Source organism: Leptospira noguchii serovar Panama str. CZ214, assembly GCF_000306255.2.
GTDB classification, from domain to species: Bacteria; Spirochaetota; Leptospiria; order Leptospirales; family Leptospiraceae; genus Leptospira; species Leptospira noguchii.
In genome coordinates this window covers 320,686-436,028 of the sequence record NZ_AKWY02000021.1, presented here as the reverse complement: position 1 = coordinate 436,028, position 115,343 = coordinate 320,686, and the positions used below count along the sequence as shown (strand labels likewise).

Below are 115,343 nucleotides of genomic sequence, written 5' to 3'. Positions count from 1 at the left end.
ACGGAGCCGGTATGAATTCCAAGTCTAAGTTCCCAAAACGGAAGATGATCATTTTCTCTTTCTTTTTTTTTGAGAGTCATAAATTTTTGAAATTCGAGACCGCATAACACTGCGTCGATGGGATGTGTATTGTTTGTAATAGGAAGTCCACCCGCGGCCATGTACGAATCTCCTATAGTTTTGATTTTTTCCATGCCATGTTTTTTGGTTATGAGATCGAATTCTCTGAAAAAAAGATCGAGTTCGCTTAATAAAATTTCTGGAGACATAGATTCCGCAATCTTTGTAAAACCAGCCATATCCGTAAAAAGAACCGTGACACTTTCGTAACGGATCGGAACTACAAAATCATTTCTTTTTAGTTCCTCTGCGACCGATTCGGGAAGAATATTCAATAAAAGAGAATCTGATTTTTTTCTTTCTATATTCAAATTTCTAGTAAGAATAAAAATCAAAAGCCCTGTTAAGATTTGAACAAATAAATAATTACCACCCGCATCCAAATAACGTTCCGTATCATTGGAATATGATTTAACTAATTCTCTATGAAAAAATTCGATACCATATAAAAGTGCGGTTGAGGCGGCATAAATCAAATAAACAAGCAAAACGTTATGCTTTCTAAGTAGTATGGTTGCAATTACAAGAGCGGGAATAAAGTAGTAATGATTACCACCTATCGAACCCCCGTTAAAAAACCACATCCAAGAAAGATAAATCAGGATGATAAGATTAAATGGCCAAAACAGAGAATGATAGATACTTTTTATTCTGGAAATAAAATACATACTTATCAGTAAAATTCCAGAAATAAAGTTAAGAAAAAAAATCGCTAAAAAGTTTTCTAGATAAAAAGAAGAAAACGCACCAAAAATGTTCAAAATTCCGTTCACAAATGAGACCGTGTTGAATAGTCTGTGTTCGAGCGAATTTTTTTTAGGATCGCCAAACAAAAAATAGATGATTTTTAGTGCTGTATCGGTCACGTTTTTACCTCTTTTCTATTTATAAGTAATTTAGAATATTTTAATTTTATGTTATTTAAATTTTTTTTACTATGCTCAAGCTGATTCTAGAATGATCTAATATCGGTTTTTAATGCCTGAATAGGAATCGTTTGTTTAAAAATATTTCCATTTTATAGGAGTTCCCATAAATTATGTCCTATTACGTAATATATTGACTTTTTAGATATTTTACTGGTGTTAGAAATTGTAATAGTTCCCACATTTTTCAGTAAAACTTTAATCTTACATACAGTAAAAAACATAGTAAATCTCCAAAAATTTTGTTTCTATAACTAATTGTATCAAAAAATGTATAACGCTCTATTTTATACTGCAGTAATGTCAGCCAATCTTTTAAAATTATTAGATTTGTTGAAAAATTCCATAGTTCAGATCCATAAAGCTGCTTCAATTAAACGTTTCCATAAAATGAAAACCGATGGAGGATTAATTTTCAACAACTCTATTCTGAATTTAAATAGGTGTCTAATTTTTTTGCACTGAAATAAAAAATTTACAATTCTAAACATATTAATAATTATTAACATTATAATTTAAATTATAAAGATGTATTCATTTTATTAAAAAATAACATTATGATATTTTAAAATTATATAATAAAAAAGTAAAAATAGATTTAGAAATAATTTAGAACAATTTAAAAAAAATATCTAAATATAAAAATTTTTTAGAAGATTAATCTGATCGGACATTTACTTTACGATTCCCTCCGTAGAAATAAAAAATAGCCTTAAAAATTTCAGCCAAACTCGTTTTCGGAATCCCAAGATTGTTATTTTCAGAACCGATTTGAAAAAGTAAATTCCATTGATTAAAAAGAATTTTGTACATTTTCCAGATAGAAAAATCCGGATCGTAAAGATTTGTAGATTCAGAAGTGATTCCGTTTAGTTCTACGATTGAAAAATCTTTTCCGCATTTTAATTTTTCATCGGACTTGTAACGAACGTCGTATCTACCGAAAAAAAATCCGGAAAAAGTTTTTGATATTTTGTCTATTTTTTTAGAAAGTTCCTTGGTGATTAAGTAGCTACCATCAGTAAAAAGAGTTCCTTGGCAATGATTTCCAGCCTCGGCCAATCTTTTTATTTCACCTTTGGAAAGGATCGTATCCCATTCTTTAAAAAACCTTTCTTGAAAAATTTTCCATTGGAATTGAAATCTAGGATGACGTATAATCAAATTTTCTAAAGTGTCGATCCCGTTTCCCTCTAAGATGGGAAATGTTTTTTTAGTGATCGATAAAATTTTACCATGGGTTTCGTAAGGAAAACGGTAGTAGAATATACCTGCTTCTTTAGGACCGGGATGATATTCTTGAACGATCAAATCTACATTGGTATTATTCCAATATTCAAAAACTTCGTTTTTATTTTTTACTAACTTAATTCCAGAACCTCTTTGGCCGGCGTCTGGTTTTAATATATAAGGAAATTTGAATTTGTTCTTTAAGATAGTCTTATAAATTAAATCGAATCTGTTTTCTGCTCTGGGGACTTTCAAAAATTTTAAACTATGTTTAGAATTTAAATTATTAAATATCTGTTCTTTTGACTCTCCTACTAAACCTCCTAAAGGAATTCCAGGATTGGCGGCGCAGATCGTCCCTAATCCTTTGTAACGAATTGTTAAAAAAAATATATAAGGAACAAGAGGAGAATAAAAAATCCATGAGGGCCAAAATTCAGGTCGAATTAATTTTTTAAATTTAATTTTCCATAGTATTATCTTGTGGTATATAGAATGATAGAAACGTTTCATAAAAGAATTGGAATTTGCAGATTTTATTTAGATTTGAGTATTGAAAATTTTTAATATATATGCCAAAAAGAACTTATCATAAAAAATTAAACGCCTTATTTTTTGAAAACAAACTTTTATGAATTCGAATTTTGATCGTAGACACTTCTTTGAGACCGAAATTGAATAGTTGATAACGCCATACCAAATTCCTCTGAAAAAGAAACGTTGTGTAAAAAACATTCTGCATAAAGTTTAATGATCGCCATATGATGAATCGTATGATCTTGGACATATAAAAATTCTCGTTTAATATTGGTTATAGTTTTTTCTTCGAGACCTTTGTGGGGATCGACTAAATATGTAAGTTCTATTTCTTCGTTTTTGGTGATAGATTCTAATTTACCTAGTAGTTCGAAAATTTTATCTCTAGCGGCGAGAGGAGAGTTTTCATAAAGAGGATTTCGTTTTCTTTGATCGTAAGATATATTTAAAGTTTCTATACCTAAGATTAAATTTTCTAAAATTTCAATACAGTGTCGAATGTGTTTACCCACACTCAATCCCGAAATGTTTTTAGAATATTCCTTTTCTTCAATAGAAGAAAGAAGATCGGTCAGTTGATGGAAAGTATATTGAATATTTTTGAATTGAACGGATAACATCAAGTAGATCTTCGAAAAGTAAAGATTGAAGTTACAGAATATCTAAGAATTTTAAAAATTAAAACGGGTGTTTACTACTCGGACACATAAATAGAATACTTGGGTTAATTGTTTCAAAAATTTGAATGTTTTTGGTCTTGCTCTAAAATGCCGTAAATCGCGAATTTGCAGCATTTTTTAAGTACTGCTATTTTTTTGCAAATTCGGTCGTTAATAACTTGGTACTATCTTCATACTTCCGAGTAGTAAACCGGAAAAAACGACCTGAAATGTGAAGTTGATTTAAGATCAAAAAAATAAAATGGGTTTTTTAAACTTATTTCAAAGGTATTTACTACTCGAATGTATAAAAATAATACTAAGAATTTGTTTCTAAAAAAATTAGAATGTGGGTTTTCCTTCAAGAATCTATGAATTCCAATTAGGCGTAATTTTTAAGAATCCGCAAAATCGCAGTTAATTTTGGGTATCATTTTTTATACGTCTGAACAGTAACTTAAGTGTTATGGCGTTACTTTCGATTGCTGAGTCGGGAATCTTTTTAGAGACGAAAATCTTTTGTAAAAATATTATAACTTGAATTTTTCAAATCGAATCAATGCGTTATGCGAACAACTTTGTTGCTACGAAAACACATAAAAAATGCTAACGAAAATGAGAGACAGATTTTTGCAAAATGTAAATTTTTTTACTTAAGTATCTACATCAGTCATTATATTTTTAATTTATAAAATTTTAATATATTTTACTGATCTCTATAAAATTGATTACCGTTAAATTTATCACAAAACACTGATTTCATGCAGAATATTAGGTACTTTATTATATAGTTATGAGTAACGAAAATTATATAGAAAAATTATTCATCAGAATCGAAATATAATTCATATATAGTCTTAAAATAAATTCATTATCATTCACCTTTAGTAAAATACTTTAATTAAAATTTTTTCTACAAGTCACAAAAGCTGACTTTTTTAGACAACAGGAGTAGATGTTGATTTAAAAAGTTAGAATGTAGGCCCGATCTGTAAGCTTGTAAGGAAAACAATTTATATTAGATTTTCTAGGTATATTCTTTTTATAGAATATTGTTAGAATTGTGTGTTTCTGAAATCTGTATAATGAGGTACTTTTGATTTGTGAAAGGTTGTCTCTTTTCCGAAATCTGGTTGTGCAGCTCTACTCAGAATTATATGACCGGTACCAAAATTATGCTTCAAAACTGAGATTGGACTCAAAATGAATGGTACCCTATTCTGTAGAGATGAGTAGTAAATTAGGAAATTCTATATAATATAACGTGAGTTCGGCATAACAAATGCGAAAGCGATTGTAGCGGAAATTCCGAAGGAATTGGAGCGAAAAGCGCGGTCGCGAGCCATTTTAACTATGAAATTTGCGAGCGATTCGCCCCAATTTTCTTACATCGAACTCACGTTAATATAGATTCTTGATATTGATGATAACTGTAAGGCGGTGATTTTACGCAAGGATTCTAAGATCGTTAGATTTGAATTGTATAAGAAGTCGCTTTATTGAATTGAAAATAGAGAAGGTTAAAAGATGTGTAATTGGAAGAAAGCGTTACTAGTAGTTTTATTAGTCTCGATTGGAGTTGGCTTCGAGTATAGTATAAATCCTACACCTGTCCATGCTTCGTCAAAGGCTAATAATTCAATCGTTCAAAAACCTACCGATCCACCAAAAGATAAACCGATCAAGATCGTTGTAAGTAATAAGGGAAAGTATTGTTATTCTCCTGTTTTTACTAAAGGTGAAGGTTACGTTTGGATTGACACGTGTACGGATAAGACTGCTAAAGCAAGATACGATGTGTTTCAAAGAATCTCTTATTATATCAATGACACTTGGTTGTGTATTACTGCTCCATGGAAAGTCATACATGGGGAAGAACCCTGGGACTATGTAAATCTCAGACCTTGTACGATCAATGATCCTCAGCAAAGATGGATCGTAAAAGAGAATTCTTTTTGGACTGCAGATGGATTTTATCGTTTAAAAGATACAAATTGGTATGGTTATATCTCTAGAAACTCTGGAGATAAATATAATCATACATTAGATTCTTCTATGGATGATTGGGTTAAAACAGTAGCCACTCCTGGAAACATCAGCATTCAAACTTCCATTGCTTGGGATTTGAAAACTTCTGATGGAAATGAACGTTACTTTGTTCGTTGGGGAGGTTCGGATAAAAACACTACACCTCTTTACTACAATCCTGAAAGTGGGCATATTGCTCAGTATTATCCTTCAAGTGGTTCACTCTATTGTATGTATTCTCAGGTGGATGATAATCAATGGAATTGGGTCAAGTGGGCATTGTGTAGTGACGCAGCAATCAGTAAAGATAATCCAGCTTTTTGGAATGTATTTTTTGAAACTGATGAAGGAGGAATGATCACAGACTATAAAGGTAATATACTCAGAGTTACCAGATACGGATTCAATAAGGGTGTTGCTTATGCTGCCAAACCTTCTTATTTAGAAAAGGATACTACCCATAGTCCCACTTCTTTGTTTGTTGTTGATAAAAGTTTGTTGGATTGGACACGTTATACGGCTTCTAATCTTGGAAAAACAGATCGGTATTGTCCAGCTGGTAATCAAGAAAGTCTTATACATAAAAGAATCAAAAGGACTTTACCTTCTGACTTTCAGTTAAGCGAGGATTGGATTCAAAGACTTTATGAAATAACGAGATCAACTGCAGAACCCGGAACAATACTTGGGATATGCGGTACTTGTTTACTTCAAAGTTTTCAAATGTTAGCTGAACTGCAAGAGTATCATTCTCAAGGACCTCTTCAGAGTGGAGGTTACTTTTTTGATACAGCTCCTGATACGGATCCTTTTGATTCGTTTAGACAACGTTATCCACTGTTTTACACATTGTTGAGAGATGTACCTACTGTGTATGGTTCCGCTGATGACTCAAGCAGGATGCTGACATACATATCTGCTAGAACTATTTTACCCCAATACAGATGGATACTTTCTAGTGAATTTGGTACTCAGTCTGAAATACGGTCCCATGTAAGATCACTTATCAATTCTTCACCTGGAAGTGTTTGGTTAGCGGTAATGATACAGATGCGTCCAGATAGAACTCCGGCAGGACACGCAGTTCCAATTCTTAGGACTTCACAGGGTTTAGTAGTAATTCCAACGAGATGGCCTTCCACACCTTTTGATGTCTATAGACAAGTTTTAACACCCACCACCGACATATCCCAAGTAGTTCGCAATCTCTTGTCAAGACCAGATAGAACTTTAGAAAGACTTACGACGATACAGTTAGGAGAGTACCATCACAATATTTTTGATTTCGTAATCTCTAACAGGAATTGCACTGGAGAAGGAGAGGACAGAAGGGGCACGGGACAATTCCCGACCAGTGTTTCTGTAAATCAATGTTCGAGAGGAGATGGCAGGTGTGCGCTGCAGCAGAGAGATGTATTAAAAAACTCTTATTGATGCTTAACTAAAACTGAATAAGTTTTCAGAATTTGAAAAAATTATACAGATCACAATTAAAAAACAATTCATATATAGGTTCAAAATAAGCAGAATATAATCTATTTTTATAAGAATAGAATTGTTGAAAAATTTCATAATGGGGATTAACAAAACTACTTCAAGCGATCGTTAACATAATACAAAAACAGATGGATAATTCATTTTTCAACAATTCTAATATTTACAATAAATAGTGAAAAGTTTTGTTTTAATTGAGAAGCAAAAAGAATGATAGAAGGTGAAAATGATGAATACAATTTTAAGAGGATTGCTTTTACAGAGTGTTTCAAAATTTGTCGAGAGATTTATAAAGAGCGAGATACTTGGGTTTCTTTTTACTTTATCAAAAAGATTAAACAGAATAATTCAATGTATCGTCTTTATTGGCACTCGACTGATTTTGGCGCTGCTGTCTAAACACAGACCTTGTTTGTTAAGTTTAGAGAACAGTGCCATTGAATTTTTTAAGACTAGGTTTTTATTAATAACATTAAAAAATCAATATTCAAGTTATATAAAACATACGTTTTTAGATAGTATACAGAAAATTTCCAACACGTATCGAAATCAAAGTATTCCTATTTTTCAATTTGTATTTAGTCAGGTTTTTACTAAGAATTATAGAATCAATCACCTAATATTTGGGACTTAAACAGTGTTCTGATAAAAATAATGGTACTTAGTTTTACAGAGATCAGTAATAACTTTATCTGATTATAATATTACTCAGAGATATGGGTTATAAAGATTTATATTAACTAAAGATATGGATAAAAATCAAACAGGCGATGTAAATAATGTCGTATGTCTTCCATTCAATTGGATACACTGATTTGTCAACAAACCGATTCAAACAAGATTTGCGAAGACTACTGTATTTATCTCATATTCATTTCTATAGACCACATTTTTTAATTTTCAAAAAATAGGAGGATAAGAATGGGTCGTTGTATCGTTTTGATAGTAGTTTTATTAGTCTCGATTGGAGTTAGTTATTCTTATGGTGGGAACTCTATTTCTTCGAATGGAATTCCTGGTTCGATCGTTCAAAAACCTACCGATCCACCAAAAGATAAGCCGATCCAAGTAGTTGTACATGACGGAGGAAAGTTTTGTTACGGTCCCACTTTTAGCGGAGGTGAAAGTTACATTCAGATTGAACAGTGTTGGCAAATGCACGTTAAGAATGCGAGATACGACGTGTTTCAAAGAATTTCTTATTATATTGAAAACACTTGGTTGTGTATTACTGCACCAGAAGGAGTGATTAAAGGAGCAACAAACTGGGACTATGTTCATCTCAGACCTTGTACGATCAACGATCCTCTACAAAGATGGATCGTAAAAGAGAATTCCTTTTGGACTGCAGATGGACGTTATCGATTGAAGGATACGAATTGGTATGCCTATATTACAAAAAACTCTAGAGATAGATATAACCATACCTTAGATCCTTCGATGGATGATTGGATTAAGACGGTGGCCACTCCAGGAAATATTAGCATTTTGACTTCCATCGCTTGGGATTTGCAGACTACTTATGGAAATGAACGTTACTTTATTCGTTGGGGAGGTTCGGATAAAAACACTACACCTATCTACTATAATCCTGAAAGTGGACATCTGGCACAGTATGATCCAATAAGTGGTTCACTCTATTGTATGTATTCTCAGGTAGGTAGTTCGGATTGGAATTGGGTAAAGTGGGCGTTGTGTAGTGATGCACCTATCAGTAAGTATAATCCTGCTTATTGGAATGTCTATCTTGGAACAGAAGAAGGAGGGATGATCACAGATTATCAGGGTAATGCACTTAGGGTTACTAGGTATGGATCCAATTGGGGAGTTGCTTATGCCGCCAAACTTTCTTATTTAGAAAAGGATACTAGCAATAGTCCCACTTCTCTGTTTGTAGTTGATAAAGATTTACTAGATTGGACACGTTATACGGCTTCTAATCTTGGAAAAACAGATCAGTATTGTCCGGCTGGTAATAAAGAAAGCCTTAAACATAAAAGAATCAAAAGAACCTTACCTTCTGATTTTCAATTAACTGAGGCTTGGATTCGAAGACTTTACGACATTGCAACTTCAACTATACCTGATGCTCAAAGTAGTGGAATATGTGGTGTTTGTTTACTTCAAAGTTTTCAGATGTTAGCAGAGCTTCAAGAGTATCATTCTAGAGGCCCCCTGCAAAGTGGAGGTTACTTCTTTAATACAGCTCCTAATACGGATCCTTTTATCTCGTTTAGACAACGTTATCCGGAATTGGATAGCTCGTTGGCAAATGTACCTAGGATGTACGGACCAAACTCTAGTACGATTAGACTATTGGCATTCGTATCCGCTATGACTGTGATGCCTTTGTACGATTGGACTCTTTCCCGTGAGTTTACCGTTAGATCTGAGATGTTATCTCACATTAGATCACTTATAGATTCTCCTTCTGGAAGCACTTGGTTAGTGGCAATGAGACGACGGCGTCCAGATGGAACGTTCAGTGGACATAGTGTTCCAATTCTTAGGACTCCTCAAGGATTAGTTGTGATTCAAACGAGAGTGTCCTCGGTATCGCTTGACGTCTATAGCCAATATTTAACACCTACTACGGATCCGGCTCAGGTAATTAGTAATCTGGAAGGAACAGATAGGACTTTGACAAATCTTGTAACTATACAGTTAGGGGAGTATTACCACAATCTTTTTGATTTTGTAATCTCTAACAGAAATTGTACAGGAGAAGGGGAAGATAGAAGAGGTACAGGAGAATATCCAATCAGCGCGTCGGTAAATCAATGCCCCAGTGTAGACGGTAGGTGTGCACTTTGATCTAAAGCCGTTGACATAGATCTGAATTTTACAAAAAAATCTGTGTCAATGGTACAAAGAAAAATTCGGTAGTATCAGCCATTCTGTGCAAATAAAGTTTTTGTTAAAAAAATATAGTTTCAATCGATCTCTGAAAAGAATTGAAAGTTGATTCATTAGTTTTCTTTTAATCTTGAATTGGCATGGTCCATTTTTTGGGCATATTATTCAGCGCTAAATAAAGAAGTTTGATTGTGGCCTCATCAATAAAAAGAGATTCCGATTTTTGAGTTTACTCCTTAATTTACAAGTCAGTAACACAAATAAGCCGACACACTCGAATGATTCATAAAATCGTAATTTGTGGTAGTTCCAGCATTTTAGGAATTGATCTGCAAGATTCGGACCTCAACTCTTTTTAGGAAAGAATTATGGCCGAACTCACATTAAAACCGTAAATTTTTATTATAAGTTTTGTTAAAATAAAAATATGAATACTTTATTATATATTTATGAATAGTATATTAGATTTTTAATATAGGCTCATTTTCAGAATTTAAATTTTCCAAAAAAACTTCTAAAGATATGAACAATCATCCTTTAGAAATTTATAATTGAAATGCCGGGCCTCTAAAATTGCATTACGTTCGGGAATTTACAAATTTTACAGAATCAAATTTTTAGACAAATTCAAAATATTTTTTCACCTTATTAGAAGAATGATTATTTGTAATCTGCTTCAACTACATTTAGAATTTGTTCTCCCAGATCGATTTTACGATCCGCACTACGAATTGTGGAGCGGATCACGTCTCCAGGACGTAAGTATTGAATTCTTTTTTCTTGTCCTTTGATAAAAAGATTCCATTTCACCTTTTCAGGTAAAATACTTGCAATTTTTTGAATCAGTTTTCCAGGTGCTCTTAGTGCACATCCAGAAGGAGTTCCGGTTAGTAATACGTCTCCCGGAGATATATTACAAAATTGTGATAATTCTAAAATACTTTCTGAAGGTTTAAAAACTAAATTGGAAACGGAATCTTTTTGTCTAATCTGGCCGTTTACAAGAAGGGTCAATTCCAAAGAATCTAAAAGATCAAAATCTTCCGGATCTAAAACCGAAAGATAAGGACCTGTCGGGCAAAAGGTCCGATACGATTTACCTTTGTACCATTGCATTTGTGTTAGTTGAACGTCTCTAGCGGAAACATCGTTTGCCATAAAAAAAGCTGCTACGTATTCTCTAATATCTTTAGAATTTAGTTTTAAAGTGGAATCAAAAGATTTTCCGAAAACAAAACCGAGTTCAATTTCATAATCCAGAAGTTTGACGTGAGTAGGGCGAATGATTTCCCCGATTGGAGGAGAAAGTGATGCGTCTGATTTTGTGAAAAATAAATTATAAGTTTTATCTTCCGGATCAAGACCGGATTCGATCTGATGTTGTCTGTAGTTGGCGCCTTGGCAAATAATTTGGCAGGGGGAGGTAATCGGAGATAGGACGGAAACTTCTCGAGTCGAAATCGATTTTTGTTTTAGACCTTTTTTCTTTTTCTTTAGGAACTCTAAAAAATCTTTCGTAGAAAGATTACCACATTCCAAAGATAGAATTTTATCTTCTTCGATTTTTCCCCATTGAATTGAGTCCTTTTTTTTAAATCGTATATAGTTAGTTGCCATACAAAATACCTAAACGTATAATAAGAGTTTTATAAAAATGCCATATTTGTGATCAATATAATTTTAAAATAAAACAATCGGTAAAGAACATATTTAGTTGAACAACATTTTTTGTTTATTTTTATAGAAAACCCTCCCCATTGCAAAAATGAAGCGTTCAATATTCTTGACTTTTAAGAGGCGATCATTTTATGTTATAACACTTTTTGCGAACCTGTTTTTCCCGATTGATTGCCGTCGGTTCGCGTTCAAAGGATTTATCTCTGTTTGTCAATTTGGAGGTTTTGCTTAGCATTTATATAGTATGTCACGTTTAGGTTCGCAATTATTATGTCTATAAAAGCTAATAAAGCTTTTTCTAATGCATAAATTAGTATCTTTGTGGCCGCTATTTCTTTCTCTTATTAAAGAGGAAGCGGATTGAAACATTTCGTCTGGACCTGCTTTTGTTAACAAGCTCATTTCTTTCTCTTATTAAAGAGGAAGCGGATTGAAACAGATTTCGACAAATTCTACAGGCGGGGTTATTAATCATTTCTTTCTCTTATTAAAGAGGAAGCGGATTGAAACATACAAAACCTCGTCCGACGGAAGAATCGACGAAAATTTCTTTCTCTTATTAAAGAGGAAGCGGATTGAAACTTGAAAGAGTATTTTGGTTTTCCGTTCTCATCTTATTTCTTTCTCTTATTAAAGAGGAAGCGGATTGAAACAATTGTAATGCTAATCGCATCAGCTCTGCTTTTGATTTCTTTCTCTTATCAAAGAGCGGGTTGAAACGTCAAAAAAACGATTTATTAGAAAGAACTTTATTTTAGATTTTATAAATGCTTTCACTAAAAGTAGGATTTTAGGTAGTATATTATAAAATATAATTATATAACGTAAGTTAGACGCCGATTATTTTTTTGTAAAAAAGTGTGCAAATTGCTATAAACGATTTGAGTTCAAGTTAAAAAATGTAGAAATTAATACATTCTATAAATTGAATATATAAATCTATTGTTAAACTTTACAGTAAAATACAATTATGAGGCGCAGCTTGTGGGAACTTTATGTAAATTTTAATTTACTGTAAAGTTTTCAAAAATGTAGATTTGTTCTAAATCAAGTAAGTTGTGTTTTATCATATTTCCTGAATTGGAGATAACGTATTTTTGTAAATATAACGACAAACCTTGAATGATTCGATAAAATAGAAATCGCTTAGAAACGATAACTCACGTAACGTACCATTGAAAAAATATCGATCTTTTCAAAGCTTCTCGATTTGAAGTTTTACGAAAGATAAATATATAGGATTGATAAAGTCTTAAAGATCTAATTTCTAGATCGGGTTTGTGAGATTTTAAAAACTTTGTCTTGGATGGAACCTTGTAATTCATTTATTTTTTGAATTAGATTTGACTCTTCTTAATCGCATTCTTGTAAATTAATCATATAAATTTTAGATAGATTGCTAATTACTTTTAAGCGAATCTTAATCTTTACAATTTATTTTGGATAATTAGAAAAATCTTATAAAGAAAAATACATGTCTTTTAAAAAACGATTCAAAAAATTTTTATTTTTGATCTTTTTAAAAATAAACTTTGGAACAAATCAACAAGACAGGTGATTTTATAGAGTTATAGTAGTTCGTTTTACATTTTTAGTTTTATCATTTCTTTGAAATCTAAGTTTGTAGAGCTTTGTATTTTTAAGTGAAATATCTTTTAGAAATTGGAATTGAATAAATTAGGGGAAAGCGCTTGACTCCAAAGAGGACTCACAGACATTGGAAGGACCGTCGCGAGTATGGTGAAATTGGTAGACACGCCAGATTTAGGTTCTGGTGCAGAAATGTGTGGGGGTTCGAGTCCCTCTACTCGCAAATTCATTTTTCTTACTACTGCATTTCTACAACGATTCAATTATTCTTCATGTTTTCTTCTTGGAAAAAAATTATTTCCAAGGTGACTTTTAAATTTAGAAATAAACTTATTTTTTCTGTATAAAGGAGTCCGTTTTTTCGGGAGGAATACAGTCTATCTTTTGATATTTTCTTCAAAAACATGAGTTCGGTATTAAAATTCTATTTATAATGGTGAATTGTTTTTGTAAAAAAAATTAGATGTGGAACTACTGCAAAATTGAGATTTTACAGTTTAACTTCGAAAATGTGGGAACTACTGCAAAATTGAAATTTCACAGTTAAACTCTGAAAATGTGGGAACTCTCACAAAATTAAGATTTTACAGTTTAACTCTGAAAATGTGGGAACTACTGCAAAATTGAAATTTCACAGTTAAACTTTGAAAATGTGGGAACTCTCACAAAATTAAGATTTTACAGTTAAACTCTGAAAATGTGGGAACTGCCGCAAAATTAAGATTTTACAGTTAAACTCCGAAATTGTGGGAACTCTCACAAAATTAAGATTTACGGTTCAATTCTGAAATTTGTGGGAACTACTGCAAAATTGAGATTTTACAGTTTAACTTCGAAAATGTGGGAACTCTCACAAAATTAAGATTTACGGTTCAATTCTGAAATTGTGGGAACTACTGCAAAATTAGTTCAGCAAAATGAAAAGATCTACTTTTATTTTTCCGACACCAATCCAAAATTCTAGAGAAACCTAAAACTATGTAAATTCGATATAACGCGAAAGGGATCGATGCGAGGTTAATAAATTGAAACTTAAGGTGAAATATTGTATTATGTTTTTTGTATGCAATTTATTAACCAGAGCGAAGAGCCCGGTCCGGCTGTCTGTGGCAAGCCGGATTCGCCCTGATTTTCTTACGGCCTACTCAAGTTAAAACTATCACTGTTTGGAAAGAATTTTTATAGTCCTTACTAAATCGTCACGGTGTTGTTTTAAATCTTTTTTAAGTAACGCCGGGATTTCTTTTTGCTCCTTTAAAAACTGATTGGTTTTATCAACAAGAGATTGGTTGGGTTCTAATCCTGGAAATAAAATATTTCCAAATGCAGATGAAAAATGAGAATCTCTGTCCTTGTAAATTCCAATCACGGACTGGAAATAAAGATCTTCGTAAATTTTTAGGATTTCTTCCTGGTGATCCCAATAAAATCCTCTCATACCGTAACGAAGCATATCCGTAGAATGTTTTGTATTTGGGTCTGTAAAATCTTTCCAGGCAGCGGCTTTGGATTTTGGATCTGGGAATGCAACTTTAGCAGTATATGCTTTTTTAGCTCCTAAATCGGACGTGTCTAATTTTTCTTCGTTGGTAATGAGAGCTAACGCGTCTTTTTCACCAAACGCAGAAAGTCGAATTAATATGTTCCATCTTCTTTCTTGATCTATTTTAATTCCTGGGATTGTAACTTTTCCATCCAAAAGATTTCTTAAATAAGAAAGTTGATCGGCGGTTCTAGACGTTCCTTCCAACATTCGATACCACACGATTTTTTCCTCTTCCTGTATAGAAGGATCGGAAAGAAATTTTTTAGAAAGATCATTCAGTTTTTTAGACCATTCTTCTCTATTTTCTTTTTTAAGATAACTGGTGACGATAGAAGAAGCTTTTGTAAGAATGTGGCTGTTTCGAACAGAAAGGTCTACTTCATAAATTCCTTGAAGAAAAACTAATTCTAAAAAATCTTTTGGCAAAATTTCAGCATCACGCGTCATCTGCCACAGAGAACCCCAGAGGATTCTTCTTGCAAAACGATCCTTAAGTTTATTTAAAGACGTTTTGAGTAATCCGATTCCGTCTTTTGGGAGATATGTTTTCGCATAAGCGTAGTCATTTGTATTCAAAACCAAGAGTTCGGATTCGACGGATTTTTTTGGATCTGAAGTAGGCGAATTTTTAGTCTTTGCATTTTTGGGAATGGAAGAATCTGTTTTTACAATTGGATTGTAGGGAAGTATGCTTTCTTCTCCTTGAACGACTACCTTATCCTTCCATACTGTTTTAAAGGAACTAAGAGCGGATCCGTCGTGTTTTTTTTCGATCTCATCTTCTTTCAGAGCAAAAACCGTAATTTCCAATGCGTGTGTTCTATAAAGACCGTTTGTTTCGGAAGGAAGTTGCAGAATCCATAAACCATCTTCTTTCCGTTCTGGAAGAAGTGTGTTTACTCCGGTTTTATCCAGCCATTCTTTACTCCAATTTCTAATATCGATTCCGGAACTTTCCGACATGGTGTCTAAAAAATCATTTTGAACCGTATTAGAATTTGCGAATTTTTTAAAGTACTTTCGCATCGCATTTCTAAACGAGTCCTTTCCAATGTAATACATTAACTGCCTGAGTACCGAAGCTCCTTTAGAATACGAAATTCCATCGAAGTTACTAATTGCGTCTAACGTGTTTTCTGCGCTTCCCGCTATCGGATGAGTTGTGGAAAGTTGATCTTCCCTGTAGGCCCATTCTTTCCGAACGTAAAAATGTTCCAGAGCGTCAGGAAATAATTTTCCTTGAGACATCGCGTAGTAGGAAAGATAATCCGCAAAACTCTCGTTTAACCAAAGATCGTTCCACCATTTCATTGTGACTAGGTTGCCGAACCACATATGGACCATCTCGTGATAGATCGTATTTGCCCTTCCTAAATATTCGGAATAGATTCTAGGACTTCTAAAAATATAATGTTCCGAAAAAGTAACTGCTCCTACGTTTTCCATTGCTCCCATGTTGAATTCTGGAACAAAAATTTGATCGTATTTTCCGTAAGGATAAGGAAAGTCAAAATAGGATTCTAAAAATTCAAAAGATTCTTTTGTGATCGCAAAAATGTTTTCCGCGTCCATATATTTAGAAAGAGATTTTCTACATAGTATTCTGAGAGGAATATTTTTATAACGATCTTCCCAGACTTCATAAGGACCAGCGATCAAAGCAAACAAATACGTAGAAAACAAAGCCGTTTTTTGAAAACGAATCTCGATCTTTTCTTTTTGAAAATTTTCTTTGGTTGGAAGAGTGTTGTGAACGTATTTCCATTCTTTAGGACCTGTCAAAGAAAGTTCATACGTTGCTTTTAAATCGGGCTGATCAAAACAAGGAAACATTCTATGGGCTTCAAACGGTTCAAAGTCTGTATGTAGATATTCGGAACCGTCAGAAGGATCTTGGAATTGATGGAACCCAGAACCGCTATGATTGTAATCGTTTATATAAAGAATTTTAATTTCATTCTTTCCTACGTTTAAAGAATTTACTGGCAGATCCAAGGAAGAATCTGTTTTTGTATAATCGGAGAAATCTTTTCCGTTTAACAAAAACACTTCGATTTTCTTTGTAACAAAGTCTATTTTAAGTTTTCCTTTTCCCTTTCCGGTATAAAAGAACGAAATTTTAGTTTCTCCCTGATACGTAGAAGAACCTGCTTTGAGATCTAAATGGATTTCGTAACTGACTTGTTTGACCTGTTCAGCCCTTTCTATGGCTTCCGTTTGTGTAAGTATGTTGGGTGCGTCCATTGTTCCTTCTTTTATATTCGAAAATAAAAATATTCAAATTATTTTAAATACTATAACTTAATGCATAAATTTGACTTTTAGAAGTTCTATTTTAGGTTTTATAGAAGTCTTCTGCGGTAAAAATAATTCCTCAAAGAATATCCTTTAGCTGCATCTTTCTAAGACGCGGAGCAATTGCTCCTACAAGTCCTACAGTTAAAAGTGTTAAAGCTCCTCCCACTACGATGGAGCGCCTGATTCCGAGCCACTCTGCGGTAACTCCGGATTCAAATTCTCCGATTTCGTTTGAGGAACCGATAAAAATATGGTTCACCGCGGAGACTCTACCTCTCATATGATCCGGAGTATACATTTGAACGATAGTATGACGAATGACTACGCTGACCATATCAAAGGCGCCCGCAGCGGCAAGACATAGAAATGAAATTCTATAATCTTCGGAAAATCCGAAAAGAATGATACAGATTCCAAAACCAAATACACAAGAAAGAAGAATCCAACCGGAATGTTTTTTAGGAGGTTTGGCCGCAATAAAGAAAGCACATAAAACCGCTCCGACTCCTTGAGCAGAACGAAGAATACCAAAAATCTCAGGACTCTGCCCTAAAATTTTTTCGGTAAAAGAAGGAAGTAGTGCCACCGCACCTCCAAAAAGCACCGCAAATAAATCCAAAGAAATTGCACCCAATATGATCTGATGAGTGGAAACAAATTTCCAACCGCCGCTTAGACTTTCCCAAATAGATTCACTCGATTCTGGTTTGGGTGGAACCGGTCTTCCTTTTACAAATAACATCATGATCAGACCAAAACTCATCAGAATCAAATCCACAGAATAAGCAAAGTAAAGACCCATTACGATCAATATACCTCCCATAAGAGGACCAAGAACCAAAGAAGTCTGCCAAGCAATTCCGCTCCAAGTGGCCGCGTTGGGAAAGGTTTCTTTATCTACTAACTGGGTTTGAAACGCGGCGGTAGCCGGATTTAAAAAACCTCTTGCAATTCCGGAAAGAAAAATTACGCCATAAATCGGATAAACTCCAAAGTCTTTCAAAATCCAAACTATATTAGGAATTACTAATGTAAGTAATAATAGGGAGCAGATCGACAAAAGGCAAAGCGCCGAAGAGACTATTTTTTTTCTAGGAAAAGAATCGATTATAAGACCCGAAAACAATGCCATAGAGATGGAGGGAATCGCCTCTGCTAGACCGATAAAACCTACGTGAAGATTACTTCCAGTTAGATGATACATCTGCCAACCGACTACGGTGGTTTGTATACTGATAGAAAGGGTCACCATAAACTTACCGAAAAGAAAAGAGCGAAAATCGGAGATTCTCAACGCTTGGAATGGGTCGTGTTTGATTTGAGTTTGAGTCATATTAATACCGGATTGGGTTTTTGATAAAATACATTCCGAAAGCTGCAACTACCATACCATGATGAAGAATGTGATCGGCTATTAGTTTAGGAATATTTTCGATGGGAGTTTCAAAAATTTCAATTTGTTCGCTGTCGTCTAAGTTTTGTTCGTGTAATCTACGGGCGTTTCTGGCGATAAAGGTATGACACCAATTGTCTAAGATGGCTGGGTTTCCAGTGACCTTACCAAGATATTCCCAATCTTGAGATACGTAACCAGTTTCTTCTACAAGTTCTGCTTGAGCGGATTCTAATAGAGAATTTTTTTCTGCGATCCCGCCCGGAATTTCTAAACTAAAACGGTGGATTCCGTGTCTATATTGATCGACTAGAATGATTTTATTATCTGTAGTAAGTGCAATTATATTGACCCAATCCAAGGATTCTAAATGAAAAAAGTCTTTGGAAACTTTTTTATCAGGAGAGGTTATATTCCAGGAAACTAACTTAAAAATAGGAGTGTTTACTAAGTCTTTTCGATTGATCTTAGACCAGAGATTAGAATGAGGATTGTATTCTTCCGGTAGAAACGGTTTCATAAAATTTTCCTTTTTTCGAAACTAGATAGTTTAAGTTTCGGTTGTAATTTAAAGAAATAAGTTGGATTTAAATACATTCAATTTTTATAATAAAAAAGATTTTATGGATTTTTTTCCAAGATAAATTGAAAAGATCGGAACGATTTAAGCTTCTGATTCTAAATAAGAATTTCCCTGTCCACATTGTCAAGTTAAGAGATGGAAAGTGGATTCGATCAAATGTAACAAAAACATTGATAAAGGAGCCGAAGTAGATCTTATTTTATGCGAAAAAAAAGAACAGAATTTATTCTATCGGATTTTTAGTTCGGTAGAAGTAGTTTCAAAAAGAATTTAAGATACAAATTGTAAAATTTTTGAGATCATCTTTCGTAATTCAAAAAGTAAAAACCTATAACAGCGATTTAGACGTTAGATGGACACAATACGATTTCAGAAACAGAAAACGTCGAGTATAAACGGAGCTGGGTACATGATTGACAGAATCTTTCTTTCCTTAACTATGTCACATGTTTTATGAAACTCAGTCCTGAACAGGAAAAAGCGGTTTGTCACGTAGACGGCCCCATTCTAATTTTTGCAGGCGCAGGTTCCGGAAAAACCAGGGTAATCTCCAACCGGATCGCGCATTTGATCGAAAACGCGGGAGTTTCCGCAGGAAAAATAGTAGCCTTATCTTTTACCAATAAAAGCGCGAGAGAAATGGAAGAGCGGGTCCGAAAGATGATTCCAAGACAAAAACTTAAGGGGATCATACTTTCCACGTTTCATTCTTTAGGATTAAACATACTCAAAAAACACATAGGACTTTTGGGATATAAACATCCGTTCCTATTGATGAATCAGAATGACCAAGAAGGATTCTTAACAACATTATTAATTGCTAATAAAGTAGAATTAAAAAAAGCTAAAGTATCTGAGGTTCTCGGAAAAATATCCCGAATTAAAAATTCAGGACCGGCATACAGGGAATATCTGGACTCCTCTCTTGTAGAATCAGATCAGGTCGCCAATCTAGTTTATGATAGTTATCAAAAATCTCTGAAAGAACAAAATTCTCTCGACTTCGACGATCTTATACTTTTGCCCGGAATACTACTAAAAGAATTTTCGGAGGTCAGAGAAGAATATCATAAAAAGTATCAATACTTTATGGTGGATGAGTTTCAAGATACCAATCAAACTCAATATATATTTTTAAGGGCTTTAATGGGAGAAAATCGGAATTTATGCGTAGTAGGAGACGACGATCAATCTATTTATGCGTTTCGAGGATCGGATCTAAGTCTGATTTTAAATTTTGAAAAGGATTTTCCGGAGGCAAACATAGTTCGCCTTTTAGAAAACTACAGATCTACTTCCGTGATCATACAAGGAGCCAATTCGCTTATCAAAAATAATCTTTCTAGAAAATCAAAAGAACTTTTTTCTTCCATACCTGGCGGAAGAAAAATCCGTTATTTGGAAAGAATGGATGAAAAGGACGAAGCCGCTTATGTAGTGGATTGTATCCGAGAAGAGATGATTAAAGACGCAAGGGTCGGAAGCCAAATTTCTATATTATTTAGAACTAATTTTCAAACCAGGCCCTTCGAAGAAGAACTTAGAAGTAGATCTATACCTTATAAACTTGTGGGAGGATATAACTTCTTTGATCGAAAGGAAGTTCGAGATATGATTTCTTATATCCGATTGATTGCCAATACAAAAGACGACGCTTCTTTACTCCGAGTTTTAAATTATCCAAAACGAGGAATAGGACCAGGAAGTATTTCACTCATTCACGAGAAGGCTTCTCAAATGGGAGAATCTTTATATGAAATTCTTTTTAGAGTTTGTGAGTCTCCGGATTTTATTTCTAACTTACAAAAAAAAATTCAGTCAGAAATTTATAATTTTGTAAACTTGATCGAAAAAACTAAGAAAAAGTTTTCCACGGCGCCTAAGATGTATTATGCGTTTCGGGAATTTATCCAAGAAGTAGGAATCGAAAAAGAAATTTTACTCGAAGAAAAAGACGAGAAAGTAGCAAAGGCTCGTACTTTCAATTTATCTGAATTAGTAAACATGATGTCTTACTTCGAAGAGAATCACGATTCTCCCGAAAAACCAACGTTATTCGATTTTATCAATCGACTGAATTTACTTATGGAAGACGAAAATCCGTCCGATGAGGATAAGGAAGATAATCGTGTACAATTGTTAACAATTCATCAATCGAAAGGATTGGAATTTGAATCGGTTTATGTCCCTGGAATGGAAGAAGGAATTCTTCCTAACGCTAGAGTATTAACAGAAGAGTCCTCTGTGGACGAGGAGAGACGTCTACTGTACGTTGCGATGACCCGTGCCAGAAAGCATTTATGCTTGACAGGTGCCGCAAATAGACGAAAGTTTGGGGAGCAAATCGCTACCCAAACCTCCCGATTTCTAACTGAAATTGATCCGGAGACTATGGACTGGGTTTCCAATGATGAGGTTCGACAGCAAGAGACGGAAGATTTCTTCGCCGAACTAGAAAAATTGAAAACAGGATCGTAAGCATGACATTCAATACAATAATCATTACCGTAATAACGTCGTTTCTATTTATATCTAACTGTACTAGCAGTCAGAAAACCGTGGATTCCGGACTTTCTCAGGAATTAGTGATCCGCTCTAAAATTCAATCGATTGATTCCCAACTTTCCTTTTCGCAATTGGATGAAAAAAAACGTTCTTCTTTGTTGATGGAAAAGGCAAAGTTACTGATTCAAATTGAATCCTATAAAGAAGCAACCGTTGTCTTAAAAGAGATTCAAAATTCCAAAGAAGGAAAAAGCCTAGAACATTTAGATCATTATTTAGGAACGGCTTATTTAGGAATCAATGATACCGAGAACGCGATCGTTCATTTTAGAAAGTCAGAATCTGTAGATAAAAATTACGAGTCTACAAATCGTAAAAAAATGTATGCAAAGGCGCTCTATCAAGAAGAAAAATACGGTTTGGCTTTGGGCATTTTAGGTCGTGCCTCCAGAGAAAAGGATTTCGAAAAAGATATTCTATTTTATGAAACTGTCGCAAATAGTTTTATGCGAATTAAGGAATTTAAAAGATGTCAGATGGTTCTGGAAGAAGGGCTTCAGAAATTTCCGGAAAGTCCGGTTCTGAAGGAAATCCAAGAGCAACTTTCTCAGGTTCTTCCAAGATAATTCAGTACAATTCTAAATTGGTCCGGATTCGAAACAAATTCGCTTCCGGTGATCTCATCCGTTATCTCGGGTCTATTTTCTTTTTTTTAAAAGAAAACCGAAAAACTAAAATTACACTCATCTTCTTTTTTCTCACGATTTCTATCTATATGATCTTAGTTGAATCTGTTGGATATTATGTACGAAATTATCTTTTGGATTTGAGAGGAGTGAAGGAACTTTCCAGAAACTTTATCAACAAGGAATTAGGAAGAGCAGTGACTTTAGGAGTTGTGGAGTATGATTTTCCCAACGCTGTTGTATTTGAAGATTTTAGAATTTCTTCTGAAGAAGACTTTGCTCTCAACCATATCTTATTTAGAACCAATAAAATTCGATTTCGACTTGGAGGTTTGTGGAAGGGGCAACCTTTTGTTCGAGGAATTGTAGTTAAGGATTCTTCGATCAATATAGACTTGGAGGATCAGATTTCGGGAGAACTGATCGGTTATATTCAAAAAATTAATATTCCAGAAATTCGTTTGATGAATACTACGATAACAATTTCTCGTGGAGGGGAAGAAATCCTAAACGCATTAAAGGGAATTGATATAGTGATCACCAAACAGCCCGAAGGTGTAATCGTCTCCGTTAGTGATTCCTTATTTCCGTTTCCTTATTCTAGATATATTCAAGGAACGTTCAAAACCAAGTTTCATTCGGACGAATCCAAAAGTAGTTTCCGTTTTCAGAACGTAAAAGCCGAGAAGGTTCGGGGAATTTATTCGTTGTTCGGAAAGATAGCTCCTAGTTCCGGAAAAATTTCAGGTGAATACGAGATTCTTTTAAATGGAAAAAAAGTTTCCATAATAGGTAAAAACCGATTCACCAATGTGTCAGGTAAAATTTTACAAGAACTCCCTTTGGGTTTAAAAATTCCAGATTTAAAAGACGCGGATCTAGTTCATGAAATGGATTTAAAGTTAGACGAAATTGGAGAAAAACAGATTCATATCTTTACAAAAGAAGAAAATATATTTCGTCTAACGTATAAAGTGAATCCTAAAAAACTTTCCACTTGGGAGGTTTTTGCGGATTGGAAAAACGTTCATGAGTTAAAATCTATTTTTCAATTTCCGGGAGATCTGGAAATTTTAGAAGGAGGTTTTGAGCTAAAAGGTAAATGGGAAGAAACCGGAAATTACGGGGATTGGATTAAAAGTGAGGCCTATTTGAGGCTTTCTGGTTTTTATTGGAAAGATCCTTTTTTAGATTTCCGTTTAGATGAAGCAAAGGTCAACATTCTAACTGGAAATACGTTGGAGTTTAACGCAAAAGGAAGCCTGTTTCAAGAACCGATTCTAACTAAAATTATAGGCAAAACCGGTTGGAAAAAATCCGTCCGGGGCAACGGTACTTTTTATTATCCTCTTTACAACGACTGGAAATGGGAACTCGATCTGGACCGGATTTCTGTGAAGAACTTTCTTCCGATTTATCATTTGTGGAAGAATTGGATTCGCACCGATATTAAAACTCGCCAAGAAAAGTTAATTCCGGAAATCCGTTGGACTAGAACACCATTTTACAAATATTTAATGGAATATACTACCTTTACGATTCAATGGAAAGCAAAGTCGTTTCGTTTTAGTGAAAAGGATTTAGGAAATGTTACTTTAAGCGGTAAAGTGGTTCCTTTTTTTTCCAGATTAGATCTCAAAGGTTTTAGAGAGGGAAATCAGTTTTTAGAGGCGTTTACAAATTTCACATTCGGGCAAGACAATCCTTATATGGATCTCAAGATTAAAATTGCGGAAATGCCTTGGGAAGAGCCAGTAAACGGTTTTTGTGGATCTTGGATCATTCCGGAAACGATTACTTCGGATACTACAATTCGTCTTTTCGGAGATGACTTTTTAGCGCTTCATAATTCTTTAAATGTTTCGCATAACGTAATTTTTAATCGATCTCGTTTTCAGGATAAAAGATCACTTCCTTTAAATCTTAGAGAACCTTTTGATTTTGGATACGAACATAACCTCTTACCTACATTGTCATACTATAGAAATATCTTTTGGAAAAACGAAACGGCGGACTTAAAGGGTTATGGGGCCGTGGAAGGTAACCGAGTAAGAATCAGCGCCAACGGAATGTTAAACGATACTTTTGTTAGTAGAAAGTTTAAGGAGGAATCCGGAGAATGCAGACTGGAATCGATCGGAGACAGATAATTTTAATTACGTTTGGAGTTTTCTTAACAACTTTAGTTGCTTTCGGAATTTATCTTTTTATATTCAAAAATTCTAATATTTTAATCGTAAAAAATTTGGAAACAAAAATCGATATGGCTGGAACTTGGAGAGTTTCTACTATTGTTCCTACAATACAAATTCGGTTTATCAGCGATAGAGAAGCGATTCTTTTAGAAGAAAGTTCAGAAACCAAGTTATATCTTATGGAAGACGGGGAAGGATTGCAGTTGAGAAGAAGAGGGGAGGAAACTCCTATTGGCTACTTTTTATTTCGAGAATTGAAAAAAGATTCGTGGCAAGGCCTTTGGGGAGACAATCTTGTTGTTTTAAAAAGGGTTTCCGAAGGTAATTAATATCTGTTAGCTGATGTTTAAAAAACTCGTTTTAAAACGCATTCACAGAGAGAGTTTTGCTTAGTTTGAATGCGAAAACATATAAGAAGAGATAACCAACCTCACAGGTTTAAGAAGTGTTTTGAATCAAAAATGCAGATTTTTCAAATGTTCTAATAAAGGTGGGCTTTTTTACTTGCAAAAAGTATAATTTTCTGATATAGAAGAACTCCTAATCTTCCCACCACACCACCTAAAAATAAAAGTGGGTGCAGGCCTTTTCACGAAAGATTGTCGTATTTCCGAGAGATTTATCTTCATCTCTAATTGATTGTATTGAGAGAACGTGACTTGAGTTCAAGAAGTTAGATGTTTTAGTATCTGGGAACTCATACAATTTTTAATATTAGAGTTGTTAAAAAATTAATTATCTATTCATTTCTATTTTATGGAAATGGACGATTGAAGTAGTTTTGTTAAACGCCATTATCGAATTTTTCAAAAACTCTATTATTTAAAATTTCTAATGAAATACTACACAAAATTATAATTAGGTGATTATAATTGATGATGAAATTTGTTTTAGAATCATTGGATTTTCACTTTCAATGTAGTAACTTTGTAAAATTTTTATTATGAGAAAGAAAAGGTTAAAACATACAACTTTTACCGTCTGCAGAATTTTTTGCGGTTGGAGATTGATCAACTCTTATACCGAGCTGAATCGACTAAGAACCGGTGTTTTAAAATATGATTTTTTAACACAGCGATCTTTTTTTAACGATGATCTCATTCAAACCCCAAATATTTTAGAAGAAATTGAAATATTTTTTTCGGAAGAATTAGATCGTATGTCTCTTACAAGAACGGCGTTTCATCTTGCATTTTTAAAAGTGAAAATTATTCAAATCCTTATTGAATCTAAAAATAGTAAAAAATTCGAAAAGCACACGCACAAATCCAACTATTTATCCTATCAATATCGATTTGATTGTGAATGTAGAATTTTAACAGACGAATTTGAGTATATTGGAAAATACGAATGTATTACTGGATTACCAGATAGCTTTTGTTGATTGAGCTATTTTCTGAATTTTATTGTAAAATCACGATTTGTAATGGTTTCCAAAAATTAAGTCATATTACAGATTTTTAAAGATTTATTTTCTGTGACTGGATTTGTATGTGTTCTACATTTGGAAGTTTTACTGCAAAATCGTAAAACAAATTTGGACGACTGGTCTTATCGCAAAATTTTTGTTTTTGTGTCAAAAGATTCTAATTATTGAATTAACCCTTCAAAGAAGTTTGAGAGAGTGGTTGTAATTGCCTAAATTGGAACGTTTTGTCTAAGTAATTCTATCGAATTCACCCTTCCTTTTTTACGATTAATAATCCTGAGTTTTCCAAAAATTACATTATGGTACAACGATCCAAGGACTTAAAATGAAAACGATCTCTCCGGTTTTGTTCTAAGAAGATTTAAAATTAGGATCTGAAAGCGCTTTAGAAACAGAATCGTGCTTGTCTAGTTTTAATATATTAATATAATATAACATATTAAAAAAATAATGTTTTAAGAGAAAATTATATGAATTTAAAATTTACGATACAAACTAAAATTCAAAAACCTTTAGAAGTCGTTTTTCAAGCTGTGTATGATCCAAAACAGTTAAGCAGTTATTTTACTACTGGAGGTGCTAGCGGACCTTTAAAGTCTAAAACCGAAGTGATTTGGAAATTTGCGGATTTTCCTTCGGAAGAAGGAGTTCGTGTATTTGTCAAAGAAGTGGAAATGAATTCCAAAATTATTTTAGAGTGGGATGCTCACGAAGGAGGTTATGAAAGCCAAAACGATTTGCTTACTACTGGTGGATACAAAACTCTTATAGAAATAAGTTTTGAATCCTTAGATTCAAGCAATACACTTGTAAAAATTACGGAGTCAGGGTGGAGAGAATCCCAGGCAGCATTAGACGGTTCCTATATGAATTGTCAAGGTTGGATGAATATGAGCTGTTGTTTGAAGGCATATTTAGAATATGGGATTAATTTGAGAAAAGGATTTTTTTGAAAAATTAGAGTTGTTGAAAAGTTCTATAGTGGTGATTAACAAAACTGCTTCAATAGACCTTTCCCATGAAACAAAATCCATTATTCAAAAAATATATTATAAAAATAGTATATTTAAATATATTGATATAATTGAAGAATATTTTTAAACTAAGTTGCTTGTTCGGAAAAATGAAAATAATACTAAAGGTTTTAGAGCGATTTTATCAAAGGTGTGAAGTTTTCAAAAAAACGTGTTGAATTCCGATTTATTAGATTTTTAAAGAAGATTTTATCTTATATTTTAATTTTTAAAATAAAATTCATCATAAGCATTATTTTTATTCATGAGAATTATATATTTTCTTTTTAGTTTTCGAAATTAAATAAACTTTTTGCTTTTTTAAATTCGGCGTATAACATAAAAGATTTATTGATTGGTTTAACAAAAATTTCTGCAATTTCGGCGGGAAAAAAACCTAACCCTGCTGTCTTCATAAAACGTTCTGCTATAAAATTCGGCTGAGTCTTTATCAATCGATAAGATTACTTCTTCTGGAAGACAATGAAACACGTTTTCTTCGTTAACTTTAACTAAAAAAGTTGTTAAAAAACAAAATCACGTTTTTGAGGACGATTATAAATTAGAACACCGTCGATGGCAACAAGAACATTTTTTTGGGAAGTAGCCGGTCTATAAGGTCAATCAAGGACACTTTTGATTTTTATGATGTAAGCTATAAATTTAAATTTTACTGATCACACAAAGATGAATACTATGAGTTAGTTCCAAAATTTTAAAATCAAGTTTATTTGAATATTTAAAAAATATGTAAATCTTAAAAGAAACGGTCTCATTGTTGTATGATTTCAACAACTCTAATGATCCTATAAAATTGCGTACCGTAAATTTATATTGCAAAACCCTGTTTCAAAGCAAAATTTTATTATCATGGTTTTTTAGTAGTTAACGTGAGTTCGGCATAACAAATGCGAAAGCGATTGTAGCGGAAATTCCGAAGGAATTGGAGCGAAAAGCGCGGTCGTGAGCCATTTTAACTATGAAATTTGCGAGCGATTCGCCCCAATTTTCTTACGTCGAACTCACGTTAGTTAGGATTTATTTTAATAGGTTATACAGTACATGTGATCAAAGAAAGAGGAGACAATTTCAAATTCGGACATACAGCGAATTTTTTCTTTATTTGATTTCTATTCTTGTTGTCTGCCAAAAGTAGTAACTGTCGCCTTGATTACTAGAATTCAATCTATCAACTTCACTTTTGGCGTCTTCTATGTTCCAAACGATTTTTTTTATAGTGATACAATTTGCGAGATTGTTGTCAGTCCTGTCCTTGTAGAAATCAATACGAACAATTGCGAAGGCTTGTTGGTATCGTCTTGACATAAAAAATCAAATTTTTAATTATTTTTAAGTTCAGGTCAAATCTTTATTTTATATAGAAATTTCAAATATTAGAGAATTTTTGAATATAAAGTAGGTAACTTGTTTTTCTATCTGCAGTTATAGATTAGAGCAATTTTTCGGATATTTAGATATAAAATACTCTGAAGAAATTGGTCCAAATGATGGGCTGCCCAGAATTTTTTAAAAAAAAGAATAAAGTGTTTTCGAGTTTATTTTATTTGTTTTAAAAATTTTATCTTTTTATTTTTAAAAAATATAAAATTATTCTAATATAATAAAATTTTAAATTTATATCTGTTGCTCTGGGTTTCCGGATTCTTGATTCGTCTTTTTTGTAATTCCTTTAATCAATTTTGTAATTTCTCTGGAAGCGTATCTGGAAGAATTGTCGCTGCCTAAAGCCTCTTTCACTTTACGAATGTCTTCTATCGTTTTATTTCTATATTTTTTGTTTTCTAAAAGTGTCAGAGTTTCCTCGACGATGTTGTTCGGAGAACACTCCGCCTGGATCAGTTCTCTGCAAATTTCTTGACCAGCGAGAATGTTTACAAGACCGATATTAGGAGTTTGAATAAAAAGAGAACCAATTACATAAGTGAACATACTAACTTTGTAAAGTATAATCATCGGTTTTTCGAAATAAGCAACTTCTAATGTAGCGGTTCCGGAAGCGACTAAAACCAGGTCTGAGGTTTCGATTGCGCGGAGGGAACGATCAAATAGATATTCAATTGTTAAGTTTGGAAATTTGGATTTGACGAGTTCTATTTTTTCTAATATAAAAACTTCTTCTTTTTGATTGATATTTGGTAAAAGAAAACGAATTTTCTTATTATCGTTTTTATAATGATCCGAAAGTTGGCCCGCAGATTCTAAAAGATCGCCTAAGATTCTTCTAATTTCGCCGCTTCTAGAACCAGGCATCAAAGTGATTGTAAAATGGAATTGAGTTTTGTCTTCCGACTCTGGAATTACCGCTTCCTTTCGGAGTTTTTCTTTTAGACGAACTGCGAGAGGATGGCCTACAAATTCGCAAGGAACACCATAACGATCGTAGATTTGTTTTTCAAAAGGAAACAAAACGAGCATCAAATCAACGTTATCTCGGATTGTATAAATCCGATCGAACTTCCAGGCCCAAAGTTGAGGAGAAACATAAAAGATAACCGTGATCTCTAATTTTTTCAACTCTTTGGCAAGACGAAGATTAAAACCTGGGTAGTCGATTAAGATGGCGTGAGAACAATTTTTTTCGATGGCGAGGTTGATCAATCTTCCGATCAAAGATTTTAAAAATCTATATTTAAAGAGGATCGCGGAAAAACCGATGATCGAAAGTTCTTCCATGGATTCGATCGAAGTAAAACCTTCCTCGATCATTCTCTCTCCGCCTACCCCAAAGGTTTCCAAGTCAGGAAAGTTTTTTTTGAGTTCTCGAATAAGTTCACCGCCCAGAATATCTCCGGAATGTTCTCCGGCTAACATTAGAATTTTTGGATCGGTCGTAACTACGCCCATTCGAGACGGTCGGCTACCGGATTTTTTGGATTGTAGAGTTGATTTTCTTAAGGTTGCCACTTCCGATACTCAAAATATTGATTTTAAATTTTTCTGCAAGGTTAATAAATTCTTTTGGATGGACAATGATCGTTTCACCCGTTCTAAGAGCTAAGGTCCCACAGTTGTTTTCATACATCGTTTTTAAAGTGTTTTCGCCAACTGTGGGAAGATCAAAACGATAATCTTGGCCTGGTTTGGAACTTTTACAAACGGTCGCCTTTCCTTTTTTAGCAAAAGAACCACCTCTACAAATCGCAAGATCAGTACCTTCCACCGCTTCGACAGCAAGAACGGATTTATCTAAAACGACTACTGTTTGACCAATGTCTAAACCGGCCATTTTTTCGGCGTAATCCATTCCAAAGGTAATATCTTCCAATTCTTTTTGATTCAAAGGTTTTTTAGTAAATCTACCTTCTGGGAGAAATAGGGATTGAAGAAAAGTCTTTTGAGAAATGATTGAGATTTTTTCTTTTGCAAATTCGTCGGCAACGGTTTTAAAAATAGAATAGTCGTGTTTGTTGATCATTCTGGCGAGAAGTGCTATTGCCTTCAGATCAAATTTCAAATTTTTGAATATAATCTCTTTCTTAACTTTGCCTAGGAGAAGTAATCGATCCACGTTGTGACGTTTGCATAACTTCATAAGAGTTCCGATTTTTACGATATGAATTGGAATGTTTCGATCTCCGTACATTCCAACGTGAAAATCAGATTCTATGATGGAAAAAAAAATAGGATCTTCGCCCGCCGCGAGGGCTTCTTTCATACCGATATGAGGGAGTTCTCCCGCACCGGCAAGAATACCTAGTTTTCCCAAACTAAAAACCCGTCAATCCGAAGAGGAAGTAGTAGCGGAAGAAGTTGTGGAAGACGATTCTCCAGAGCCGCTCTTTTTATAATCGGTCACATAAAAACCGGTTCCTTTAAAAATGATTCCAGACCCGTTGGAAATCATCCTTTCCACTTCCCCTTTTTTACCACAGAGATGACAATCTTTGATTGGATCGTCCTTCATGGAATGGAATTGTTCAAAAACTTGACCGCAGGCTTTGCATTTATAGTCGTATGTTGGCATGGATTATCCTTTATTAGAATATTCTAAATTACTATTGCTCATGGAACAAATTTAAATTGAAAGACGCTCAAACTAGAATCTCCATTTTCCCTAGACATAGGAAGACAAAACTTCCACCGTATTCCGGAAGTAGGGTCTATCGTATTCAAGGAATCGATACCGGAAAGGGCCATTTTTTCAGAAACAATTAAACCAGCTTGGAAACCAGAAGAGCCGTTTTGAACGTTTAGACGAAATCTTCTTTTGGAAAAATTGTCTCCGGTAATATATCTATTTCGGTTGATGGAAACACTTTCTTTGTCCATTTCTATTTCGAAAGTTTTACGTAAATCCCCGGGAGGACCAGCTAACAATGTAAAGATGGGGATCGTTTCATTTCCCTCTAAAAAAGAAACGTAAAACTCCAAATTTCGGAAAGGTTCATCCACAGAACGGCAAATTAGATCGTATTTACTTTTGGAGGAATGTAGAATCATTCCGGAGTCTCCGTCTAACGCAATTTTTTCGGTAGGGTGATATTCTCCCTGAAATCCATTTGGCGGAGAAGATTCTTTCCAAGACTCAAAGTCCCAAACTGGAGACCGATCTAAAGCACGGAAATATTCTTCCATCGTTTGAGAAATAGAAAGATCCGAAGAAATGTTTTTTAAAAAACCGGAAAAGATCCAACCCACGTTTCCATTTCTTAGATCTACAATTTGGTTCCAACTTCCCCTTTTACCGGCTATCGTTTCAGTTCGTGAATCACGATCGAGTATAAAAACGGTTTCCCCGCCTTTGAACTGAAACGAAATAGGATTTTCGGTTCCGGGACCGGTTCTAACGTTTAGATTTTTACCTTCGATGATCGCCTTACTACCGTTAAACGGAGAATCTTCTTTTCCTGAAAAGTATTCTAGTAATTTAGAAAGTCGTGATCGGCCGTTTTCGTTTAATTCTTTTGCAGAACCAGCAGAAAGAGATTTGAGCAAGGCTTGATTGTATTCGTTGTAAAGTGGAAGTGGATTGGAAGAAATGAGTTTTACTAAATATCTGGAAAGAACGTCCACGGTTTCGTATTCCGCGCCTAAGTATAATTTTCTACAAAGCGCTCTCGTTTTGAGAAAGGAGCCTTCGGGTAAAAAGGAAAAAAATCGATCTTCGAATGTGAAGATCGTTCTTCCTCCTACTTCCCTTTTAAAAAATTTAAGCCCTGATTTTTCCGCAAACCTGGAGACTACTTTTTCTTTTTTCTCGTAAGGGATGGTTAAAAGATGGAAGTTAAATTCCGCGAGTGACATAGAAGCGTAGGAGTAATCCTCTAAGTCCGGATCTTTTTTACTTAGAACTTCTAAAACTACTTCTTCCCAATTCGATTTAGAAAAATTTTTATAAACGGAATCGGTTTTACGAGTGAGAATTTTCCAAACAAGAAAACCGATTAAAATGGAAGAGAAGATAAGGCCGAGGACTACAAAAAAACTCTTTCTCAATTCGTACCCTCGACTTTGAAATCAATCTAAATGCGGAATCAGTTTATCTCTATCTACTTGAAAGCGTTCCATAAGAGCGTTTTTAGCGAGATAATAGCGCAACAAATCGATGTTAAAGTTTACTTTTGCCTGAGTCAGTCTGAGTTGATCTTGAACGTGTGTGTCTAACGCGTTTTTCACGGCGACTGCGTCTGCTCTACCTTGACGGAAACTTCTCAGAACCCCATTGTAGTAGTTTGAGGTTTCTCTTTCGGTAACGATATTGTTTTTATAAATTCTGTGACTTGCTTCTAAAGCTTCGATTCTAGTTTTTACGTCGTCTCTTACTTCGTTTTTAAGTTCTTCTTCTTTAAGAGTCGCTTGACGCATTCCTATATTTGCGTCTCTTACACCTGCATAAATTCCTTTGTCCGCGATTGGATAAACAAAATTTACTTGTCCAGTCCATTCTTTATACTTTGCGGTTGTAATTCCTTGGTTGGCGTCGTTATAGTTGTCTTGAGGAGAAATGATATTCTGAGCTTGGCTTGCACCGGTTCCGGAAAGAGTCAGAGTAGGAAGACGATCGTTGTTTGCGTTTTTTAAGGCAGCTTCTGCGATTTCTTTTTGTTTGAGAGCGTTTAAAAAGTCTGCTCTGTGTTTATAAGCATATTCTAAATCTTTTGTATATTCCGGCTTTTCTATTAGCTCTTCTAAAAGATTCGTTTCTTCGGAAAGTGTAGTATCGTCCGGAATTTTAAGAGAACGGATGAGTTTGCGTTTTGATTCTTCTTTTTGAACTTGAGCAGTTTCTAATTGGTTTTGTGCTTGAGCCAGAAGCGCATTCCATTGATTGACTTCGAAACTTTCAGAAAGTCCGAGGCTTTGTTTACGAGCTGTAAGATTGCGAATGTTTCTAGTATTCTCAACGAGTTGTTTGTATGTTTTAACTGCTTGTGTTTTGATCGAATAGTCCCAGAAGTCTACGAGTGAATCTACGATCACTGAAGAAATCTGTTGTGATACTTGGTTCTTTACGATTTCTGCTTGGGATTCTAAAATTTTAACTTCGTTTCTACCCTTATATCCAAATGAGTTTTTTAGTAAGTCTTGGCTGATGGTAGCTCTTACAAATCCTGTATAAAGTGGGGGAATTCCTAAGGAACTAAATCCGGCTGGTGTGGTAGAAGGATTTTCAAATGCGTTCGAGTCGAATCTTCTGCTCCCAGCTTCTAGTTTGAAATAAGTTCCAGTGGTTTGAAGAATTTTTTCGATTCCGCCCTTGATCGTATCGTCTGAAATTTTTGTTCCTGTAAAGAAGTTTGCTTGGTTAAAAGGAAGAATGGACTGACTGGATTTTCCGTCTGCTATTAATCTCCAAGAATATTTAGAATCGTTTTTTAGAAAATTTGTATCTGATTTTGCAAGTTCATAACGAAGGTTTTGAAGGTTATAATTACTCTCTAACGCGCGTTTGACGGTTTCTTCTGTGGTGAGTTTGAGAGTGGAACCTTCTGCAAAAAGTGTAGAAGATAGAAGAATTAAATTGCCTAAAAGAAATACTGACAATTTTAGAATCCTTTGTTTCCAATTTTTAAATTTGTTTTCCATTTTGAAACTCCTTACTTTCTCTCAAACACTTTTGCAAGTTGTTCTGGATTTGGGCTTAGTTCCCGTTTTTGATCCAGTAAATTTTAGTTTTGCACCACTCTAGAAAGAATTAATCCCACCTACTCAAATACTGTCAAGCTAAGATACAAAGTAAGAGGTCGAAATACCGACCACTTTACTTATTCTTTGAAACAGCTCCTTTATTTTTGAAAACCAAAAAGTCAGAAAATTCTTTTCCAACCTTTTATTTCTTTTAAAACATTCGTTTCTAATTGGACAAAATTATCCCAGAGCCTTTTTCATTTTTTCTCCAACTTCTGCAATGGATTGGCAGACTTGAATTCCTGCTTCTTGCATTGCTTTCATCTTAGAAGTAGCAGTTCCTAGGCCGCCACTGATGATCGCTCCTGCGTGTCCCATTCTTTTGCCAGGAGGTGCCGTTTGACCCGCGATAAAACCTACCACAGGTTTTTTGACGTGGTTTTTAATATATTCGGCCGCTTCCTCTTCGGAAGTTCCGCCAATTTCACCGATCATTACGATTCCTTTGGTTTCAGGGTCTTCGTTTAACAATTTGATCGCTTCGGTGTGGTTCATTCCTGGAACTGGGTCTCCTCCGATTCCGATACAAGTGGATTGTCCCAGACCTTGTTTTGTGATCTGAGCCACCGATTCATACGTCAGAGTCCCGGAACGAGACACAATTCCCACAGAACCTGGACTGTGGATAAAACCTGGCATGATCCCGAGTTTTTGTTTTGCACGAGGAGTGATCACTCCTGGACAGTTTGGTCCTACTAATTTTGTTTTAGAATTTCGGAGTACGCTGTAAACCTTCAGCATGTCGTGCGTAGGAATTCCTTCTGTAATGCAGATTACGAGAGGAAGTTCGGCGAGAATTCCTTCGATGATCGCATCGGCTGCAAATGCGGGCGGAACAAAAATGACCGCTGCGTTTGCGTCTTCGTTTTTAATGGAATCTTTGATTGTGTTGAAAACTGGAATTTTATCTTCCCATTTGCTTCCGCCTTTACCAGGAGTTACTCCGGCTACGACCTTGGTGCCGTAAGCGAGCATTTGTGTCGCGTGGAAGGAGCCTTCTTTACCGGTGATTCCCTGAACTACAACTTTTGTATTTTCATCTACTAATACTGCCATGTATATTCTCTCTTACCCAATCAGTTTGGCAATGGTACTTGCCGCTTCTCGGAGATCGTCTACTCCGGTAATTTTTAATCCGCTTTTGTTGAGTACTTCTCTTCCCAGTTCCGAGTTGGTACCTTGAAGACGAACCACAAGGGGGACTTTCAGATCTACGGCCTTAGCCGCTTCTATAATTCCTTCGGCAACCATGTCACAACGAACGATTCCACCAAAGATGTTTACGAAAATTCCTTTTACATTTGGATCACCTAAAATAATTTTGAATCCGTTGGTTACTGTGGTTTTGTTTGCTCCACCACCTACGTCCAAAAAGTTGGCAGGTTCCGCACCTGCAAGTTTTACGATATCCATAGTAGCCATTGCAAGCCCGGCTCCGTTTACCATACAACCAATGTTTCCGTCTAACTTAACGTAGTTGAGATTGAACTCGGAAGCTTGAACTTCAAGGGGATCTTCTTCGGTGATGTCCCGGAAAGAAGCGTTGTCTGCGTGACGATAGAGAGCATTTTCATCTAAATCGATTTTACAATCGCCAGCGATGATTTCATTCTGTTTGGTAAGAATGAGTGGGTTGATTTCCAAAAGGGAAGCGTCTTCTTTGATATACGCTTCGTAGATCGCCATCACTAAACTTTGAAAAGATTTGTGGGATTCAGAAGGAAGTCCAAGTTCGAAAGCAAGTTGTCTGGCTTGGTTTACTTGGAGACCGATTCCTGGATCGATTGCAATTTTCAGGATTTTTTCGGGATGAGTTTCGGCTACTTCTTCGATTTCCATTCCACCTTCTGTGGAAGCCATGATGATGGTTTTGCGGATGGAACGATCGAGTAAGATACTCAGATAGTATTCTTTTGCGATGTCGATTCCTTGTTCCAGATATACTTTGAGGACTTTTTTTCCTTCGGGTCCGGTTTGGGGAGTGATGAGCTGCATGCCTAAGATTTTATCAACGGCTGCGATTGCGTCTTCTTTGGTTTTAGTTACTTTGACTCCACCGCCTTTTCCCCGCCCTCCGGCGTGAATTTGAGCTTTTACAACTACGACGGAACCGCCGGTTTTGGACGTAACTTCGTCATGGGCTTTGGAAGCGTTTTCTTTTTTATCGATTACGACTCCAAAAGGAACGTTGGCTTTGTGCCTTCTCAGGATTTCTTTTGCCTGATACTCGTGAATTTTCATGAATTAACCTTAGTTCAGTGCTTTTATGAGATGATCATTTACTTGAAATAGATACTGTTTTCGGTGTGAACTTTGGTGTCAGTAAAAAATTGAATCTTGGAACGCTCAGATCGAGTTGAGATCGGTATATTCTCTTTGTAATTGAATTTATTGGAATTTAAAATGGATTTTTTTGTTTCAGTAAAAGTGAGAGTTTCCACTTGATAAATTACAATTCATCTTTTACAAAATGGAATTGATCTGTTGTTTTTATTTAAAATCTGTCCAAAAACCGTCCATTTTGGGAACTTATACACAGAAATTAGAATCATAAAAGAATGCTAAAAACTATATATCATACGATATAATGGTTTCTGTGGGAGTTCACACGTTTTATTGAATATTCAAAAAAAATGATTCTAGGATTTTGAGGCGGGTTCTTAAAAAAGAACGGAAGAATATTAGAGTTGTTGAAAAAATCTCCATCTGTTTTTGCTTTAAGAAAACGATCGATTGAAGCAGTTTTGTTAATCTGAATTATGGAATTTTTCAACAAATCTAATAGAAGGAAAAATTTTTCTAAAAATAGTAGTTCCGACTTTTCGAATAAAAATAAGTGAAGCCTGATTTACTTTGATTCATTGAGAGTAATCGTTCCACATTTTAAGAATGATCTGTAAAATCTGTGTTTGTAATAGTTCCCACATTTTGAGAATGATCTGTAAAATCTGTGTTTGTGTTTTCTCGCCCTGAAAGTTAAAGTAAGACAATCAGCTTTAATTCAAAGCGCAACTAAAGCCAAAGTCCACGATTACTTGGATCTGAAATGAATCTGTCGGAAATACGACAATGGTAGCACCGTATTTTGATTTTTTGGGGGGACCTAATCGTATTGTTTCTTGTGGGTTGCAAAGATTCTTCTCTATCAGAAAATCATACTTTTTGCAGGTAAAAAGACTCACTTTTGTCGGAACACTTAAAAAATCTGTATTTTAAATTCAAAATACTTCTCAATTTGTGAGATTGATTCTAATTAGAAGTGTATTGCTGTACAGGTCGTTTTTTGGATTAAAAATCTGAGGAGATAATCAATTGGTAAAAAGTAAAATTTTGATCATTCAATTAGTTTGAGCCCTTATGGGCTGGTTCTGTAGAAAATTTATAAAAATATAAAAAACAGAATATAATAAAATAATAAACTATAAAATTGTAATTTATTTTTGTCTTCCATCTTTATAAAATTGAGCGCCTGCATTTTTTAAGTCCCGTTTGTGTAAGTTCGATAGAGCCCAATGTGAAAGCGATTGAAACGGAGGAACTCAGCAAAATGCTCTTTCAAATTCAGTGTCTCACTCTTTGTATCGCTCGACAGATCGCGTTAAACTCAGCAGAACGCTCTCTATGGATCGCGTTAAACTCAGCAGAACGCTCTCTATGGATCGCGTTCTATATTAAAGCTAAATATTGCATAATGTTTCTTTTATGCAATTGATTGACCAAGGCTGAAAGTGCGACTCTGGATTCGTCTCGATTTTCTTTCTCTGAATTTATATTAGAATTATCGAAAGTACTAATTAATAAAACTGTTTCAATTGACCGTTTCCAAAAAACAGAAGGAGAATTCATTTTTAAACAACTCTATGATTGAAGTGTTAAGTTATTGGATTTGGTTTTTTATTAGTAGTTTTTGAGTAAAAGAAATTCAAAGATAGGGATCTAAGTATTTTTTCCCCTGTAGATGGCTTGGAAAAAAAATCGGAAATTTTTTACCGGTTCGTGCTCTGGATCTTCTGTAAGATTTGGAGGAATTCCAGAAAGTTTCGTATTCGGAATCCAAACGAAAAAGAAGTTTTTCCCAAAAGATAAAATGAGAGTCAACAAATTCTTGACGAATGTCTTTAGCTCTCAAAGTAAGTGGACATTTGCCTGTAAATTCTTTCATAAACACTAAACCGACTAAAATTCCTCTGGTATCTAAATAAGGTTCCAGTGGAAAGGTTCTACAACTGATAGAACGATTGTCTCTTTCGCAAAATTGGATTCCTTTACATTCACAAAATAAAGTCTCTTTAGAATCATACTCCGCAAGCATCTTCTTATCCACTTCCGTTTCTGGTTTCCAGACTTTCCAAAGGTCGGTTCTTTTTTGTAACATAGAAAATTCGGAAACGTATAAAGTTGGGACCGCGTTATCTGCAATACAACAAAATGGAACCCCATCGTTGTCTGGTTTGCATAATTCTCCACAATCGAACTCGGTTAATTCTTCTTGGAGCAATGAATAATAATAGGAAATTTCATCTTCGGCGAGATGTTTAGGATCGTTTTTCTTGGTTATCGTTTTCAATGGATGCGGTTCTCCGGTTTGGGACAATTCTGCTTTTTTTCGAACTTAGGATCTTACGAAAGATTGCATATCCTAAAAATAGAATTCCGGAAGAACAAAGAATTCCCCACTTTCTATAAAACAATTCAAGGTTAGGAGAAAGAAAATGGTTTTTTTGTGCCAATGCCATAAAAAGAGCAAAAATCGTTAAGAGAGAAAATGCGCTTAGAAAAAATAATACTGTGATTCTTAGATTTTTTAGAGTAGTTTCTAAATCTCTTTTAAATTCTAAAAAACGAGAATAGAATTCTTTGGTTTCTTCTCCTTCGGACAATTTCTGTACGTTATAAAATGATTCAAACTCTTCCGGAACCTTGGTAGTATCTAAAAGTAGAAATTCATAATTTAGAGTTTTATCGTATTCTTCTCTAACTTCTGGAGAACTTAAAGTTAAGTAAGCTCTAATTCCTTCTTCTCGATCTAATTCTCTGGATGGGTTCCAAGGATCGGATTCTAACTTTTCTAAATACTTTTTAAAAGCGAATTCAATTTTTTCCAGGTCGCAATTCCGAGGAACCTCTAGAAGTTGATAGTAGTTCGGTTTTGTATTTACTGCCATAAAGATTTTTGAACGTAGGGTTTCACTTCTAAAAACACTGGTTTTCCTATCTATGGAAAACCCCTTTACAGTCCGTCCTGCAAGCAGAAATTCAGTTCTATGAGCGTTCTGGAACAGGAAAAAAAGTCAGGAAAAGTCTATATCGAGACTTATGGCTGTCAGATGAATGAATATGACTCTGGGATTGTTTCCAGTTTAATGAAAGATGCAGAGTATTCTACTTCTTCCGACCCAGAGAGTTCCGATATTATTTTCTTAAACACTTGCGCGATTCGAGAAAACGCTCATGCAAAGATTTATAATCGCCTTCAATCTTTAGGATATTTGAAAAAAAGAAATCCAAATCTGGTAATTGGGGTTTTAGGTTGTATGGCTCAGAATTTGGGCGACGATCTTTTTCATCAGGAACTTCCTTTGGACTTGGTCGTAGGACCGGACAATTATAGAAGTCTGCCAGAACTCATCCAAAGAATTCGGGGAGGGGAAAATTCTATTTCTCTAACCCGTCTTTCTAAAATTGAAACTTACGACGAAATAGAACCTAGGGTAGTCAACGGAATCCAAGCATTCGTTACGATCATGAGAGGTTGTAATAATTTTTGTACTTTTTGTGTGGTTCCTTATACTCGAGGAAGGGAACGTAGTCGTGATCCTAAAAGTATCGTTCGTGAAGTTCAAGATTTGGTACAAAAAGGAATTCGTCAGATAACTCTTCTTGGACAAAACGTAAATTCCTACAAAGAACAAGACACGGATTTTGCCGGTTTGATCCGGATGCTTTTGGATGAAACTTCCATCGAGAGAATTCGTTTTACTTCTCCCCATCCGAAAGATTTTCCGACTCATTTACTTCAATTGATGTCAGAGAATCCGCGTTTTTGTCCGAACATCCACCTTCCTTTACAAGCGGGGAATACTAGAGTTCTGGAAGAAATGAAACGTTCTTATTCCAAGGAAGAATTTTTAGACGTAGTCAAAGAAATTAGAAATATCGTTCCTGATGTAGGAATTACGACAGATATCATTGTAGGTTTTCCGAACGAAACGGAAGAAGAATTTGAGGATACACTTGCGGTTGTTCGCGAAGTTCAGTTTGATATGGCATTCATGTTCAAATATTCTGAAAGAGAAGGAACGATGGCTCAGAGAAAACTTCCGGATAACGTTCCAGAAGAAGTGAAATCTGCAAGACTTACGAAACTGGTAGATCTACAAACTTCAATTTCTCATGAACAGAATCGCGCTCGGGTCGGAAGAGTATATTCCATTTTAATTGAGAACATTTCCCGTAAGTCGGAAAAACAACTCTGTGGAAGAACCCCGTGCGGAAGAATGACTGTGTTTCCTCTTCCCGAAGGGGCAAACGCTTCCAGTATGATCGGTTCTACGGTTTCTGTCCAAATCGAAAGTGCAACCAGCGCAACCCTCAAAGGAAGGATCCTTGCTTGAAGGATGGCGACAATCGCAAGAAGACTTCTGCTAAAAAGTCAACGGCGCGTGCGTCCTCAAAACAAACAAATTCTTCTAAGAAAAATCAAGACGACTTACCTAACAAACAAATAACGAAATCTAAAAAAGATTCAGATTTTTCTGATGTGAGTTTGTCTTTCAAAAAAAAATCAGATTCTTCGCCTAACAAAAAAGATACGAAGACTAAAAAGGAAGTAGATTCATCATCTTCTTTAAATAAAAACAATTTGGGTGTGGCAAATTACGGAAAGGATCTAAGAACCGTTCGTTTGAGCAGCGTGGAAGATCTTCCTCCTGGTTTTACGGTTCATACAGACAAACGTAAGTTTTATATGATCGTTCCGATTTTAGATCGGTATATTCTGAGAGAAATACTTTCTCCGTTTTTAGTATCTCTTGCGTTTTTTACTATGGTATACATGGTTCTTGCGCTTCAGAAGATGATCGGTTTGTTTGTGGGAAAGGGAGTCGATCCTTTTCGACTTTTGGATTATTTCGGTTATCTTCTTGCAAATACACTTCCTATGACCATTCCGATGGCTTGTCTTATGAGTGGGATCATGGCGGCGGGAAGACTTTCTGGGGATTCTGAGATCACCGCGATTCGTTCCGCGGGAGTCAGTTTCCCTAGAATCTATATTAACTTTCTTGCATTTGGTTTCGTAATGGCTTTGTTAGTTGGTTATTTAAATTTTTATCTTTCTCCAGAAAATACCAGAAAGATGAACGAGTTCAACAAATGGGTTCTTGCATACAACCCTCTTCTTGCCATTACTCCAGGACAATTCAGCGGAGATAAAACCCAGGATCTTTTCGAAAAAAGAGCCAGAACTATGTATACCGAGGGAATGAATTCCGACACAGGACAACTCAAGGGAGTTCAGATCCGTGAGTGGGAAATTTTTTTAGAGGGAAACGAATACTTTCATATCGGTGGAAAAATGATCCCTATGGGCGGTTCTAGAATCATACAGATCATCAACGCTGCTAAAGGGAATCTCGTGGAAAAACTTGGTCCTGATGGGGAATATGAAAAATCAATTCGTCTTAAAGATGGTTGGATTTTGGAGTGGAGCGACGATCGAAAGACATTTTCTATCACTGATTTTAGGAATGGAGAAATGGATTACAATATTCCTAAAGGAAAAGAGAAAAAAACATTGGAGTTAAACGTAAAGCCGGAAACATTTTCTATGCCGGTTCTATTTCAAATTCGTAATAATATAGAAAGTGAAGGGCTAGAAAAAATTCCGGGACTGGAAACCTTACAAGAAATGGGAGTTCAGATCAAAGGTTTAATCGGGTTAAAACAAATGGTGGAGCAGATGAAAATCGAACTCGCTATGGGAGCAGCTAACGGAACTTTAACTCCGGATCAGATGACTCAACAATATTCTGTTTTGACTCAGTTGATGGCATTGATGCAACAGGGAAAAAAAGTTTTAACCGACTTTAACGTGGAAATTCATAGAAGGATTGCGATGCCTATTTCTTGTTTGATTTTTTTCTTTATCTCTTTCCCTCTAGGGCTTGTAGTCAAACGTTCCGGAAAGGGGATGAGTTTTACACTTGCGGTTGTTTTTTTAATGATCTATTTTACATTTTTCACTTTAGGAAGTACGATTTCTTATAACGATAAGATTCCTGATTGGATTGGTCCTTGGAGTGCTAACATTCTCATTGCTCTTTTAAGTATCAACATCATGATTAAAAGAACAGATATGGATCTTCCAAAACCAATTCAAAAGATTCTGGATCAAGTTTCAGATCTAAAATCAAAATTGACAGGCAGATTCGAAAGTTCAAAGATATGGGGAAAGATAAAAAAGATTATAAAAAGAGGTCCCTGAATCTGGAATTATTTTCCAGGTTAGTGTTAGAATGAATACAATGAGTCAAAAAAACGCGATCATTTGGCATATTACTTCAGGGAAGGAATTCCCGATCCAAATTTGGAAACATCCACGCGTAAACATAGAGTTGAGTAAAGTGGTTTTGGATGGTTTAGGAGCCATCGATTTATTGAAAGCGGATATTCATATCTTCTTTCTTTCCGTTAATTTAGAGGAATGGAAAAGGGTTAGAGAATTTATTAGAAAGTTTGAACTTCATCCCTACGCCAGTTTGATCATAATTTATTCCGATGAGGCGGAAAAGATCAATGGAATTGTTCCTGAAAATGGTAAAATCGAAGTGCTGGAACATCCGGTTCATCCTAGAAATTTAAGACTTATATTGGATAGAACCATTCAATCTGAATTTTATAAACTCGCCGCAAACGAAATCGGTAACAGTTGTTTGACGAACATAGGATTTTTTGAAGGTGTTTTTGAACTCGCTCAAAAAGAATATAAGGACGCAACAAAAGCCAACGAAGCATTACAAGCCATTTTAGAATTCGAATCCAAAGTCAAAAAGAACAACGAAGAAATCAATAAGGCCTTGGAAAGAGTTAATGAACTCAAAAACAAAGAATTATTAGCTCTGCATGAAAGATTGAAAGTTTCCGAGATCTTAGATTCTATGAAAACCCAGGAATTAAAAGACGCTCTTGATTTTAAAAAGGCAACGGAACAAGCATTGAATTATTCTCATATTGAAGAAATTCAATTGGATAAGATTTTAGAAGCCCAGGATCGGCTTTTTGCATATACAGAAAAAGAGATCAAAGATCTAATCGAAGAAAATCGAAATCTAAAAAAACGCCTAGGGATGTAATTAAGTTTTATTTATGGAAAAAACGGGCTTCTATAATATTTAATTTTTTTGAATATTCTATATTCAGAATGTAGTAAGAGATTTTGATTTCTTGTGTTAAAGATTCAATTTTTGCAGGTTTTAGAAAATTAGATTTTTTTAAAGTCTTTTTACGTTTGCAGAAATGATGGTTTACAAAGAAAAATTGAGAGGTGGTACCGCCAAGGGGAATTGAACCCCTGTTCCAAGAATGAAAATCTTGTGTCCTAACCACTAGACGATGGCGGCTAATAAGAACTTATCTTTGAGTCGTCGGGGATTCGAACCCCGGACCCATTCCTTAAAAGGGAATTGCTCTACCAGCTGAGCTAACGACTCGAAGCGTTACGAAATACACGATATTTATCGAGTATCGTGGGTCAATCAAAAACGGTTAAAAAAACTTCGATTCTTAAAAAGAATCTCCGTGAATCGTATCCTTTCTATCGGGACCAGTTGAAACTAAATTGATTTTTACTCCGATCCATTTTTCCAAAACAGAAATATAATTTTTACATTTCTCTGGAAGTTTTTGAAATTCACAGATGCCTGAAATATCGGATTTCCATCCTGGAAATTCTTCATAGATAACTTCTACTTTATCCAACCCTTGAGACGGAAAACAATCTAAAGTTTTTCCATTCAGTTTATATCCGATTGCAACCGGAATTGTATCATAGTCGGAAAGAATATCTATCTTTGTCAAAGCGATCGAAGTGATTCCGTTAATCCGAACGGAATGTTTTAACATTTCTACATCGAACCAACCGCAACGTCTTGGACGCCCCGTAGTCGCTCCAAACTCTCCCCCTTTTTGACGGAGTTTTTCTCCGGCTTCTCCTAAAAGTTCAGTAGGGAAGGGACCTTCTCCGACTCTCGTAGTATATGCCTTTGTAATTCCGATTACGTGTTTTAAATGTTGAAATGGAATTCCGGTTCCTATAAGAGCCCCTCCTGTGGTGGGGTTGGAGCTGGTCACATAGGGATAAGTTCCAAAGTCTACATCTAAACCGGTACCCTGGGCTCCCTCTAATAGAACCCGTTTCCCTTTTTTTAATTCTGCATCTAAATAATATGCAGTATTGATAATATTCTTTTTGACTTTGGAAAGAAAAAATTTCAAACCTTCGTTGATGTCGTTGTAAGAAACTGGAGGCATTCCGTAGAGTCTGTCTAGTTCCCTGTTTTTTTCTTCCACCAAATGTTTCAAACGTGTTTGGTAAGAATTGTCTAAAAGATCTCCTACTCGTAACCCGGTCCGCATCATTTTATCCGCGTAACAGATTCCAATTCCTTTTTTAGTAGTTCCGATCTTGTGTTCTTGACTGACCGTAGTTTCTCTTGCTGAATCGATCTGAGAATGATACGGAAAAAGAAGATGGCACGCGTCGCTTAACAAGAGTTTGTCGAAGACCGGAAATCCTTCTTTTTGAAGACGATCACATTCTTCTATGAAAAAAAGAGGATCTAAAACGACTCCATTCCCGATTACACAGATCGTCTGGTCGTAGATCACTCCCGAAGGAACTAAATGAAACACGTATTTTTTTCCGTGAACTACAACCGTATGTCCCGCGTTTGCTCCACCTTGATAACGAACAATGATGTCCGTGTCCTTGGAAAGAAAGTCAATTACCTTTGCCTTTCCTTCATCTCCCCATTGGGTCCCTACTACTAACGATGCGGACATAGTTTTTCCTCGAATGAATGTTTGGTAAGAATATGTATCATGATGGAAGGTTAAAAAGTGGAATTTTTAAAGAAGATTCTAAAGTGTTTACCACGAGTGCGTAACCGCTCGCGTTTTTTTGCACTCCAGAAAACATTTCGTAGAGATGATCATAGGTTCCTCCAGTTAAAACCGGATCGGGAGAGTCTTGCAGATAACCTTGGAAAACAAAACCGGTATAATAGTTCAGATCTCTTAAGAGGGAAAAATCGATACAAAGATCTATCTTTCTTTTTTTAGATTCCCAAGAATCGAAAATCCAGTATGTTTCTTCAAGAATCGAATTTAAACTTTTTTCAAGATTTTTAGAAAGTGAATTTAGGTTGAGGGAATTTTTTAAAGAGTTCGGATCAAAGTTTAACGCCAGAGAACTTAACAAACGGATTAAAACGGTATGATTCTTTTTTTCTCCGAAAATTCTTTCGATCTCATTTACGTTTTTTTGATAAAGTAATTTAGAAAGAACTTCGATTTCATTTTGTTTGAGTTCGAATTCTTGAACGATAGATTGAAACAGATTCACATTTCCTAAAACAAGAGTTAGTTTGTTTTCAAGAGGAAGTAAAGAAATGATTTCGTCTAGTTCTTCTAAAATTTTGAATGTGTTTTCTTTTCCGGAAACACCGATCGATTCCGCTCCGATCTGTAGTATTTCTTTGCGGGCTCCTTTGATACTTTCTCTGAAAATTCTTCCGATATAAAAGATATTTTGATTTTCTTTTTGGTGGGAAAAACCTGCCATTCCTTTGACCGCTTGAACGGTCAGATCGATGCTAGGAGAAATTTCATTTCCGGAAAGATCTCTGATTCTGAAAAGAGAAGATGAATCTGGAGCTGAAACGGTTTGAATAAAAGTGGAACTATAATCAAATGCGGGTAAGAATACTTCCGAATATCCTTTTTTTTTAAGAACCCCGGATATAGTTTCAAGTAAAGTCCTTCTATACTTACTATCTTCGGGTCCAAGAAAATGAAATCCGTCTGGGATCCATTTTTTTTGGTTAGGTTCTGGAAGATTTTGATTCATGTTTTGGAAAACTTTAGTTCCAATAATACAGTTCAAAACGGAGACGTCAGATTTCAAACCTTTTTAAAAAAATAGAATGACAATTCCTGTGCAAACGAATGATTATCAACCGTTATAAGTAAACTCTTTCAAAAAGGTTTTTCATTGAATTCTAAAATTGATTATCATTTGACTCGAAAATTGATTTTCACTCAGAGTTAGCCGCAAACGATTTAAATTTCGATTTTATGAAATCAATCGGAATGCAAAAGCCTCCTTAGAGACTATTATAAAGAATTTATTTTGGGATGGGTGTGATACGATGGTTGAAAAAGAATCCAGCGTAGGTAAATGGCAGAAAGAATTTTTTGAAAATATTCATCTATTTAAACGTTCCGGAATGACGGAAGACGAAGCTAAAAAAATTCTTCAGAAATTTTTATACCTTTCTTCTGTGACTCCTATGCCTCCAGTTATGGAAGTATTCAAAGAACCAAATCTTTTAGAATCTGTAGGAGTTTATACTTCTCCCGAACAAAGGTCTAGAGAATTTATGATGGAGTTTCTTTCTCCGATCATGAAACAGTTTACCGTTGAAGGTGTAGAAAATTTAAAAGCGGTAAAACCTTTGATTGGTAAATATCCGGTCACTCTAATTTCTAATCACTTATCCCATCTAGACGCTCCTGCAATTTTTCATCAGTTATATAATTGTTCTCCTGAAGGAAAGTCAATTGCAGAACAACTCGTTTTTATCGCTGGAAGATTGGCGTATGAACCTGACTTTACTAGACTTGGTTTGTATATGTTCGGTACTCTTTTGGTTTGTTCTAAAAGAGATATGGCGGATAATCCTAGTCTTTCCGATTTGATGACTAAGATCAATATGAGAGCTTTTAGACATTCTCAAAAACTTCAGTCAGAAGGTAAGATTATTGCGATCTTTCCAGAAGGGACTCGTTCTAGAGATGGTAGGTTGATGCCTTTTGTGGAAACCGTTTATCACTACGTCGCAAATAAAGTTATCATTCCTATTTCTCTGGAAAAAACCGATAAAATTCTTCCTACTACAAGTCTTCTTTTCAATCAGGTAAACGGTAAACTCGTCATCGGCAAACCTGTGTTAGTTGGAGAACTTTCTCGCAAACAGATGGATTCTTTTCCGAAAGAAGTAGAACAACTTCAGTTTCCAGAAAACGGAGATAAAAAACAATTTTTGATTGATAACCTGGCTCTTCTTGTTGGTTCTAATTTAAATAAACACCAACACGGAACTTACAGAAATCTTTATAAAGGTGATGTTTCCGGTAAGAATATTCTCATTAAAATTCCTAAGGAACCGGAAGAAAAAATTGTAGTAATTGGCGCCAGCAGTATGTCCATTGCGGTTGCGACTCTTCTGGCGAACAAGGACGTATTGGTTTATCTCTATCATCCCGATCAAACGTATACGGAACAATGTGACACCGAAAGAAGGGAATTAAAATATTACCCTCTTTATAAACTTCCTCCTAATTTAGTTTTTACTTCCGATGCGGAAGTTTTAAAAACTGCTACTTTATTTATTCAAGGTACAAATCCTTGGGAACTCATCAACGTCTATCCAGAAATTCAACCTTATTTAAATAGAAACAAAGCACCTTTCTTTAATGTAGTAAAAGGTTTTACTAGTACCGGTTTGATTTTAGATGAAGTGCAAAACGCTTTTGGTTTAGAAGACGATCGTTTAGGTGTGATTGCTGGAGCTTGTTATCCAGATCAGATTATGGAAAGAAAAATTTCCGGCTTTGAGATAGCTGCGTCTAACGCGACTCTGATTCCGAGAGTTCAAAAACTTTTCACTACTGGTTATATTTTTCCGAGGCCTGCTAGAATTCCTACTGACGTCAAAGGTGTTCAGTTAGGTGGAGCTTTGAAGACTATATACGCTCTTGCGATGGGAATTGTAGAAGGTTATTTTACTCAGACTTTAGGTGGCAACGTAGATAATTCCCTGTTTCATTTATCCAATCGTTTTTTTACGGAGATGACTTCAATTGGTACGAAGATGGGCGGTCAGCCCGAAACTTTTTTAGGTCTTTCTGGTTTAACTGACTTTATGCTTTCTTGTTTTGGGACGGATGCAAAGGACAGAAAAACAGGATACGACATTGCTTATGGTTCTTCTTCTGAAAAAATGTCGAATGGATTTTATGGTCTTAAAGTAATGCCGAATCTAATGAACATTTCTGCTGAAACTCCGGTTCTTTCTGCGGCTTACGAAATTGTAATCAACAAAAAGGATGTAAATCAAATTATCGAGATGTTAGAAGGTAGATTGGCAAGAGTTTAAAAATTCGTTTCATTTTTTTGAAGATCGCGAACTTTTACAGAAATGATTTATACCTAATTTTAATGTAAGTTCAATGTAATAGATTCTTAATTTACTTGAGTTTATAATCTAATCAGATGATTCCTATTTTATAAGCAGATGATAAAATAGGAATTAATCTGGGATCTTAAATCTTAATTTTTGGTTGTAGATTTTATTCAAAAGATAGAATATTCGTAAATTAAAAAATTCTGTTTTTTAAAATCGAATTTCGTCTTCTACTAAAAAACAGAATTTATTTTGTTTAACACTGATTGTTCTCAAAAATTGATTCTTGAAATTAGTATAACAGAGTTGTTGAAAAATGAATCGCCACTTAGTTTCTGTTTAATGGAAACGGTCGATTGAAGCAGTGTTATTGATCGTCACTATGAAATTTTTCAACAACTCTAATGATTACGCGGCAAAAACATGTCTAAAATTAATACGAAAAAAAACCAAAGACCGAAAGTTTTACCTTTTTCGGATACGATTTTGGACAGACTTCGAAAGCAATGTGAAATCGGACTTCCCGAAATGGAATTTCTTCGAACATCTTCTCAAGCTAAATTTTTAACGAATCGGTATCAATGTGCTACTACCTTTCTACAAGAATTGGATCTACTTAAAAAACGTCCGTATTTAGTAAGTTTTAGCGATCAAGTTCGTAATCCAGGTGATTTTATTTCCGGAAAATTTTTAGATCGTGAATGGTTTGTTTTAAGAAATGAGAATAAAAATTTACGGTTGTATAGAAACTCTTGTCTACATCGTGGAACAAGACTTATTCCTGGAGGAAAAGCTGGTTCGATTAATAAAATTGTATGTCCTTATCATTCGTGGACTTATGATTTAGACGGGGATTTATTAACTAAAGGATGTGAAACCATTCAAGAGAAACTTTATTCCTTTCCTATTCTTGAAAAAGCGGGGCTGATCTTTTCCGGTTTTACTAAAAACGTCTTAGATTCACTTTCATCAATTTTGGAAGAATGGAACGTTTACGAATTGGATTCATATGTTCCTTTTGCAATTCAATCAGAGGAAGGAACATATAACTGGAAAATAGGAGTAGAGATCTTTTTGGAGTCTTATCACATTTCTACGGTTCATAAAAATTCGGTAGCACCCGTGGTCGAAAAAAACGTTTCTATTCTGGATTCGATCGGAGAACATGCAAGAATTCTAATTCCCAACCGAAGTTATAAGAATACTTCTATACCAACTCGAAAGGATCTAATCATCACTTATTTTCTTTTTCCATCTACGATTCTTATTCTTTTTAGAGATCATTTCGGAATAATTCAGTTTCAACCGATTTCACCAAATCGTACTTTTTGTCTGAGAGCAATTCTAATTCCAGAAAAACCTAAGTCTTCTCGTACTATACGTTTTTGGGAAGAAAATCGAGAATTTTTCTTTCGTACCACTTCGGAAGATTTAGGATTAGCACCGGAAATTCAAGCTGGTATTCTACAAAATGAATGGATTCAACCTAGTTCTTTAGAACCTGGTATATTTCATTTTCATAATTCTTTAACAAATGCGTTAGTTTGAATATTCGGTAATTATTTTAGTTTTACTGCGTTACTTACTATTCGGATACATAAAAATAACGTGAGTTCGACGTAAGAAAATTGGGGCGAATCGCTCGCAAATTTCATAGTTAAAATGGCTCACGACCGCGCTTTTCGCTCCAATTCCTTCGGAATTTCCGCTACAATCGCTTTCGCATTTGTTATGCCGAACTCACGTTAAAAATAATACTTAATGATGAACTTATTTCAAAACTTAAAATGTGAGATCTACTTCAAAAAGCCAATCAATTAGTGTTAAATACAATTGATTGAAAACGTCACGTCTTTGATAAAATTGATCTGGAACTTTTACTACTCGGGCGTATAAATAGAATACTTGGGTTAAATTGTTTCAATAATTTGAATGTTTTGGTCCTGCTCTAAAATGGCCGCATTTGCGTTATTTTTTAAGTATCGTTTTGCTTCCTAAATTCGACCGTTAATAACTTGGTATTATTTTTATACCTTCTTTAAAAAGTTGGGATTTGAATTTTATAGATGGATTCCTAAAATGTGGAAACTACCACAATTTAAAAAATAGAAGTTTATAACACTTGAATTTCTAATATTCAAATTCAAGTGTAGAAATTCATACAAGCTTAGTGTTTGTATGTAAAGTTATGTGAGAACTACTCTAAATCCGATTTTATGAACAAATTCTAAAATTGTGGGAACTCTTACTTTTAGAAAATTTTTTCTAATATTCTTATATAGAACTCACGTCACTTTATGTTACCCAAGTATTTTTATAGGGATGAGTAGTTAGTTTTGTTTGGCTTCTCCGGAATCTACAGACATCATTAAACTTTCTGAATCTACCGCTTCGAACTGATCTCCTAAAACTTTACCTAGTTTATGAAGTTGGTCATTGTTCCATTTTTCGTTTGGGGCTCCGGATAAAAACCAATCTGATCCATTGTCGGCAAGTATCATTCCATATTTTTTTAATGCGCGTAGGATTACTTGATTTTCTTTGCTAAACCCGTCTATGTTAAAACTCGCTTTCAAACGGAAACGGGTTCCCATTGGTGGAACGTTTTTATCCGTGATTTTAGAAGCGTAATGACGAGCGGGCCAGAGATACGCTTTTTGTGTTTTTTTAGCGGTGAATCTAATTGCGTGTTTGATTTCTCCGGAGGCTATTTCTTCGTATCTGACTAAACCGGGTAAAATAGGCAATCCGGCTGCGTCCGCAGAAGTCCAGTTAATTGGACGGAGTTGATTAGATTTTAAATCAAAAACCGCACCAGATACAGCAGTCCAAGATTTTCCTTTTTTCCTTGCAGAATACAATTCATATAATTTGCATGTCTTTTGTTCTACGACTAAAACATGTCTATCCCCGTCGCTTGTTTCTCCACCTTCTATAGGAGCGTTATGCGGAATTGGATACGGTCCGGGCTCACTTTCCTCAGTATATTCAAAAGATACTGGAACGGGATTTGTAGCAGACGTTAGTATAAATGGAATTCCGATCGGCATTCCTTCCCAGAGTCCGGAACCAAAGTCCGCTTTTAATTTTTTTTGTGCTCCAATACTTCGAACGTAGGATTCAGAAAACGGATGTAGAGGAAGTGTATCTACGGGAGTATTCCAGATATTATTGGCGGGAAATACTTCGCAGTCGCCTAACGTAGGGTTGGAATTTAAAGGATTTAAGAATAGGGAGCTAAGTAAAAGCGTTCCCAATAGCAATAGGTTAGTTTTTGCATGTTTCACGTTGTAATTCCTATAGATCCTTTGTAGGAACACAATCTCTTTTTTTAGGAAAAATCTTAGCTTTAAAGATGTCGAGAGCGCCCATAGAAGCGAGACACAAAAATGTAGGAACTACTCGTTTTGCGATTTAATAAACACGAGCAGGCGTAAGGAATTCATTTTTCTGAAAAAAGTTAAGATCTAAACTTTCTAATCAATTCTTAAAATGTGGGAACTCATACAAAAAATAAATGTTTAAAAATTTGTAATGTGACTTAATTTGTGGGAACTACTGCAAATCGCGGTTTTACGAACAAATTCTAAAATTGTGGGGACTCACATTTTTGGAAAATCCTTTCTCATTTTCTTACGCCGAACTTACGTTAGTAAACAGGATGTGACTAATTTTGAATTTTTTGGAACGAGTTCTAAAAATTAGTCGGTACATTTTATTTCTGATTTTTTCAAAACGGAAATAGTTTTTTAAAATATTTTCCTATTTTTTTATAAGGTAAAAATGGAGTATTTTCATCTATGAAAATTTTTGTACAAAAACTAAGACCAAACGCAGAACTTCCTTTATTACAAACAAAACAGGCGGCTGGTTATGATATTCACGCTTGTTTAGATTCTAAATTGATTATAGAACCGGGTAAAGTTGTATTAGTTCCCACAGGTCTTTCTTTTGCTATTCCTCAAGAGTTTCATTTTGAAATTAGACCTAGATCTGGCTTCTCTACAAAAAATAGAATTTTAATTCCAAATTCACCTGGAACCATCGATAGCGATTACAGAGGAGAATTGATGATTCCTCTTTTAAATTTAGGAGATTCTTCTTTTATAATTGAACACGGGATGAGAATTGCTCAATTACTGATTCGTAAAACCTGGTATGCGGATTGGGAGTTGGTCTCAGAGTTTGCGGATCAGACGGAAAGAGGCGCAAGCGGTTTTGGTTCTACAGGACATTAGAACTTTATAAAGTTAGGAATGTATTTTAACGTGAGCAGAGCGTAAAGAATTCATTTTTCTGAAAAAAGTTTAGATCTGAACGTTATGGATCAATTTCTAAAATGTGGGAACTCATACGAAAAGTAAATGTTTGGCGATTTTCATTTAACGTGAGTTCGATATAACGCGAAGACGATTATTATGTTGTGATCCGTCGAACGACCTAAAACGCGACCCATAGTGAGCGTTTTGCTGAGTTTCCAGAGCGACTTGTAGGGAGAATAACCAATCCCATAGTTGAAGTTGATTTTAGAATCAACGCACATTTTTCAAGTGTTTCAACAGGATGAGTCTTTTTACTTGCAAAAAGTATGTTTTTCTGATAGAGAAAACTTATGCAACGCTCTCTATGGATCACGTTGCAGAGTGTAAGTTTTACAGAGGATTTTGTCGTAATTCCGACAGATTTATATTGAGATCCAAATGTTTGTGGTTAAGGTTATGATAGGGAGTGAGACGCTTTAGTTTCTTTGAACGATTTATGTTGAGTTAGATTGAGTACTCGAACGATCCGTAAAACTTGACAATGTCTTTCTAAGGATCGGCATTCAGGACGTGAAATGCTTTAGTTAACGCGACCAAGTTGTATTGAGTTTTTTTATTCGGTAAAATTTTCTTATGTCGTCACGTTAAAATTTTTTCTATAAACCGTTCTGCTTGGAAAGTTCTAAGAACCGTTTCTGGTATGGACATTCTTTTATTGGATGACGGTCAAAAAATTGAGTCTACTTTGGTAGAAGGTTCTGTTGGTACAGATTCTCTTTTAGTTCCAGATGTTTATTGGAATCGTTTGAATCTTCAGGAAAGAAAAGCCCTTCGGAGCAAACTCCCTTTTCTATTGAGAAAATATTCTAAGCAAATCGCTTCTATGAAACGCCTTCATAACCGGGCGGGTAAAATCAAATACAATCGGGACGTTGGTAAAATGAAAAAGTTTAGTATTCGAGTTCATACTGGTGTTTGGGCGACTTTAGGCGTGTTAGCTGCAGCTCATGGGGTTTCGAGGTGTTATCTTTTTAATTACATGCTTTGGCTGGAGGACCTTGGTGGAAAAGAGGATTTTTTTGTGAAAAGTTTAAACCGGGGAGTTCCTAGCTTTCACTGGACTTACGAAATGACTTGGAAGATCAACAGGAGACAAAATCTCATTTCAAGAGAATTACAATTTGAACCAAACCCAATGACAGACAAATACCCATACTACCTAAAAGAATAAAAATCATTCAGATTCAATATAAAAGAATTCTAATTCTTTCATAAAAAGGATCCGATCAGGAACCAAAAGAAATTTCTTATTACGCACCTATTTAAATGTGAATTCGACATACGCGAAAGATCGATGCGTTGAACTTAAGCCGCGCTTCTCAAACTCAGCGTCTCGCTTCTATGGTCGCTCGACAGATCGCGTTAAACTCAGCAGAACGCTCTCTATGGATCGCGTTCTATATTGAAACTAAAGAAGATTATTATATAAAGTTTTCTATATGTAATTTATTAACCAGAGTCCGGTCTGGCTGCCAGTGGGGAACTGGATTCGCCCAGATTTTCTTACGTCGAACTCACGTTAAGTATTATTTTCATGCTTTCGAGTTGTAAGAGTTTGTCTCAATAACTGTAAATCTAGGAATTTAATTACGAAGAGTAAATGTTTAAAAATTTATAATGTAATTTAAATTGTGGGACTCTTACGAACTTGAAAATGTTATTTGTCGGAATTCTAAAATCCGAAACAGGCTATCTATTTTACTCAGCCACCAAACGACGATTTTACGGAAATTGAATCTGATCGACCACACTTTTGAACTTGTCCAAAAATCTTAGAATGAATTTTTGTGAATTTTCAATAAAATATAGTAGTTCCTACAGAAACCGTCGTATTGAACGTTTTTGGGACAAACTCTTAGAAATTTACCCCACCGAAAACAACCAATTCTAAAAATCCGAAGTTTTGACTTGCCCTATCTTTGGAATGTCCGTTCGTAAAAATATTCGGAAGGTCAATGTATCCCCCTTTGCCACCGAATTCAAAAAAAACGGATCGGAATATATCCGCACGAGTGGCTACGTAACCCGAAACTCCGTAACCGGAAGTATGAAAATGGTTGTTTTTTCCTTCTCCGAAAAGGCGAACGTCACTTCTGCAAATGATAGGACCACCACCTATAGACGAAACAAAACTGAGCGCATTTTCTCCGTTAGACGAAACCCATATAGGTTGAATAAAGCCTAAGTCTAAATAAAGAAAATTCAATCCGTCCGTATGTTCGAATTTTAAAAAGTCAGGAGTTATGTTGACGGTTTCTCCATTGTGATAACCTTCCCATTTTTTATACGCGTCCGGAAATAAATAAAGATAAACAGAAGATTCGGGAGAAGTTGCAAAATGAGCTTTTTGAATGACAAGTGGATCTATATAACCGTAAATATTGGCGGCTTGTCCACGGCTCATTACATACTTCATGTGATCCTGGCCAAACGCGACAAAAAATTTATCTGAAAAATAATAAGTCAGACGGAAGTTGTATTGCGGAATTTCCCAAAGACTAGGATTCAGATAAACGGAAGGATTGAATTTTTCCGGTTTATCTTTTGCAACCACGTCTTTTAAAGTGAAATTATATCCGGGACCGTGGAAAGAAATATCGCTCTGTGTATAAGAATCTCGATTGTAACCCCATTGAAAGCTCCAAGTGCCTTTCCTTTGATCTACTCTCCTAGGTGTTTGTTTTAGATTTGGATCCGTTTTCGTTTCTAGATGGATCTGTGCGAGTGGAATCGATTCTTGTCTATCTGGGTTTTTCGTTTGAGATAATACGGTAAAAGGAAAGATACAAAAAATAAGAATGTAAAACATTTTCCGTAAGAAATTCATGTATTGAGCAGGGTTTATATTCATAGAGTAAAGAAGTCCAAATTCATTTTTGAAAATACTAAATTGGAAAAAGCCTTAGTGGTTGGCTATGTTTTTTTCTTTAGAACTCGTTTATTCTATATACTTTCTGTTTTTTGAATTTTGCTCTGAATGTCGTTTATCAATTTTATGGTTTTAATTGTACCATCAAACTGTTTATTACTGATCCCTACACAATAAAATACTATAAATGTAAAAACGAATTCCTGTTAAGGACAGAATTTCATGTGTAGTCTACTAAATAGTAGTAATATTGAATATTTAGTAATTCAGTGTAAAAAAATTTGGTGAATAAAAAACTCAATGTTGCTGTTGCATTGAAGCTCAAGTTTTATAAAGATTTCATTTTATAATAAGAATATAAACTTATCGAACTTGTAGAGGTTCTTGGATTATCTCTCCATAAAAAGGAGTTTCTTTAATTTTTAAATTGTATCCTTTTATAAATAAGATTTCAAGATTTACAGTGTCTTCTCGGTTGTATTCTTCTAAAATTTTAAGTGCATCCATATCGTCATAATCCACGTATTGTTTCCAAAGAGTTACCGCCTCTATTCCAGTGATTGCGGTAGTTTCTGGTCTATGAACACCTAATATTTTCTCACATCCTTTCAGTCCTCCTCTGATTCCTAAAGACCTTAAGAAAAACATAATATCAATATGATTATTTCGGAAGCGTACATTAAATTCCTTTTCCAAAAAAGGAACGTCGAATGCGATCCCGTTATAAGAAACGAAAATTTGATCCTGACTTAAATTCTCCAAAAAAAAATCTAGATTAAAACCTCGAATATAAGAACGGTATTCGTATCCGTCAAAAGTTCCGATGACTGTAGTTCTATCATCATTTCCTAAGCCTGTGGTTTCTATGTCCATGTAGAGAAGTTTTTTTCGAATTGTTGGAAAAAGCCTCCAGTGGTGTTTTGGGGAAAATACATGAAAGAAGTAGAAAAAATTCTCTCTTTCCAATTCTTTTTTAGAAAATTCTAATGCGTCTAAGATCAAATTTCGGATAGGGGCAGGTTCGGTCTTCAGATATATTTCCAGATCCTTCCAGTCGTAGATTCCTTTTTCCCAAAGATTTTTTTCTTCCTTGGAATCGATTCCGGGAAGATGACAGAAGGTATGTCTTAACATCAACTTTTCCTTTCTATTCGTAACACGAAAATAAGACGAGAAATCAGGATCAAAACACAGAAGATCCATAAAAAAGAATTTCCAAATCTGGTATAAATCGTGGGTTCGATGGTACCTAATTGGATCGAAAATGATCTGGTCCCGGTTTCATGAAAACCCATTGAAACGATTACTGGAATTCCACGTGCGTCCCAGACTTCGGAAATTCCAGAGACTGCAGAGCGGATCAAAGGCAAACCGGTTTCGATCGCTCTGAGCCGAACTGCTCCGGAATGCTGATAAGCCTCTAATTCAGAATTGAACCAAGAATCATTGGTTATGTTGATTAGAACTTCCGGCTTTTGTCCGTTTTGAAAATAGTCCAAAACAAGTTCTGTGAACATCGCTTCGTAACAAAGTAAAGGAAGAATCGAATAAGAATATTCTAAATTTCTAATTTTATTTGTACGTTTTTCTATGGATGAAAATTCGGATCTATACGTTTTCGGTTCGTTCAATTTGGAAATTTCAGTAAGTAAGATCGGCTTTTGGTTTTGGATTTTATTTCCGATTAAAAGTTTTGGAAATTCTCCTGGTATGTAGTTAGAAGTTTCCTGGAAGATAGAACGTAAAAAAGGAAATTTTTTTTCCATTGGAAGATATTCTCCGAAAGGAAGTAACCTTCTTTTATCGTATCTTTCTGTTTTGCCGTCCAAGTTTTTAAAAAGACTGACTTGATTCTTGAGTTTGTTTTCATCCAGATTCAATTCGTTAAATAGAATGTCTGCTCCAGTATGTTTTGAAAGATATAAAACGATACCTTCCATAGTGGGAGAATATATTTTTTCTTTCCGATTTTCTTCGGAATCGATTGTGCCGTGAAATGGAATCGCGGATTCCGGAATTACGATCAAAGAAGGTAAATTTTCGGAAATGGGTAGTGCTAATGAAAATACCTTACTCATCGTGGCGCTTAAATAAGAGGTGTCTGCTTTTAAATTTTTTGTGCCTGGAGAAGTATCCGGTTGAACTATGAGCACGGAAAGATCCTTAGTTTTTACCTCGTTTTGTGATTGGTTGGTATATCCAATCCGATAAAGACCGTATCCAAATACAAATGTGATGCAGACCAAACTTGTAATCGAAATTATGAATTCTTTTGAACTTTTATATTTATAATAATTTAAGAATATTATAAAAGTAGATGATATGAGTATTAGAAGAAAGCTTAATCCGTAAACACCAAAAATGGAAGCAAATTGTTCAAACACAATCGAACCTGAAATTAAGTTTCCCCAGTACCAAGGAAAAATTTGGAAGGTTATCATATCAGAGAGTGTTCCGGCGGCGGGGAATACAAGTAAGATACAAGTTTTTGAAATGGATTCTATTTTAGAAAAACGGAATAAAATATAAAATGGAAAAAACTTTAAATGAGAGATCAGTCCGTATAATAAAAAGAAAAGTATGGAAACAAAAGTGTTTGTTCCGGAAATTCTAGAAATTGCTCCTGGAATCCAATAAAAAGCAGATAGGTTTAAAATTTGAGAAAGTACCAAAAGCCATAAGAGAGCTTTCCAAATAGAAGTTCTATTGAGGGAAAAAAATAAAAAAATACAAGAGATAGACGCAATTACACCCGCTGAAAAAAATGAAAACGGAGAAAGTCCGAACACGGTTCCGATTCCAATTCCAGAACACAGTATAAGTCGGTATAAAATCGAATCTTTGGAAATAAAACTGTAAAACATCTGTTTTTATTTTTTTATTTCCTCTTCATACTTAAGCCTTCTTGAATATTCTTCCGCCTCTTCTTTTCCTAAATTGTTGATCCTAATTTCCATCAGAGCTTTTTCCTTGGCTTCTCCTTTGACGTTAGGATTTTTTACGGTCCAATCGGATTCTTGTTGTGCGGTCTGTTTTTCCTTTTTTTCTTTTTCTTCACTTTCTTTATAAACAGTTTCCATACGATCCGCACCGTCCTTACCAAAATATTTTTCTCGGATCTGTCTGGTTTTACTGTTTCGTTCGGAAATACTCATTTTTTCTAATTCTTTTTCTCTTAAAAATATCTCTGTCTCATAGGTATTGTATTTAGGTTCTCTTTTTTTGATCGTATTGTAGTATTGCCCGTAGACATTTTTTCTGAACTCTTCGTATTTTTGTATTCTTTGTTCACCGTTTAATGTTTCCGTGTCTTTTAAAAAACCTCCTAAGGAATCCAAATAAGTTTCTTCTGCTTCTTCTAAACCAAAGATAAGTTTTGCTTCTTTATCGGAGAAAAATTCCCTTCTCTGTTTTTTGATGAGTTCGTATTTTTCCGCTCTATTCAATTTATCCGATAGTTCTAATTCTTTCATTTTTAATTCGTATCTTAAGTAATTAGAAAATAACTTCATTAGATATTCTGCATCTTTTCCAAAGTAATGATCTGAAATAAACGCGCGAATAATTTCGTTACATTGTTCATAGTGTACATTTTCGGGACATTGCCTTCTTAAATCTGAAAGTTCGGAGATTAGATTGATTTCTCCATTGGACGCGTATCGTATCAATTCATCAAAAGAAAGCCAGTTTCCGTTTTCGTCAAAAATTCTGCGCGATGTGTCTACGATTGCTTGATTTAAGATCCATCCTCCGGACTCAGAGCTGAGTTCTGGAGCTGAGTCTGCCGAAGAACCTGATGTGATTTTACTCCTGCTAAAAAATGCAAACCAGATCAGCGCGATTAAAATCGCTGAGATCAAACCTACCAATACGGGGAATGTGATTTTTTGCTGAAGTGTTTTCATAGGCCGTGATTTTTAAAAAAATCTTTTTCAAAGCAAATCTTTTTTGTTTTTTCTAAAAAAGACGTTGAGATGGAATGACAAAGTAGTGGAATCAAAAAAACCGATCTTATATTATCCAGAAGGAACTAGGGGGGCTAAGGAAATTTTTTCAAATTTAGAAAAGTTGGAAATAAGATCCTATTCTAATGACCGACTTGGAGAAATTTCAAAAGATACCCCCACGATTTTAATCGCAAACACTAGGTTTCAAATAAACCGAAATAACATACTACAATTTCCTACGGTGAAAATTTTTGCTACCGTTAGTTCCGGGACGGACCACGTAGATTTTAATGCACTTAAGGAATCTGGAAAAATTTTTTTAAATGCTCCCGGTTGTAATGCCGGTTCTGTCGCAGAATATTGTTTTGCGGGGCTTTTAAGTCGATTTGAAGAATCCGAACTTAAAAATTTAAAGATCGGCTTGATAGGACACGGGCATACAGGAAAAGAATTTTATAAAATTCTAATGTCTAAAGGAGTGAATTGTATATATTACGACCCGTTTTATAAGACAGAATCCAGTCCTTTGAATGAAGTTTTGAACGCTTCTGTTCTTAGTTTTCATGTTCCACTGACCAAAGATGGACTGGAGCCTACGTTTCGATTTGTGGACGTATCTTTGATCGATTCTTTAAAGCCTGGTACAGTTTTTATCAATACGAGCCGAGGAGAAATACTTACTCAAGAAGCGTTTGATCGATTGATTGCAAGAAGCGATATATTCAAAATTTTAGATGTATTTGATCCAGAACCGCCTACGTTAGAAATGGGAAAAAAACTTTCGGAAATAAAACATTCCGTTTTAACTCCTCATATTGCAGGTTACAGCCAATTAGGCAGAATCGGCGGAACTTACAGAGTTGCGGAAAAGTTATCTATCTTATACCGGGATAAACCTTTGCCTCCTTTAAAATCTTTTTTACAAACATCCGGAGAACTTAAAACCTCTACTTTTTTAAAAGAAGAAGATCGTCTTCTAAGAGAGGCCTGGAAAAATGAGGATACAAATTATTTTGAAAAGAGAAGAAATAATTATCCGGTAAGACTCGATTGGGGTTTTTAGGAAGTTCGTTTAACGATCAGTAAGCGAGCATACTTTCAGAAAATTCTTTCTTACTGGACTTGCGTTATTTAGAGTTGTATAATAAAATGACGCGGATTATTATCGTAAAAGCTTGTTTTAGCGCAAAATATTATATATTCTATTGTCTGGAAAATATGGAACTACTAAGAATAAAGTGTTGCCCTGTTTTTGATTAACGTAGATTCGACGTAAAAAAATTAGTGCGAATCCGACATGAGCCGGACCGGACTCTGGATCTGGTTAATAAATTGTATGCAGGAAATAAGATACAACGATTTTTTTTAGTTTCAATATAGAACGCGATCCATAGAGAGCGTTCTGCTGAGTTTTAAACGCGATTTGTCGAGCAACCTGCAGAGCGACTCATAGGAAGCGATGTATTGAGTTTCCAGAAGCGAGACGCTGAGTTCCAATTGAATCGATCCCAGTCGCATTATATCAAATTCATGTTGATTAAATATTGCTGATTGCCAGTAAATGCAACATGTCTTAGGATTTTAAAAAATAATACTTTATAAATTTATAATAAACTGTAATAATTTTACAGAAACCGTCTTATCTAATTCTTTCCAGTAGATCTTTTCCATTATCAAATTTTCATAATCTTTAGGTTTGGAATAACAGGCTTAGGGTTCAAGTGATAAAATTCCTTTTTGTAAACCGTATTTAGAACACAATTCAGAAGTTTTATGACTCAGCGCGTTTTGATAATAGCTGGGCATTCTGAAACTATTGGAAAAAAATTTCTGATATTTGGGAAGTAGATGAGGAAAGTGATTTTCTATCGCTTTAAAAATTAGATTTTTATGATCTGAAGGATTGTTACCTCCAAAAAGAGTCAAACTCGCAGGGAAGATATATCTGATTCCAATTTCTTGAAATGTTTGAAACATAAATTCTAAATTTTCTCCCGTGTCCGAAATATGAGGAAGTAATGGCATTAAACTGACTCCGGAAAAAAAACCTTTCTTTAAAATTTCTTTAAGCGCAGAAATACGTAGGCTAGGAGGGGTTGCGCCCGGTTCAAAAATTTTAGCAATAGAATCATCCAAAATAGAAAATGAAAACGTAATAAACGATTTACGACTTAATCGATTTTTTAAGTTTTCTGGAAGAATTGCATTTTTCTCAATTTCGCTTAACAAATCTAGGTCTCGTAAAATCAAATCCGATTTAGTGAGTATGTGAACCGGAAATTTATATTTTAGAATTATTTGAAGTAGTTCTCTGGTAAGTCCGCGTTCTTTTTCAAGTTGTAAATAAGGGTCGGTGGAAGAAGAAAGAACGATGATACCGTGCCGATTCTTTTTAGAAAGGTGATAAAGCTGTTTATCTAAAACTTCAATAGCGTTTTCTTTGATGGAAAGTTTATCTTCTGTATTTAAGCCGTATTTACTGCCTTTTACATAACAGTATAAACAACGAAAAGAACAACCGCTATATGGATTGATTGTATAATCGTCTAAAAACCAAGGATCTCTACGTTTCGTTTTATTAAGAATACTTTTAATTCGAATACTTTGAGGCATACTTTGAAGATCTACTAAGTCCGATTTCTATTTTTCTTCTAAAAAATGGTTGTATATAAGGATTTTCTAATAAACTAGATTCAAATTTTTGAATAATATCCGGATGAAATTTGGAAATGGTTTTAACCGCCCAACCAATTCCTTTTTTAGTATGAAAATCTTTTGTATCCATTTTAGATAAGAGAAGACAAAACGTATCTTCCACGTATTTTTTTCCGAGGCCTTTTTTGACCGCGTAATGGGAAGCAACTCCTACCGAACGAACGATCCAGCCGTTTTCATGGCGGATGTACTTTTTTAAAATAGGAAAGGTTCTTTCTGGTTCCTTAAGAAGAAAGTAGCCCATAATTCTTTCTCCTATGATGTCGCATACGTACCATTCGTTTCCTAAGAGGATGTATTCAACGGCCTTATTGAAAGATTGTTCGAAATGTTTTTCCGAACGAAGTTGAAGAATGATGGCGGAAATGACATAACCACCCATATGTCCAAGCTTGATGATTTGATCCATAAAATAAATCTGATTCATTTCAGGAATTTTAAAATAGAGTTCTTTTCCGATAAACTCAAGCAGAGGAAATTTTATTTTTTTCTTTAAAAGCTCCGATTCAATGATGAAAATCCAAAAGGATTCATCTAAATCGGAAAGTTTTGCAAGAATTGATTTGATTTCTTTTTTAGAACGGATGGAATCCATGAGCCGATATAATTGATTTGAATTTACAATTTAGAGTATTAAACTTTTTTTATAAACAAAAACTTTCGGATTTTTATGATTCATCTAAATTTTCTGATCTATAACTAGAGCTTTCCTATAGAGTTGTTGAAGTACAGATTAACAAAACTGCTTCAATTGATCGTTTCCTTAAAGTAGAAACAGATAGAGAATTCATATTCAACAACTCTTATATCAAGTAAAAACCCTTGTCGTATAAAAAGTGTAAGGAACCAAATTTTAGGGGGCCATTTCGTAAGCGTCTTTGTAAGAATAGACTTTTGTACAAACACGATTGAAAAGTTCTTCGTTTTCAACTGGCTTAAAAATCATAGACATACATTTTTCCATTTGTTCCTTCGTGCTGCTTCTTTTAGAATAAAGTTGAAGAGCGTATTTGGAAAAATCACGAACCATAAAATCGAAAATTTGATCCAAAAGATCGTTATCTACTTTTTCAATTGCAGCGTTTTCGATCAAAAGTTGACCATAAGCGACTAACGTAAATAATTCTCCAAGAATTAGCATAAAGTCCAAATCCTTGGACTGTTTAGAATCAGGAGGAGTGGATTTTAAGAATTCTTTAAAAATGAAGATCTGTTGTTTAAAGACGTTAACGTTCGGAAGATCTACACTTGAATACACTTCATTATAATCTCTGAATGTGATTTTTTCAAAACCTTTAGAAGTAGTCCCTTGGTTAAAAAGAAAATCGTCGTTTTTAAAATCATCGATTTTAGGAATTATTGGAAGGGAAGAATTTGGCTCGAAGAAATAATTATTCATGAACTTAATGATCAAAGCCATGTTTACGTGAGCGGTACCTTCCAATTTTGGAAGTCCTCGAATATCCTTGGCCGCCATCTCAAAATACATATTTTTTTCAAAACCTTTTGCAGCGATCACGTCCCAAAGAAGATTGATTACTTCTTCTCCTTGCATCGTAACTTTCATTTTTACCATAGGGTTGAATAGAAGATAACGTCTGTCTGTGGCTGACGCTGATCTCATATAATCCTTAGCCCTTGCCGCAAAAAGTTTCATGGAAAAAAGTCTACAATAGGCGTCCACGAACATCTGTTTAATTTGAGAAAAGTCTGTTACATTACGATTAAATAATTTTCTTTTAGAAGCGTGATTGAGCGCTTCGTAAAAAGAATGAGTACAAATTCCAATGGAGGCCCAGCCCAGATTGTATTTACAAATTGCGATTGTACTGAGAGAAGCGTCCCAGGCTTCTCTGTCTTTGGAAAGGATTTCTTTTTCGGAAATAGGATAATCTTTTAAAGCATATTCTCCCACATAACTCTGAGAGTTGACTACGTTCTGAATCAATTCGTAATTTTTATGGCCGGAGTTGACTGCAAAAAAAACGTAATTTCCGGTATCTTTCATCTTACCAAAAGTGGAAACGATCGCTGCCTTATTGGAATTTCCGATATAGTATTTTCTTCCGTTGGCGATGTAATTGCCGTTACCTTTGTTTTCTAAGGACATATCGCTGGAAATTAAATCTGCGCCGTGTTCTTTTTCGGAAAGACCGAAGGCGAATATCTCACCGTCTAACAATAATTTTGCGGTTTTGTGTTTGATCTCTTCGTTTTTACTGTTCCAGATCGGACCAAGTCCTAACATAGAAACCTGCCAAGTATACCAATAACAAAGGCCGTAAAACCCTGCGATTTCGTTAAAATCGCAGATTCGAGTTGTGTCCCATCTGGAGTCATTTTCTCCGTAACCGGCGGGAGTCATCAAGGTGGCGAAAATTTTTTCGCTCTTTTGAAATTCTAAAAAATCAGAATACCAAGTTTGATTTCTGTCGTCTTCTTTTAGTTTATTTTTTCCTTTCTTTTCAAAAAAGGCGATGGTACGTTTCATGATATTTCTAGATTTTTCATCCAGATGTTTAAATTCGGTTTTTTTAGGGTTCAATAGATCCATAATGATTCATCCTGAAGTAGATAGAATTTCAAGTCGTAGATTTTTTTCAAAATAGAAAACATCTTTAAAAAAGGAATTAAAAAATCTTAAAGTAGTGGAACAAATTGAACCCCACCCTTGGATTTAAAAGACCAATCGTTGAGATTTCTTTTTGCGAAGATCAAAGACTGATCTTGTTTTCCCATCGGGAAAATAAAAATTCCTCCCGGTATCAGAGATTGAAAGTAGGAACTTTTTGTGTCTGGAAGATCCGGAAGCGCCGCGCAAGAAATCATTTTATCAAATTGAAGTTCTGGTTTTAGAATTTCAGTCGCGCTTCCGGTCATAAAACGATTTGTTTGAGTGCAACCCGGATTCCAGCGTTCTAAATTTTGAATGGCGGTTTTAGAAAGAGAATCAAAATACTCAACGGAGAATAACGTGGCTTCTAAAAAAATTAAAACCGCACTTTGATAACCCGAGCCGGTTCCGATTTCAAAGATACGATCTCCTTTTTGTATTTCAAGAAGTAAAGACATCCATGCTACCATAAACGGTTGAGAGATAGTCTGATTATAACCGATTGGAAGGGGGTTATCTTCGTATGCTTGTAAAAAATGAGAATCTGGAACAAAACATTCTCTTGGAATCGAAAGCATTGCGGAGAGAATGTTTTTATCTCTAATTCCTCGAGAAACGATTTGAAGATCGACCATACTTCTTCTTTCTTGTTCGCGAAGAATCGGATTACAGACTTTAGACGAAGAAAACATAATGTCTCCCTAAATAGGTTTGGGAAGAGCGGCTTTGATCTTTTTCGTTGACAGTGTCGATCGTTTTTCTATTCTGTCCCTGAGTTTGGCCTTGTAGCTCAGTCGGTAGAGCAGAGGACTGAAAATCCTTGTGTCGGGAGTTCGATTCTCTCCGAGGCCAGAACTCGTTTCCTTTTTATTTAGCCACCTTTCTTTCTTCCCCTAATTTCCAGAGTTCCAAAAAAACGACTTCGTCTATTACCTTGCAGAGTTCGGGTTTATATAATTTTTTGACTGGAGGTTTTGGATAGATATGAATTTCGTCCGTGTTGGGAATGTAAGTCATCATCTTTTGGATCTGATCTTCTCCTTCCACTTCATACATCGTATAAGACATTCCTTTGGAAGGAATAACTTGTTCCGTTTCTAAATATTTCATTCTAAATCCTTTAGTGTTCCAGCTCTTTTAATACGAAAGAATTTCTTGCTGGATGTTTCTAATAGGTTAATCAAATTCAACGTATTTGTAAAGTAAAAGAATGAATGAAGAAAAGTCACTGATTCTTTTGAGAGGTTTGCCAGGTGCGGGCAAAAGCAGGCTCTCTAAACTTTTATCCGAAAATGGAAAGTATCCGGTTTTTAGTATAGATGACTATTTTACGGATTCTAAAACTCAAGAATACAATTTTGATTATAAAAAAAATCATCTTGCATATAAACACTGCGAAGACTGTGTTCGAAAAGAAGCAGAACGTGGAACCTCTAAAATTTTTTTGGACAATACATTTACACTTTCTTGGGAGATGGAGCCTTACTTTAAAATTGCATTCGAATTGGGATATATAATTTTTGTAGTTACAGTGGAGAATTATCACAACGGAAAAAACGTTCATTCTATCGATGATGAGTCTTTAAAAAAAATGGCCTCAAAGTATAAGGTTCACCTTTTGCCTGAAAGTCTTTTGGAATAAACAGTGGTCTTCTAACTAAATTCGAACTTTATAATTTTATTGATATGTTATATAAGGTAGTACTAGATATTTTTAATTCAAATGTGTTTTTGTGAGAAAGATTCTCGATATATAATTCTGAATACGATCAAAGTTTTCGCCAAATCGAAGTATGACGGTTTTTATTAAGAGTTTGTCCCAAAATCTAAACACCGATCCGTAGAAGAAGGTGTTTGCTGAGTTTTTCGAGCACCCATAGAAGCGAGACGCTTTAGTTCCATAAAAAATGTGGGGAACTACTGCGAAAATTGAACAACATTAGAACTGCTCGAAAGTTTGCAAATTGCCAAATACGACTTAGTTTGTGGAACTACTATATTTTATAATGAATTTACGAAATGATTTGTAACAGATTTCTTTTTCGGTTTTGAAATAGATTCTTTATAGTATTTCTTATAATTAAGTTTTTTTAATATTTAGTGTTTGGATCAAGTTCTCAATTTATTTTTCGCAGGAATAAAATTAGAAGTAGGAATATTTTTTGAGTTTTTAAATAGATAGAAGATGAATCGTAAAATTCTATTTTTGTAAATGTAGAAACATTTCTTTAGAAATTGTATTAAAAACTCAAAAAGTAATTACGTTACTACTCGGATGTATGAAAATAATACCAAAAATTAACAGTCGATTTTACAAAGGTGTAGAAGTTCTTAAAAAATTGTATCTAACTCGGAATTGTTTTTTTGCAGGATTCTAAGTTTTGAGACAAGTTCAGCATCTGAGTAATAAATCGTTTATAACAAAATGTAGTAGTTCCTACATTAGAGTTGTTGAAAAACTAATTCTCTATCAGTTTTCGTTTCATGGAAACGGTCGATTGAAGCAGTTTTGTTGATCGCCACTATGGAATTTTTCAACATTATAATGAGGTGTTAGTGTTAGAAAACTGTAATTTTTAAGTTTTGTAGTAGTTCCCACAAAAACTGTCTCTTGGGTTATGAAAGACTTATTGTACGATGTTAAAAAATGTAATAGTTCCCACATTTTAGAATTTTATCTGTAAAATCCAGATTTATAAAAGCTGAAATGTTTGCGTAAAAATTACGTTAGGTTTAGAGAGTTTAAAACGAAACAAAGTTTGCCTGTTTTGAAAGTAGATCCTAAATTTTTGTCTTTAAAGGATAAGATAGAATAACGTAGACATAAGTAGGATTTTGAAATTCAAACTAAATTTAGACGTTGTTTTTAAAAAATTCTAATTAATACACATCAAAAAGGCGATTCTATAATTTGAGAATTGAAGCGATAAATTTTATATTTACCGAATTCGCGATCAATTTCATTCTACGCAGGACGTTTATATTTTGTTTTGAGTTAAGGATTTGATGATGGGTGGAATAAAATTGAAAGAGCGAGATTTAGATGTTATCAATTCTCCGGAACAAAGAAAACATATTATCGAAAAACATCTACTCAATCAGAGTTTACGCATCAAAGGGGATCCAAATAGGGAAGCGGTTACAATTCAAAAATACGTAGATTCCGGAGAAAAAATCATCGTAGGTCTGTCGGATGAAATTCATTTTTCAGAAAGCGACGAGATCTTATTATATAGGATACTCGCCAAGTATGTACAATTAGAATGTAGTTTTATAAGAAAAACTAGGCCAGGAGTTGCAGAGTTTGTCGTAAATAAAGTATCCATTGCAAAATCCAATCGTGCTTTTCCACGTTATTCAGTTGCAGAGGACGCGGCTCACGTAACTAATATCAATTCTTCTAAAACGGTTATAGATGCGTCTTTATTTAACATTCCTACCTTGGTAAAGGTAAGTTTTGAAGACTATAAAACAAAATTAAAACCGGATCAATTAGGTTTAGTTGAAATAGACGTTTTTAAATCGGATCAAGATGAAAAATTTGAATTGATCAAACGAACAAAAAAATACATTCACATTGAAAACACTTCTCTGGAAGAATCCTATAAATCTAAGTTTGAAAACCAAGTGGATGTGGAAGACGAGATCCACGAAGAAATTCCTTCTTTGATGAGGAAATATAAGGACGAAAAAATAGTTTCAGAAATTATTTATCCTATCATTTATATCAATCATTCTAGACAATCCATTCCTCTCGGTTATATCTGGGTTCGAAACAAAGAAAAACCTCTCGGTAAGAATACCATCGAAAAGCTGGCCGAACTTTCCAAAGAAATGGTCGCTAGGATCAAGGAATCCAACACGGTTTTAACCACTGAAAAATTTCCGATTATCGATATTTCCAACAATGGTATTTGTATTAAGATCACGGAACCTCATCTAATCCAAACCCTTCCTAAACACACTGGATTTGTATTCGACATTTATATCCGTATGCAAGGTTATTTTAAAGTTTTTGGAGCGATCCGTTGGTTTTCTTACGACGAGGTAGGTAACTTGATTTTAGGAATGGAGCTGGTTGCTAAGTCTTCTTTTCCGGGAGAAAGAGAAAAGTTTCATAGAAATGTAGAACTTATCGGTCAGGGAAAATTTACCGGCTTAAAGACGCACGCAATTTGATTTTTATTTACTTAAGTATAGTATAATTTTTGAATCTTTTTTCAGATATAAGGTTGAATCAAACTTATATCAGGCTGTAGTTTCATTTTTTTAGTTTTACTTTTGTAAAATCAATCGGAAAACACAAATCTATTCTATAAAACTTATTATGTGGGAACTACTGCACTAAACCTAAATCCGTAAAATCCACGGGTAAAAATACACTTTATAGATCAGAACCGGAAACCTGGAGCCAGTAAACCGGGTTCTCTGCTTGAGTCTTTTTTCGAAAAACAATTTGGATCGGCGTGATGTAGGATCGAGTGTTATTCTCTAAAACATTGATTTACAATTTTGTATAGGGTCGTGTATCCTCTTTTAGTCACTGTCTTGGATCCAAAATTTGTACCGCCTTCGTCTCTCAGAATTTAAAAAGTGACAAGGTTTCCAAGGCATCTGATCTTAGTAAAAAAATCCCGGGAGATCCGGTCTTTCTCATGAAAAAAACAATCATTCTTTCTCTTTTTATTCTATTTTTAGCCTTAGAATCCTTTCTATTGGCTCAACCCGCGCATAACTGGAATTCGCCTTCCGAAGTAGTCAAACAGGTAAAGAAGAAGTTCAGCGATTTGAATTCCTATAAGGCCGATTTTCAAATTCAGACGGTTTCCAATAAAAAAAGCAAAAATATGAAAGGAGTCTGTCTTTATAAAAAAGGTGGAAGAATCCGGTATCAATTTAACGAACCTTCCGGAGACGAAATCGTTTCGGATGGAAAAACTTTGTATATTTACATCGCTCGTTTGAATGCGGTAGGTAAACAGGATCTTACATTAAATAAATCGAATAAATCCGGGCCAATTTTTTCCAATTTTACGGACGAAGGTCTTTCTAGAATTTTTAGAAAATATCATTATAAGTTCGATTCTATCGAACAACCCCAAACCTCTTCTAAAGACGGGCGTAAATATTTTGTGCTCAATTTAGAACAAAGAGAAAAAATTGGTGGTTTTGAAACGATGTTACTTTATGTGGATGCACAGACGTATTTTATTCAGAAAGCGGTGGCAAGCGACGGAAGAGGAAAAGAAACTACAATCGAATTCTCTAATTTAGAAATCAATCCGGATTTGGAAGACGGACAATTTAACTTTCATATCGGTGGAAACGCAAAAATTATAAATAACCCGCTTGTGTCGGAACAATAGGTCCGAAAAGGAGAGAAACGTTGAATCAAAAAAGAGTTGGGCAGATTCTCCGTGAGGCGAGAGAAGAAAAAAAACTAAGTGTCAAGGACGTCGCTAGAGAAACTAATATTTCCGTAAAATACATTCTGGCTTTAGAAACCGAAGACTATTCTCAGTTTCCGGGAGAAACTTTTACCATGGGATTTTTGAAGAACTATGGAGGTTATCTGAAATTAGATACAGGACAGTTGATCAATTTATATAGAGGAGAAAAGATAGAAGAATCCCAAGCGCCTCTTGAAGAACTGACTCGTCCTACCGCTTCGTATTATACAAAAATTAACGTAGATAAAAACAAAATTTTTACGATCGCATCTGTATTGATCATTCTTATATCTGCGTATCTTATCATTGATAGTTTTATTGGCCCTTCTTCCGATGAAGACTCAGTGGAAGAATCCGGTAAAAAACTAGACATCCCGGAAAACATAGATTTTCTTTCCAGATCCATTCCGGAAAACAGAAGTGAATCTTTTATTCTTACTCCGGATAAAGGAGTTAGTTTTTCGGTAAGCAATCAACAGTGTAAACTCTTTATAGACTCCGTAGAAAAAGGAGGCGCCGTCAACACCGCAGTACTTGCGTTTAACGTTTATCCGGAACTTACCGTATATAAATTTCGTTTGAGCGAAGGACAAGAAAAAATACTCAGTTATACAATTCCGGAAATTTCCAGTCTTAGACGAAACGTTAGAATCATCTCCCAGGCGGTGACTGAAAATTCCGCAAAAGTTTTAGTTACGTTGAGTGAAGAAGAACAAAAGCAGGAAAATAATAACTCAGTCGATAACACAAAAACGTTAGGTGACGTTCCGATTCAAGTGACTCTAGTTTTCAACAAACCTAGTTATGCAGAATTCATTATAGACGGTCAGATGGGATTTCGAGGTCTTGTACAAACGGGAGAAACCAGAAGTTTAGAAGCCAAGGATCGTTTGGAACTAAAAGTGGGGGACGGTTCTGCAGTGGAGATGATTCAAAACGGAAAACCTAAAATCACTTTGGGACGTCCTGGTAAATTAGTGAAGAAAATTTTTGTAAAAACTCAAAATCCTTATGATAGCACACAGTCCATCATCAAGGAGTTGGGAGAATAGGATTTTTTTTGGAGAAGAAGTTCTACATCACCACACTCGGTTGTCCTAAAAATGTTGCGGACTCTATGAGTATGCATCATTCTCTTTTGGAAGAAGGTTTTACTCCCGCCTCTCTTCCGGAAGAATCCGATTTTCATTTTATCAATACTTGTACTTTCATTCAATCCGCTACGGAAGAAACGATCCAGACCATTCTTTCGGCGGCCCAGGTAAAAAAACAAAACCACCAAAAGTTAGTCGTAGTTGGTTGTTTTGCAGAACGTTATCCGGATAATATTCGTTCCGAAATTCCAGAAGTGGATTTGTTTTTTGGAACGGGAAGATACTCACAAGCGGGAAAAATTCTACGAGAAAAATTTCCGGAACTTTCTCCTTCTCAATTGGAGTTTAACGATAGTTTATTAGAAAGATGGAAATTATCTTCCAAAATTGAAAACTATTCTAAACCGTACGCCTATGTAAAAGTTTCGGACGGTTGTAATCGAGGTTGTTCTTTTTGTATCATTCCTTCTTTTCGAGGAAAATTCGTAGAATCTCCGTTAGACGATATTTTGAGAGATACAAATCGTGCGATACTTGCGGGCGCCAAGGAAATCTGTTTGGTTTCTCAAGATACAGTCTATTATGGAAAGGACTCCGAAATACTTTTGGATATGGTTCGTAAAGTTGTAGAGATCGATTCCCTCGAAATTCTAAGATTATTGTATTTGTATCCGGATAAAAAAACCGAAAAGTTGATTCGTCTGATGGGGGGAAATTTCTAAGATTGCTCCTTATTTGGAATCTCCTCTACAACACGTATCTTCTAAAATTTTAAAGTCAATGAACCGAGTCGGGGAAAGTGCCTATTTCAAGGATCTATTTTCTCTTGCCAGGGAAGTCAAACCAGGTTTGGAAATTCGTACTTCGTTTATCATTGGTTATCCGGGAGAAGAACCCGAAGACGTGGATCAGGTTTTACGTTTTATCGAAGATACCAGACCCGAAAAAGTAAATTTATTTTCCTATTCTCCTCAAGAAGGAACCAAAGGCGCCCAACTCAAACAAACCGTTTCCGAAAAGGAAAAATCGAAACGAATCAATCTGATCCGTGATTCTCATCTGGCAATCTTAGAAGAGATACACGAATCTAGAATCGGTCGAACCTACGATGCAATTGTGGATGGAGTAGAAGACGGACAAGCAGTGGTTCGTAGATTCCAAGACGCTCCCGAAATGGACGAAGTAGTTTACGTGGACGACGTTTCTCTCATTCCAGGCCGAATCGGAAAGGTGCGGATCGATTCCTTTTACGAATACGACATGAACGGAACTTGGATATGAACAAGGCTATTTTCAATATTCCTAATATTCTTACGATGTTAAGAGTTGCGGCGGTACCTTTTTTTGTATGGTTTTTATTTCAAAAGGAATTGGAATACCACATTGCGGCTCTGATCCTTTTTTCTGCAGCTTCCCTGACCGATTTGGTAGACGGTTATTTGGCCCGAAAGTGGAACCAGGAAACAGAGTTTGGTAAATTTTTAGATCCTCTCGCGGATAAGATCATCGTTACGGGTTGTTTTATCACATTTATATTTTTACAAGAACAGATAGAATTTTGGATGGTTTGTTTAATCATCGGAAGAGATATGCTCATCACTTCTCTTCGTTATCTTGCGATTCGCCAAGGACAATCGATCCGTACTACAATGCTTGGAAAGGTCAAGACGGTCTTTCAAATGGGAGCTATCGTTTTGATCCTAGTGTTTTTTATTTTGATTTCTAGCAAGAAGAGGATTTTGATCAACGAAACATACGCAACTGGAAAGACGAATGGTCTTACCGTATTTGAAATTGCTACCGACAATGCGATTCGTTTCTTTGGAAATATAGATCAAAATACCGGACTTATCTTCGGCTTAGGGACGTTTGTTCCCTATTGGGGAATGTTGATTACTACCGCGATCACCGTAATTTCCGGAATCCGTTATTTAGTTTCTAATAGTAAAGTTCTTTATCCTTCTAATCTCAAAAGGATGTTTCAAAAAAATGGAACCAAGAGCAGTCGTTCTTAAACTTATTGGACGCAAACATTTAACCGCTTTAGAAGCGGAATCTTTTATGAACCACGTGATGAAAGGAGAGGTTTCCGAAATTCTACTTTCTTCTTTTTTGACCTCAATGCGCTCCAACGGGGAGTCCGTAGAAGAGGTGTTAGGCTGTACTTTGGCACTTCGTAAAAACGCACTCCGACCTAAAACCGTTTTTCCATTTGATCTATTGGATACTTGTGGAACCGGGGGGGACGGACAAGGTACGATCAATATCAGCACTCTTTCTGCGATCGTTTTGGCTTCTTTAGGAGTCAAGGTGGCTAAACACGGAAATAGATCCGTTTCTTCTCATACAGGTTCTAGCGATATATTGACTCGGTTAGGGTATCAAACTGAGACGACTCAAGAAGAAGTGGAAGCTCATCTTGTAAATAGAGGATTTACATTTTTATTCGCTCCTATGTGGCATCCTTCTATGAAATACGCCGGTCCGGTTCGGAAAGAACTTGGATTTAGAACCGTATTCAATATGATCGGTCCACTTTCCAATCCGTTTTCTCCTCAGTTTCAAATTATAGGAGTGTATCAACCGGAATTGATGGAACTGTTCATCAAAGTATTACAATCACTGGGTTTGAAAAGGGCTTTGGTGTGTCATTCGAGGGATGGGCTGGATGAATTTTCAATCTTTCAGACTACAGATTATACTTTTTTAGAAAATGGTGTAATTAGTCGTCATTCGTTTGATCCTAAGGTTTTAGGACTTTCTTCTTTAAACAAGGAAGAGGTATATGCTTCTTCCAGCGATCACGCAGAAATTTTGGCGAGAAAGGTTTTGAATTCGGAACCGATTGCGGGAACACACGCGGTGGCGTTAAATGCAGGAGCAGGACTTTTTGTAATGGGAAAGGTAGAAACGATCGAACAAGGGTATCAGATCGCCAAAGAAGCCATTCTTTCCGGAAAAACAAAAAAGTATTTCGAAGATTTAATTTCCAAAGAGTAAACGAGAAAAATACTGGTAAGAATTTGACGAAAAGAACCGAACAGGAAAGTAAACGATGACATTTGATATTTTACTACAGTTGGCTCAGGCCGCCGGAGAAGGGGACAAATCTCCTTTTTCTACTTTGCTTCTCATCCCTATCATGCTTGTGATCATGTATTTCCTGGTCATTCGTCCTCAAAGGAACGAAGAAAAAAAACGTAAGGAAATGATAGATAGTTTGAAAAAAGGAGACGAGGTAGTCACTTCTTCTGGAATTCACGGAAAGGTTGTAGAGATCAAAGACAATAACGAAGTAGTCGTTCTGAACATCGCTAAAGATACCAACGTATCTTTTACCGCGAGTACGGTTCTAAAAAAGAAACAACAAACGGACAAATGAAAAAAATTTCGGTCTTAATTCTAATCTTTTTATTTTTAGGGAATTTGGCGTTATTTTCTCAGGATGGGGAAGAGATCGACTTTTTAGAAAAGGTCACGGAACCTAAAAAGACAGTTAGTAAAAAATCTTCTAATACGTCTGGCGTTTCTTCGGGGACTTCCACTCCTAAAAAAAAGGAAAAGAAAAGATCTAAAAAGAAAAGATCTAAAAAATCTCATTCTTTCGTTCCAAACAATTTGGAAGAAACCCAAAAGAAAAATGTAATACCAAACAATAACGAAACTTCTTCTGGAAATAATAATTCTAATTTGAATTCAGGTTCTTCCAATACACAGGTGATTGAATCTGGAAATGTAGATGAACAACGTGCAAACGCTTCTAAAATAGATTCTAAAGATTTACCAAAACCGTATTGGGTTAATGAAGAAGTTCAAATTCATCCTAACAATTTGCCTGGTTATACTGTTTCTCAAAAATCGGAACAAAGTGGTTCTTCTTTTGGGAGTGGGCTTTCCGAAATACTCAAGTTAGGCGAAGACAAAAAAAAAGAAGAGAACAAAAAGAAAATTCAGGAAGTACAAAAATCAGGTTCTTTTACCGGGTTTATTTCTGAGTATAAAAAGCCTATCATCATAGTTGTATTTATTTTATTATTTGCTTTATATCGATTGAAAGCGGGTAAGTCTCGCGGAAGTTCCAGCCGCAAATCCCCGGTTACGATCAATAAAATGAGAAGAGATTAGGAGTTTCCTTTGAAGTCTGCGACATGGATTTTTTTGCCGCTTTTAATTATTTTGGCGGCCACAGTGATACTTTATCCCAACTTTGCGACTAGGGAGTTGGAACTTGCGATCAGAAAAGAATTTATTTCTATTCCTCCGGAACAAAAAAAAGCAATCCTTTCCCGTTTTGAAGAACGTTGGAACCGAGAATATAAACAATCCGATTGGATCATTTCTCCTTCTCCTTCCGAACTTAAGGATGAATCTTTCCTTTTGGTTAAAGGAAGATTTATCACTTCGGCAAAGATCAACCAAATCTCTCAGGAAAATCCAGAACTGATTTTAGAAGCCAAGAACAAACTTCGACCTACCTTAGTAGAAGAGTGGATCACAAAGGGACGTCCTTTAACGATCAAATTAGGTCTGGACTTGCAGGGTGGAATGAGAGTTGCGATGAAAGGAGATTTTGAAGACTACTCTTCTAAATTACGAGAAAGTTATATTAAAGAAATTGAAAATTTAAACAAAACTGTAGCGGACCCTTCTACAGACGAAAAGGAAAAGAAAAAAGCCCAGGATCGTTTGAGTGAAATTGAAAGTTACTTTGAACTTTCTCCGAGTCGCAAACTTTTAGAATTAGAAAAAGCGAAACTGATCATAGACAATCGTTTAACGAGCCAAAACTTGACCGAACCTCAGGTTCGAATTCAAAAGGATCAGGATTCCATCGAGGTTTCACTTCCGGGTGTAACCAATTCTTCCCAAATTTTGGAAATCATTCAAAATACTGAAACCGTGGAGTATCGTTTGGAAGAACCGGAAAACTCTGCTGGAAACGGTTTGACATATGCTACTATCATTCAACAGGAAGAAAATAGGCTTCTCGAATTGAAAAGAAGGGAAGAAACGGATATAGTAGAATATCAGAATATTATAAAACAAAAACTTGGAAAAGCCGAACAGGATAAGTTTCTGCAAGGTTTAGAAGAAAAGTATAAAATTCCTAGAGACAAATACAGAGTTTTTGCATATTGGGCCAGGGGAAATCATCAAAACTCTCCTTTACTTCCTCGAAAGTTTGTCGTTTTAGAAAAAGCGATCGCTTTGGACGGAAGGGATATGAGAGACGCAAGACCTTCTTTTGAAAATAATTCTTTTGGATATATCGTTTCTTTTACTTTGACTAGCAGCGGGGCTGAAAAATTCTTTGAGATCACTTCCCAAAACAAAGGTAGAAATTTAGCTATTGTTTGGGGAGATAAGGTAGTATCTGCTCCAACGATCCGAAGTGCGATCGCTGGAGGTGTGGCTCAAATAGACGGTTCTTTTACAAAAGAGGAAGCCGTTGATCTTGCGAACGTGATCAGCGAAGGTGCGCTTCCAATTCCTTTGAGAGTTTTAGAAATGAGATTTATCGGACCTACTCTTGGGATTGAGTCTATCGAAGTGGGAATGAAGGCGGTTCTGATCGGATTTGTTTTAGTCATGTTCTATATGATTTTAATTTATCGTCTTTCCGGTGTGGTAGCGAACATCGCACTTTTTGCGAACATTGTGATCTTGAGTGCGCTTCTTTCTTTGATGGGATTTACTTTGACCTTGCCAGGTTTTGCAGGAATCATTTTGACTGTAGGTATGGCGGTGGACGCTAACGTGATTATCTATGAAAGGATCAAAGAAGAATTACGTGCGGGTAAGTCCGCAACTGTCGCGGTGGCGCAGGGATTTGACAACGCGTTTTGGACGATCATAGATAGTAACGTAACTACTTTGATCTCTGGGATTTTGATGATTCGTCTTGGAAACGGTCCTATCAAAGGATTTGCGATTACTCTGTGTTGGGGAATTGTCACTTCTCTTTTTACATCCTTGTTCTTAAGTCGTTTGGTGATGGATCTTTTGGTCAATCGTTTAGGAGTTCAGAAACTCCAACTCGGCTTTAAAAAATTGGAGTCCTAAAAGAATGTTTGATTTTATAAAATATAAATATGTTTCGATTTGTATTTCTCTGGCTCTGATCGTATTCGGTTTTGCTTATACGTATACGGTTCATGGAGGTTTTGCCAACTCCTTGGATTTTAACGGAGGCCTTAGAGCTGTAGTCGAGTTTGATCAAAATACGGACCGTAAAAAGTTGGAAAACTACTTTGCGGAAAATAAGATCGAGGCAGTACTTCTACTTTTGGATAAGGAAAAAAATCATTATCAAATCGATATAGGTTTAGGTTCCGTAGATTCAATTTTACTAAAATACAGAGAAAAGAACGGATTAAAACCTACGGATAAGGTGGAACTTTCCGGAATCGACGCTTTGATTTCGATTTTGATCGCAGATTTTAGAATTGATAAGAATAGAATACTCAGCGCTAACCAGGTAGGTGCCATCGTAGGAGGAGAACTTTCCTCTACTGGAACCACTTTGTTAGGGCTTACGATGGCGATCATACTTGCCTATATCAGTTTTCGATTTCAATTTAAGTTTGCTTTGGGAGCGATTTTGGCTTTGACGCACGATCTCATTTTGACTGTTGCGTTTATAGGATTTTTTCAAATTAAACCGAGTGTTCCAATCATAGCCGCCTTATTAACGTTACTCGGATACTCTATTAACGATACGATTGTAGTATTTGATAGAATCCGGGAAAATGCCGCTGGAAATTTGAATCAAACTTTTGGACAGACGATTAATTCGGCAATCAATCAAACTCTGGGAAGAACGTTTAACACTTCTTTTGCGACTTTGATTTCCATCATAGCGATTATCATTGGAGGAGCAACCGAACTATTTGATTTCGCTTATGTTCTCACCTTTGGAATTATTATCGGAACGTATTCTTCTATTTTTATCGCGGCTCCTCTTGTAGATATTTATGACCAAGTTATACGAAAGGCTCGTGGCTGATGACTTCCCTCCCGGAAAAATTTCGGGAGGAATTGCGTAAACTTTCCTTTTTATCTATGGGGGAAAGTTCCCCAAACCCGCCTGTCTCTTGCCTTATTACGGATGTTGAAAACAAAAGAATATTTGCCAAAGGCAGAACTTCGCCTACCGGTGGACCACACGCGGAAAGAAATGCATATTATGAATTTGTAAAGAATGGGTATTTATCAAAGCCACATAACGTGTGGGTGACCCTTGAACCTTGCACACATCAGGGTAAAACCCCTCCTTGTTTAGATTTAATTTTGGAACATAAACCAAAAACGCTCTACTACGGTTTAAAAGATTCAAATCCTCTCGTTCGTAAAAGCGATGGTTTGGAAATTTGTAGAAACGCTGGAATTCAAGTGGTTTCAGATTTTAGTTTAAAAGAAATTGCGGAAGAAAGTTTATTTGGATTTATTTCTAGAATCGAAAAACAAAAACCTTCTATGATTATCAAATCGGCAGTTTCTAAAGAAGGTTTTTTTACCACCAAGGATAAAGCTACAGTTCGACTTTCTGGAAATTTATCAGATCGCCTAACTTCTATTTTGCGAGCAAAATGTGACGCAGTGCTTATTGGGCCCAGGACTTTGTTCCAAGACCTACCTGGTTTAGATTTTAGGATTGGGGGTAATTGGTCTACCGATTTGGGAACTATTCAGGAAAACATTTTTGGGGAAAACAATGGGTTTGAGATAAGTCGCTCGTTTGAAACGGGAGTTGATTTGGAACGGACAGGAGTTTTAAAGTTTGAGTACGGGCCTTATTTTGATAAAGTAGATAAGATTGAGGATTTGGAATTCAGTTCAAAAATTACGAATATTTCAAATCAGGGAAGAACTTCCCGATTTTTAAAAAATATTTTAAAATATGGTTTTAATCCGGAAATTTCGGAAATTCATCGTAGAAATCAAGAAAGTTATCAACCATATCGTGTTTTTATTATATTCGAAGAAAAAAATATACCAGAAGCTTGGATCGAAAAACAAAGAAGAATCAATACAAAAAACGATTCTAAAAAATGTCTCTTTTTTTTGAAACGAAACGAATCGTTCAGCAAAAAAATCATGGAATTGCTTGAGTCTTTAACGGAGAACGAAATTTATACATTTGATCCGGAAACTATGGCAGAGGAATGTCTGAACGTTTTATCTTTAATAGGAGTCAATCTTATGCTGGTAGAAGGTGGAAATCTGATGTATGAAATTTTTTCTTCTAAAATGAGAGATGACGATTTAATTTTGAAAATTCAATCTACTTTTACCATACCGGAAGGTATAAAACCCAAGTTGATTACGAATTCTGAAACCTTAATTTGGAAAACGAATGTCGGAAAAGACATTTGGGAGGTGCACGGATGTTTACCGGTTTAGTCGAAACTACTGGAAGGATTTTTGAAATTCAGGAAACAACCGAAGGAAGAGGTTTTTTAATCGAGACTAAATGGATTCTCCCTGATCTTAAGTTAGGTGATTCGATTGCGGTGAATGGTTGTTGTCAAACTGTTACTGAGTTTTATGAGGAAGGGAATCGTTTTCGTTTTTATGCCAGTTTTAAAACATTAGAACTTACTAATTTCAAATTTCTTAAAAAAGGGGAAGAAGTAAATTTAGAGAGAAGCGCACTTCCTTCAACTCGTTTAGGGGGGCATTTAGTAAGTGGCCATGTGGATGGGGTCGGAAAAATTCTAAACAAAGAAGAAAGAGAAAGCGGAAATGTAATTTGTTATACGGTTAGAAATGATTCTTCTCTTTCGAAATACATCGCTCCGAGAGGAAGTATTACAGTGGATGGAATTTCGTTGACCGTAGTTGATTCTCGTTCCGATACATTTGATCTGATTTTGATTCCGGAAACTCTCAAAAAAACGAACGCTAAATATTGGAATTCTGACACGGTTCTAAATTTAGAGATAGATCTTGTGGCTCGTTATTTGGAGCAATTACTTAAGTTTAAGTAATTTTTTTAGAGTTTATCCGTAAAATTGAAGTTTTGCGGTAGTTAAGTCACATTACAAATTTTTAAACAACTCTATTTACTTTTTGTATGAGTTTTTACATTTTACGAATCGATCGGTAAAATTCAGCCCCAATTCTTTTCAGAAAAATGAATTCCTTACTCCGAACTCGCGTTACTTACTCGAACGAGTAAAAATAATACCAAAAATAAATAGTCATTTTACAAAGATGCACAGGCGTTCCACAAATTAAATCTAACCTTTTCTGAGAGAAATTTTATTGTTAATTTTTTGGGATAATATTGTACGTATTCAAATTTAGAATTTTAGAAAATTATAAATTTCCGTTTGTGTTCTGTAAAAGTGTAGTTTTGTTGGAAGTAATCTCAATTTTACGGATAAATTACTACTTTAGAAAAGTGATTTTTGGACTGAACTTGTCTTAAAAATGTTTTTCGGAGGTTATTTAGGGTTCATAAAAATACAATCATTCTTACAAATTACGTCTCCTTTCTATGTTTAAAAGTTTTTGTGTTGTAAAAACTCGAATTTAGAAATTTTGTTTTTATGAAAATAAAGTCTAAACGTTATATTGTTTTTGAAAAGAGAATGATAAACTTAATATTTAAGTTTCTGTAGCCAAATTTTAGTCCAATAGAAGAGATGGTAAGAATAAATCTATGATTCAACCCATTGAAAATGCAATCGAAGAAATTAAATCCGGTAAAATGATTATACTGGTGGATTCGGAAGATCGAGAAAACGAGGGGGACCTTGTAGTTGGGGCCGAATTTGCGGATAAGGAAAAAATCAACTTTATGGCCGCTTTTGGGCGCGGTTTAATTTGTATACCTATGGAAGTCGAACGTCTTAAAAAATTAGGACTGAATCGGATGGTAGACGATTACTCCCTAGGAGATAAACATGGAACTGCGTTTACCGTTTCAGTGGATGCCAAACATGGAACTACCACTGGAATTTCTGCACAGGATAGAGCGATTACGGTTCAAGTTCTTTTAGATGATAAAACCGTTTCAGCCGATTTGATGCGTCCTGGTCATTTATTTCCTCTCCAAGCGGTACCAGGCGGGGTTTTAAGAAGGGCGGGACATACCGAAGCGGCGGTAGATCTTTCAAAACTTGCAGGTCTGTATCCTGCGGGTGTTATTTGCGAAATTATGAACGACGATGGGACTATGGCCCGTCTTCCTGATTTGGAAAAATTTGCAAAGAAACACGGACTGAATATTTATACAATCGAAGATTTGATCCGTTATCGAAGAGCCAAAGAAAATTTAATTCGTTTAGAAGTGGAATCTAAATTACCTACTGAATATGGAGAATTTACGATCCGAGCGTATTCTACTCTAATAGACGATAAGATTCACGTTGCCTTGATTAAAGGAGATATTAAAAAAGAAGAAACTACAATGGTCCGGGTGCATAGCGAGTGTTTGACTGGAGATATTTTTTCAAGTAACCGTTGCGATTGTGGACCTCAGCTTCATTCTGCTTTAGAAATGATTTCTAAAGAAGGAAAGGGTGTTCTTCTTTATATGAGGCAGGAAGGAAGAGGAATCGGTCTGATCAATAAATTAAAAGCTTATAATATTCAAGATAAAGGATATGATACGGTTGAGGCCAACGAAAAACTAGGTTTTGCACCGGATCTTAGAGATTATGGAATCGGAGCCCAAATTTTGAGAGAAATAGGCGTAGGTAAGATGAAGATTTTAACGAATAATCCTCGTAAAATTGTAGGTTTAGACGGTTACGGATTAGAAGTGGTGGAAAGAGTTCCGATCGAAATTCAACCTGGTTCCGACAACCATGGTTATCTAATGACTAAAAAATTAAAGCTTGGCCATATGTTAGGTCTTGGCTGAATTTAGTTTTTTGATTTTGGTTCTTTCATTTTTAGAAGACTGATTATCGGCCTTTGTTTTAAGAGTATGTTTGTCCTTATTTACTTAACGTAATCAAACCTGGGCAAATCGTGTGGTTTTCCCGAATCGTTCTCGAATGATGAACTGAATCAGTATGGTATAGTGAACCATTACAATCGAGCGGTATAAATCCAAAACCACTTGCGCTTAAATAGCCCAGATAACGCCATGCTGATTGTTGTCTTTTTCACATCTGTAGACACAGAACCTTGGGAAGGCACAATTAAAGGTATCCTGAAAAAAACTTGACCTTAGTCGTTTTTTAAATTTCAAATTGCTCAAGATATGATGTTGTATTACGTAATTGATTACTTAACCAATCCATCCATTGAAGATGACGACGACGGTCCATTTTTGGAAATTCACGAGGAGCTTGTTAAAAGACCGGAGTCAATAAACTGGCATATGGGAAAGCGTTTTGATACTGACATAACAGTTCCTATAGAAATTCCCGTTTCTCCGCGTTTTGATTATGATGGACCACCTCCCGATTTTTTTGACGGCTCGATCAGTCTCTTATCTCCAAGACTCGCTAAAATTTTACAAGACAACGGGGTGAATAATTTAGATCTTTACGAAGTTGTTTTAATATACACGGATTCCGGTACACGGCTCAAACATTATGCCTTTAATATTACGACTAAGGCATCTGTTATTGATTTAAAAAAATCTAATATAGAAAGTTATGATGGAAACTATTCCAGTGATTCGAGTATCCGAGGTTTTGCAGTGAATGAGAATAAAATACAGAACCTTCCTCTTATTTTTCGGTTAGAGGAGAACGTAATGACCGTATTAGTACACGAACGTATCAAAAATGCGATCCATGCAGCGGGGATTAATTCGTTCGCTTTTGTCGAACCGAAAAATTGGATCCAGTTATAGAATTTGAAATGCTCATTTGAGTTTACGATTAAGTAAATAGAGTTGTTGAAAAATTCCATAGCGACGATTAACAAAACTGTTTTAATTACCGTTTCCATAAAACCGAAACAGATGGAGAATTAATTTTTCAACAACTCTAATGTTTAAAAATTTATAATGTGACTTAAAATGTGGGAACTACCGCAAATTTCGATCTTACGAACCAATTTTAAAATTGTAGGGAATTTATACTTTTAAAGAATTTTTTCTCGTCGGACTTACATTATTTACGAAATTTCTATAAAGAGTCTATTCCAAAAATTGCCGAGTGAACCTATAAACGATATGTTTTCATTTTACAAAAATGTGGGAACTCATACAGTAACTATAATATTAAAAAATAGTAAATATGGTGGTTTCTGTGGGAACTAACACTTTTTGTTAGGGATTCAAAGAGGGTTGATTATAAGCTTTTGGGACAAGTTCAAAATCTAAAAACAATAATTGCCCAATCAAATTTTTGGATTAACTTGTCGTTTTGCTGTTCTCATAAAAAACTATTTTATAGAGATTTTTTTATGGTTTTTGAAGCAAGTTCTGCTAAATAAAGCAAATAGTGTTACCAACGACTTGAGAAGAGATTGGTCTCATCCCAGGACCAATCAATTGATAATTATGAAGGATATAAAATCTTTTTAATCATACAGAAAACCCTTATTTATTCTAATGACTATTAGGTTAATATTATAACATTACATCATTGATACGATACTTTTGGAAGTTGCAGTGTGATGATTCAAAGAAATTCATTTGCGATTGATGCTAGTTGTTGCTCAAGATCCCAGTTCTCCGGTCTTTGGTCCGGTTCTTTCCAGGCGTATCCACTCCGTTCCCATTCTTTTCGCCAGTTTCTTATTCCTGCAAGTGAGCTGTCTTGATATCCAAATTCGCATCCACAACAAGAACAATATGTGAAATCCGGAGATTTCCCATCTGCGCCCCAAGGAAAATATCCAGCGTTAAACCCACAAATTCGACAACGGGAATATGTTTTCATTTTATTTTTTGCATCAAAAAGTGATTTGCTGTTTTGAGATCGTATTAAATTACAATTGAATTTTCTCTTCTCCAAAATTTCATGAACTAAATTAACATGCGTCAAGGAAATATTTTGAATTAATGACGGGAACCCTAATCTACTTATTAAATGACCATCGATATAACCTTTATCTTTCAAATAATTTAGTTCGTTCAAAACACGATGATGATTCCCTTTTGTATAATTTTTCGTGAGATCCCTCAGAAATACATTAGCAATTAAAGGTATATTGATATTTTAATAAAATATTAGATAAATTTCTATCTGAATTCATGTTAGTTTGACGATTGTAAATTATGCAACTTTCGTGAATTAGTACTTAGGCGGCCATCCCAGCCCGTGCTGATAAATAAAAAGCCGATTAATGGTGCTTGAACTTTTCAGAGAACGCTATATAAACGGGTTTATGAGAAAAATTGTTTTCGCAATCAATATTACCACTGATGGATATTGCAGCCACACGGACATGATTGCAGATGAGGAGTTGCACAGATACTTCACTCGCCTACTGCATAGTGCGAGTCTCCTCCTCTACGGTCGGATCACGTATCAACTGATGGTGCCATTTTGGCCCGATGTCGCTAAAGATCAATCGATGCCAAAGGCAATCAATGAGTTCGCTCGAGTGTTCGACTCGCTCGAAAAAATCATTTTCTCCACCACATTGAAACATGTTGAGGGAACAAACTCGAGACTTGCGCATACAGACCTTGCGGAAGAGGTGCTCGCATTGAAGCAGCAACCTGGAAAAGACATTTGCGTGGGCAGTTTGAGTATTGCGTCCCAACTTTCGGAACGCCATTTAATTGACGAGTATCGTTTCGTGGTTCATCCGGTTGTTGCCGGAAAAGGACCGCGGTTATTTGATACCATGAAGCTGCAGGAAACGCTTAGGCTTGACTTTCTTGGTTCGGAAACTCTTCAATCCGGTGTAGTAGCTCTTCATTACAAAAAATATACGTCAAATATGAGTTAGGTGGTTTAAAATATAAAATTATAATAGAATGTAAAGGCTATCTCTGTTGATAAAATCGATACATTCAATTATAAGAGAACTCATCAATAAGAAACATAAATGGAAGAGTCTTTGTTGAAGGAATCAAATTGAGGAAAAATAGAAAATAATTAACAAAGATGAGCCGATTTTTTTCAGAATAAGTTTCAGGGGAATACTGTCACTGTACAAACTTAAGTTAAAATGTATCAGAAGTAGTAGTTCTCACAACGATTCAACGTGAGAAGTACGTAAGAAAATCCTAGGTCAATTTTTCCGTAAAAAAAAATAGATGTGGGAACTACTGCAAGTTACGATTTTTACGAACCAATTTTAAAATTGTAGGAATTCATACTTTTGGAAAATACTCTTCCCATTTTTTTAGGCTGAACTCAATTACTTAAGGTTTTCAAAGTAAGGTTCGCAATGTGATTTTTCTAAGTCGTACCGAAGGTTATTAGAAACACCACAAAATTCTTTACTTTAAGACAACAACTTAAGATATTGGATCAAATTATCTAATAAATTAGATTTTTTTTTCGTTTTGTTGTAAGTTTTTTACGGGAAGGGCCAAATGAAATCCAGATCTTTAAGAATATCTTTATGGATTCTATGTTTTGTAGTTTCATTTTCTTTGTTTTCAGAAACCAAACTTTTGAACGTTTCCTACGATCCGACTCGGGAATTGTATTCGCAAATCAATAAATTATTTATAGCGCATTGGAAAAAACAAACCGGAGAAGATTTAGTCATTCATCAATCCCACGGGGGTTCCGGTAAACAAGCAAGGGCAGTCATCGATGGACTAGAAGCGGATGTAGTCACTTTGGCGCTTGCACACGACATAGAGATAATTGCCGAAAAAACAAAACTTCTTTCGACCGATTGGGAAAAGTTACTCCCTTATCAAAGTTCTCCTTATACTTCTACAATTGTATTTTTGGTTCGAAAAGGAAATCCAAAAGGGATTAAGGATTGGGACGATCTTGTAAAACCGGGGATAGGAGTAATTACTCCGAATCCTAAAACCGGAGGAGGGGCACGTTGGAATTATTTAGCTGCCTGGGGTTATGCAAAAGAAAAATACGGATCGGAAGAAAAGGCAAAAACATTTATGAAAAGCTTATATTCAAATGTTCTTGTATTAGATTCGGGTGCGAGAGGTTCTTTGACTACTTTCGTTCAAAGAGGAATTGGAGACGTTTTAATTTCCTGGGAAAATGAGGCTCATTTGGCGCTTCAAGAAACCGCAAAAAATCCAAACGTAGAAATTGTATTTCCATCTGTAAGTATTTTGGCCGAACCTTCTGTTGCGGTCGTAACTAAAAACGCTGAAAAACACAATACCTTAAAAGTCGCTGAAAATTATCTGAAATTTTTATATTCTCCGGAAGGTCAAGAAACGATTGCAACAAACTACTACCGCCCCACCGATAAAAAAGTAGCGTCTAAATATAAAAGTATATTCAAAAATTTGAAACTGTTTACTATTCGAGACGTAGCAGGTTCTTGGAAAAACGCTCAGGAAAAACATTTTTCTGACGGAGCCATTTTTGATAAGATTACTTCAAAATGATGAATAAAAAAATCTTGGATTTTGAAAAGAGAAAACGTGGCCAGTTTTAGGACAAAACCTTATGGAAAAACTACTTTTGGTATTACGTTAGGCGTAACTGTAACCTACTTGAGTTTGATAGTTATCGTTCCGTTAGGCGCTCTTTTTTTAAAAAGTACTGGGATTGGTTGGGAAGGTTTTTGGAAATTACTTACTCACGAAAGGATTTTAGCTGCTCTCTATTTAAGTTTTGGAGCGGGGGCGACGGCAGCGGTTATCAATTTGTTCATCGGATTTTTATTTGCTTGGGTATTAGTACGTTATAATTTTCCTGGAAAGTCCTTACTCGATTCTTTAGTGGATCTTCCGTTTACTTTACCAACTGCGGTCGCCGGAATTGCACTTACTACTATTTATACTCCGAACGGAATCATTGGAAAATTTTTTGAACCGTTTGGAATTAAAATTGCATATACTCCGATCGGGATCGTAATCGCTCTCGTATTTATAGGTTTCCCTTTTGTAGTCAGAACTGTTCAACCGGTTTTAGAAGAGTTTCCTAAAGAACTAGAAGAATCTGCCTATTGTTTAGGAGCAAACCGCTGGCAGATATTTAGAAGAGTCATTTTTCCAGAGCTTATTTCCCCTCTGGTTACTGGAGCCGCGATGGCGTTTGCGAGAGGAATCGGAGAATACGGTTCCGTAGTGTTTATATCTGGAAACCTTCCCGGTAAAACTGAAATTCTTCCTTTGTTGATTGTTACCAAACTGGAACAATACGAATACGAAGAGGCGACCGGAATTGCGTTTATAATGCTCGTAATTTCATTTAGTATATTATTATGTATTAATGTTATTCAAGCAGTCGCTGCTAGGAGAAGTAAATGAAACAAGAACCGTTAATCGTTCGAAGTTTTCTTATTGGTATCGTTTTTTTTCTCACTGGTCTTATTTTGATTCTTCCCATTTATACCGTTTTTTATGAAGCTTTTTCTAAAGGTTTTGACGCATATTGGGAAGGTATTCTGGAACCAGATACCATTTCTGCTTTTAGGTTGACTCTTTTGGTAATCGGAATTGCTGTTCCTTTAAATACTATTTTCGGAATTTTTGCCGCCTTCTCGTTGACTCGCTTTGAGTTTCCGGGCAAAAGCTGGATACTTACGATTATAGATTCTCCGTTTTCGGTTTCACCCGTTATTTCCGGTTTGATTTTTATTCTACTTTTTGGAAGACAGGGTTGGTTTGGTCCTTGGTTGGAGGAATTAGATTTCAAAATTGTATTCAATACTCCTGGACTTGTGATCGCTACGATTTTTATTACTCTTCCTTTTGTGGCAAGAGAACTCATTCCTTTATTGGAAGCAACAGGAATGGAAGAGGAAGAAGCGGGACTTCTTTTAGGAGCCTCTCCAATTAAAGTGTTTTTGAAAATTGTTGCGCCCGGTATCAAATACGGACTGTTATACGGAGTTATACTTTGTAATGCGAGAGCTATGGGAGAATTTGGTGCGGTTTCTGTTCTTTCCGGACATATCCGAGGTCAAACGAACACGTTACCATTACAGATTGAAGTACTTTATAACGAATACAATTCTGTAGCGGCTTTTTCGGCGGCTTCTCTTCTTGTATTTTTATCTTTAATCACTCTAGTTGCAAAACAGATCTTAGAAAGAAAAATCAAAATCGTAAAGAAAGAGGAATTTCTTCAGGAGGAGGTATAACGTGGGAATTGAAGTTAAGAATCTTGTAAAACGTTTTGGAAATTTTACTGCTATCGATGATCTTTCTTTAGATGTTCCTTCCGGAGAGTTAGTCGCTCTTTTAGGTCCTTCCGGTTCCGGTAAAACCACTTTACTTAGAATCATCGCTGGTCTTGAGGACGCAGACAAGGGGCAGGTGATTTTTGAAGGCAGAGAAGTAGGTAAAAAGAACGCCAAAGATAGAGGTGTGGGTTTCGTATTTCAACATTATGCGTTGTTTAGACACATGACAATTTTTGAAAATATTGCATTTGGTCTTGAAGTAAGAAAAAGATCCGAAAGGCCGAGTAAGAATGTGATTAGAGATAAGGTTATGAGTCTTTTAAAACTCGTTCAACTTGAGAATTTTCACAATCGTTATCCTTCTGAACTTTCCGGAGGTCAAAGACAACGGATTGCACTTGCGAGAGCACTTGCTATTGAACCTCGTTTTTTACTGTTAGACGAACCTTTTGGTGCATTAGATGCTAAGGTTAGAAAGGAATTGAGAAATTGGCTTAGACGTCTTCATGATGAAATTCATATTACGAGTGTTTTTGTGACTCATGATCAGGAGGAAGCACTCGAGGTTTCTGATAAGGTGGTCATTCTTAGGTCTGGTAAGATAGAGCAGGTAGGAACTCCGGACGAGGTTTATAATCATCCTAAAAATTCGTTTGTGTTTCATTTTTTGGGGGACGTAAATTTGTTTCACGGAAGGGTTCAAGGAGGACAAACTCAACTTGGAGAAATTAAAGTAGATACTCCGGAACATTCCGAAATTGAAAACGCTTCTGCAGTTGGTTACGTCCGTCCATATGATGTGGAAATTTTAAGAGAACCGATCGAAGCGCAGACGATCCCGGCCGAAATTCAATACATACATTCGACTGGTAGAAATGTAAAGGTAGATCTTAAACGTTTAGATACCGGAACTATTTTGGAATCACAACTCAATTCTTCCGAGTTTCAATCTCTCAATCTACTTCCCGGTGAAACTGTTCATATCCGTTTTAAAAAGGTAAAGGTTTATGTTGAGGATTATACAATTTAACCGATCTGTCGGCTTGAGTTGTTTCGCTTTAATTTTTAGATTTGGTTTTTGTAATCAACTTCAATTTTTTAAGTAGTGAGTTGATCCAAAAGACGAATTGAGTTATACCTTTACAAATAGGGTGTAGTGTTTTGCTGATATTATATAACAGAATGATACTTAATATTTTGCACTCAAATGAGCTTTTGCAATAAAAATTCGAGATGCTCTGTTTTTTAGTTTATAAAATGTAATTTAAGAGATTCTAATTTTATGAAAGTAGAATATTGATTTTTATGGATTTTATAAATTTTGAGGTAAATTCCTGTTTTTAGAAAACCTGAGCGAATCCGGCTGTTAGAGGCAGCCGGACCGGCTCTCAGCTCTGGTCAATAAATTGTATATAAGAACGTTATACAACATATCGTCGTAGATTTCAATTTAGAACGCGATCCATAGAGAGCGTTCTGCTTTAGTTTCCCCGCGTCGATTCCTTTCGCGTTATACTGAACTCACGTTAAACTAGTGTTGGAACTCTACAGAAATTTCAGTAGAACAAAGTCCGTTTAAGCGATGTAATTTGTGGGAACTCTCACTTTTGTCAGGTTTTAGCTGGATGATTGATTTTTTCTAAATTTAACGTAAATTTTATATAAGGAATTCATTTTTCTGAAAAAGTTGGGGTCTGAACTTTATAGAACGATTCTAAAATGAGGAAACTGATACAAAAAGTAAATGTTTAAAAATTTGTAATGTGACTTAAAATGTGGGAACTACCGCAGATTACGGTCTTACGAACCAATTTAAAATTGTAGGAACTTATTAATTTAAGAAAATTCTTTCTCATTTTTACGCCCTGTGCTCACGTTAAATTTAACGTAAATTAGATGTAATAAGTTCGTTTTATAAAACCTGGTTTTACTGTAAAAATAATTTGTGGGAACTCTTACAAGTTCAGGTTTTACAGTTAGACTTTGAAAATGTGGGAACTCTTATGAATTTGAATCGCAAAGGACGAATGTTTAAAAATTAGTAATGTGACTTAATTTGTGGGGACTACTACCACTTTTGTTAGGTGATTATTTATTTTTATACAACTTTTATAAAATTAAAAAAGAATGATTGTCTAAACAAATTTTGCATAAAATCGTTATTTGGCGACTTTTATTGAATTAAAAATTTATATTGTAAGAGTTTTTTTGTAAATAGTCAACTAACTATATTAAAGATTTGTAACGCAAATTCCACTTGCTGCCAAAGTTTTTGTTAAACTAGATAAAGCGCCTCCATTAAAATTAATCACTAAACTCTCGGTTAGAGTTGTTTCATTGGTTGTGGAGGTCCAGAATGTAGTATTTGCTGGAAAGTTTGGAAATGCGGCTGGAATGGCAGGATTCCCAGTACCGGAATGATCTAAAATACTTAATAATTCGTTTGCATTAGGTAGTCTCCAGTTGTTTCTTCCTGCAAATACTGCTACGTTTAAGTTATTACATCCATTGAAAGCGGATTGTCTATTTCCTGAAAATAAAACCCCCGCTGTACAATTTACATTTGATTTTCCTAATGCACATTTGGACCAAAGTAGTTTCGAGTTTTGATCTGTAACCGTTCCGTTACCGTTGTCTAAAAACGAAAAGACGGGTGACGGATTTCCGGAAACGCAGCGTAAAAATACGTTCGCACCTACTTTTACAAATGGCTGAGCAGGAAGCCCTAACGTTAAAAAATCAACAGCCCAAATCTCCGCCACGTTGAGTGGATAAGTAGTGTTTGTCATATAGAGATTATTGATAATATCCGCATTTGGAAATTGTACATTTTCGGGATGAGTCGGGTTTGTAGAATAACGATAAAGGCTCATAAATTCTTTAAATTCTGGAATCCTCCAATTGGTTCTGCCCGCATAACCGTTTCCTCCGTTTCGGTTATTTAGGTCAGAACAACTACCGGGTCCTCCCACGTTAGTCGCCGTATCCCAATCTATTGCTGTTGCGGCTCCTAAAGCACAAGTAGGTCCGTTTTGACCTTCGGGACAACTTTTCCAGACAAGCCCTCGTATATTGTCTAAGGTAGTATAATCCGTTCCATATTGTGAATGTTGTGTGGGGCCCGTGAAAGAACGAGAATTTGGAGTGTTTAAAAATTCTCCGTCTTGACCGCTGTTTAAACACGCAGTGATTACTCCGCCAGGTGTCCAACATTGAGTTTGTCCCGTATCACTAATCGCGCTTAAATTAAAATTAGGGGCTGGTGTGACGGTGATTGGTGTGTTGTTAGAAGTTGTTGTCTGAGATTCCTCGCTTTCGTTTGTACTGGGACTTAAAAAATACCGTAGGATTGCAAACGGAGGTTCTGGTTTATCCGGAGGACCTACCATACAGCTAGATACTATAGAAAAAAATAAAAATGCAGATTTTATATTCATAAAAATAGATCGGATCCAAGCGCTATAGAAGCTGGAATTGTAACGTATCAATTTTTATAAAACAACTCAATTTATCGAATGAGACAGATTAAATGATAAATTTGTATTCAGATTCAAAACGATTGTTTTGTGAAAAATATTTGAATGATGGATTTGAAATTTAAACTTTTATAAAATCTAAAAGATAATCATCTAATCAAATTTTTGCATAAAATCGTCGTTTTGCGGCAATCAATCAATAAAGAATGAAAAAACTATTTTATAGAGATTCTTAAACCTAAGTTGATTGATTTTTATATATTTGTTATGAAGTCGGGGTACCATGAGTTTGTCTCAAAAGTTGGAATATAGTATCCGCTTAAAAAACATACTCGGCTTTCTAAATGATGGGATTTAGATGTGGTGGATTTGTTTTAAAATTCGTAATATTCTATTTTATAGAAATTAGTAAAAGTAGATTTTTTAAGACTAACTCGGATGTATGAAAATAATACTAAAAGTTAACAATCGATTTAACAAAGATATAGTTTTCTAACAAAACAAATCCAGTATAAGTATTATTTTTATACATCCAAATAGTAAGTAAAAATTTTTTATTCAATCGAATTTATAAGAAGCGCCGAATAATATCGCAGGTACGTCCGATTGTAAAGATTGAGAATAGTTTAATATTCGAATGTCGCTCGGGCCAAACGCGGAATGTAATACCGCCCAGTTGTTTCCTGGATCTGCTGTAATTTTTTTGGCAAATAAATAATTAATTGCAAGGTCAAAACTCCATTTCCCAGAAAGAAAACTCAATCCCAGAGTTGCCAGTTGTTGGACCATAATCCCTGCTTGTAAAGCGCTGATTCCTTCGGAACGCACCACACCTGTATTATAACGATAACCGCCTCTATAAATAAAAGAATCAGACTTATATTCTATTCCTATTGCTCCCGCCCAAGCGTCGTGATACGCTATGTTTTGGGTGATTGTATTTGTTTTCCCTAAAAAAGTTGGAAACCAAGGATCTTCTAATCTTTGTTTAAACGTTTGATCGTAAGAGTTGTAATTGTAATATAAAAAATCTAAACCGATTTTTAGAGATTCGTTTCCAAAAGAAAAACCTAATCCGTGTTTTTCGGGAAGATTAAAAGTAGCAGAAACTCCGGTTCTTCTGTAATTATTGACGTCTCCAATTCCTATCTGCATTCCGCCGTCTAAAGGGAGAATACTTCTGGTTTGGTAGGAATACGCAATTCTAAACAGTTCCGTAAATAGATAAGAAAATCCGAATATTCCTCCCATAGAATACGCGTTTCTACTTTTATAATCGAAACCCTGACCCGGAATTTCCAAGGTATGTGTAATATCGTAAAATTTTTGATTGGCGATTTGTTTGGAATAGATCATTTCGATTCCTGCACCGACGGAAAAATTTCCGAATCGATATGCTAGAGCGTTAGTAGCTTTTACTACATAAAATGTAGTGGATAAATCTTCTTTAATCTTTTTTGAATCTCCAATTGGTCCGGGAACGTCCACCCCCGACCAATCTCTCAGAGATTGAGCGTTTGGAGTCAATCTGAGTATTCCGTTTACCTGACCACTTCCTCCTCCCGGAACATAAATCCCAACTCCGTAGCTCAATCGATCTGTGAGCGGAAGTGTCAAACCGAAGTAAGGTAAGGGCGCAAGAATATTATAATTTTGAGAATTATGATACTCGATTTCTGGATTGGTATCCGCGAATCGATCCTTATATTGAGAACGAATGTATGGGAGTCCAATTCCAAACTCAAGTCCACCTTTAGGATTGAGAACTAAATTTGCTGGATTGGTTGCTATATCCATTGGAGAGCCTCCAATTGCAAGATTGACCCCCGCCATGCCCGCATATCGAGCGTTATGAGAAGGTTGAAATACTCCCACGCCGAACAACGAATTTACGGATATGAACCCGATCCAGATAAAAAATAAAATTTTAAAATAGAATCGAAATGCGATTTTCGTTTTTTGCATGTGTAACACTTTATAAGATTTGAATTTCTGAAAAGTTATTTTTCTTTTCACATTTCGGAGGTTTCGTAAAGTTTGTGACTCCAATGAGGAAAATTGAATGCAAAATTTTATAAAATATAGATCCGTAACAGACGTTTATGCGGATCAGGTTATACAGGATTACTTTCAATCTGATAATAAAGATAAACTAAGAAGTTTAGCTTTATTCAATATTCTAACGCAGAACTTAGGACCTATACCGGCGGAACTTCCTTCTTACTTCAAGGAATACTTTGAAAAAACCAGTGTTCTTCCAGAGTGGGCAGATCTTAAAAAAATTCAAATTGCGGAACGTGTCTTTGCTACATACGGACCGCAGATACTCATGATTTTATGTTGTAAATCTCTTCCTATGGCTTATACCTGCGGCAACGGAGCGGAAGTGCTTGTTTATACGGGACGACTTGTGGAAGAAAACGGTTCCACACAAAAAGTATTTAGAAGACTGATGGAAACTACACAATTTGTAGTTTCTGTTTTAAAAGAAGGAGGTCTTTCTCAAGGAGGAGAAGGAATCAGAGTCGCACAGAAAGTAAGACTGATGCATGCTTCGATTCGTCATTTTATTTTGGAATCGAATCAATGGAAAGAAGAATGGGGAAAGCCGATCAACCAACAGGACATGGCTGGGACTTTACAGTCTTTCTCTAGTCTCATTTTAGAAGGTTTGACTTTTTCTGGAATTACGTTAGACGAAGAGGAAAAAGATTCTTACATTCACCTTTGGAAAGTTGTGGGTTATATCTTAGGAGTACTTCCTGAATTATCTCCCAATACGTACGAAGATGCTTATGCTCTTGGGCTTTCCATCTTTGAAGATCAAAGAAAAAAATCGGAAGCGGGAAAGGTTCTCGCAAAATCTCTGTTAGATTTTATGGAATATATGGTTCCAGGTAACTTGATGGACGGTGTTCCTTTGTATTTTCTTCAGAAATATTTAGGTAAAGAAAATTGTGAAATTTTAGAACTTCCTTGGGAAGAAAAAGAAATTCTAGGGGAAATCCTAGAAAAAGTTATCTCCGGTTTCGATAAGACACTAAGCGAAAACGATCATTTCCAAAAACTTGCCGCGCATTTTTCATCCAAACTGATCTTAGGAATGGATAATTTTTATTATAAAGGTAAGAAGGCTAAGTTTGAAATTCCACCTTCTTTAAAAGGAAACTGGGGAGTATAAAAATCTTATGGGATTCTTGGAAAAATTTTTAACGGACCCTTATTATTTAGGAAAGTTCACACTTCTTGAAAACGTATTTTTACTGATCGGAGTAGTTTTTTGGGCATACGTTTATTTTGCGTTAATCGTGGATTCGAACCGTAAACAGTTTGTGGAAATGCCCGTATTTATCGCCTGTGGGAACATCGTCTGGGAATTTCTTTGGGGATTTGTCATCCAAGAAGACATGGGAATTGTTTTGAATTGGGGTTATAAACTTGCGTTTCTTTTGGACGTTGTAATTTTTTACAACGTGTTTAAATACGGACAAAAACAGTTCAAAATTTCTATTAGTACATTAGAATATAGAATTTTACTTTTGGTCTTGTTATTGTCTTGGGGGGCTCTAATTTATACTTATTACGTCAATCGATACGATCTTTTTACCGGTTCTAATTCCGCCTATATACTCAATCTATTCATTTCCGCAATGTATCCGGTTTTATTTTTATCTATGAACGACAATCGATTATTTTCTTATCCGATTGCGTGGTGTAAATTTTTAGGAACCGTATTTTTTACCGTGTTTTTGTTTCTCTATTTTCCAAAAGAGTATTTTGTTTTATGTCTTGGAATATTGGTTTTTATAGCGGACGCTTATTACGTTTATCTATTTGCAAAAACCAGAAAGTAATTTATAAAAATGTCAATTAGAACTGAGACTTCTTTCCATAAAAAGGAAATCCTATTAGAGGATCACGTTTCTACGATTTACAGAGGAATTTTAAAAGGTGAATCCGAAACTAAAATTCTTAGGATACAAAAAGAAAAAACTCGGGAAGAAGATTCGTTTTATTTTTTGAACGAATATGAAATTGGTAAACTGATTTCAGACGATCATATTCTAAAACCGGAACGTTTTATAAAAATTCAGGATCGGTACTGTCTCGTTTATGAAAATTTAGAAAGTTCCCTTCTGTCTAATTATATTTCCAAGGTGGGTCAGTTATCGATCGAAGAGTTTCTTCAAGTAGCCATTTCTATCACTGGAAATTTGGTTCATCTACACTCGCAGGGAGTTCTTCATAATCAGATTTGTCCTAGTTCTTTTTTTTATGATAAGGATACTAAAACTTCCGTACTTGCTTGGCTTGGTTCTTCTTCTTTACTTTTAGGAGAAAAAGGAAATTTAGCGCCTTTACAAATTTCTCCTACGTTACTCGCTTATTGTTCTCCAGAAAGGACTGGTAGACTCAATCGTTCTGTTGATTTTCGTTCGGACGGTTATTCGATCGGAATTTTATTCTATCAATTTTTAACCGGAAAACCTCCTTTTGAATCGGATGATCCTTTGGAAATCATCCATGCTCATGTTGCCAGAGTTCCGGCTGCGATTTCCGAAAAAAGAAAAGAAATACCGATTCCGATTTCAAGTTTAGTGATGAAACTTCTTTCCAAGATGCCTGAAGAAAGATATTTCTCTCTCGAAACTTTATTACACGATCTGAGGATGTTAAACGATTCGATTCGTTCTCGAAAAAGTGTTTTAGAATTTATTCCCGGTTTTACGGAAAAAAAAGATAAGTTTAGAATTTCGGAAAAATTATACGGAAGAGAAAAGGAAAAAGAAATTATAGAGGAGGCAATTTCTGCGGTTTATTCCGGGGTTAAGGCGGCTATACTTATCAAGGGGAAATCCGGAACCGGAAAAACTTCTTTGATCCAAGATACAATTCTTTCTAAAGAATTAAATACATTACGAAGTTTTAAAGGAAAGTTTGAAGAAGATAAAAAGGAAATCCCTTACTTTGCTCTTAGACAAATTTTAGTCGAGTTATGCAATCATCTTTTAACTCAATCCGAATACGAAATCCGATCTTTCCGAAGAGAAATCCGTGAAAAACTAGGGGATAACATTCATCTTTTAACCCAATTTATACCGGAAATAGTCAATTTACTTGAAGTTCATTCTGTTTCGTCCGATTATCAAAGTCAAAAAGATGACCAGTTTTTATTTGTAGTCATTCTAAGATTTTTATCTTCTTGTTTCAATCGGCATAATCCCGCCTTACTTATATTAGACGATATTCAATGGGCCGATCCGGCGTCTCTTTCTCTTATTGAATTTATATCCAGACAAACCGAATGGGAAGGAATGTTGTTCGTTTTGATATGTAGAAACGAAGAAGAACATTCTGATTTTCTAAACTCTTTTCGAGAGAGAATTTTAAATTCGGAAATGCTACTTCAGGAAATTTCCTTAAATCCTTTAGACCCTATGATGATCCGAAGTTATGTGACCGATAGTTTGGATCTGCAAGAAGAGGATACTAAAAAACTTACGGAAATTCTCTATCAAAAAACAAACGGAAATCCTTTTTTTCTCAATCAGTTTTTCAACAATCTTTATGCAGAATCTTTTATACAATACCAAAAGAGTTCCGGGATTTGGAGTTTAGATTGGGATCAGATCATTAAAAAAACGGTAACCGAAAACGTATTGGATCTTCTTACGGAGGAAATTACTAGACTTCCAGAAAATACACAAAAACTTTTAAAGGTAGCAGCCTGTGTTGGAAACCTTTTTGATCTTGGAATTTTATATAAATACTTTCAAAATTCTCCAGAAATTATAGAAACTGGAATTAGAGAATGTATTAAACAAGGGATTGTAATCTATCAAGAATCTCAGGTAAGTCTTTATCCAGTTTTGCAAATATTAAAAAAAGAGAATGCAGAAGGATTAGATAAGAATAAACTTTTTGAAGGAATTATGTTCCGGTTTTCTCACGATAAAATCAATCAGGTAATCGTGGAATCAATCGTTTCCGATCAAAGAGCCGAAATTCATAAAAACTTAGCTTGGTTTTTAGTAGAATCGGATTTAGTTTCTTCTAAACAGGAGAGAATTCAGGAAATTGCAAATCACCTTGTTAAATCTCAAAAGATTATAAACTCTAAAGAAGAATTAGAAGTTTTTAATCGTTATCTTGTTCTGGCCGGAAATTTAGCAAAACTTTCTGCGGCGTTTAACACCGCTTATAACTTGTTTTTTCTTCTTAAGAAAAAAGTTACGGAAGAATCTTGGAAGGAAAGAAAGGATCAATGTATTCAGATTTATAAATCATTTGCGGAGTCTGCTTATTTTCTTTCTAAAACTTCTGAAGCCGAGAATGCAGTTCAGGTTTTACTTTCTAAACTTCACGATCGAATTGAAATCGCTGACGTTTATCTGATGCAATTGGAAGTGATGAACGCAAAAAACGATTTGGACGGCGCCTACAAGGTTGGATTAAAAGCGCTTAAATCTTTGAACGTACAATTTCCGGAAAAACCCGGGACTTCGATTCTGGTTTTGGAATTTTTAAAGATGGTCTATTATCAAAGGGGAAGAAGTCCGGAACGTTTGAAGGAAGCTAAAAAAAATCAGAACCCTTATAAGATAGAAACCATCAACATACTTACGAATATGTTGAACTATGGAAAACATTCGGATAGTAAGTTATTCGTATTCCTTTTTTTGAAACTAATGAATATCACTCTTAAGGAAGGAAATTCTCCAGTCAGTTTTTTTGGTTATGCTGGTTTTGGTTCTCTTCTTTTTGCGATGACTGGAAATTTACGGACCGCACTTAGATATTGGGATTTAGGAGAATACGTCATTCAGGTTTTTAATGCGGATCGAGTGAAAGGTAGATATTTATTTGGAAAGAATATGTTGCTTGATTTTTACAGAGTGCCTTTTTCCAAATTGACATTACTTTCGGAAGAAGCCTATGAAAAGTGTATTCAGTACGGAGACTATCTCTGGGCTGCGTTTTCTTTGATCGCACATACGATCTATCAACTTTATTCTTCTGATAATTCGGAATCATATTATGAAATTCTAACTAAAGACGTAAAACGAGCGGAACAATTGGGTTACGAAACCGTTTACGTGATAGCTGCCAGTTCCGATTTTTTAATCCGAAGTCTGGGAAATCCTTTCCGGCCGAACGTAATTTACAAAGATTTGGAAATGTCCGTGGAAACTTTTGAGCGAGAAGTGTTGATTCCGAATGCAAACGGAACCGCAAACACTTGGTATGCAGTTTTGAGAGGAAAAGAAACGTATCTACGTGGAGAGTGGGAAGAAGGTTTAAAAATTTTTTCTCAATTTGCAAATGATTTGGAAAGATCTAGGACCATTTTTATCTATTCCGAATACAGATTTTTTAAATCCCTTCATTTGATCCGTTTGAAGGAAACTGGTAAAAAATTAAGTTTTTCGGATTTATATTTTATCAAAAGGTCCATTTCTTTATTTAAAACTTGGTCTGAAACCTTTCCGGATAATTTTGAATCGTATTGGCATATTCTAAAAGCAGAATATAATAAATATAAAAAGAACTTTGCAAAGGCCGAAGTTTTTTTCGAGTTGGCTTTGTCTTCTCTTCAAAAAAACGATAGCAACCTGAGAAAAGCGATCGTTTATGAACACGTGGGAATGTGGGAGTTTGGAAGGGAACGAAAACAATATGCCAATTATCTTCTAAAAATTGCGGAAAAACAGTATCGAACTTGGGGAGCTTCTGCGAAAGCGAATCGTATCCAAGCGATCAGACAACCAGATGAAGAGGCAGGAATTTTTTTACATACCAGAGAAGAAGCTCTTTTAGATACGATTCTTAAGTCCGCAGAAAACTTGGATCTAAGAAGTGTATTAAAATCTTCTCAATCTATTTCGGAGAGTATAGAACAAGACGAGTTATTAAAAAAATTAATGCGAACAATTATGGAGAATGCGGGAGCTACTAGAGGATTTCTGATTCTTCCTAGAGCAAGTGGATTTTATGTGGAAACTGGGCAAGATATTGAGGAAGAAAATATTTTACCCAAATCTTTGATTTTAGATTCCGCATCCGAGTTATTACCGGTTGAGATTGTATATTATTGTTATCGATCTGGGCAAAAAATACTATTAAACAATACTTCTTCCAAGGATTCTCTTCATTCCTTAAATCCATACGTAATTGAAAAACAACCCAAGTCTCTTCTTTGTTTTCCGATTACAAAACAAGGAAAAATTTTGAGTGTACTTTATCTGGAAAATCGCCTCACCTATGACGTGTTTGACGAACATAGGTTGGAAATTTTAGAGATCCTTTCCTCTCAGGCTGCGATTTCATTAGAAAACGCTAAACTATATGAAGATATTACCAGTTTAAACGCCGAACTGGAAAAAAAAGTGGAACTTCGTACTCAAGAGTTGATGCAATCCCTCAAAATCATACGAAAGGATCTTTTATATTCCAAAAAAATTCAACGTAGTATTCTTCCGGATCATCCTAATCTTCCAGGAATTCTTTATTCGGTTTCTTATCAACCTATGGACGAAGTAGGGGGTGATTTTTACGATCTATTCGAAATTCGTCCGGGTGTTTATAGATTTTTTGTGGCGGATGCGACCGGACACGGAGTCCAGGCCGCTTTGATTACTATGGCGATCAAAAGTGAATATGAACACCTTAAAAAGATCGAAAAAAATCCTTCTAATATATTAAAGGAATTGAATGTAGTAATTTTAGAAAAGTTTAAAACTTTGTACCTAACTTGTGTTGTTGCAGATATTAATGTAAACGATTATACTCTGGAATATTCTTCTGCGGGACATCCTCCTCAGATTATTTGGAGAAATGGGGAGGCTGACTTTTTACATAAAACCGGCGCGATTTTAGGCCTGAAAAAGGATTTTATATATTATTCCGAAAGTGTGGAATTAAAACCAGAAGATAGAATTTTTCTTTTTACGGACGGAGTTTACGAACAATTTAACTCAAATAAAAATGAATTTGGAGAAGAACGATTTTTAGATTCTATCCATTCTTCCAGCTCGTTAAATCCAGAAGATCAGATTTCCAAAATGCAAAAGGATTTAAATTTGTTTTTACAAGGGGCGCCGATTCAGGATGATTTTACTTTAATCGCAATTGAAGTATTTTAAGTCTGTCTAAGATCTGTCGAGCGCCAATAGAAGTGAGACGCTGAGTTCTCGAGCGCCAATAGAAGTGAGACGCTGAGTTCTCGAGCACCAATAGAGGCAGATGTTTTAGTTTCATAAAAATGTTGAGAACTCTTACATTTGATAAAAGAATAAGATTTAGAAATAATGAATTCTGTGGCAACGAACACATTTTTAAGAAACTTTGTTTGAGAAATTTTCTTTTACTAAAATGACGTTTACTTTTCAAATCAATCTATATGAATCCTAAAATTTCAGAAATTAGAAAGAGTTATACGTTGTCCTCTTTAGAGTTAGAAGATGTAGGAGACGATCCGGTACTATTTTTTCAAAAATGGTTTGAGGAAGCCGTTTCCTCGGAAGTATTGGAAGCAAACGCGATGACTCTCGCAACTGTTACTCAAGACGGAAAACCGGACGCTAGGATCGTTCTATTAAAAGGAATTTTGAAGGAATCGTTTCTGTTTTATACTAATTACGAAAGTAGAAAAGGAATGGAACTGGAAGAAAACCCAAATGTTTGTCTCGTTTTCTTTTGGCCTGAATTGGAACGTCAGGTTCGTATCGAAGGGGACGTAACTAAAGTTTCTAGAGAAGTTTCTAAAGAATACTTTCATTCAAGGCCTAGAGAATCTCAGATAGGTGCGTTAGTGTCTCCCCAAAGTCAAAAAATTCCTGATCGTAAATTTTTAGAAGAACGTTTTCAGAAATTTACCAATCAATACTACAATAAAGAAGTGGATCTTCCGAATCATTGGGGAGGTTATGCGGTTTATCCTTATCGGATCGAGTTTTGGCAAGGACGTTCCAGCCGTTTACACGATAGAATTGTGTTTAAAAGAAACACGTCCTCTTCTTGGGAAAAATTTAGAGTCGCTCCCTGATTATATTTTAATTTTAGAATATTCTTTTTGTTTTAACCGTTTGACTTTGGAACCTTCCTTTATTTTTTAATAAACGTTTTAATTGCTAATTTTTCAACAATTCTTATATTTATAAAATAAATTTTTAATTTTTTCTTGATTTGAACAATTCGTATATTAAAAAGTTTGTAGGTCTATTTTGTTATGCGACATGTAAAATATTTACCATTTCTATTTGTGACGTTTTTTTTATTCCACTGTCTGAGGCCCTGTAATTGTCCGGATAACGACGATGCGGACGGGATTGCGGTTTTATTTGCTACGTATTTTTTAAATCCGCCTACTTCCGATGGAAGGTGTATATCTACTTCTAAAAGTTATTGTCTTGAGTTTTCAAAAATTCAATATGAAGGTACAGTTGCTGTTTTTTGTAAAAATATGGGAGGTATTTTCGAAATCGATCAATCTTGTATTCAAACAAATAAAGTAGGTCAGTGTTCTTTTAATTCTCAATCTACAAAATCTACTCAGATCAAATTTTATTATGCAACAGCTCCTCAAAATTGGAACTATTCAACCGCAAGATTAAATTGTGAAAGTAACGGAGGGGTGTTTTTATGAAATTTAAATCAAAATTATTTTTTTATTGTATGATCGTTTTTTCGATTACAACTCTGATCGCTTATGTAATTCTCCCTTGTAGTTATGGATTAGGTGCTTGTTCTTGTGAGCCGACTCGGGGAGAGACGTTTATTAGCTCTTTATTGTTTTTAACGAGTAATTCTGAAAAAACATCCTGTCATAGTATTACAGATTCTGTATGTTATGAAAATTTTTATTCCGATTCGTTTTCGATCTTATGCAAGATGTCTAATTCGGATGTCCGTTTGAATGAAGTCTGTTCTGATCAAAATTCGGTTGGAGATTGTTATATAGATACTTTGAAATTGACGTTCTATAAAGACGCTTATACTTTTGAAACAGCAGAAGATCATTGTAAAAATCAATTGAAAGGATTTTTTTACAAGAATAGATAAATTTTCTAAATTTAAATTTGGAGATTATTTTTATATATTAATTTTTTTAAATGTTATTTGTGTTATTTGAAATTGCAAAAAATATTTTTTTAGTAGAGTTGTTGAAAAATTCCATAGCCCAGATTAACAAAACTGTTTCAATTGACTGTTTTCATAAAACAGAAATGGATGGAGGATTCATTTTTAACAACTATAGTTTTTTAAAATATTTCATTTTAACTGTATTTCAAATCAAATTTTATCTGTGATGAGTGTTAGGATGCGAAGTGGTCGCCTGATCGATCGTAGGCGATAGCCTTATAACTTTTTCCGTAAGAAAAAGTTATGCCGAAGACCTTTTTCGTGTAACAAGCCCGGCCTGCGTCTTTTTAATTTTTTGTTTGATGAATTTTATCTTTGGTGCAGGAGCACCCATAATACTTTAAAAGAAAATTGAATTGAATTTTTAGATCCAAAAATGTAAAAGATAAGCGCTTAAAACGATCGTATAACCTAAACTTAAAAAGAAACCGATCTTGATGGGTTGTGTATGGGTTTTATATCCGGAAAGAAATATATGAAGCGATAAAAATCCGACCGCGACCGTTTCCACGATCAAGGTTGTTATGACCGGTGGTTGTGGTCCAAAAAATAAAATTAAAATTGCGGGAAGGATTCCTAAAAAACTCATAAACGCTCCTGAAGTGATCCACATCATTAGGATCAATCTGGATTGTCTTTCTTCCGGATATTGAAAAAAACCTACGGCGGCTCCTACGATCAATTGATGGATCAAACCGTGTAGAGTATAAATGATTCCCGATACGATCAAAATGGTTTCGGCAAAATGAATATGTTCAAATGAGTCCAATTGAATTTCTCTTTTTCAGATCTGTTTTTTCAAAACATAAACGGAGCGGTTTGTTCCTCAATCAAAATTCATGTTGACCCTAACTTTCTAAAAAAATGATATAGTGAGCTAAAAAAACGAAATCGAGTTTTACATGGATCAAAATTTATGGGCGCCTTCCTCCGATCGAATTGAGTCTTCTAATATAGTTCGATATTTAAAATTTCTCAAAGAAAAAAAGAATCTTTTTCTTTCTACGTTTGAAGATCTCAGAGTTTGGTCTGTAAATGAAATCGGATTATTTTGGGAAAGTATTTGGGAATTTTCTGAAGTTGTACATAGCCAAAAATACGATCTTGTATATCAAAGCGGATCGAATTTTACCGACTCCAAATTTTTTTCGGGAGCGAAACTGAACTTTGCGGAAAACCTTCTTCGTAGAACCGATTCTTTTCCCGCGTTGGTTTATAGAAGTGAGGACGGCTTTAGAAGAGAAGTAAGTTATGCGGAATTGCGCTCTTACGTAGGTGCAATCGCAAAGGATCTGAAAAAAAGAGGAGTGGTTCCTGGAGATAGGGTCGTGGGTTTGATGCCTAATGTACCTGAAACTGTGATCGCAATGTTAGCCGCTACTTCTATCGGAGCGATTTGGAGTTCTTGTTCTCCAGACTTCGGCGTAAAAGGGGTTTTAGATCGATTTGGCCAAATTGAACCTAAAATTTTATTTACCACAGATTTATATTCTTTTAAAGGTAAGGATTTATCTCTTGCAGAAAATCTAAATCAAATTCTTGAATCTATTCCTTCTATAGAAGCTGTTATTGTATCCGATTATAAAAATGGGATTTTACATTTTAAAAATCGAACAGTGACAGTTCTTCCAAAAGATTATCCTCAAAAGAACATTCATTTTTTTGAAACTATTCTTCTCGAAAACGAAGGAAGTCAGCTCGAATTTTATCAGACAAGTTTTGATCATCCGATTTATATTATGTATTCTTCTGGAACGACTGGACTTCCCAAATGTATGGTTCAAGGAGTTGGAGTATTTATCAATCATTGGAAAGAATTAGCGCTTCACTGCGATTTAAAACCTGGAGAAAGAATTTTTTATTATACTACGTGCGGTTGGATGATGTGGAATTGGCTTGTAAGTTCCTTGTCGATTGGAGCCACCTTAGTGCTGTTTGACGGAAATCCTTTTTTTCCCACAGAGGAGATTTTATTTCAGATTGCTTCCGAAGAAAAGATAAACGTATTTGGCGTAGGAGCTAAGTATATTCTTACATTAGAAAAATCTAAATTTCAACCCAAGAACCTTGACCTTTCCTCTATAAGAACCGTATTGTCTACTGGTTCTCCTCTTACTACATCCGGTTTTAGATACGTATATCAAAATTGGAAAAAGGATCTTCAACTTTCTTCTATTTCGGGAGGAACGGATTTAAACGGATGTTTTGCATTGGGAAATCCGATTTTGCCAGTTTACGAAGGAGAAATACAATGCAGAGGCCTCGGAATGGACGTGGAGATTTGGAATGAATCTGCAAAATCCGTAATAGAACAAAAAGGAGAGCTTGTGTGCAAACAACCTTTTCCTTCTATGCCTCTTTATTTTTGGAAAGATCCTGAAGGAAAAAAATATAAGTCTGCTTATTTTGAATCGTATCCTTCGGTTTGGTGCCACGGAGATTTTGCGGAATTAAAAAAGAACGGGGGACTTGTGGTTTATGGAAGGTCAGATGCAACTCTCAATCCGGGTGGTGTAAGAATTGGAACCTCCGATATTTACGGTTTGATTGAAACTTTTTCAGAAATTGCGGACTCCGTCATCATTGGTCAAGATTGGAAAGAAGACGTAAGAATCGTATTGTTTTTGAAAATGATTCCTGGAAAAAAATTGGAAGATTCTCTCGTTCAAACTTTAAAAAGAGAAATTAAGGAAAAAATTTCTCCGAGACACGTTCCTTCTAAAATACTTGAGGTCGCGGATATTCCCTATACGATCAATATGAAAAAAGTAGAAATCGCTGTCAAAAAAACGGTACAAGGAGAACCGGTTACAAATAAAGAGGCCTTGAGTAATCCGGATAGTTTAGAATATTATAAAAATATTTTAGAATTGAAAGAGGATTAGGAACAAATTATGTATTTTATATGAAGACATATGAATTGTATTTATTTTTGAATTTTTTCGATAAAGAACTTAGAATTCTCTGTCCTAACATCGGAGCAGATTTTTAATGATTGGTCTTTTATAGTAAATTTATAGTATTGTTGTCGTCTTAAAACGGCGAAGTCATCTAGAATTTAAAAATCAAAATCCAAAAATACTTTTCAAATTTAATATTGGAAAGAGAATCTATTGTGTGAATATAAAATGTTTATTTTGTTGAGTTTGAAAAAAATTCCAGTGATCTCTATCAAATTGAGTATCGTGAATTTTTATTGCAAAGCCCTGTTTTAACGCAAAATACTGATTACTTTATTTTGTAGTTCTGAGTAAAAAGAGAAAACCAACAAACAGGAGGAATCGAAATGAATTGGATACATTTGTTTCTCATTGAAAAGAATATGCGTTTTTTTGATCAATATACTTTTAAAAAGAATCTATCTAGTCAGTTTTATTTATCATTCGATATCTTAAATTGTTTTCAAATTGGTTTTTGGAAAAAATTTGTTCTGATCGGCTCGTTTTGTATTTTATACGGATATTTTTGCTTACAAGCGGAAGAAGATACATTCAAATATTATAATTCCTCTAGACTCAAAGAAATTTTAGAAAAAGGGGAATTAAAAGTTGCAGGAGATTCTTCTTATGAACCTTTTTATATCTCAAACTCAAAGGAAGGGTATCCTGGGTTTGATTACGAATTAGGAAAAGCCTACGCGGATTATTTAGGAGTAAAGTATAAGTTCGTTTCTTATCCGGAATTTAACGAATTTGCAGAAGCGATTAAAAATAAAGAAGCGGATATTGCGTTATCCGGAATTTCCAGTAATTTAGAAAGATCTAAAAAACTAAAATTTAGTTCGGCTTATTTGGTGGCAACTCCTGCTGCTTTGATTCGAAAATCCGCCTTGCCTCCGCCTCCGGAAGGAAATATTATCACGACTCAAAGTTTTAGAAGTCTTCTGGATTTATCCGATTTGAGCGGAGTTACTTTTGCAGTTCGATCTTTTTCCAATCGCCACGAGTATCTTTTAAAGAAGTTCAAAAACAATCGAATTTTTACCTATGTAGATACATCTTCTGCTTGGGAAGCGGTCAAAAACGGAACTGCAAATTGTTTAGTCGCGGATTCATTTTATATCAAAGGTATTCTTCTTAAGGATAAATCGATCGCTTCTAATTTTAGGCCACTTTTGGAACCAGTACAAAGAGAGGATATTAGCGCGGCTTTTCCTCAAGGTGATATTTTGTTTATTAGAAATTTTGAATTCTTTTTACAAGAGTTGAGTCGGTCTGGAATTCTTCGAGAAATGGAAGATAAGTATTTTAATAAATCAGAATGGGTTCCAGCGCCATAAATATAGCTCTTTTGACTGCGTTCAATAAAAGATTTATTTTATAGAGTTTCCCTCGAATAAAAACTAAAATTCTTCCAAAATCGAACAAACTTTTTTAAAGTTTTGTTTTGAATCTGTCACTGATTGATCAAGTTGAAACAATTCTATTTTAATAAAATTGATAGATCCCGTTCTTGACAGGTTTAAGAATAGTTCCGACACTGGAAACATCTATGGGAAAAATTCAGGAACTAAGTCCGGAACTAATCAATCAGATTGCGGCTGGGGAAGTTATAGAATCCGCGCACTCCGTAGTCAAAGAGCTGATGGAAAATTCTATGGATGCAGGCGCCACCCAAGTAGATGTAGAGTCCAAAGACGGAGGACTTTCTTTATTAAGAATCGTCGATAATGGAACCGGAATAGAACCGGAAGATTTAGAACCCGCTTTAAAAAGACACGCTACGAGTAAAATTCAAGACTATAAAGATTTAGAAAGTGTATTGAGTTATGGATTTAGAGGAGAAGCCTTGGCTTCTATCGCTTCGGTATCCCGACTAACGTTAGAGAGCGGCACAAAAGAACAGAAGACGGCCTGGAAAATTCGCTCCGTTGCGGGAAAAATTTCAGAAAAAGAAGAGATCCCTGGATTTATCGGAACTAAAATACTTGTAGAAGAATTATTCTTTAATACTCCCGTTCGAAGAAAATTTTTAAAATCCATTCGTTCCGAAGATAAAAAAATCAGAGACCGAGTAATTACCCAAGCGCTTGCAAGAGAAGACGTTCGTTTCCGACTTTTTCAAGATGGAAAAGAAGTATTTGTTCTTCCGACGAGAGAAAATAAAAAAGAAAGGATCATCGATTTATTCGGTGAAAATTTTAGAGATCATCTCTTAGAAGTAAATTTAGAACGCGGAGGAATTAGGGCCACAGGTTATATCAGTGATCCGGACTTTTATAAATCCAATCGAACTGGGCAATTTATATTTATCAATGGAAGACCGATCGAAATCAAATATAGCTCCGTTCTATTAAAAAAAGCTTATGATGAGTTATTACCTCCAAACGGACATCCTTATTGTTTTTTATTTTTTGAAATTGATCCGTCCAGAGTAGATGTAAATGTACACCCTGCAAAAAAAGAAATCCGCTTTTTAGATGAAGATGGATTTAACGGGTTCTTTCTTACACTGATCCAAAAAGAACTTAGATCCAGTACTCCTGTTAGTTTTTTAGAATTGAAAAAACGACTTTTAAAACCAGTCCCTGAAACTCATTCTACAAATTCTCTTTATCAAACTCGTTCCCCTTCTTACTCGGGAAAAAGTCCGTTGCTCAGTCGTGAACTTTTTTCCGGAGTTTCTAAACAAGAAGGATTTGAGTTGGATCGAATGGGGCCGGGAGCTTCTTTGTCCGAATTGACGGATGAGAGGGTCAAACATTCTTCCTTTGTACCTAAAAAACATTTCGGAGTTTTGTTTGAAACGTTTATACTTGCAGAAGCCGAGGACGGATTTTATATTATAGACCAACATACCGCACACGAAAGGATACGATACGAAGAAGTTTTAAGAAAACTCGAAAAGAAAAATTACGGAATTCAACCGTTATTGACTCCAATTCGAATCGACGTATCTAAACAGGAACAAGAAGACATCCTAAATCGAAAAAAGGAATATGAGGAAGTTGGAATATTCTTAGATCCTTTAGGACAAGACAGCGTCGTTTTAAGGGAAATTCCTGCCTACATGGAACCAGGGCAAGAAAAAGAAATTGTACTCGATTTTTTAAATAGAACCGAAGGAAAAGAAACCGGCGAACCGGAGTTATACGATCTTATGGCCAAATGTGTGGCCTGTAGATCTGCGATTAAAAAAGGGGATCAACTTTCCGATCCTATCCTGGCAGAAATTTTAAACAGATTGAGTTATTGCGAAAATCCATCCCGTTGTCCACACGGAAGACCTACCCTAGTAAAGTTGAGCAGAGATGACCTCGAAAGAATGTTCCACAGAAAATGAAAAAGTTACCGGAAAAGAACCGGACAGAGTTGTTAGAAAATTATTTCGACAAACGTTAGTCGGAATTGTGATTCTCGTATTAGGAGTCGTTTTTCTTGCAAGAGTGTTTCCGGAACCGGTGCTCGTTGTGTCCCAGAAGTTTATAGAAATTACGGGAGTGTTTGGGGTAGGAGTGGGAATTATGCTCGCGGATTCCCTACACGTGTTTATACCCCCAGACGTATTTCTAATGCTCGCTGTGGCCGGAAAACTCAATTCAATACTTGTGATCGTTTCGGCTTCGGTTGGAAGTTTGATCGGAGGAACCGTTTCTTATCTAACGGGAAGGATTCTTTTGCCGAAGATGGAACGAATTTCTACTTTCGTAAAAAGACACGAACAAAAGTTGGAACACTATCTACATCGATACGGATTTTGGGCGGTTGTTTTGGCTGCTTTGACTCCTCTTCCTTATTCTTGGGTATCACTTGCGGCTGGGACGATGAAAATGAAATATTCTCTATTTTTTAAAGGATGTCTGTTTAGAATTCCGCGTTTTATCGTATTTTATTATCTGATTCAATTCGGATGGGTAGGCGGTGGAATATAAATTTTTCATAATATTCTAAATTTTAAAGAATACGCGAGAGTTCGTCCCCTCACGATCAGGTCGTTAGTAATCAAACACATTTATAAAATAGTAGATGTAATTTGTTAGGTTATTATCTTTTTATGTCGATAAAGTCAATACTCGCTTTGGGAATTAATTTCTGAATTTTTTTTTCTTGAGACTTCAAGGCCGGTATATCATATGAATTTAATGTGTGTAGCTTTTGCAATTTTCCAATTTCATTCGGAAGAGTTATGAGTTTGTTGTTTTTTAAATATAGTGCTTGTAGTTTTTGTAAATTTCCAATTTCCTTTGGAATAGTTTTGAGTTGATTGTCGCTTAAATATAATTCTCGTAGCTCTTTTAAATTCCCGATTTCTTTAGGAAAGTTTGTGAGTTGATTATCTCTTAAGTCTAAAGTCCGGACATCCATTGGATTTTGAAGAGCTTTGGTTAGATTGTGATAGTGACCTTTCTCTTTAGCTTGTAGTTGGTTCAAAAAACAAAGAAGGATTAAAATTCCTATTTTTTGTAAGTTCATTGTTTTCATAATTCTCGGGTCATTTAAAAAATCTTTTCTTTTTTGTCATCTACATATTGTTTCAATCATACTCTCTATTTTGTTAGAGATACTTTTTCTGAAGTAATGATCCTTTACAAAAATCAAAAGTTTAAACTTAGAGCCGGTCTCAAAACTGTTTGTAGAGAGAAAGGGTAATAATATCAATGTGAAATGGACAAATATTATTCAGAGATACCGGATGCACTTTGGAAACAAATAGCCCCATTAATCCCGAAAGAAAAGGTAAATCTGAAAGGAGGTCGCAATCGAGTACCAACACGAGTAGTAATGTCAGGTATCATCTATCGAATGAAAACAGGCTGTCAGTGGCGTGCCATTCCGAATGAGTTTGGATCAGGCCAAACTTGTCACAGAAGATTTCAAGAATGGGAACGAGCAGGAGTATTCAAAAAGATTTATAAATCTATTTTAAAATATTATGATGTAAAGAATCAAATAGCATGGGACTGGGCTTCGATGGATTCGGCAATGGTTAAAGCTCCCAAAGGGGGAGCTTAACTGGGAAAAACCCTACAGACCGTGCCAAATTAGGGGTTAAACGACATATTCTTACAGATGGAAATGGAATTCCTTTGGCAATTACGTTGACTGGAGCTAACGTTCATGACAAACACGGTGTAAAAGATACGTTGAATTCAATCCTAATATTTTCCGGAAAAAGAAGAAAGAAGCCAAAACATATTTGTTTAGATAAAGGTTATGATTTCAAAGATATAGAAGTTTTAATCAAAAGAAGAAACATTCAATCTCATATTCGGAAAAAAGGTGAAAAGCCTCTCATCGGTAAATATAAAGGAAAACCTAGACGTTGGGTCGTTGAAAGAACTAACAGTTGGCACAATCGATTCAGGGCTATCCTAATTCGTTGGGAAAGAAAATCTGAAAATTATCTTGCATCTCTTTATCTCGCAAGCTCTATCATTGCTTTTAACTTTTTTGATAGGTAGTTTTGAGACCGGCTCTTAGGTTCGAGATCAAAAAAATTGAGTTTTCGTAAACAAAAGAAAAGAATATTCTGTACTCAAAGGCAGATCTCAATTGGAAACCAATCAACCCAATCTATTTCCAAAAACAAAAGAAGAAATCATAAGAGAAAATTTGGATTTATTCGATCTTCCAATTCGTATCCATGCATTGATCGAAAACATATTACAGGGAAATATCAGAGAACAATCTTTAGTCTGTTGCCATAGCGCTTGTGATGTATGTAACGCAACCATACGAACCTGTTTTCGTAAAATCAAAAATGAACTGGAACATTTGTGAGCGATCTATTCACCAAAAAACCGATTCCACCTCTCGCTCATAAAATACGTCCTTCCAGTTTTGAAGAAGTGATCGGACAGTCTAGAGCAACAAAACAACTCGTCAATTATCGATCTCCGGTTTCTATCATCTTATATGGACCGCCTGGAACTGGAAAATCCACGTTATCCGGAATTCTATGTAGAAAATGGAATCTTCCTTTTGTGGAATACAACGCGGTTTCTATTGGAGTGGCCGAGATCAAAAAATTATTGGAAAGAGCTGAACGAGAAGGAACCATCCTTCTTTTTTTGGACGAGATCCATCGTTTTAGTGCGTCTCAACAAGATAGCCTTTTAAAAGGAGTAGAAACTGGACATTTGATATTGATCGGTGCCACAACCGAAAATCCTGCGTTTCGAATTACAAGGCCTTTATTGTCCAGGTGTCAGATTCTTAAAATAGAACCTCTCAGTTTAGAGGAGCAGTCTTCCCTTTTAGAAAGAGGAATTCAAAATATAGAATATTCTATAAATCTAAATCAAGATGCAAAGGAAACTCTGATTCGTTTTTCGGGAGGAGACGGAAGAAAACTACTTTCTAACTTAGAAGGTTTGAGTTTTAGTTTTCCCGAAAACCATACGATTTCCAAATCGGATGTGGAAGAATATTTGGAAAGTCGTGTAATCGAATACGATAAAAGTGGAGAATCTCATTACGACGTGATCTCTGCGTTTATAAAATCGGTGCGGGGAAGTGATCCGGATGCTGCGTTGTATTATTTAGCAGTTTTACTTGAAGGAGGGGAAGATCCTCTTTTTATTATGAGAAGACTGATTATTCTCGCAAGTGAAGACGTAGGAAACGCCTCTGTAAATGGATTACCTCTTGCTGTTTCCGGTTTACACGCGTTAGATGCAATTGGAATGCCAGAGGGAAGATTGATCCTTGCGCACGTAACTACTTTTTTAGCTTCTTGTCCAAAATCGAATGCGAGTTATAAAGGAATTGGAGCGGCCTTGGCTTTTGTTCGAGAACACGGAACGGAAATCAAAATTCCGAATCGGCTCCGAAACGCTCCTACCTTTCTTCATAAAAAAGAAGGAGCTTCAAAAGGTTATATATATCCACACGATTTTGGTGGATTTAAGGAACAAAATTATTTTCCGGATGAATTTTCTGAAAATCCACCTAAGTTTTATTTTCCAACTGGGAACGGGGTGGAATTAAAACTGAAAGAATATCTGGACAAGGTTTGGGAAAAAACTCCCTGGAAAAAAGGAAATTAATTATTTATCGTAGAGTTCCGGAAGAGCGACTCTGATTTGTTTAGTTTTGGATTCTGAATTTTCGGATTCAATCGGATTCCGATTTAAGTCCGAATTCTGGTGGTATGGTGCTGTGTGTTGGATCGGCTCTTCTGTTTTTTTATATTTGTATTCAGAATTGAACATTTTTTCTCCTTGGTCGTAAGACCGGCAAGGTTTAATAAATGTTTCGTTCCTTTTGGTAAAAATCTGAATCTTTTTTTAAAGAGAGAATTATAATTCGATTTAAGAATTGTGAGTAGAAGGTCACGTGAGAGTTCTCACATTTTTGAGAAATTCCGCGTCTTGGTAACAGATCTTTCATTTTTGGTACTATTTTTCTACATTCAAATAGTAAAACTTTTTTAACGAAATTCTTTTTCTAAAGCGTTTAAAACCAGATCGTTTTGCTCCGGTCTGCCGATTGTGATTCGAATCGCGTTTAGGTCGTAACTTTTTAAATCTCGTAGAATGATCCCTTGTTTTAAAAGGGAATTGGAAATTTCGGAAGAAGACTTACCTCTCTTTCTTGCAAAAAACGTAATGAAGTTTGCGTAAGAATCGATAAACTCTATACTTTGTTCTGAGGCGAATTTTTCATATCGTTTCATTTCATTCCAATTATTTTCCAGATACAATTTTACGTGAGACTCGTTTTTAAGCGCTTCCGTGGCGGCGAGGGCGGAAAGATTGGTTACACTAAAAGGAGGACGCATCTTATATAAATTGGAAATCAGTTCCCGGTTCCCAATCCCGTATCCGATTCTCATTCCACCCAATCCATAAGCTTTAGAAAAGGTACCCGTATAAAAAACGTTCGGAAAAAGATCGGTAACCTCCTTAGCAGGAATAAACTTATTCGGATTTTTTTTACTTCCGAATTCCATATAAGCCGCGTCAATTACGACTAACGTGTTTGGAGAAATTTTATTTAAAAATTCATAAACGTCTGATTTAGAAAGGGCATCTCCAGCGGGATTAGAAGGAGTACATAAGAAAATAATTTTAGGATGGATTAATTTTGCCAAATCTATGAATGCATTCAAATCGTGAGTAACGCTGTCTGTAGAATGGATTTTAGCTCCACACTGTAGGGCGTAAATTTTATACATCGCAAAAGTAATTCGATTGATCAGAACGGAATCACCTGGATCTAAAACGCATCTGCATACAAAATCTAAAACCTGATCGCTTCCGTTGCCCGGAATGATTCGATCCAAAGTCAGATCAAACTTGGAAGCGAGTGCTGTTTTTAAATCCAGATAAGAATCATCAGGATAAAAGGACATCTTTGAAGTCGCTTGTCGAATTACTTCCATAACGGAATTTGCACAGCCAAATGGATTTTCGTTTGAACCTAATTTGATTATATGATTTGGATCAATTCCGAATTCTCGGACCACAAGTTCGATCGGCTTTCCTGCTTCGTAACTTTTGAGCGAGTTCAATATAGATCGAAATGGAATCATCACTCCCATACTTTTGGATGGGAAAAATTTTGGAAATCGATTTAAGAATCAATTTATAACAAACTTCGGAAAAAAAAATTTCGTTCGTTATATTCCGAATTTTTTTTTCCTCTAATTCCGGGTATTCGTTAAAGAGCTTGGTAACAAAAATGAAAGACTCGTTGTTTCACGGAGATAATAAGGAAAAAGATCTGGAATATTTAGGAGATCTTTTAGACGGAGAGATTTTAATACAAGAAATACTCCAGTCGTTCGAAAATTTCGATCGTGTGTTAGGGGACGCGATTCAAGAACTTTTCCAGCCAGAAGATGATTTATAGATCAACTCGTAAGTTTTAAATATGTATAAGTAAAGTCTTCGAAAAATTTAGATTGATCTAGGGCGTAATCCAACACAAAGGCTCTGGATTCGTCGTTTTTCAAAAGTTCTCTGTCATTCGGAATCAATAAAGGGCCTTCTAATCCCGCTTTGAGAAGAACGTGAAAATAACTATTATCAAAATTATAAGGGTTGGAAGTGAACGATTCTCCGCCTAACCATCCGATTGTGCGCGCTCCGGATATAAGAACTATATCTCTAATTCCTAGTTTCATTTTTTGAAGACAAGGAAGTTGATCTTTTTGGGTTTGCATACTCAGTGGAAGAATT

Annotated in this window: 87 protein-coding genes, 4 tRNA genes, 3 pseudogenes and 1 CRISPR repeat array (2 of these 95 only partly in view); of the genes and pseudogenes, 53 read left to right on the top strand and 41 right to left on the bottom strand. The window is 35.3% G+C overall.

The features are described from left to right. The 3 genes from LEP1GSC059_RS12225 to LEP1GSC059_RS12215 form a co-directional block, all read right to left on the bottom strand. Positions 1-986 carry the 5' portion of an adenylate/guanylate cyclase domain-containing protein gene (locus LEP1GSC059_RS12225; protein ID WP_020980741.1) on the bottom strand. 313 nt of this gene lie to the left of the window's left edge, so only the first 986 of its 1,299 coding nucleotides appear in the window; it begins with the start codon at positions 984-986; its stop codon lies beyond the left edge, outside the window. 717 nt (positions 987-1,703) lie between these two features. Continuing rightward, positions 1,704-2,789 (bottom strand): hypothetical protein, encoded by a 1,086-nt coding sequence (locus LEP1GSC059_RS12220; RefSeq protein WP_002178427.1) that lies wholly within the window; start codon positions 2,787-2,789, stop codon positions 1,704-1,706. Positions 2,790-2,905: 116 nt separating this feature from the next. Continuing rightward, on the bottom strand, positions 2,906-3,433 hold the full coding sequence (locus tag LEP1GSC059_RS12215; protein WP_017215881.1) for a hypothetical protein: 528 nt from the start codon (positions 3,431-3,433) through the stop codon (positions 2,906-2,908). A gap of 1,566 nt (positions 3,434-4,999) precedes the next feature. On the opposite strand from LEP1GSC059_RS12215, the gene LEP1GSC059_RS12210 reads away from it, so the two are divergent. The 3 genes from LEP1GSC059_RS12210 (at position 5,000) to LEP1GSC059_RS12200 (ending at position 9,808) form a co-directional block, all read left to right on the top strand. Further along, entirely contained in the window at positions 5,000-6,934 is a 1,935-nt protein-coding gene (locus tag LEP1GSC059_RS12210; RefSeq protein ID WP_017215880.1) for a DUF1561 domain-containing protein, read from the top strand. Positions 6,935-7,430: 496 nt separating this feature from the next. Beyond that, entirely contained in the window at positions 7,431-7,628 is a 198-nt protein-coding gene (locus LEP1GSC059_RS24690; RefSeq protein ID WP_155243439.1) for a DUF1563 domain-containing protein, read from the top strand. Positions 7,629-7,915: 287 nt separating this feature from the next. Next, positions 7,916-9,808, top strand: a complete 1,893-nt coding sequence (locus tag LEP1GSC059_RS12200; protein ID WP_017215878.1) for a DUF1561 domain-containing protein — start codon at positions 7,916-7,918, stop codon at positions 9,806-9,808. 105 nt (positions 9,809-9,913) lie between these two features. Here the strand turns inward: LEP1GSC059_RS12200 and LEP1GSC059_RS24240 are convergent. Together LEP1GSC059_RS24240 and LEP1GSC059_RS12195 are read right to left on the bottom strand one after the other, a co-directional pair. Continuing rightward, positions 9,914-10,090: pseudogene (locus LEP1GSC059_RS24240) on the bottom strand (IS256 family transposase); the annotation flags it as partial. A 420-nt stretch (positions 10,091-10,510) separates the two neighbouring features. After that, a complete protein-coding gene (locus tag LEP1GSC059_RS12195) occupies positions 10,511-11,467 on the bottom strand; it encodes a fumarylacetoacetate hydrolase family protein (protein ID WP_020980820.1) in 957 nt (318 codons plus the stop codon). A 390-nt stretch (positions 11,468-11,857) separates the two neighbouring features. After that, positions 11,858-12,180: direct repeats of the CRISPR family, unit length 37 nt; unit sequence ATTTCTTTCTCTTATTAAAGAGGAAGCGGATTGAAAC. Positions 12,181-13,258: 1,078 nt separating this feature from the next. Here LEP1GSC059_RS12195 and LEP1GSC059_RS12190 point away from each other — a divergent pair. Next, a tRNA-Leu gene (locus tag LEP1GSC059_RS12190) sits at positions 13,259-13,340 on the top strand. 936 nt (positions 13,341-14,276) lie between these two features. Here the strand turns inward: LEP1GSC059_RS12190 and LEP1GSC059_RS12185 are convergent. From LEP1GSC059_RS12185 to LEP1GSC059_RS12175, 3 genes are all read right to left on the bottom strand, one after another. Then, a complete protein-coding gene (locus LEP1GSC059_RS12185) occupies positions 14,277-16,907 on the bottom strand; it encodes a M1 family aminopeptidase (protein ID WP_017215874.1) in 2,631 nt (876 codons plus the stop codon). Between the two features lie 130 nt (positions 16,908-17,037). Next, positions 17,038-18,294 (bottom strand): MFS transporter, encoded by a 1,257-nt coding sequence (locus LEP1GSC059_RS12180; protein WP_020980747.1) that lies wholly within the window; start codon positions 18,292-18,294, stop codon positions 17,038-17,040. Between the two features lies 1 nt (position 18,295). Further along, the gene (locus LEP1GSC059_RS12175) at positions 18,296-18,874 is read right to left on the bottom strand and encodes an NUDIX hydrolase (RefSeq protein ID WP_002152359.1); all 579 of its coding nucleotides are present in this window, start codon (positions 18,872-18,874) and stop codon (positions 18,296-18,298) included. Positions 18,875-19,390: 516 nt separating this feature from the next. On the opposite strand from LEP1GSC059_RS12175, the gene LEP1GSC059_RS12170 reads away from it, so the two are divergent. The 6 genes from LEP1GSC059_RS12170 (at position 19,391) to LEP1GSC059_RS12145 (ending at position 26,705) form a co-directional block, all read left to right on the top strand. Next, entirely contained in the window at positions 19,391-21,415 is a 2,025-nt protein-coding gene (locus LEP1GSC059_RS12170) for an ATP-dependent helicase (protein WP_017215872.1), read from the top strand. A 2-nt stretch (positions 21,416-21,417) separates the two neighbouring features. Continuing rightward, a complete protein-coding gene (locus tag LEP1GSC059_RS12165) occupies positions 21,418-22,068 on the top strand; it encodes a tetratricopeptide repeat protein (protein ID WP_036026815.1) in 651 nt (216 codons plus the stop codon). A 17-nt stretch (positions 22,069-22,085) separates the two neighbouring features. Continuing rightward, the gene (locus LEP1GSC059_RS12160) at positions 22,086-24,278 is read left to right on the top strand and encodes an LIC_12586 family protein (protein WP_020980784.1); all 2,193 of its coding nucleotides are present in this window, start codon (positions 22,086-22,088) and stop codon (positions 24,276-24,278) included. Continuing rightward, positions 24,248-24,652: a hypothetical protein gene (locus LEP1GSC059_RS12155; RefSeq protein ID WP_017215870.1), complete on the top strand. Its 405-nt coding sequence runs from the start codon at positions 24,248-24,250 to the stop codon at positions 24,650-24,652. The genes LEP1GSC059_RS12160 and LEP1GSC059_RS12155 overlap by 31 nt, the downstream gene beginning before the upstream one ends. Positions 24,653-25,311: 659 nt before the next feature. After that, on the top strand, positions 25,312-25,707 hold the full coding sequence (locus tag LEP1GSC059_RS12150) for a hypothetical protein (RefSeq protein WP_036057514.1): 396 nt from the start codon (positions 25,312-25,314) through the stop codon (positions 25,705-25,707). Positions 25,708-26,222: 515 nt separating this feature from the next. Beyond that, positions 26,223-26,705 (top strand): SRPBCC family protein, encoded by a 483-nt coding sequence (locus LEP1GSC059_RS12145; protein ID WP_020980838.1) that lies wholly within the window; start codon positions 26,223-26,225, stop codon positions 26,703-26,705. A 347-nt stretch (positions 26,706-27,052) separates the two neighbouring features. Here LEP1GSC059_RS12145 and LEP1GSC059_RS24235 read toward each other — a convergent pair. The 11 genes and pseudogenes from LEP1GSC059_RS24235 to LEP1GSC059_RS12080 all read right to left on the bottom strand — a co-directional run. Next, positions 27,053-27,373, bottom strand: a pseudogene (locus tag LEP1GSC059_RS24235) (hypothetical protein); the annotation flags it as partial. Between the two features lie 511 nt (positions 27,374-27,884). Next, positions 27,885-28,091, bottom strand: coding sequence for a hypothetical protein (locus LEP1GSC059_RS23700; RefSeq protein WP_017215867.1), 207 nt, complete (start codon positions 28,089-28,091; stop codon positions 27,885-27,887). Between the two features lie 309 nt (positions 28,092-28,400). Next, on the bottom strand, positions 28,401-29,690 hold the full coding sequence (gene lpxB, locus LEP1GSC059_RS12130) for a lipid-A-disaccharide synthase (protein ID WP_201028174.1): 1,290 nt from the start codon (positions 29,688-29,690) through the stop codon (positions 28,401-28,403). After that, positions 29,644-30,492: an LpxI family protein gene (locus LEP1GSC059_RS12125; RefSeq protein ID WP_020980849.1), complete on the bottom strand. Its 849-nt coding sequence runs from the start codon at positions 30,490-30,492 to the stop codon at positions 29,644-29,646. The genes lpxB and LEP1GSC059_RS12125 overlap by 47 nt, the downstream gene beginning before the upstream one ends. A 12-nt stretch (positions 30,493-30,504) precedes the next feature. Continuing rightward, positions 30,505-30,750, bottom strand: coding sequence for an FmdB family zinc ribbon protein (locus LEP1GSC059_RS12120; RefSeq protein ID WP_002179581.1), 246 nt, complete (start codon positions 30,748-30,750; stop codon positions 30,505-30,507). A gap of 38 nt (positions 30,751-30,788) precedes the next feature. Continuing rightward, positions 30,789-32,222 (bottom strand): SH3 domain-containing protein, encoded by a 1,434-nt coding sequence (locus LEP1GSC059_RS12115; RefSeq protein ID WP_017215864.1) that lies wholly within the window; start codon positions 32,220-32,222, stop codon positions 30,789-30,791. A 21-nt stretch (positions 32,223-32,243) separates the two neighbouring features. Beyond that, positions 32,244-33,812, bottom strand: a complete 1,569-nt coding sequence (locus LEP1GSC059_RS12110; RefSeq protein WP_017215863.1) for a TolC family protein — start codon at positions 33,810-33,812, stop codon at positions 32,244-32,246. 282 nt (positions 33,813-34,094) lie between these two features. Next, positions 34,095-34,970, bottom strand: a complete 876-nt coding sequence (gene sucD, locus LEP1GSC059_RS12105; protein WP_002179562.1) for a succinate--CoA ligase subunit alpha — start codon at positions 34,968-34,970, stop codon at positions 34,095-34,097. Positions 34,971-34,982: 12 nt separating this feature from the next. Further along, a complete protein-coding gene (gene sucC, locus LEP1GSC059_RS12100) occupies positions 34,983-36,155 on the bottom strand; it encodes an ADP-forming succinate--CoA ligase subunit beta (RefSeq protein ID WP_004443633.1) in 1,173 nt (390 codons plus the stop codon). A gap of 1,681 nt (positions 36,156-37,836) precedes the next feature. Then, entirely contained in the window at positions 37,837-38,481 is a 645-nt protein-coding gene (locus tag LEP1GSC059_RS12085) for a hypothetical protein (protein WP_017215861.1), read from the bottom strand. Then, the gene (locus LEP1GSC059_RS12080) at positions 38,450-39,079 is read right to left on the bottom strand and encodes a J domain-containing protein (RefSeq protein ID WP_002179592.1); all 630 of its coding nucleotides are present in this window, start codon (positions 39,077-39,079) and stop codon (positions 38,450-38,452) included. Before LEP1GSC059_RS12080 ends, LEP1GSC059_RS12085 begins: the two co-directional genes overlap by 32 nt. A gap of 99 nt (positions 39,080-39,178) precedes the next feature. Between LEP1GSC059_RS12080 and miaB the strand changes: the two genes are divergently transcribed. The 3 genes from miaB to LEP1GSC059_RS12065 are packed head-to-tail and all read left to right on the top strand — an operon-like array spanning position 39,179 to position 43,267. Next, the gene (miaB, locus tag LEP1GSC059_RS12075) at positions 39,179-40,528 is read left to right on the top strand and encodes a tRNA (N6-isopentenyl adenosine(37)-C2)-methylthiotransferase MiaB (RefSeq protein ID WP_017215860.1); all 1,350 of its coding nucleotides are present in this window, start codon (positions 39,179-39,181) and stop codon (positions 40,526-40,528) included. Continuing rightward, the gene (locus LEP1GSC059_RS12070) at positions 40,525-42,399 is read left to right on the top strand and encodes an LptF/LptG family permease (protein WP_020980856.1); all 1,875 of its coding nucleotides are present in this window, start codon (positions 40,525-40,527) and stop codon (positions 42,397-42,399) included. Before miaB ends, LEP1GSC059_RS12070 begins: the two co-directional genes overlap by 4 nt. A 40-nt stretch (positions 42,400-42,439) precedes the next feature. Then, complete coding sequence (locus LEP1GSC059_RS12065; RefSeq protein ID WP_004422745.1) at positions 42,440-43,267, top strand: hypothetical protein; 828 nt, start codon at positions 42,440-42,442, stop codon at positions 43,265-43,267. Between the two features lie 192 nt (positions 43,268-43,459). Here the strand turns inward: LEP1GSC059_RS12065 and LEP1GSC059_RS12060 are convergent. From LEP1GSC059_RS12060 to LEP1GSC059_RS12045, 4 genes are all read right to left on the bottom strand, one after another. Then, a tRNA-Glu gene (locus LEP1GSC059_RS12060) sits at positions 43,460-43,534 on the bottom strand. A 17-nt stretch (positions 43,535-43,551) separates the two neighbouring features. After that, positions 43,552-43,624 (bottom strand) — tRNA-Lys (locus LEP1GSC059_RS12055). 73 nt (positions 43,625-43,697) lie between these two features. Then, entirely contained in the window at positions 43,698-44,975 is a 1,278-nt protein-coding gene (locus tag LEP1GSC059_RS12050; protein ID WP_004438310.1) for an adenylosuccinate synthase, read from the bottom strand. A 37-nt stretch (positions 44,976-45,012) separates the two neighbouring features. After that, on the bottom strand, positions 45,013-46,041 hold the full coding sequence (locus tag LEP1GSC059_RS12045; protein WP_020980804.1) for an ATP phosphoribosyltransferase regulatory subunit: 1,029 nt from the start codon (positions 46,039-46,041) through the stop codon (positions 45,013-45,015). 301 nt (positions 46,042-46,342) lie between these two features. Between LEP1GSC059_RS12045 and LEP1GSC059_RS12040 the strand changes: the two genes are divergently transcribed. Together LEP1GSC059_RS12040 and LEP1GSC059_RS12035 are read left to right on the top strand one after the other, a co-directional pair. Further along, the gene (locus tag LEP1GSC059_RS12040) at positions 46,343-48,352 is read left to right on the top strand and encodes a 1-acyl-sn-glycerol-3-phosphate acyltransferase (RefSeq protein ID WP_017215856.1); all 2,010 of its coding nucleotides are present in this window, start codon (positions 46,343-46,345) and stop codon (positions 48,350-48,352) included. Positions 48,353-48,802: 450 nt separating this feature from the next. Then, positions 48,803-49,927, top strand: a complete 1,125-nt coding sequence (locus LEP1GSC059_RS12035; RefSeq protein WP_020980744.1) for an aromatic ring-hydroxylating oxygenase subunit alpha — start codon at positions 48,803-48,805, stop codon at positions 49,925-49,927. 782 nt (positions 49,928-50,709) lie between these two features. On the opposite strand, the gene LEP1GSC059_RS12030 is transcribed toward LEP1GSC059_RS12035, so the two are convergent. Continuing rightward, a complete protein-coding gene (locus LEP1GSC059_RS12030; RefSeq protein ID WP_020980854.1) occupies positions 50,710-51,666 on the bottom strand; it encodes a hypothetical protein in 957 nt (318 codons plus the stop codon). A 513-nt stretch (positions 51,667-52,179) separates the two neighbouring features. Between LEP1GSC059_RS12030 and dut the strand changes: the two genes are divergently transcribed. Both dut and LEP1GSC059_RS12020 read left to right on the top strand, forming a co-directional pair. Next, positions 52,180-52,617, top strand: a complete 438-nt coding sequence (gene dut / locus LEP1GSC059_RS12025; RefSeq protein WP_004427548.1) for a dUTP diphosphatase — start codon at positions 52,180-52,182, stop codon at positions 52,615-52,617. A gap of 724 nt (positions 52,618-53,341) precedes the next feature. Then, entirely contained in the window at positions 53,342-53,872 is a 531-nt protein-coding gene (locus LEP1GSC059_RS12020; RefSeq protein WP_017215852.1) for a DUF1564 domain-containing protein, read from the top strand. Positions 53,873-54,556: 684 nt separating this feature from the next. Here LEP1GSC059_RS12020 and LEP1GSC059_RS12015 read toward each other — a convergent pair. From LEP1GSC059_RS12015 to LEP1GSC059_RS12000, 4 genes are all read right to left on the bottom strand, one after another. Then, positions 54,557-55,510 (bottom strand): hypothetical protein, encoded by a 954-nt coding sequence (locus tag LEP1GSC059_RS12015; protein ID WP_017215851.1) that lies wholly within the window; start codon positions 55,508-55,510, stop codon positions 54,557-54,559. 423 nt (positions 55,511-55,933) lie between these two features. Then, a complete protein-coding gene (locus tag LEP1GSC059_RS12010) occupies positions 55,934-56,704 on the bottom strand; it encodes a ribonuclease H-like domain-containing protein (RefSeq protein ID WP_004427558.1) in 771 nt (256 codons plus the stop codon). Continuing rightward, complete coding sequence (locus LEP1GSC059_RS12005) at positions 56,704-58,434, bottom strand: apolipoprotein N-acyltransferase (protein ID WP_020980858.1); 1,731 nt, start codon at positions 58,432-58,434, stop codon at positions 56,704-56,706. The genes LEP1GSC059_RS12010 and LEP1GSC059_RS12005 overlap by 1 nt, the downstream gene beginning before the upstream one ends. A 6-nt stretch (positions 58,435-58,440) precedes the next feature. Further along, entirely contained in the window at positions 58,441-59,475 is a 1,035-nt protein-coding gene (locus LEP1GSC059_RS12000; RefSeq protein ID WP_020980851.1) for a lipase secretion chaperone, read from the bottom strand. An 85-nt stretch (positions 59,476-59,560) separates the two neighbouring features. Here LEP1GSC059_RS12000 and LEP1GSC059_RS11995 point away from each other — a divergent pair, with 85 nt between their 5' ends. After that, complete coding sequence (locus tag LEP1GSC059_RS11995) at positions 59,561-60,580, top strand: NAD(P)-dependent oxidoreductase (protein WP_036027209.1); 1,020 nt, start codon at positions 59,561-59,563, stop codon at positions 60,578-60,580. A 647-nt stretch (positions 60,581-61,227) separates the two neighbouring features. Here the strand turns inward: LEP1GSC059_RS11995 and LEP1GSC059_RS11990 are convergent. The 4 genes from LEP1GSC059_RS11990 to LEP1GSC059_RS11975 all read right to left on the bottom strand — a co-directional run bounded on the left by LEP1GSC059_RS11990 (position 61,228) and on the right by LEP1GSC059_RS11975 (position 65,538). Continuing rightward, positions 61,228-62,130 carry an SPL family radical SAM protein gene (locus LEP1GSC059_RS11990; RefSeq protein ID WP_017215848.1) on the bottom strand — a complete coding sequence of 301 codons (903 nt, stop codon included), beginning with the start codon at positions 62,128-62,130 and terminating at the stop codon, positions 61,228-61,230. Continuing rightward, positions 62,108-62,827 (bottom strand): DNA alkylation repair protein, encoded by a 720-nt coding sequence (locus LEP1GSC059_RS11985; RefSeq protein WP_017215847.1) that lies wholly within the window; start codon positions 62,825-62,827, stop codon positions 62,108-62,110. Before LEP1GSC059_RS11985 ends, LEP1GSC059_RS11990 begins: the two co-directional genes overlap by 23 nt. Positions 62,828-63,085: 258 nt before the next feature. Next, positions 63,086-64,786 carry an acyl-CoA dehydrogenase family protein gene (locus tag LEP1GSC059_RS11980; RefSeq protein WP_002180330.1) on the bottom strand — a complete coding sequence of 567 codons (1,701 nt, stop codon included), beginning with the start codon at positions 64,784-64,786 and terminating at the stop codon, positions 63,086-63,088. A gap of 86 nt (positions 64,787-64,872) precedes the next feature. After that, the gene (locus LEP1GSC059_RS11975; RefSeq protein WP_017215846.1) at positions 64,873-65,538 is read right to left on the bottom strand and encodes a protein-L-isoaspartate O-methyltransferase family protein; all 666 of its coding nucleotides are present in this window, start codon (positions 65,536-65,538) and stop codon (positions 64,873-64,875) included. An 87-nt stretch (positions 65,539-65,625) separates the two neighbouring features. On the opposite strand from LEP1GSC059_RS11975, the gene LEP1GSC059_RS11970 reads away from it, so the two are divergent. Beyond that, a tRNA-Phe gene (locus tag LEP1GSC059_RS11970) sits at positions 65,626-65,698 on the top strand. Between the two features lie 15 nt (positions 65,699-65,713). Here the strand turns inward: LEP1GSC059_RS11970 and LEP1GSC059_RS11965 are convergent. Then, complete coding sequence (locus tag LEP1GSC059_RS11965) at positions 65,714-65,956, bottom strand: hypothetical protein (RefSeq protein ID WP_002152925.1); 243 nt, start codon at positions 65,954-65,956, stop codon at positions 65,714-65,716. A gap of 100 nt (positions 65,957-66,056) precedes the next feature. Here LEP1GSC059_RS11965 and LEP1GSC059_RS11960 point away from each other — a divergent pair, with 100 nt between their 5' ends. From LEP1GSC059_RS11960 to LEP1GSC059_RS11890, 15 genes and pseudogenes are all read left to right on the top strand, one after another. Then, positions 66,057-66,488 carry an AAA family ATPase gene (locus LEP1GSC059_RS11960; protein WP_017215845.1) on the top strand — a complete coding sequence of 144 codons (432 nt, stop codon included), beginning with the start codon at positions 66,057-66,059 and terminating at the stop codon, positions 66,486-66,488. Between the two features lie 1,367 nt (positions 66,489-67,855). Beyond that, positions 67,856-69,025 (top strand): DUF1577 domain-containing protein, encoded by a 1,170-nt coding sequence (locus LEP1GSC059_RS11955; RefSeq protein ID WP_002180336.1) that lies wholly within the window; start codon positions 67,856-67,858, stop codon positions 69,023-69,025. A gap of 476 nt (positions 69,026-69,501) precedes the next feature. Beyond that, the gene (locus tag LEP1GSC059_RS11950) at positions 69,502-70,212 is read left to right on the top strand and encodes a LolA family protein (protein WP_002180318.1); all 711 of its coding nucleotides are present in this window, start codon (positions 69,502-69,504) and stop codon (positions 70,210-70,212) included. Positions 70,213-70,232: 20 nt separating this feature from the next. Further along, positions 70,233-71,348 (top strand): helix-turn-helix domain-containing protein, encoded by a 1,116-nt coding sequence (locus tag LEP1GSC059_RS11945; RefSeq protein WP_002180291.1) that lies wholly within the window; start codon positions 70,233-70,235, stop codon positions 71,346-71,348. 8 nt (positions 71,349-71,356) lie between these two features. Beyond that, positions 71,357-72,671: pseudogene (gene rimO / locus LEP1GSC059_RS24230) on the top strand (30S ribosomal protein S12 methylthiotransferase RimO). Then, complete coding sequence (gene pgsA / locus LEP1GSC059_RS11935) at positions 72,668-73,405, top strand: CDP-diacylglycerol--glycerol-3-phosphate 3-phosphatidyltransferase (RefSeq protein WP_002180350.1); 738 nt, start codon at positions 72,668-72,670, stop codon at positions 73,403-73,405. Before rimO ends, pgsA begins: the two are co-directional and overlap by 4 nt. After that, positions 73,380-74,390, top strand: coding sequence for an anthranilate phosphoribosyltransferase (gene trpD, locus LEP1GSC059_RS11930; protein WP_020980853.1), 1,011 nt, complete (start codon positions 73,380-73,382; stop codon positions 74,388-74,390). The genes pgsA and trpD overlap by 26 nt, the downstream gene beginning before the upstream one ends. A 55-nt stretch (positions 74,391-74,445) precedes the next feature. Continuing rightward, positions 74,446-74,772, top strand: a complete 327-nt coding sequence (gene yajC, locus LEP1GSC059_RS11925; protein ID WP_002180319.1) for a preprotein translocase subunit YajC — start codon at positions 74,446-74,448, stop codon at positions 74,770-74,772. Then, on the top strand, positions 74,769-75,515 hold the full coding sequence (locus tag LEP1GSC059_RS11920) for an SRP-less Sec system protein (protein ID WP_020980805.1): 747 nt from the start codon (positions 74,769-74,771) through the stop codon (positions 75,513-75,515). The genes yajC and LEP1GSC059_RS11920 overlap by 4 nt, the downstream gene beginning before the upstream one ends. Positions 75,516-75,524: 9 nt before the next feature. Then, positions 75,525-77,453, top strand: a complete 1,929-nt coding sequence (secD, locus tag LEP1GSC059_RS11915; RefSeq protein ID WP_002180314.1) for a protein translocase subunit SecD — start codon at positions 75,525-75,527, stop codon at positions 77,451-77,453. 4 nt (positions 77,454-77,457) lie between these two features. Continuing rightward, positions 77,458-78,396, top strand: coding sequence for a protein translocase subunit SecF (secF, locus tag LEP1GSC059_RS11910; protein WP_002180328.1), 939 nt, complete (start codon positions 77,458-77,460; stop codon positions 78,394-78,396). Further along, positions 78,396-79,793, top strand: a complete 1,398-nt coding sequence (locus LEP1GSC059_RS11905; protein WP_002180332.1) for a bifunctional diaminohydroxyphosphoribosylaminopyrimidine deaminase/5-amino-6-(5-phosphoribosylamino)uracil reductase RibD — start codon at positions 78,396-78,398, stop codon at positions 79,791-79,793. The genes secF and LEP1GSC059_RS11905 overlap by 1 nt, the downstream gene beginning before the upstream one ends. Further along, positions 79,778-80,380, top strand: a complete 603-nt coding sequence (locus tag LEP1GSC059_RS11900) for a riboflavin synthase (RefSeq protein ID WP_002180286.1) — start codon at positions 79,778-79,780, stop codon at positions 80,378-80,380. Before LEP1GSC059_RS11905 ends, LEP1GSC059_RS11900 begins: the two co-directional genes overlap by 16 nt. A gap of 677 nt (positions 80,381-81,057) precedes the next feature. After that, positions 81,058-82,263 (top strand): bifunctional 3,4-dihydroxy-2-butanone-4-phosphate synthase/GTP cyclohydrolase II, encoded by a 1,206-nt coding sequence (locus tag LEP1GSC059_RS11895; RefSeq protein ID WP_017215842.1) that lies wholly within the window; start codon positions 81,058-81,060, stop codon positions 82,261-82,263. Positions 82,264-82,614: 351 nt separating this feature from the next. Continuing rightward, a complete protein-coding gene (locus LEP1GSC059_RS11890; RefSeq protein WP_036027211.1) occupies positions 82,615-83,208 on the top strand; it encodes an imm11 family protein in 594 nt (197 codons plus the stop codon). A 775-nt stretch (positions 83,209-83,983) separates the two neighbouring features. Here LEP1GSC059_RS11890 and LEP1GSC059_RS24225 read toward each other — a convergent pair. Then, positions 83,984-84,424 carry a hypothetical protein gene (locus tag LEP1GSC059_RS24225; protein ID WP_235592116.1) on the bottom strand — a complete coding sequence of 147 codons (441 nt, stop codon included), beginning with the start codon at positions 84,422-84,424 and terminating at the stop codon, positions 83,984-83,986. A 226-nt stretch (positions 84,425-84,650) separates the two neighbouring features. Here LEP1GSC059_RS24225 and LEP1GSC059_RS11880 point away from each other — a divergent pair, with 226 nt between their 5' ends. The 5 genes from LEP1GSC059_RS11880 to LEP1GSC059_RS11860 all read left to right on the top strand — a co-directional run bounded on the left by LEP1GSC059_RS11880 (position 84,651) and on the right by LEP1GSC059_RS11860 (position 89,631). Next, positions 84,651-85,262 (top strand): dihydrofolate reductase family protein, encoded by a 612-nt coding sequence (locus tag LEP1GSC059_RS11880; protein ID WP_017215840.1) that lies wholly within the window; start codon positions 84,651-84,653, stop codon positions 85,260-85,262. A gap of 592 nt (positions 85,263-85,854) precedes the next feature. Next, complete coding sequence (locus LEP1GSC059_RS11875) at positions 85,855-86,856, top strand: sulfate ABC transporter substrate-binding protein (protein WP_017215839.1); 1,002 nt, start codon at positions 85,855-85,857, stop codon at positions 86,854-86,856. A gap of 21 nt (positions 86,857-86,877) precedes the next feature. Continuing rightward, positions 86,878-87,723, top strand: coding sequence for a sulfate ABC transporter permease subunit CysT (gene cysT, locus LEP1GSC059_RS11870; RefSeq protein WP_036027187.1), 846 nt, complete (start codon positions 86,878-86,880; stop codon positions 87,721-87,723). Next, complete coding sequence (gene cysW, locus LEP1GSC059_RS11865) at positions 87,720-88,559, top strand: sulfate ABC transporter permease subunit CysW (protein ID WP_002180360.1); 840 nt, start codon at positions 87,720-87,722, stop codon at positions 88,557-88,559. Before cysT ends, cysW begins: the two co-directional genes overlap by 4 nt. A 1-nt stretch (position 88,560) precedes the next feature. Next, entirely contained in the window at positions 88,561-89,631 is a 1,071-nt protein-coding gene (locus LEP1GSC059_RS11860) for a sulfate/molybdate ABC transporter ATP-binding protein (protein WP_002180333.1), read from the top strand. Between the two features lie 1,201 nt (positions 89,632-90,832). Here LEP1GSC059_RS11860 and LEP1GSC059_RS11855 read toward each other — a convergent pair. Beyond that, entirely contained in the window at positions 90,833-92,038 is a 1,206-nt protein-coding gene (locus tag LEP1GSC059_RS11855; RefSeq protein ID WP_036027189.1) for an Lcl C-terminal domain-containing protein, read from the bottom strand. A 597-nt stretch (positions 92,039-92,635) separates the two neighbouring features. Beyond that, positions 92,636-94,042 carry an OmpP1/FadL family transporter gene (locus LEP1GSC059_RS11850; protein WP_002180302.1) on the bottom strand — a complete coding sequence of 469 codons (1,407 nt, stop codon included), beginning with the start codon at positions 94,040-94,042 and terminating at the stop codon, positions 92,636-92,638. A gap of 97 nt (positions 94,043-94,139) precedes the next feature. Between LEP1GSC059_RS11850 and LEP1GSC059_RS11845 the strand changes: the two genes are divergently transcribed. The 6 genes from LEP1GSC059_RS11845 (at position 94,140) to LEP1GSC059_RS11820 (ending at position 103,138) form a co-directional block, all read left to right on the top strand. Further along, a complete protein-coding gene (locus LEP1GSC059_RS11845; protein WP_002180326.1) occupies positions 94,140-95,258 on the top strand; it encodes an oxygenase MpaB family protein in 1,119 nt (372 codons plus the stop codon). A gap of 7 nt (positions 95,259-95,265) precedes the next feature. Continuing rightward, positions 95,266-95,931 carry a transmembrane-type terpene cyclase gene (locus LEP1GSC059_RS11840; protein WP_002180357.1) on the top strand — a complete coding sequence of 222 codons (666 nt, stop codon included), beginning with the start codon at positions 95,266-95,268 and terminating at the stop codon, positions 95,929-95,931. Positions 95,932-95,940: 9 nt separating this feature from the next. After that, positions 95,941-101,220 (top strand): trifunctional serine/threonine-protein kinase/ATP-binding protein/SpoIIE family protein phosphatase, encoded by a 5,280-nt coding sequence (locus LEP1GSC059_RS11835; protein WP_020980787.1) that lies wholly within the window; start codon positions 95,941-95,943, stop codon positions 101,218-101,220. A 257-nt stretch (positions 101,221-101,477) separates the two neighbouring features. Beyond that, positions 101,478-102,122: a pyridoxamine 5'-phosphate oxidase gene (gene pdxH, locus LEP1GSC059_RS11830; protein ID WP_002180305.1), complete on the top strand. Its 645-nt coding sequence runs from the start codon at positions 101,478-101,480 to the stop codon at positions 102,120-102,122. Between the two features lie 183 nt (positions 102,123-102,305). Then, a complete protein-coding gene (locus LEP1GSC059_RS11825; RefSeq protein WP_017215838.1) occupies positions 102,306-102,722 on the top strand; it encodes a hypothetical protein in 417 nt (138 codons plus the stop codon). Further along, positions 102,719-103,138 (top strand): hypothetical protein, encoded by a 420-nt coding sequence (locus tag LEP1GSC059_RS11820; RefSeq protein ID WP_017215837.1) that lies wholly within the window; start codon positions 102,719-102,721, stop codon positions 103,136-103,138. The genes LEP1GSC059_RS11825 and LEP1GSC059_RS11820 overlap by 4 nt, the downstream gene beginning before the upstream one ends. A gap of 445 nt (positions 103,139-103,583) precedes the next feature. Here the strand turns inward: LEP1GSC059_RS11820 and LEP1GSC059_RS11810 are convergent, their stop codons facing one another. Continuing rightward, the gene (locus LEP1GSC059_RS11810; RefSeq protein WP_017215835.1) at positions 103,584-103,988 is read right to left on the bottom strand and encodes a hypothetical protein; all 405 of its coding nucleotides are present in this window, start codon (positions 103,986-103,988) and stop codon (positions 103,584-103,586) included. Between the two features lie 133 nt (positions 103,989-104,121). On the opposite strand from LEP1GSC059_RS11810, the gene LEP1GSC059_RS11805 reads away from it, so the two are divergent. The 4 genes from LEP1GSC059_RS11805 to LEP1GSC059_RS11790 all read left to right on the top strand — a co-directional run bounded on the left by LEP1GSC059_RS11805 (position 104,122) and on the right by LEP1GSC059_RS11790 (position 110,090). Continuing rightward, entirely contained in the window at positions 104,122-106,104 is a 1,983-nt protein-coding gene (locus LEP1GSC059_RS11805) for an acetoacetate--CoA ligase (RefSeq protein WP_017215833.1), read from the top strand. Between the two features lie 401 nt (positions 106,105-106,505). After that, positions 106,506-107,498 (top strand): substrate-binding periplasmic protein, encoded by a 993-nt coding sequence (locus LEP1GSC059_RS11800; protein ID WP_020980801.1) that lies wholly within the window; start codon positions 106,506-106,508, stop codon positions 107,496-107,498. A 212-nt stretch (positions 107,499-107,710) separates the two neighbouring features. Further along, entirely contained in the window at positions 107,711-109,501 is a 1,791-nt protein-coding gene (gene mutL / locus LEP1GSC059_RS11795; RefSeq protein ID WP_002180281.1) for a DNA mismatch repair endonuclease MutL, read from the top strand. Then, a complete protein-coding gene (locus LEP1GSC059_RS11790) occupies positions 109,470-110,090 on the top strand; it encodes a YqaA family protein (RefSeq protein ID WP_017215830.1) in 621 nt (206 codons plus the stop codon). Before mutL ends, LEP1GSC059_RS11790 begins: the two co-directional genes overlap by 32 nt. 112 nt (positions 110,091-110,202) lie before the next feature. On the opposite strand, the gene LEP1GSC059_RS11785 is transcribed toward LEP1GSC059_RS11790, so the two are convergent. Further along, positions 110,203-110,640: a leucine-rich repeat domain-containing protein gene (locus tag LEP1GSC059_RS11785; protein ID WP_017215829.1), complete on the bottom strand. Its 438-nt coding sequence runs from the start codon at positions 110,638-110,640 to the stop codon at positions 110,203-110,205. Between the two features lie 183 nt (positions 110,641-110,823). On the opposite strand from LEP1GSC059_RS11785, the gene LEP1GSC059_RS23075 reads away from it, so the two are divergent. From LEP1GSC059_RS23075 to LEP1GSC059_RS11765, 3 genes are all read left to right on the top strand, one after another. Continuing rightward, positions 110,824-111,620, top strand: a protein-coding gene (locus LEP1GSC059_RS23075) for an IS5 family transposase (protein WP_238323708.1) whose coding sequence is annotated in 2 segments (ribosomal slippage) — positions 110,824-111,169 and positions 111,169-111,620 — 798 coding nt in all. Because the reading frame shifts where the segments join, the coding sequence is not laid out codon by codon here. Between the two features lie 91 nt (positions 111,621-111,711). Beyond that, positions 111,712-111,939, top strand: a complete 228-nt coding sequence (locus LEP1GSC059_RS11770; RefSeq protein WP_002180362.1) for a hypothetical protein — start codon at positions 111,712-111,714, stop codon at positions 111,937-111,939. Then, positions 111,936-113,207, top strand: a complete 1,272-nt coding sequence (locus tag LEP1GSC059_RS11765) for a replication-associated recombination protein A (protein WP_017215828.1) — start codon at positions 111,936-111,938, stop codon at positions 113,205-113,207. Before LEP1GSC059_RS11770 ends, LEP1GSC059_RS11765 begins: the two co-directional genes overlap by 4 nt. On the opposite strand, the gene LEP1GSC059_RS23695 is transcribed toward LEP1GSC059_RS11765, so the two are convergent. Both LEP1GSC059_RS23695 and hisC read right to left on the bottom strand, forming a co-directional pair. Then, entirely contained in the window at positions 113,208-113,372 is a 165-nt protein-coding gene (locus LEP1GSC059_RS23695; protein WP_002180324.1) for a hypothetical protein, read from the bottom strand. A gap of 218 nt (positions 113,373-113,590) precedes the next feature. Beyond that, complete coding sequence (gene hisC / locus LEP1GSC059_RS11760) at positions 113,591-114,703, bottom strand: histidinol-phosphate transaminase (protein ID WP_017215827.1); 1,113 nt, start codon at positions 114,701-114,703, stop codon at positions 113,591-113,593. A 140-nt stretch (positions 114,704-114,843) separates the two neighbouring features. Between hisC and LEP1GSC059_RS23690 the strand changes: the two genes are divergently transcribed. Beyond that, entirely contained in the window at positions 114,844-115,014 is a 171-nt protein-coding gene (locus LEP1GSC059_RS23690) for a hypothetical protein (protein ID WP_004456452.1), read from the top strand. A 1-nt stretch (position 115,015) separates the two neighbouring features. Here the strand turns inward: LEP1GSC059_RS23690 and LEP1GSC059_RS11755 are convergent, their stop codons facing one another. Then, positions 115,016-115,343: the 3' portion of a peroxidase family protein gene (locus tag LEP1GSC059_RS11755; RefSeq protein ID WP_017215825.1), read on the bottom strand. 1,265 nt of this gene lie beyond the right edge of the window; the window shows 328 of its 1,593 coding nt (coding positions 1,266-1,593); its start codon lies beyond the right edge, outside the window; it ends in the stop codon at positions 115,016-115,018.

What these genes read in the sequence shown, in the direction of transcription:
- LEP1GSC059_RS12180 (WP_020980747.1), bottom strand. Translation starts at nt 18,294, where the DNA reads ATGACTCAAACTCAAATCAAACACGACCCATTCCAAGCGTTGAGAATC.
- LEP1GSC059_RS12020 (WP_017215852.1), top strand. Translation starts at nt 53,342, where the DNA reads ATGGACATTCTTTTATTGGATGACGGTCAAAAAATTGAGTCTACTTTG.
- LEP1GSC059_RS12005 (WP_020980858.1), bottom strand. Translation starts at nt 58,434, where the DNA reads ATGTTTTACAGTTTTATTTCCAAAGATTCGATTTTATACCGACTTATA.
- LEP1GSC059_RS12050 (WP_004438310.1), bottom strand. Translation starts at nt 44,975, where the DNA reads ATGTCCGCATCGTTAGTAGTAGGGACCCAATGGGGAGATGAAGGAAAG.
- cysW (WP_002180360.1), top strand. Translation starts at nt 87,720, where the DNA reads ATGAAACAAGAACCGTTAATCGTTCGAAGTTTTCTTATTGGTATCGTT.
- LEP1GSC059_RS11820 (WP_017215837.1), top strand. Translation starts at nt 102,719, where the DNA reads ATGAAATTTAAATCAAAATTATTTTTTTATTGTATGATCGTTTTTTCG.
- LEP1GSC059_RS12170 (WP_017215872.1), top strand. Translation starts at nt 19,391, where the DNA reads ATGAAACTCAGTCCTGAACAGGAAAAAGCGGTTTGTCACGTAGACGGC.
- LEP1GSC059_RS11790 (WP_017215830.1), top strand. Translation starts at nt 109,470, where the DNA reads ATGACCTCGAAAGAATGTTCCACAGAAAATGAAAAAGTTACCGGAAAA.
- LEP1GSC059_RS12200 (WP_017215878.1), top strand. Translation starts at nt 7,916, where the DNA reads ATGGGTCGTTGTATCGTTTTGATAGTAGTTTTATTAGTCTCGATTGGA.
- LEP1GSC059_RS11785 (WP_017215829.1), bottom strand. Translation starts at nt 110,640, where the DNA reads ATGAAAACAATGAACTTACAAAAAATAGGAATTTTAATCCTTCTTTGT.
- LEP1GSC059_RS12080 (WP_002179592.1), bottom strand. Translation starts at nt 39,079, where the DNA reads ATGGCAGTAAATACAAAACCGAACTACTATCAACTTCTAGAGGTTCCT.
- LEP1GSC059_RS12185 (WP_017215874.1), bottom strand. Translation starts at nt 16,907, where the DNA reads ATGGACGCACCCAACATACTTACACAAACGGAAGCCATAGAAAGGGCT.
- LEP1GSC059_RS11900 (WP_002180286.1), top strand. Translation starts at nt 79,778, where the DNA reads ATGTTTACCGGTTTAGTCGAAACTACTGGAAGGATTTTTGAAATTCAG.
- LEP1GSC059_RS11845 (WP_002180326.1), top strand. Translation starts at nt 94,140, where the DNA reads ATGCAAAATTTTATAAAATATAGATCCGTAACAGACGTTTATGCGGAT.
- mutL (WP_002180281.1), top strand. Translation starts at nt 107,711, where the DNA reads ATGGGAAAAATTCAGGAACTAAGTCCGGAACTAATCAATCAGATTGCG.
- LEP1GSC059_RS11800 (WP_020980801.1), top strand. Translation starts at nt 106,506, where the DNA reads ATGAATTGGATACATTTGTTTCTCATTGAAAAGAATATGCGTTTTTTT.
- trpD (WP_020980853.1), top strand. Translation starts at nt 73,380, where the DNA reads ATGGAACCAAGAGCAGTCGTTCTTAAACTTATTGGACGCAAACATTTA.
- LEP1GSC059_RS11840 (WP_002180357.1), top strand. Translation starts at nt 95,266, where the DNA reads ATGGGATTCTTGGAAAAATTTTTAACGGACCCTTATTATTTAGGAAAG.
- LEP1GSC059_RS11975 (WP_017215846.1), bottom strand. Translation starts at nt 65,538, where the DNA reads ATGTTTTCTTCGTCTAAAGTCTGTAATCCGATTCTTCGCGAACAAGAA.
- sucD (WP_002179562.1), bottom strand. Translation starts at nt 34,970, where the DNA reads ATGGCAGTATTAGTAGATGAAAATACAAAAGTTGTAGTTCAGGGAATC.
- LEP1GSC059_RS12015 (WP_017215851.1), bottom strand. Translation starts at nt 55,510, where the DNA reads ATGTTTTACATTCTTATTTTTTGTATCTTTCCTTTTACCGTATTATCT.
- LEP1GSC059_RS12155 (WP_017215870.1), top strand. Translation starts at nt 24,248, where the DNA reads ATGCAGACTGGAATCGATCGGAGACAGATAATTTTAATTACGTTTGGA.
- LEP1GSC059_RS11850 (WP_002180302.1), bottom strand. Translation starts at nt 94,042, where the DNA reads ATGCAAAAAACGAAAATCGCATTTCGATTCTATTTTAAAATTTTATTT.
- LEP1GSC059_RS12045 (WP_020980804.1), bottom strand. Translation starts at nt 46,041, where the DNA reads ATGAATCAAAATCTTCCAGAACCTAACCAAAAAAAATGGATCCCAGAC.
- LEP1GSC059_RS12040 (WP_017215856.1), top strand. Translation starts at nt 46,343, where the DNA reads ATGGTTGAAAAAGAATCCAGCGTAGGTAAATGGCAGAAAGAATTTTTT.
- LEP1GSC059_RS11955 (WP_002180336.1), top strand. Translation starts at nt 67,856, where the DNA reads ATGGGTGGAATAAAATTGAAAGAGCGAGATTTAGATGTTATCAATTCT.
- hisC (WP_017215827.1), bottom strand. Translation starts at nt 114,703, where the DNA reads ATGGGAGTGATGATTCCATTTCGATCTATATTGAACTCGCTCAAAAGT.
- miaB (WP_017215860.1), top strand. Translation starts at nt 39,179, where the DNA reads ATGAGCGTTCTGGAACAGGAAAAAAAGTCAGGAAAAGTCTATATCGAG.
- LEP1GSC059_RS12215 (WP_017215881.1), bottom strand. Translation starts at nt 3,433, where the DNA reads ATGTTATCCGTTCAATTCAAAAATATTCAATATACTTTCCATCAACTG.
- LEP1GSC059_RS11880 (WP_017215840.1), top strand. Translation starts at nt 84,651, where the DNA reads ATGGTGCTTGAACTTTTCAGAGAACGCTATATAAACGGGTTTATGAGA.
- LEP1GSC059_RS12175 (WP_002152359.1), bottom strand. Translation starts at nt 18,874, where the DNA reads ATGAAACCGTTTCTACCGGAAGAATACAATCCTCATTCTAATCTCTGG.
- LEP1GSC059_RS12210 (WP_017215880.1), top strand. Translation starts at nt 5,000, where the DNA reads ATGTGTAATTGGAAGAAAGCGTTACTAGTAGTTTTATTAGTCTCGATT.
- LEP1GSC059_RS11805 (WP_017215833.1), top strand. Translation starts at nt 104,122, where the DNA reads ATGGATCAAAATTTATGGGCGCCTTCCTCCGATCGAATTGAGTCTTCT.
- LEP1GSC059_RS12000 (WP_020980851.1), bottom strand. Translation starts at nt 59,475, where the DNA reads ATGAAAACACTTCAGCAAAAAATCACATTCCCCGTATTGGTAGGTTTG.
- yajC (WP_002180319.1), top strand. Translation starts at nt 74,446, where the DNA reads ATGACATTTGATATTTTACTACAGTTGGCTCAGGCCGCCGGAGAAGGG.
- pdxH (WP_002180305.1), top strand. Translation starts at nt 101,478, where the DNA reads ATGAATCCTAAAATTTCAGAAATTAGAAAGAGTTATACGTTGTCCTCT.
- dut (WP_004427548.1), top strand. Translation starts at nt 52,180, where the DNA reads ATGAAAATTTTTGTACAAAAACTAAGACCAAACGCAGAACTTCCTTTA.
- LEP1GSC059_RS12035 (WP_020980744.1), top strand. Translation starts at nt 48,803, where the DNA reads ATGTCTAAAATTAATACGAAAAAAAACCAAAGACCGAAAGTTTTACCT.
- LEP1GSC059_RS12120 (WP_002179581.1), bottom strand. Translation starts at nt 30,750, where the DNA reads ATGCCAACATACGACTATAAATGCAAAGCCTGCGGTCAAGTTTTTGAA.
- LEP1GSC059_RS11960 (WP_017215845.1), top strand. Translation starts at nt 66,057, where the DNA reads ATGAATGAAGAAAAGTCACTGATTCTTTTGAGAGGTTTGCCAGGTGCG.
- LEP1GSC059_RS11855 (WP_036027189.1), bottom strand. Translation starts at nt 92,038, where the DNA reads ATGAATATAAAATCTGCATTTTTATTTTTTTCTATAGTATCTAGCTGT.
- LEP1GSC059_RS11905 (WP_002180332.1), top strand. Translation starts at nt 78,396, where the DNA reads ATGACTTCCCTCCCGGAAAAATTTCGGGAGGAATTGCGTAAACTTTCC.
- pgsA (WP_002180350.1), top strand. Translation starts at nt 72,668, where the DNA reads ATGAACAAGGCTATTTTCAATATTCCTAATATTCTTACGATGTTAAGA.
- LEP1GSC059_RS11835 (WP_020980787.1), top strand. Translation starts at nt 95,941, where the DNA reads ATGTCAATTAGAACTGAGACTTCTTTCCATAAAAAGGAAATCCTATTA.
- LEP1GSC059_RS11950 (WP_002180318.1), top strand. Translation starts at nt 69,502, where the DNA reads ATGAAAAAAACAATCATTCTTTCTCTTTTTATTCTATTTTTAGCCTTA.
- sucC (WP_004443633.1), bottom strand. Translation starts at nt 36,155, where the DNA reads ATGAAAATTCACGAGTATCAGGCAAAAGAAATCCTGAGAAGGCACAAA.
- LEP1GSC059_RS23690 (WP_004456452.1), top strand. Translation starts at nt 114,844, where the DNA reads ATGAAAGACTCGTTGTTTCACGGAGATAATAAGGAAAAAGATCTGGAA.
- LEP1GSC059_RS11875 (WP_017215839.1), top strand. Translation starts at nt 85,855, where the DNA reads ATGAAATCCAGATCTTTAAGAATATCTTTATGGATTCTATGTTTTGTA.
- LEP1GSC059_RS11985 (WP_017215847.1), bottom strand. Translation starts at nt 62,827, where the DNA reads ATGGATTCCATCCGTTCTAAAAAAGAAATCAAATCAATTCTTGCAAAA.
- LEP1GSC059_RS12110 (WP_017215863.1), bottom strand. Translation starts at nt 33,812, where the DNA reads ATGGAAAACAAATTTAAAAATTGGAAACAAAGGATTCTAAAATTGTCA.
- LEP1GSC059_RS11965 (WP_002152925.1), bottom strand. Translation starts at nt 65,956, where the DNA reads ATGAAATATTTAGAAACGGAACAAGTTATTCCTTCCAAAGGAATGTCT.
- LEP1GSC059_RS12010 (WP_004427558.1), bottom strand. Translation starts at nt 56,704, where the DNA reads ATGTTAAGACATACCTTCTGTCATCTTCCCGGAATCGATTCCAAGGAA.
- LEP1GSC059_RS11990 (WP_017215848.1), bottom strand. Translation starts at nt 62,130, where the DNA reads ATGCCTCAAAGTATTCGAATTAAAAGTATTCTTAATAAAACGAAACGT.
- LEP1GSC059_RS12220 (WP_002178427.1), bottom strand. Translation starts at nt 2,789, where the DNA reads ATGAAACGTTTCTATCATTCTATATACCACAAGATAATACTATGGAAA.
- LEP1GSC059_RS12145 (WP_020980838.1), top strand. Translation starts at nt 26,223, where the DNA reads ATGAATTTAAAATTTACGATACAAACTAAAATTCAAAAACCTTTAGAA.
- LEP1GSC059_RS11825 (WP_017215838.1), top strand. Translation starts at nt 102,306, where the DNA reads ATGCGACATGTAAAATATTTACCATTTCTATTTGTGACGTTTTTTTTA.
- LEP1GSC059_RS11920 (WP_020980805.1), top strand. Translation starts at nt 74,769, where the DNA reads ATGAAAAAAATTTCGGTCTTAATTCTAATCTTTTTATTTTTAGGGAAT.
- LEP1GSC059_RS12195 (WP_020980820.1), bottom strand. Translation starts at nt 11,467, where the DNA reads ATGGCAACTAACTATATACGATTTAAAAAAAAGGACTCAATTCAATGG.
- secF (WP_002180328.1), top strand. Translation starts at nt 77,458, where the DNA reads ATGTTTGATTTTATAAAATATAAATATGTTTCGATTTGTATTTCTCTG.
- LEP1GSC059_RS23700 (WP_017215867.1), bottom strand. Translation starts at nt 28,091, where the DNA reads ATGTCAAGACGATACCAACAAGCCTTCGCAATTGTTCGTATTGATTTC.
- LEP1GSC059_RS23695 (WP_002180324.1), bottom strand. Translation starts at nt 113,372, where the DNA reads ATGTTCAATTCTGAATACAAATATAAAAAAACAGAAGAGCCGATCCAA.
- LEP1GSC059_RS11980 (WP_002180330.1), bottom strand. Translation starts at nt 64,786, where the DNA reads ATGGATCTATTGAACCCTAAAAAAACCGAATTTAAACATCTGGATGAA.
- LEP1GSC059_RS12065 (WP_004422745.1), top strand. Translation starts at nt 42,440, where the DNA reads ATGAGTCAAAAAAACGCGATCATTTGGCATATTACTTCAGGGAAGGAA.
- LEP1GSC059_RS12165 (WP_036026815.1), top strand. Translation starts at nt 21,418, where the DNA reads ATGACATTCAATACAATAATCATTACCGTAATAACGTCGTTTCTATTT.
- LEP1GSC059_RS11895 (WP_017215842.1), top strand. Translation starts at nt 81,058, where the DNA reads ATGATTCAACCCATTGAAAATGCAATCGAAGAAATTAAATCCGGTAAA.